The sequence below is a fragment of the Desertivirga arenae genome, from assembly GCF_017355785.1.
Classification (GTDB): domain Bacteria; phylum Bacteroidota; class Bacteroidia; order Sphingobacteriales; family Sphingobacteriaceae; genus Desertivirga; species Desertivirga arenae.
Genome location: NZ_JAFEWE010000011.1, coordinates 1 through 115,343, shown reverse-complemented (window position 1 = coordinate 115,343; position 115,343 = coordinate 1). Strand labels below are relative to the sequence as shown.

Genomic DNA, 115,343 nt, shown 5'->3' with positions numbered 1-115,343 from the left:
CCTTCTGTGCCAAATCGCCCAGGAAGTTCGACATCGCCTCAGTATTAGTAAGACCCGGAGATATAGTTATCACCCTTACCCCTTGGGGCGCAACTTCATCAGAGAGAGCTTTGCTATAAGTATTTAGTGCAGCCTTTGCAGAACTATAAGCCATTGTTGATTCCCATATAGGAAATTGTCCACTAGTGGATGAAACATGTATGATCACCCCGTTTTTACGCTCTAGCATCCCTGGTAGTAATGCCCGGTCAAGCCTTACGGAAGATAACAGGTTAATCTGCAATGCCTGGTTCCAATCCTCGTCGTTCAGTGCGCTAAAGCCACCGCCCGGGAAAGTGTTTGCTCCCATATTGTTGATCAAAATGTCTATTTGGCCAAATTGTAAAGTGACATTATCCGCTAAGCTTTTAATATCTTCCGTCTGTGATAAGTCCGCTTTAATAAATTGGTAAGGGAGTACTGTACCATCAGGTTGATTTCGCGCTGTAACAATAACTGTGGCTCCTGATGCAGCTAATCTTGCTGCAATCGCTTTGCCTATGCCTTTTGTGCCACCAGTTACCAGTGCTATTTTACCGCTAAGCTCTTGACCGGTTTTTGTTTGCTCATCCATGTTCTTGAAATTTAATTTACTTTTGTTTCGCAAAGAAACTAAAGTACTTGCAGGCAATTTCAAATCCGCCCCGTATTCCTGGTTACCTTGTTGTAACTAAAGGCAATAAGTGGTAACATAAAGGTAACTAATGAGAAAAGTTCATCAGAACCCTGATAATTGTGCCGTAGTACGCACGATGGGTTATATAGGAGGTAAATGGAAACCAATTGTTCTGATCAGGATACTAACTGGTGTTAAAGTGAGATTTGGCAAACTAGCCGTACAGATGCCAGACATTTCACGCAAAATATTGGCTCAGCAATTACGGGAACTGGAAGAAGATGGCTTGATCATTCGCCATAGCTATATGGAAAAGCCTCCCCGTGTTGAGTATGAGCTCAGCGAACTGGGTAAAACTTTAATTCCAGTGTTAAAGGCGATGCATGATTGGGGTGCACAAATGGAAGATCCTGCAAAACGCTCAACCTGGGAACCTATTATTCCTTAGTACCTATTATTTGGCGATAAAGGCAAGAAAATATGCCCTCAGTTATTCGATTAACGAAGGAAGAATTCTAAAACGGATTTTCCTTATTCTTGTCAAACAAGTAAGAATATTTTGTTACTTTGGTTTCAATAATTGCCAGCTATACCTAGTAATCATAATTACAACCTCTAAAGTTGATGTTTATGCGAATCATTTGTTCTGCCATTGTCCTCCTGTTAATAGTAAACAGTTGCGCATCTGTTAAAACCTCAAAAAGAAACAATGAATGGAAAAAGCTCTTTAACGGAAAAGATATTAATGATTGGTTTGTAAAGATCCAGCATCACGAGGTAGGCGAGAATTTTGGCAATACCTTCCGGGCGGAAGATGGTATTATAAAAGTGCGCTATGATCAATACGGAGATTTCAACGATCAATTCGGCCATTTGTATTACAAAATACCTTATTCTTATTATCATCTTAAACTAGAGTACCGCTTCGTGGGAGAGCTGCAAAAAGGTGCACCAAGTTATACTTTGCGTAACAGTGGTGTAATGTTTCATTCCCAGGATCCGAGAACGATGCCTAAAGAACAAGACTGGCCCATCTCAATCGAATTTCAGTTTTTAGGCGGGTTGGGAGATGGCAAGCCTCGCCCCACAGGGAACATGTGTTCGCCTGGCACTAAAGTAGTTTATAATGGAGCACTTGACGAGCGCCACTGCATTGATTCCAAATCCAAAACCTACGATGGAGATCAATGGGTTAAAGCAGAGCTAATCGTTCTTGGCGACTCCCTAATTACCCATATCATTAACGGTGACACGGTTATGCAATATTCTAAGCCTCAAATAGGTGGAGGGGTAGTAAACCGTTTTGATCCCGCTATTAAACAAGACGGGAAGATGCTAAAGTCCGGCTTCATCGCTCTTCAAAGCGAAGGCCAGCCGATAGACTTTAGGAATATAGAACTTAAAGACTTGTCAAGGAAGTAAATACCAAACGTATATTTTGAGCTTCTAAATCAATCAACCTCTTACTTCGAATCAAACGGATAATGTTGAGCATAAGCAATAAGAAAGAAATTATCAATATTATAAATGACAGAAAAATCGCCATTCTCACCCGTTGATTTAGACTTCCCAAAACAAATTTAGCACTCAAATACACATTTGTGCCATTCCTGCTGCGGTTACTCCAATAGTTTTGCTTGTTAAAAATAAAATGAATACTAACCCCGTCCTAGTCCTTGCAATTTGCATTCTACCAACTTTAGCATCTTGTAGGAAAGATGATAAAGATAAGGTAAGTCCAATTTTTACGGCTAAAATTGACGGGATACTAATTACTAGTCCGTCTCCTCAAGTAGCCTCTTTCTATGTTTCTCCAAACAGTTTAGAGGTGCAGGGCCACCTAACCCCAACAACTGGAATTGCAATATCTATGGGAAATCCTCGTGTTGGCACTTTTGTCGTCGGGTCAGGAGAAATATATGTTTCTTATTGGCAGATTACAAATTTCGATGTTATTTACCTTGGGAAGTCAGGGATGATAAAAATTACAGAATGGTCTTCAAAACGACTCAGGGGCACTTTCGAATTTGTCGCCAATCGTTCCGAGGATTGGTCAGCACCAGTAGCAACCAAAGTAATCTCTGAAGGTAAGTTTGATATGGAGGTTAAAAAGTTTTAACTCCCAACTTTTTCAACATCTCCTGGTGCTAGGCATACTTTACAAGAGAAATATCAACTACAGTATTCTAAACCATCTTTAGAAATTGCTTACAAAAGGGAGGTCCGACCACTTATCTCATTGTCTAATTGATCATTGAATTCCGCAAATCATCCTGCAGAGGGCACGTTTTCGTAGATCAAACAACCAATCTTGCTGGGATGATCCTGAACAAGAAGAGATGCATTTTTCTTCCGCAAAAGGTTAATTATGGCAAAATCTCCGCCAGCGGCGAGGGTGAAGAATAAGCCGAAAGCAAATAATAGTAGGTTGCCAGTAAAGATTGAAACAATCAGAGGGAGAATACCCATAAGCAAGCCCGGCATTGCCGCACCAATAACGTAATTCTTAAGCACTAAGGGCTCGGTGCAATGACAGTACGGTGTCGCCGATTTCCATAGCACTCCAAATCTTATTGACCGAAGGCCTTGGCTCGCAAATCTTGACCATGTTATACCGTGGATTAACTCATGCACGACAACACCAACAAGCAGTGTAATGATCAGTGCGACTGTCCCCGTAGTACCATTCAAAACATCAGGAATAGCACCCTTCCAGGCTCCCTTTACAAAATGCCCCGGCCAGATCAGGTAAAAGGGAATTCCGAAAATAAAAATGGCAGGAAGGAAAAAAAGCAAGGCTTGTAGTTGAGCTTTAACCGCACTAATGGTCAGTTCTTCTTTATGATAGCTAGATAGGTCCATACTCAAATTTAAGAGTTAAATTTTTCCGCACCCCTGAAAAACGAAAAAAGGTTGGTCCCATTGCTATGGAACCAACCTTTATATCAACCTCACAAACCTCAATATTCCTCTACACTAATCTCTTGCACGTTATATGGTTGTGTACGGTGTTTAATCTCAAATGGTTACCAATATTTTACTTAATCAATTGCAGCCGCACTCCATGCCTTGTAAGTGGCGCAAACGGCTCTCGGAAAAGATAGCTCCCGGTGGTCAATTCGAAACGATTATTCCGACAAATTGTAATTTTGAAAAAATTATCCCTGTTATACCCGGTCAATCTTATTTCATGCTCGAAGTTTTAAGAAAGCACATAGAGAAAATAGTAAAGCTTACAGACGAGGAGTTTGCCTTTGTTGAATCTTTATTTGATGTTAAAACCTTTAAAAAGGGAGAGTACCTGTTTCAAGTGGGCGAAAAAGTCAAGTACTGCTATTTTGTGGTTTCGGGACTGCTAAAGCTGGTTTATGATGACGAGGACGGGAATAGGCACATTGTCGCTTTTGCGATGGAAGACTGGTGGGAGAGCGATTTCTCCGCCTACTATAATCAAAGCCCTGCAACCATGTCCTTACAATGTATGGAGGACACTAAAGTGCTATGCCTTTCAATTGTTAACTATAAAGTGCTTCTTTCAAGTTTACAGAAGATAGAGCATTTTTTGCTGCAGAAGGCCAATTCGGGTCATATAGGTGCCCAGCAAAGAATCCTGTCATTTCTGACCTCAAGTGCAAAAGGTCGTTACGAACAACTTATTAAAAAGTACCCTTCCTTATTGCAACGAGTACCAAAAAGTCAATTAGCCTCTTATCTCGGAGTATCGCGAGAAACACTAAGCAGACTGTCGCAATAGGTAGATTTGAAATTGTGATGTTTGTCACGCTTGAGAACTATTTCTTCAACTCATTTTTGTCGGTAACAAAGTGATTAACAGCCGCTGTTACGGCGGCAAAATGAATTGAAAAATGGAAAAAAGAATAATCAATCCCTGGCAATGGCAGAATGAACGCAGTTATGTACAAGCTGTTGAAGTAAAGAATGTCGAAAGTACCTTATACGTTTCTGGACAAACGGCGATAAGTGCGGATGGAATATCCAGCGATAAAGACATGAAGTCACAATTGATCGAGGCGATCCAAAACCTTGAAAGGGTAGTTTCCGAAGCCGGTTATGAGTGCCGTAACATCGTGAGGTTAAATATCTATACAACCGCAACTTCTGAATTATGGCCTCATTTCAATATTCTGCAGGACTGGATAGCGCAACATAAGTTACAACAAGCCACCACGCTTTTAGAAGTTAAAAGCCTCTTCGAAACATTGAAAGTCGAACTTGAAGCTACCGCAGTTAAGTAAAGAGCAGCATCGCTGCTTACCTGGTCGTAGGGTCACCCTACGACTTTTTGTTTCCTCTTCACAACTCCTTTTCCAGCCATCACCGTTCTTTAATACCAGCGTTTATCTTATATTCACACACTGAATTATAAACTTTATTTTTTTCAACCATGCGTAAAATGCTGCTAATAGTCAGCCTTTGCTTACTAACCCTGGTTTTAAAAGCTCAGGTCTTACTTTCACCAGATAAGAACCTTACTTGTAAGTTCGAATTAAGGGAAGGCGTGCCTTATTACCAGTTAAGTTATAAAAATAAAACTGTTTTAAAACCAGGGAAGCTGGGTCTCGAGCTTAAGAACGATAAGAGATCTTTGCTGAATGGTTTTGAGGTAACTTCCGTTAAAACTTCAACCTTCGATGAGATCTGGAAGCCCGTTTGGGGTGAAGTAAAAAGCATTCGTAATCACTACAACGAATTAGCTGTAACACTGGATCAAAAAGAAACAAACAGACAAGTAATTATCCGATTCCGCTTATTTAATGATGGACTGGGTTTCCGTTACGAATTTCCTGCGCAAAAGAATCTGAACTATTTCATTGTTAAAGAAGAGCGAACCCAATTTGCCATGCCTGGCGATCTTACAGTATGGTGGATACCCGGAGATTACGACACCCAGGAGTATGATTATACGAAGTCAAAGTTGTCGGAGATCAGAGGTTTGATGACGAAGTCTATTACCGACAACCTTTCTCAAACTTCCTTTTCACCAACCGGAGTTCAAACATCCCTGATGTTAAAATCGAACGATGGCTTGTATATTAACCTTCACGAGGCTGCTCTGATCAATTATGCCTGTATGCATCTCAATCTGGATGATAAGAACATGGTGTTTGAATCCTGGTTAACTCCCGATGCCAAAGGCGACAAGGGTTATCTGCAAGCACCTTGCACCAGTCCATGGAGAACGGTTATTGTAAGTGATGATGCGCGTAATATCCTTTCTTCCAAACTCACCCTGAATTTGAATGAACCTTCAAAGATCGAAGACACCTCTTGGATAAAACCCGTTAAATACGTTGGGGTATGGTGGGAGATGATCACCGGTAAGAGTTCCTGGTCGTACACCAATGAATACCCTTCTGTACAGCTGGGAAAAACAGATTTTTCTAAAGCAAAACCGAATGGCACTCATGCCGCAACAACCGCTAATGTTAAAAGACACATTGATTTTGCTGCTGCTAACGGTTTTGATGGGGTGTTGGTGGAAGGCTGGAATATCGGTTGGGAAGACTGGTTTGGAAATTCAAAGGATTACGTGTTTGATTTCGTTACTCCCTATCCCGATTTCGATGTGAAGGAAATAAGGGATTACGCTAAATCTAAAGGCGTTAAAATGATCATGCACCATGAAACTTCAAGCTCCGTTCGTAACTACGAGCGGCATCTGGATACGGCCTACAAGTTTATGAAAGCTAATGGCTACGATGCTGTAAAAAGTGGTTACGTGGGTCCTATCCTTCCGCGTGGAGAGAATCATTACAGTCAATGGATAGTGAACCATTACCAATACGCTATTGAGAAAGCAGCAGATTACAAGATAATGGTAAATGCACACGAGGCAATTCGCCCGACTGGCATTTGCCGTACTTATCCTAACCTGATAGGAAACGAAGCTGCAAGGGGGACCGAGTATCAGGCTTTTGGAGGATCGAAACCAAATCACGTTGCAGTACTGCCATTTACCCGTTTAATTGGTGGGCCTATGGATTATACACCAGGTATCTTTGAGATGGACATCAGTAAGCTAAATCCAAATAATAAATCTCATGTAAACAGTACCCTGACCAATCAGCTGGCTTTATATCTCACTATGTATAGTCCCCTGCAAATGGCCGCCGACCTTCCTGAGAATTACAACCGTTTCCCGGATGCCTTTCAATTTATAAAAGATGTAGCAGTTGACTGGGACGACAGTAAATACCTGGAAGCAGAGCCTGGGCAAAATATCACGGTGGCACGTAAAGCTAAAGGAAGCGGTAAATGGTTTTTAGGAAGCGTAGGAGGAGAGGAGTCGCGTACCTCTAATATTTCTTTAAGCTTCTTAGACCCTGGAAAGAAATACATCGCAACCATTTATGCTGATGCTAACAATGCCCACTATAAAACCAATCCCCAGGCCTATACTATCCAAAAAGTAGAGGTTAACAATAAATCTAAGCTTTCCCAATTCGTGGCTCCAGGAGGAGGCTATGCAATATCGTTCTTAGAAGCAGGAAAAAAATAATAGCAGGAACAAGAATCTTTTATACAGTACCCCACAAATATGCACCACCACCTAGTCGTAGGGTCTCCCTACGACTTTTAAGCATTCTTTCGCTCCAATTTCGAAATCACTCCTATCTCACGTTCATTTTTTAGCGTTGTTCATGACACATGAACATTGAAGAAAGATGAAGAAGATCTAAATCGACTAACAGGCTGCCTTTGCGTAAGTTTGCAGTATTATAATGCAGCCAGGGCTCAATGGGGAACGCCTTTGCTGACATCCTAAAATATAATACACCCTTATTAAACTTAAAGGACAGAAGTATTGCATATTAGCATTTTAAATACCCTGAATCGTTTACTCTCAAATTAAACTCCTGAAGAAGAATCTTCTCGCAGATCTCTTTAATTTCTGATAATTCTTTAGTATCCACATCTTTTTCAAGGAATTTTAAAAGATATTTATCAAAACAAACTTCGTGAGACATTTTATTTGTGCATGCGAGCTGAATATCTGTTGTAAAGTCTTGAAAATTAAAAGTATGATAGATGTTCCATCTTACTAAATAGAAGGTACCATGGCAACTTCTTTTTAGAATATTTACCCTATCACCCGTGGCGGTTCTCATCTCAATCAGAAAGTAATCCTCAAGCACAAGTTGTAAAATATGAGCATAGAAAAACGGATTAAAATGAACTTCCTCCTTAGCATTAACTTCCGTTGCAAAAGCCTTAGTTACCTCAATCATTCGGCTATTTACATCCAAGGGATAATTATTGAAGTCAATCAAGGGTATATCTCGTAGAAACATTCCCAATTTTCTGAATGATGTGTACATCGTATCATAGATCTCAGTCCTTACACTTTGACTTAACCCTACTTCTTTTATAGCCCGGCTTAAGCTAGCAGGTTCAACTGCGTTGTAAAGGGATGAAAGGATGGCTGTTCGGCGCGGATTAAAAATGATTTTTGCAGATAGGATGAAATTAAGAAATGCGAACAGCTTAAATTTATTATCAGAGGTAAAAAATTGGCTGAGATCTATGGAGCAGTTATCAATTAACTTGTTAAGGGATTGAATTGCCAGTTTGTAATGCTTATCTTCTCGATCAATGAAAGTTTTATCACGGATGGATTGAAGGAAAGTTTCTATTTTGGTCCTGAATTCTTCCGCTTCTAAAGAGCTTTTCCCTTTAATCGTTTTGGTTTTCTTTAATGGGGCGCCTAAAGCCAACAAGTAAGCTACAATATCTCGCTCTGATACTTCATTAGTCTTGCACTGCAGAAGAAGGCTTTTTTTGGTACGTGTACCTAAGTTGTAAAAAGAGTCGCGGAAGAATCGGTTAAAGAGAACTTTTTTATACACGTTCAGGGATTCGTATATCTCCCAGGGTGTCTTCAAGGTGTTCATTTCGATTTCATCCCTGTACTCTCGATACAATGATCTCAATTCTTTTTCTGATATTCTACTCCATCCTTTACCCCACCAACCATGCCTATTCTCCTTACAGTAATCCATAATTTTGCCAAGAGAGGTAAGTAATTGTTTTCTGCAATTTGTAGTGGTGCCGAATGTCAGGTTGTGTTTCTTAGCCAATTCATCTAATGTAATTGCAGCGAAGGCATTAAGGTTGTTGTTCAAGTTTTAAGGTTTTTTAGTTAATAAATTAATGGTAAGCCGAGAAGCCATAGCGTAAAATTAGTGCCTGAAGAGGAATTAAAAATGATTAATATCACTGGCGGAGCAGATAATTTAACAACAGCTACTATTCCTGTGCCTTGCCATTAGAATGTTTAGCATGTTCAATTGACGAAGCTGAAAAGCCTTCAACAGAAAAAGAAATAGTTTTGATCGACTACCGCAATCAATAATAGGGGCTGTCCATTTACCCGTTCATTCCGTCAAATTTAAATCCCTTCAGGTATTCGAAAGTCTTCTTTAAATAGGTAGTCGCATCATTTAAATATAAATAAGACTGGCTTGAAGCGTGTCATTATCTTACGTTATAAAAGCAAAGCCCCCATTCAAATAGCACAAATGTTTTAAGATTTGAACTCCAATTACCTGATATTTAACAATTGTGTTGGACATTTTTATCACTATTTTATTCAAAGTTTCCCTTGCAGTGATTTGATTTTTAATTACTTGCGGCTACTAACTAATTATACTTAAATGAAAAAACAAATCTCTCTTACGGGAGTAATCGGGAAGATTACTTTCGGGGTGGCAATTGTTCTATTTGCTTCAAGTTCAACAATGCTAACAGGATGTAAAAAAGAAAGTCAGCCGGCTCCTGCAGCTGAAGAAGCTGTAAGAAATTCTTCAAAAGGTGGCGACGCTACTGTTCAGTCTTTCCAATCAGGTACAAACAATGGTTATTACTGGTCTCTTTGGAAGAGTGATGGAGCAACAGGCACTTGTACTTACACCAATGGCTCAGGCGGTAACTACTCGGTTTCCTGGAACAACTTTAACGGTAACTTCACTTGTGGTAAAGGTTGGAGCACCGGATCACGTACAAGAGTAGTGGGTTACAATTGCGGAGCCTTTACGCTTAACAACGGAGGCGGATCTTTTGCTTATTACGGATGGACAAGAAGTCCGCTTATTGAGTATTACGTAAATGAAAAGTGGGGAGCTACCAGGCCTGCCTCAAGTGATCGTAGAGGATCTGTTTCTTCAGATGGCGGTACCTATGATATTTATACTGCTATACGTACTAATGCCCCTTCTATTGATGGTACACAAACTTTTCGTCAGGTTTTCAGTACCCGTACTGCTCAGGCCCCAACCGGACAAAATCGTTCAATTACTTTTGCTAACCATGTTAATGCATGGTCACGTGTTGGTTTAGGTCTTGGAAGCGACATTTCTCCCGCAGCAATTTTGCTTTCAGAAGCTTATGGTACAAGCTCCAACGGATATGTAAACGCTTCAGTTTGGTAGTTTAATAGCCCCAAAAAGAAAAGCTTATTATAGCCGGTTGGTGTTTTACCATCCGGCTTGCTTGTTATTTAGCGACGGTTAATCATTTCGAAGGGGATAATTAGGTAAAGCAATTCATTGGTTTTAAAAATAATTAATGACAAAATTTCTACTGGTATCATTAGCCGCCATTTTTCTCGTAGGAGCATGCAAGGATAAAGATGGGTCTGAAGATTCAGATTTGGTATTCGTAAAGGGCGGTAACTTTATAAATACAAAATCAAATCTTTACGGCAAAACTTCTTTACCTGATTTCTATATAGGGGCCCATGAAGTAACGCAGAAAGAGTGGGTTGATATCATGGGGACCAATCCCTCAACATTTAAAGGCGACAGTTTGCCTGTAGAAAGCGTAAGCTGGTACGATTGTATAGAGTATTGCAATAAAAGGAGTATAAAAGAAGGTTTGAGTCCTTATTATATTTTAAATAAGGATATCAAGGATACCCTTAATAAGAGCGAGTTCGATACGTTGAAGTTTAGGGTAAGAGTAAATACTGATGCTAATGGATACCGTCTTCCATCAGAAGCCGAATGGGAATATGCCGCCAGTGGTGGCCAGAAAAGTAAAAGTTATAAATATAGTGGAAGTAACCATATTAATGACGTTGCCTGGTATTGGAAAAATTCAGGTGAAAAGGTTTTAACAGGATCCTGGATCTGGGCAGAAATAGAAAATAATCATGGGAAAACCAGAGCCGTAGGCAGAAAAAAACCTAATGAGCTCGGGCTCTACGATATGTCGGGAAATGTACGCGAATGGTGCGAGGATTGGTTTCAGGATTATGAAATTCCCCTCGGTCAAGTGCGCTCACAAAGGGGTGGAGGTTGGATGGGAGCAGAACCTCGCTGCGAATTCTATAATCGTCACAGCTTTGAAGCAAGCGGCAAAGGGCCTGACCAGGGATTTCGTATCTGTAAAGGATTATAGAAAGTTCTTTATCAGTACCACACCTTCCTTGTGGTATGCTAATGCCTGGCTTTATAGATAGTTAATTAATACACATTAAAAACAAGAAAGGCCAGAATATCCTTTTAATCCTGGCCTTTTCGCCATTTATATTGGTCTAAACAAAATAATCAATTGCCTGATCTTTATTCTTTATTGTAAAATGGCAAATATACCTCGTTTACGAAATCCTCCACTGTTGTACTTGTAGTAGTCGAATCATCTCTTTTTTGATAATTCATAAAGCCACTCTTAATAGCTGTTCCCATTTCGAGAAGATTATCAACGAAATCTTCAGAAAAACCGTTGCCCAAAAATGTTTGCTTCACCTGTTCTACTGGTAATTGTACGTAGGGCAGTTCATCCTTACCTATTGCTTTACCAATAATGCTGGTAAATTCTCTATAAGTATAATCACGGGGGCCCATTACTGCATGAACATTTTTGCCATCGAAGTCAAGTGTTGCTAAATGTTTAGCTGCAATTTCTGCAACATCCCGGGTGGCTACCATAGGTATCGCATGATCTCCATCTGCAACGGTGCCATTAATTCCCATTTTTTTAACTAGACCAATTGTTCTAAGAAAGTTTTCCATGAAGTAGGCAGATCGGATGTGTAATACATTTACGTCATTCAATTGATTCAAACGCACTTCTTGTTCTCCGGTTCCGCCCATTATACCATTACCTTCATGCATGTGAGAACCAAGGCTACTCATATTAACGATGTGTTTAATGCCTGAGCTTTCGATGGCTTTAATTAAGATACCTGTTACCTGTCGTTGGTAGGCCCTTGTATTCTCAGCCTTTACGTTGTCTGGTAAAAGAATAAAAGCACTGTCAGCATTTTTAAACGCATTGGTTAGGGTATCTACGTCGGTGATATCCCCGGCAATGGTTTCCGCGCCTAGATGCTTAAGTTTTTCTACTTTATTAAGGTCCCTTACGATCAATGTTACCTGATGGCCCTCTTTTAGCAGGATTTCTGAAATTTTACTTCCCACTGTTCCTGTGGCTCCGAGAATTACTATGTTCTTTTTCATTTTTTTATTTTTTAATTATTGGCGACTAGCTATGAAGAATTGAGGTCGGCTCTTCTAAAAATGGATAGTCAATATATCCCTGATATCCACCTCCAAACATCGTTGCGCGGTCTGGTTGATTGAGTGGGGCGTCTTTCTCGAACCGTTGGGGAAGGTCCGGATTAGCTAAAAAGAGTGTGCCGAATGAAACTAATTTGGCAATACCTTTTTCAAGCTCAGCTTCAGCCGTTACCTTGTCATACCCTGTGTTGGCAATAACTACATGTTTTATTTGTTTCCCGAACAATTCGATTTCATCGTCTTTGGGATAATGCGCAACAGGGAACATTGGGCTACGCTTCATTAATTCTACATAAGAGAAATCCAGTTTATTCAGCTCTTCAATAAGGTAAGTAAAGGTGGCCACAGGGTTATCGAACAAAATATCTCCATAAGGGTGAAAAGGCGAAAGTTTAATACCTACTTTATCACCACCAACCGTGTTGATCAATTCCTTCATTACTTCAAGAATAAACCGCGTTTTATTTTGGATGCTACCTCCGTACTCATCTGTTCTTTGATTAGCATTGTCTGCCAGGAACTGATTCGGCAAATACCCATTTGCCGCATGTAGTTCCACTCCATCAAAACCTGCTGTCATAGCGTTTTCTGCGGCATGCCCATAGTCCTTTACTATTTGTTTGATCTCTTCTACACTTAGTGCCTGCGGAGCTTCGTACTCTTTAGGACCCTGAGAAGTAAAGTGTTGGGAGCCATTAATAGCAACAGCCGAGGGTGCCACTGGTAATATCCCTTTTCTATCTACAGAATGCCCGGCACGGCCAGTATGCCAGAGCTGCGCCACAATTATCCCCCCTCTGTCGTGAACAGCATCGGTAACTTTCCTCCATGCTTCAATCTGTTCCTCAGAGTAAATGCCGGGTGTGAAAGGGCTTCCAATTGCCTGTTCGCTGATGTTGATGGCTTCTGTAAATATTAGTCCTGCACTCGCTCTTTGTGTATAATACTGAATGTGCAAGTCGCCCACCATTCCGTTGATGTTCGCACGGCTTCTTGTCATCGCCGACATAGCCAAGCTGTTTTTTAGCTTTAGATTTCCTAAAGTGGTTTGATTCAATAGTTTCATAATTAGATTATTGCTTTTGTTTTTGATTAGATTTGTTTTAGAAATTGCTTTTTTATTTGTTTAATTATTACGCTGTAAAGGTGCCTTGTTTGAAGAGGATAAACTTGTATCAGATCACTGTTCTTGACAAATCATCTGCCTTGTACTGTAGTGGATGCAGGGCTGGAAAAGTTCTTCGAGGAGATCGGCCAACTGTAGAAGTCGATAATTTCTGCCACATCCTGTAACAGAGATAAGGGGTACCGAAAAGTTGCAGGAAGCTGGGAGACGCTATGGCGAGCATGTAAATCTGTTGCTGCAATTATGCACACCACTAACCTCACCGGTTTGGACATGGGTGAACAACATGTTGGTGCCTACTAAGCAAATCCCCCGGCCTTATTTAGAAGAAGTGCCAGGCTATTAATGTACCTGGATGAGATCGCTATTGTATTTTAAAGCTGTAGGAGGCATGCCGAACATTTCATACATGTATTTATTCAATTGAGGCAAGTCATAGAATCCGCTGAAGTAAGCAATTTCTGTAAGACCTTTGTCTTTATCTGAAAGTGTAGAGTAAATAGCCTGTCGTAATCTTGTCCACAGTAAGTATTTAGACAAACTGCTTCCTGTTTGTTCTTTGAAAAGAGAAGCAAGACGGGATGGAGACAGAAAAACCAGATCTGAAAAGGTTTGAGGGCTTATGTCCCGTTCGAAGAAGTTGCTTCTGATATATTCAACCATTTTCGTTACTCTTTCATCATAATGCGTTGCTGGTACGTTTGACAGCAATGCGCTGGTGATGGTTGAAACTTTAAAGTTGCCTGTTTCTAATTGAAAATACTCAGATATTTCATTTCTCGTATGGAAGATGATACGGTCTTTATCAGGCCCGAAGCCACTTGAAAGCTCAATGCCTATTTTGGAATAAGGCTCTATATTAAGAACGCTCAATGTTCCTTTTTCTGCCACGCATAAATGAGGGACTTGCGGTTTGATTATGAAACCATAGATGTTTTCGCACAACTCTCCTTTAATAGTTGAGTTAAAAGGAGCGTCGTTTGACAACACGATTTGATAAGCTGAATGTTTATGAATTTCAACTGTAAGGTTGTGGGCAGTGAGGGCGAGAATAAAGGGATTGCTTATTTGTTCTTTCATTTACTTTTAGTAGCAGTCTAAAATAAGACTTTTGCCACCATAAATCCGGCAACTGTAGTATGGGTTATTCCCATTAGTTGAAATTTTAGCATTGAGTTAGTAACAGCATTTACGCTGGGCAGAAGGGAATTAGGAATAGAGGAACAAAATTCCTCTATTCCTGATAGTTTGATTATTTATATAAAAGGAAGATTAGCTCTCCTATAAACTTTATCCTAACTAAAAAGCATTCAGTTCAGCTAACTGCATATATGAAGCTCCGTAAGCCGAAACAATGGTAAATTTAAAATAACGGGCGTTAGGAAAGCCTTCAGTCAGGAACTGAAATTGCTCCTGCTGTTTATTTTCAAAAGTAAGGGTGCCGGCACTAGCCCAATTAACATTATTTGTACTAACTTCTACGTTGATTAGCTGTGGTTTGCCATTCCCGTCGGCCTGGCGGGCAACGAGATAAAAACCATGTAATTGTTTTTCGCTTCCCATATCAATTGTTATATGATGCGGAGCAACAGCTCCTCCATTGGTCCATCTTGAATGCCAGAAGGTGCTCTTATTATTATCTAGCGCAAAGATTGCTCCACCATTGTTTGGCCCTTCACCTGAAGCCTCCTCAGAAGACATTCCGATGATCTGCCATTGAGACCGGTCGAACAAGGGATAATCAGAGAGTTTAGGTTGAGCTTTGACAACAAAGTAAGTGGTATTTCTTTCCGGGTTTACCGTGACTCCCTGTGCCGACATGGTTACCGGGAGTAAGTAGCTTTTAAGAGGGATCATAGATCCGGTTCCCTTAGTTTTTAATGATACACTTAGTGGTAAAGTAGATAATTTCCCTTTAGGGATAGTTGTACTAGTACTTGACAAGGTATACATACTCTCGGGCAGGATCGGATAATTGGTGCTATTTTTTGCGTTGTATTCAGCCACCAATGCGCTATTAACCGTAAAGGTAACTGGAATATCAATATCTGGATACCCGAGTCCTCCATAAGCAGCACCATAGGTAACAGTCTGTAAAGTATCAGAAATGTTAAGCGTTTTATTTACAGTACCAGCCACACTTTGGGGCATATATACTTTATTATAGCTAGCCAGGGGCTGGTCTGGTAAATTAATATCATCCTTACAGCCACTATTCAGGACTGTTAAACCTAAGAGGGTGAGGAAAAACGAGGTAAGAAAATTCTTTTGACTTAGCATGATCTTTTATTTAATAGATTAATTACCAACCAGGATTTTGTACAAGTAAGGAACCTCTGTCCATGGCGTACTGACGGATAGGGGACCAGTAAGACGCAGGGGCTCTGAAAAGGTGTTGGCTTGCCACAACTCTTTTGAAAAAGTCGTTGTTTGACTTTGACACATCCATGCCATGCATTTGTCCCATCACTTCCGGCGCAATTTTCCAACGGCGGATATCAAACCATCTGATACTTTCAAAAGCCAGCTCAACTCGTCTCTCAGCTCTTATTGCATTACGCATGGCTATTTGATTTGCTGGCACAGGTAGAGCATCCGTTCCTGCACCATATTGGGGGATACCAGCTCTTTCACGAATAAGGTTAAGATATCTGGCAATATCAGGGTTAGCCGGATCGTATTCATTCAGCGCTTCGGCGTAATTTAAATACACTTCTCCCAAACGGAAAAGAACTAAAGGCCTTCTTTGAGTTGCACCATTGCCTCCTGATCCGTTATTTGTTAGCGTACCTACATTTTTTCTGATAAGATACCCTGTTCTGCTCCAATCGGTTGGATGCCCGTTGCTTCCATTAGGTCCGTCTGCATAGAATGAAATAGGTGCAGCAGAGGTCATTTTTCCACCCTGAAACATACTGTTATGATACGTTACCGAAGCGTAAAACCGAGGTTCTCTATTCATATACATGTTGTATACCTGAACACCATTAACAGAAGTGAAACCCGTCTCGCTGTATAACGATGACTCCGTTCTTGGCTTTCCATCTTTCATAAAATAGGCATCTACCTGCTCCTGTGTAACTCCCAGACCATTCCAACCACCAGCTATTCTTGGCATAGAATGTATATCGCGGGCGGGCAGACCATTTGCTGGCCGGGTGAAAATCTGCTCAGAATTTCCTGCTTTTAAAAATACGTTCTGGTAAGAAGTGATTGGGTTATAAGGCGTTCCGGATTCCTTATACAAGCTATAGATTCCAAGGTCTATTACAGCCTTGGAAGCATCAGCAGCTCTTTTCCATTTCTGAACATCGTAAGTCTGATTGATCAATGCTACTCCATCTTTGTTTTTAAAGTTTGCCACTTCCGTATTGCCATTATAAAGCGGACTGGCAGCATAAAGAAGTAACCTTGCTTTTACAGCAAGTGCCATACCTACAGTAGCTCTCCCGTATTCAGTTTCAGCAGGAGCTCCATTTAAGGAAGGTACCAGCGGCAGCACTGCAGCTGCTGCATCAAGCTCGCTGACAACGTAATTTACACACTCGTCAAAAGGACTACGTGGTTTTTGCATAGCTTCAGCAGGAGCGTCAGCAGGGAGCTCCTCATTACCTACTAAAACCACAGGTCCATATTGACGCATTAACAGGAAATAGTAATATGCTCGCAGGAACCTCGCTTCTGCCTTGTATTGATCGATTTGCTGCTGACCATTCAGGGCCAGTATCTCCGCATTACTGTCAATATGGTTGATGAAATAAGTTGCTGAGCGTATCCCATTGTAGTATTTACCCCAGGTGTCGAAAAGACCATTGCTTGGCCCTATATTCAACAAGTTTACCTGGTAAATAGGATATTTTGACCAGGTAATATCTGCCTCGTCGCTATTCCCGATCCAGGGAACTGCTTCCCACTGATTCGAATCGTCTTCAATATAACTGTATACATTTGCTAAATACTGTTCCGAAGGTCCCTTTTTCTGAAATACCTGCTCAATACTTAAACGATCATTAGGAACCTGATCCAGATAATCTTTACAACCTGTATTAAAAAGTAGTGTTATGCCTAACGCTACTGTGCTTCCTTTTAAAATTATAGATTTCATGTTTGTGTCTGTTAAAAACGGCGATTATTTGAATGAGCATTTAACACCGAGGTTGAACGTTTTGGTTAGAGGGTATTGCGAGCCACGTCCATTACCAAGTTCTACATCCCAAAGCTTAAATCCACTGATGGTCCACAAATTATAGCCGATGAAGTATAAGCTAAGGTTTGTCATACCAGCCTTCTTGATCCAACTTGACTTGTTAAAATCGTGTGCTACGGTTAAGGTTTGCAGACGCATAAAAGCTCCATTTTTTACCCACCATGTACTGTTAGCATAGTTCATGTTGTCGTTTCCATACGTGATTCTGGGATAGAATGGATTAGGGTTGGTATTGGTTGGTGTCCAGCGGTCTGTGATTTGGGATAGAAGATTTCCGCGTTCTCCACCCTGACTAAATGGTTGAAAACCATCTCCGTTCAAGTTGATATCTACATTGCTTATTCCCTTAAACCACGCAGCAATCGAAAATCCTTTCCAGTTAATAGTAGGGCCAAAACCATATACGATTTCCGGAGTAGCTCCATAGCCAATAGGTCCCTGATCATATCCATCAATAAGCCCATCGCCATTAAGATCTTTATATTTAATATCACCAGCTTTATTAGTGCCCGTTTGTAATGGGCTGTTTGCTACTTCTTCATCGCTGTTGAACAAGCCTAAAGCGGTATATCCAAAGCGTTTTCCATACTTCCTTCCAATGCGTTGTTGCCAGGGGTAGGGCCATGGTGCATTTGCATCATTTATTACTATTGCTCTTGTCCATGTCATATTTCCCCGCAATCCAAGATGCCAGTCCCGTCCTATATTTTTATTCAGGTCAAGGGTTCCCTCTACACCACGGTTGGTAACTTCCCCAAGATTGGCTGCAGGTAAGTTCCGGATACCGGCATAATCAGGAACATCTCCTCTAGCCCTGAAAATACCTACGCGGTTTTCCTTAAATATGTCGGTGGTAAGAGAGATCTGATCACGAAGCATCTTAATTTCAAGTCCGAGATTTTGTTTTTTCGCAGTTTCCCAGCCTACCTCTACGGCATAATCGGCAATGTCGTACCCCGCGATGTTACGTTGTGTAGTACCGGCACCGAAGTCATAGCCTCCATTTCCTTCGCCAACTGTTGCTATATAACCGAAGCGACGTCCGCCGATCTCACTATTTCCAACTTCTCCATAGGAATACCTGAGTTTTAAGAAAGAGAAGGTATTTTTAAGCGGCTTGAAGAAGCCTTCTTCCGAGATCACCCAGCCGGTACTAAAGGAAGGGAAGAAACCAAATCTTTTGCCAGGAGCAAAGGTCTCTGATCCATTATAGCCGAAGTTTCCTTCAAAGAGGTATTTGTTATTGTACACATAGGTGCCTCGACCGGCTAAACCCATGTAGCGATATGGAATTGAACCTATGAAATCACCTGCAAATGCATCAGAGCGGTCTGAAGCATTAAAAAGGACCATGCCTGTAACGTTGTGCTTTTTAAATGTCCTGTCCCAGTTTACCGATCCTTCTGTGTAAAATTGACGGGAACCTCCATTGGCGCGGGCATATCCTAGAAAGCTGCTTCCGGTTAGGGTGCGTTGCGTGATAAGATTTCCCGCTGCATCCCTGCCAAAAGCCTTATATGCATCAACTGTTTTAGTTCTTGAAATAGTATGCGTATTCAGGTTGTCAAAAGAGAACATTGCAGTTGCAGAAAGTCCTTTTAAAACCTTTCCAAAATCCTGCGTCACGCGGATATTACTCCATAATTGACTTCTGAACTCGCTGACATAGCCAGTTTGTGTCAATTGATTATAGGGGTTCAAAACATCCGCGGTAGTGATCTGAGAGAATTGCCCATTGGAATATTTTACGGGAATAGAAATAGGCGGTAATAAATATGCTGATGACCAGATCCCGTCAGCCGATGTACCCGGGAAATTACCATTGCTTAACCATCCAGCTGCTCCAAAGTCAACTTTGGTAGTTTTAGTAATATTTAAGGTTAGGTTAGATGTAAAATTATAACGGGTGAATTTTATTTCAGAATTATAATTGGCAAGACCATCGGTCTTATACATTCCGGTTTCATCATAATATCCCAGAGAAAGGTAATACCGTGCATTCTCCGATCCTCCGTTTGCATTGATTCTCGCACGCCGGTTCCCTCCGGTTTTATTAAATAGCTCCTTAAACCAATTAACATTAGGATAAAGATCAGGATCAAGGTTATTAGCCGTAGAATCAATCCTGCCTTGAGTGTATTTTAATCCCTTGCCGGGGTTACTGCTTTGGAAGGCTTCATTAGCTATTTGCATGTAGGTAACGCCATCCGCGAATTGCGGTATTCTGGTAAATTCAGTGATTCCCTGGTCATACTGGAAATTAAGAAGCGGTTTTCCCTGTTTACCCTTTTTAGTTTGGATCAGTATTACACCGTTAGCTCCGCGTACACCATATACAGCAGTTGCGGAAGCATCTTTAAGGATACTAAAGCTTTCGATATCCTCAGGGTCTACATTGCTGAACTCTCTTTGCACCCCATCGATCAATACCAATGGATTGCTATTAGTAAAGGTCGATATACCGCGGATGTATATTTCCGAGTTGTCATACCCGGGTTGTCCGCTTCGCTGCACTCCGATGATACCAGCTACCCGTCCGGCAATGCTGTTGGATAAATTTGCTACCGGTTGTTTTAGCTCATTTACATTTACGGTGCTGATGGCGCCTGTTAAGGTTGCTTTTTTCCGTTCCCCGTAACCGACTACTACTACTTCATTTAAATCACTTGCTGATTCTTTCAAGGTAACGTTTATAACAGTCTTACTGTTAACAGCAACTTCCTGGGTAACAAATCCAACGAAACTGAAAACAAGGATTCCTTTATCATCAGCAATTTTTATGGAGTACTTTCCTTCGATATCGGTGGTAGCTCCAGCTCCTCCGCTCTTTACTTTAATGGAGACACCTGGCAGGGGTTGCCCTTTCTCATCGGTTACCTTACCCGTTACTTGTATTGGATCAACTTTTATTGACGAAGTTTCCAATAGTACGCCCTTAATTAGAGCTTTTTCGTGTGCTATTGACACAGCACCTACCTGCATAATAGCGGTAAGCAACACTACTGATAATTTCATGTTAGGGAAAAAATTAGATTTGATGCGGAAGGACTTTCCACATCTGAAAGCAGTATATTTGTTATACATTTTGACTGTAGGATTTAGAAAATAATTGTTAGTTGTAATATTATTAGCTACCTAACGACAGTACCTTTACTGCTTTTGGAGGTGTAGAGAACCTCTGAAAGCAGCTTTTTGAAAATTCTTACTGAGTATCGTTTAGACCATAAAGACCACCCTCCTTTCTTAAATTTATTTTTGGTGCATTGTTGTTGTTGCTCGGGCCTTTTCCAATCCCTGTGTATTCTAATAATTCATCCTATCCGCCTGGCATATATACTCTTTGGTTTATAAAAGTTATTGATCAGGATTCTCTGTGGTTTCCTTTTCTATGTGTTGGCTGAATTTTATTTAAGTCTTTCTTTAGTCCGGGCTTACTGTCTCAATTATCCTATTGATAGAAAGAGCTTTTGTTATGCGGCGGGCTTTGAAAAGAACGATAGTGTATCAATTGGTTTTTTTCATCACTGCTCTTTCAGGCGGTGATTTAAACAAATTTGAATCTATATTTCAACTATTCCCAGTGTCTCTGGCTGATATGGATTTGATGTCAAAAAAAATGTATGATTTGAAAAAAAACGATCCTGGCATTAGGACTTGAAATGCTTGTTCAGTTGTTTAAAAGGAGTTTTAATGGACGATATGTCAAAAAAATGAATGAAAGGGTAGGTGTGTAGCAAGTTTGTTTAATAAAGAAGGACTTCCACCTTCAACTTTTACATTCGAGCAGTAATTGAAGTTGCTGACCTCTTTTCGTACTCTACGTCAATAAATATGTATTTTGAGGCAAATCAGAAGGTTCAGTTGCAACTCATATTTGTACCACTGAAAGGGGAACATTACGTTCGCAAACAAACCTTAGTATAAAGATTATATGATTTCAACTATTTTTCGAAAGGAGATCTTTAGATTTTCATTGACCTGCATCTTTGTTTTTTGGGGAACCATAGGTATTAGGGCACAAACCGCAACCTTATCCAAATCAGATACAGCAACAGTTCCCAGGGAAATTGAAGATCCCGAATGTATTGGCATTAATCGCGAGGCCCATCATGCCTCACTAATGCCTTATGCTTCATTAAAAGAAGCCCTGGTGGCAAAGCGACATGCATCTTCCTACGCTATGAGCTTAAACGGTAATTGGAAGTTTAACTGGGTCGATTGGCCACAGAAAAGGCCGGTCAACTTTTATAAGCCCGAATATGATGTTTCAGGATGGAAAGAGATTAAAGTGCCATCTAACTGGCAAATACATGGGTATGGAACCCCAAATTACAGCAACTTTACCTACATCTTTCACAAAGACTTCCCCAAAGTGATGGGAACACCTTCTGAGAAATATACTTCTTATCTAGAAAGAAATCCTGTGGGTAGTTACCGCCGTGATTTTACGGTACCTGCTAATTGGAACGGCCGCAGAATCTTTATCAGTTTTGATGGTGTTGACGCAGGCTTTTTTGTTTGGGTGAACGGTAAAAAGGTTGGCTACAGTGTAAACAGCCGTAATGCAGCGGAGTTCGATCTGACAAAGTATGTAAAGCCAGGGAAAAATACGCTGGCTGTAGAAGTATACCGCTACACTAGCGGCAGCTACCTCGAGAACCAGGATATGTGGCGGCTAAGTGGCATCTTTAGAAATGTTACCTTATGGAGTGCTCCTGTGCAGCATATCCGGGATTATTTTATTAAAACTGATCTGGATAATAACTATAAGAATGCAACCCTCAACCTAAGCGCAAAGGTTAAAAATTATGGTAGCACTGCAGTTAAAGCAAGGACACTGAATATTGCTTTGTATAAAGGCACCGTGGTAGTACCAGGAGCAGTTGGCAAAAAAGCGGTACCTGCCTTAGAACCAGGCGAAGAGGTTACTGTAAATATTTCATTTCTAGTAGCAGATCCGCAAAAATGGACTGCCGAAACGCCTGATCTGTATACCTCTGTTCTAACCTTAAACGATGGAACGAAAACCATCGAAACCTTGTCTTCCCGCACCGGTTTCCGTGAAATTGAAATTAAAGGCAGGTTATTCCTGGTCAATGGAGTACCGATTAAATTGAAAGGAGTTAATCGACATGAGAATTGGCCGGATGTAGGTCATGCGGTAACAGAAGATCAGATGATAAAGGACCTGGAATTGATTAAGCAAACAAACAGTAACCACGTTCGTACTTCTCATTATTCTAACGATCCAAGGTGGTATGAACTATGTGACGAATATGGGATCTATTTAGTGGCAGAGGCGAATGTGGAATGTCATGATGTTCAAAACCAATTTAATGAGGAACCTACTATTAAAGCCGCCATCACCGACAGAAATGTAGCTAACGTAGAGAATTTTAAAAATCACCCCTCGGTTTTAGTCTGGTCATTAGGTAATGAAAATGGATCTGGTGGTACAAACTTCAGAGCTGCTTTAAAGGCAATTAAAGCTATTGACCCAGACAGACCAACACATTATGAAGGCTTTGGAGTAGGAGAGGTTAATCCTGCTGATATTGATAGCCGGATGTATACTCAAACTCCTGAATTAAAAGATCAGGCCATGAATCCATCTTTAACCAAGCCATTCTATTTATGTGAATATGCCCATGCAATGTTTAATTCAATGGGTTCGGTAGACGTTTACAATGATCTATTTGATAAATATCCATCACTGCTTGGTGGAGCAATATGGGAGTGGCAGGACCAGGGAATTTATAATAACCGCGATCCTAAACATCCTATAACAGCCTTTGGTGGAGGATTTGGTGAATACCCTAATGATCATTATTATATTCACAAAGGAGTGGTGTTTTCTGACCGTTCACCTAAGCCCCATTTCCCTGAACTTAAACATGCTTATCAATGGATCACTATTCAAAATAAAGATCTGGAAAGCAAAAAGATCATCCTTAAGAACCGGTATCACTTCACCAACCTCAATAAATTAATTGGAAAGTGGCAACTTTCTGAGAACGGGACGATAGTTTCTACAGGATCATTGCCAAAAGTAGATTTGGCTCCAGGCAGTGAAAAGGAAATAGATGTTCCTTTCAAACTTACTCCTAAGGCAGGTGCGGAGTATTTCCTGAAAATATCTTTTGAACTTGCGTCGGATCAGTTATGGGCAAAAAAGGGTTACGAAATTGCCTGGCAGCAATTTGAAATTCCGGTTAATACATCAATTGTTAAGGTGAACAGTGAGGGAGGTAAACTGGTATTAACCAGCAACAGCAACAGCATACAAATCAAGGGTTCCGACTTTAATATCGAGTTTGATAAAACAAGAGGGACTTTTTCCAAAATGGAAAAAAGGGGAGTGAGCGTGTTAAAAGATAATGGAGGTCCTATCCTTCACCTTTGGAGAGCGCCTCACCAAATTGATGATATGTGGGCTTATGAGGATTGGAACAAAAAAGGTCTAAGATCATTAAGCTGGAAAGTTGAGGATGTGCAGTTTGATCAGCCAAGGGAAAATACTGTAGAAATCAAAGCAAGTTTAACCGGGAGCGGAAAGGAAGGATTTAAAGTTAAACACGACGTAGTTTATACCGTTTCAGCTGATGGATCAATTAATGCAAAAAATAACGTAAACTTTAGTGGCCCTGACCTTATAGTAGGAAGAATAGGAGTAAGGATGTTTCTGAATAAAGACCTGGAGCGTTTCGACTATCTGGGAAGAGGTCCTATGGAAAATTATCCTGACAGGAAAAGTGGGTCAGATGTAGGCCACTATTTTAGCAGTGTTGCGGCCCAGCTAACACCATACGAAAAGCCTATGGAAGCAGGGAATCATGAGGATGTGCGTTGGGCAAACCTAAGTTCTGAAAAGGGAAGCGGATTATCCGTCAGAAGGGAGAATGATCTTCTTCAAGTTTCGGCCCTTCCATACAGTGATGAGGAACTGGAAAAGGTGGAATACCGGATTCATCTTCCAAAAAGCAACAGTACTGTTCTGTGTATAAGTCATAAAACATTAGGGGTTGGCTCAACAGGCTGCGGGCCACGTCCTCTGGAACCTTACATGGTACATTCAAAGCCAACGGAATTCACTTATAAGATTTTGTTGACGGGGAATAAGTAGATTTTAGTATGAAGCTTCCGCAAATCATTAAAGAAGTAGGCTAGCTCCTACTTCTTTAATGATTTGATATACTGTAAGGGCGATTTTCCATATTCCTTTTTAAATGCCCTTGAAAAATTTGAACTGCTTTGTAATCCAATACGGTCTACTACCTCATTCATTGTCACATCTTCATGCGTCATGATTTGAATCGCCTTCTTTAGGCGGATAGTTCTTATAAACTCACCTACCGATTGGTCTGAAACGCTCTTGATTTTTTGATAAAGTTTGGTGCGGCTGATGTATAAATGTTGACACAAGAAGTCTACATCAAGGTTTGGATCCTGAATATTTTCTTCTATAACATCCAAGAGTTTTTGAAGGAACTCTTTGTCTTTTTCGTTATGTACCAGCTCCGTAACCTCTACCAGATAATCACTGGTATATCGCTGTTTAAGTTTCTCACTTTGCTCAAATATGTTTTGAACCGTTAATTGCAGCAGTTCCATGCTTAGAGGTTTCCCGAAATAATAATCTGCCCCTGATCCCATTCCCTCCAGTTTCGAGTCTAAGGTATCCTTAGCGGAAAGTATAATGAAGGGGATATGGCTTGTTTCGAATTGTTCTTTTACCCGTTTACAGAATTCAATTCCGTCCATAACTGGCATCATCACGTCACTAATTATCAGGTCCGGCATTTTTTCTGCTGCAATTTCAAGGGCCTCTTTCCCATCAGCTGCTTCATAGATAAGATAATGCTTTTCAAAGCTCTCTTTTAAAAAGGATCGTAGTTCGCTGTTATCATCCACCAGCAAGATCCGCTTCACATGTTTTACGTCCTCATCAGTATCAATCCCGGCAAGCCTTAGAGGTAATAGAATGGAATTATCAACCTCTTCGAGTTTGGGCTCAAACTCCGTTCCGGGAGCAACTTTTTCAGCTTCAGCATAATTTTCTTCTCCCCAGGGAAGGCCTATAATGATCTCCGTCCCTTTATAACGCTCACTATAAACATAAATATTACCTTTATGTATTTGTGTTAAACTTCTAACCAGTGCCAGCCCAACTCCAGAGCCCAGGTGATCTTTACTTACCCTGTAATACCGGTCGAAAATTTTATGGATGGACTCGCCGGAAATTCCGATCCCTGTATCGGAAACGCCGAAGTAGAGGTATTTCTGAGAGCGGAAGTCTTTATTTAGAAGCTGAAATTCATGCTGGAATGATGGCTTGAATTCTTCCAGGTTAAAGAATATCTCCAAGGAGACCTCGCCACCTGGTTCTGTATATTTAAAACCATTATTTAATAGGTTTAGAAGAATTTTTTCGAGGATTTGAACGTCAAAATAATTGGTCAGTTCTTCATTACTTGCTCCCGTATGATCGATTAATTTAAAGCTAATGTCTTTCCCCTCCGATAGATCCTGAAAGTCGGTGATGAGTTCTTTACAAAATTGACTAATAGCCAGGGGCTGAACCTGTAACTTGATAATATCATCAGCAGCCTTCTTAAAATTCATCAATTCGCTCACCAGATTCATCAAACGCCTGGTATTCCTTAGCATAAGTTGATAGGAGTTACTTAAAGCCGGGTTATTATTCTGACTCATCAGATTTTCCAACGGACCCAATATTAAAGTCAAAGGCGTGCGAAATTCATGCGATATATTAGTGAAAAACTGTAGCTGCTGTTGATATAGCTCAGTCCTTTGCTGGTGCATTTCGTTTCTCTTTCTTTCATTGATAGCCCTGACTTCAATCTCCCGCTTCAAGCGGTACCATCTGGCCTGATAGATATATACTCCTGCCAGGCCTGAAAGGATAAGTAAGCTATATAAGATTTTGGCAAGAGTCGATTTCCACCATGGCGGTGTGATAGTAATATCCAAGTGTGCTTCATTTGCACTCCAAATGCCATCGATATTCGTAGCTTGGACAATAAATCTGTACGTTTTATAATCAAGGTTGCTATAAGCAGCTTTTGCATTTGTTCCATCGGTAAAGCGCCATTCTTTATCAAATCCCAACAGTTTGTAACGGTACTTGCATTTCAAGGGGTTAGCATAATTCATCGCAGAAAATGAAATCAGAAAGTTATTTTGGAGATAACTCAACCTAAGCTCTTTCGTATAGCTAATAGCTTCTGCAATGATATTCCTGGAAGATTTCTGTTCTCCGTATTCCGGTTTCTGATTATTGATGAGGATATCTGTTAAGACAGGATAGGCTGCAACACGGCTTGATTTTATTTGCTCCGGATAGAAATAATTAAGCCCACTAATGCCTCCAAAATATAGTCGCCCACTGGCACCTTTATAAGAGGAACCAACTTTAAAACTGTTTCCCTGAAGCCCGTCGTTTTTGTCGTAACGAATTAATTTACCAGTTTTAGGATCCAGGCGTTCAAGTCCGTTACCGCCCATCCACACATTGCCGGCATTATCAATTTCCATACTTTCCACATCCTTGAACACTCCGTAGCGATCAGTATATGGTGTAATAGTAAACGCATTTGTTTTCAGGTTTAGAGCGAGTTTGTTCAATCCTCCTCCAATAGTCCCGACCCAATAAATGCTATCATTCTGTTTGCAAACAGGGTAGGTATAATCGGAGGTTAAAGAGTTGGGTTTTGAGGATGCCTTATAATGAAACGTTTTTAAAATATTACCTCTATTATCTATTATTACACGTTTTAATCCCTTTGTACTTGATATGAATAATTGTGGTGTTTTACTGTCGGCCTGGATGAAATACCCCTCATCGTAGTATCGAACGTTATAGGTGTTAGAGGCATCCTTCCAGATCACACCAAAATTGTTCATGTGATTACCGAACCAGATATTGCCGTAGCAATCTTTAACCAGTGTTTCAATAACATACTTTGGAAAATGCTCGTATCCTGCAGGCTTCCATAATTCCCTCCCTCCTCGTTTTAATATTTCTATACCCTGGCCATTGCCAATCCATAAGTTGAAATCATTATCTAACGTCAGGGAGGCTATTTCATCGTGTTTTAATCTAACAGGAGAGTTATACGTATTGTAGTAAGTGTATTTTTTCGTTTTTAAATCATACTGGTTTAAGCCATTTGCAGTAGTGCCAATCCATAATTTATCCCCATCTTCCAAAAGAGATCGAACATGGTTGCCCGAAAGCGAATTCGGGATACCTGGGTTATTTTTAATGGTATAAAACAGTTTCTGATTCAAATCGCAATAACTCACACCACCGCCAAAGGAACATACCCACAAGCACTCTGAACGGTCGACAATACAACGGCCCAATGATTTCGAAGTCAAGCTCTGTTCTGTACTCCGATTGTCAAGTCTCTGAATAAACTGCAAATTATGGCTTAACCGGAGCAAACCTGAACTGCCATTGAGCCAATAATCCCCGCCGCCGCCTTCCATAATATCACGAATACGAATATCCTCTGGTACCTGGTAGGATTTAGACACAGCTAATTTCTGCAATGGGGTATTTTGCAGGGGTTTAGTTAGCAGCATGAGCTTTTTCTCTGTCGCGATGAGTAGGTTTAACTGCTTATCAAAATATAGCCTTGATAAATTAAGATCAGTAAGACCAGTTACTGGTATAAAAGTGAACTTTTTGTCTTTACCTAAAGACCATAAACCCTTATTGCTACTCAGGTAGAGAATTCCATTTTTATTGCTGACAAGGTCTGAAAACTCTACTCCGATGGGAATTTTTACAGCTTCCTCCCTTACATTTTCTCCTTCAACAGAATACATTTTTAATATACCTCCGGTAAGGCCATATAAGAGATTCCCGTCGGGCCTAAGAAGTTTCGAAAAGGGGGGAGTAACATATTTTTGAAGTTTAGGGAAATCAAGGTACTTTTCTGTCCTTGGGTTGAAACACTGCAATCCATCTTCGGTTCCCAGCCAAATTCTACCTTCCTCATCAGCCGTAATACTTCTTACACGATTTTTAAAGGCATTGTTCGCAGGAACATTTTCATTGTAGTATCGTTTGATGGAATACCCGTCATATCTGCTAATTCCAAAATAGGTTGCAACCCAAATAAAGCCATGCTTATCTTGTACAATGTCATTTGCATCCGTGTGCGAGAGCCCTTCATCAACAGTAAGGTGATTGAATTTAAAAGGGAAGGATGGGTCCTGTGCGAAAGCAGAGGAATGAGCAAGAAATCCAAGGAAAAAAAATAGTAATAGCTTAAGAAGCCGGCCTGTTATTAGTTTAAACAGATCTTTGATGTCCATCGAATATTATTGTAGTAATTTTAATTGGTTCGGATAGTGGGCCGGAGCCGCATTTCTGCAGACTAATAATCAGTTCCCCTTATGGTTATTTTGGTGGTAACGACCTAAGCGAAGTTCGATAAAATATTTGCCAGAATCAAGCCTGAAAGGGGCGTTTAGGCATAAAATTAAAGAAAATTGGAGGCTTTTTTAGGCATTCAGATTTGTGTAAATTCTATTCAATTATCCTGTTTGCCTAAACGTACATTTTTTTTGACAATAAGTTCTTTTTCAGTAGAACCGGGTATTTCTATCTTTTTTTTCCAGATCGATGACTATGTACATCACCTGTATTGCAATCACTGGAAAGCAACAGTTTTATGAAATGATCAGGTGTTAATTTATAATCTCTTTCTGTACAAAAGATCAAAAAAGATGTACGAAAAGGCTCACTCGCAGGGCGCATCCCTAATTTACTTTGTGTCTCATTCAATTAATCAATTTTCTAACTAATTATTTATTCACTAAATCGATGAAAGAGATTTATTTAAAAAAGCCCCGTGCTTTACGATGCCTGCTGCAAATCGCTGCACTTGCGGTTTTCCTGGTGTCCGCCTGTAAAAAGACGCAACCCGAACAGGCGATTCCTGAAGAAGCTTCAGGTAAATCAAAAGCAGGTGCCAGTATCAGTGTTGCTTCCAGTGATGCGGAGACGATGTTCAATGCTTATAACAGCGCATTTCTCGTCAACTCAGGTGGAAATACCTTTTATAAGTATGCCTTCAATAATGGAAATCCAGACAACTTCTGGGAGCTGGCTCTTGATATTATGGTAGCTGAAGATGCTTATGAAAGGAGTGGAACTGCGGCTAACAGGACGTTGGTGAATAACCTTTGTACCAGCTATCTTAGGATACACCCACCTCCATTCGATTGGGATGGATGGAATGATGATGTAGCCTGGGTTGGTCTTATGCTTGCGAGAGGTTATCAAATAACCGGGACTCCCGAGCTTCGCACCCAGGCAGAGTATTGCTTCAATTTCGTTTATAACAGAGGTTGGGATACCCAGTATAATGGAGGCGGAATCTGGGAGCAACAGCCTAATTACCCTGGCGTTACGGAAATTATTAAAGAGGCTTTGTCTAACAATACAACAGGTAAGCTTGGTTGTATCCTTTATCAGGTGACCGGAAACACTGATTATCGCACCAAAGCTCAGCGAATTTACGACTGGTCACGTTCACGCATTTACAATGCAAGCACAGGTGAAGTTTATCGTGGTATTTACAGGGATAATGCTATTTCTTATGGACCTGCAGTTTATAATCAAGGCACATTCATTGATTTCGCAGCACATCTTCATCGGATCACCGGTAATGCTACTGTTCTGGCTGATGCCCAGCAAGCTGCGGATTATGTTATGAATAATGGGGGGAACCTGGCACCTGGAGGTATTATCAGTAATACTGCAACTCATCTGATCACCTGGGGAGATGAGTTTGCACGGGGGGTCGGACACCTTTGCAGGTGGAACCCGCAATACTGGAACAGGTATTATAACTTTATGAATAACAATGCGAACGCCATTTGGAGGAATCGCAGAACGGACTATAGTATTACCTGGAATGGTTGGAACGCCGCGAGTCCCTTAGATGGTACTGCTAGGGCGGCAACATTTGCCAGTGCGGTTGCTATGTTACAATATACTCCGGCTATTAATCCAGCCAGCGGTTCTCTTTCAAATGGAACTTACCGAATAATAAACCGAGCCACCGGGCTTGCCTTAGACGCCAGTGGGGGAGGAACAGCTAATGGAACTCCATTAATTCAATATGGCTACAATGGTGGCAATAACCAGCGTTGGACAGTTACCAGTCTAGGGAATGGGCAATATAGCATTCGTAACGTCGCGAGCGGAAGATCAATTGATGTAAATGGAGCATCCAACGTTCCGGGAACCGCTACAATATTGTATGATTATCAAGGCAGTGCTAATCAAAGGATTACCTTAGGGACGCCAGCGAGTGGTTATTATACCTTGTTTTTCCAGCATGATTACCAGGTTTTGGATGTGTCAGGCGGTTCAACTGCCGCGAACACCCCAATTATTCAATGGGGCTATAGTGGTGGAAACAATCAGCAATGGCAGTTTCTAGCGCCTTAATCGCTGTTTGAAATGAAATAAAGCGGGCGTTCATTAGAACGACTGCTTTATTATCATTGCCCAAAATAAACGAAGGTCTTGTATCCAATGATTAATCCATTTCTACGACAACTTTCCCAACGTATCCGCCTTTCTCAGCATTTTCAAAAGCCACTTTGTATTTGGAAAAAGAGAATACTCTATTGACTTCAATCTGCAAACCCTTGTTCACAGCATTGAGCAAAATATCAGTGGCTTTGGCCGAAGGGCTCGATAGTATAACAATATGTTTTTTGGAGGTAAAAAGGTTTTTGATAAATGAAGTGGGAATTTCAATAGGCTGAGGCGTTGAATTCAAAAACAAGCTTTTCGCTTTCATGATTGGGCGGGCATCTTTATAGCTTAGTTTACCGGATAGATCAACCACGATGTCATAAGTCGCCTTCTGAGAAAGTACGTCGTCTTTCGTGTAATTTAAAAGAGCACTAGCACCCCATTGCTTTGCAAATTCAATTCCTCGCGTTGATGTAACGGCCGTTACATTAACGCCCCGTTGTTTTAGTAGTTGAAGTAAAAACATGCCAAAACCTCCGGTTGCTCCGTTCACCAAAACTTTAGTTTCTGAGCTAAGGTTACCCATTTTTTCCATTGCGTTAACAGCAGCCGTTCCAACTACTGGAATGGAAGCAGCCTGAAACCAATTGATACCAGAGGGTTTCTTCCAAACTAATGAGGAGCTCACGGAAATATACTCTGCTGATGCACCTGTTTTCATGTTTTTGACCACGCCAAAAACCTCATCGCCTTTTTTAAAATTAGTAACAGTAGATCCCACTTCTTCAACAATACCCGAGAAATCAGTTCCGGTGTATCTGGGAAATTTGGAACCCGACATCAGTTTCATTTCTCCCTTTCTTATTTTCCAATCCAAAGGATTAATAGAAAATGCTTTTACTTTTACTAATACCTCGTCTTTTTCAATTGTAGGTTTTGGTTGTTCTGCAATTTGCAAAACATTAATGTTTCCGAATTCTCTATAAACTAATGCTTTCATGATATTATTTTTAAATGCTTTAACTTGATATCACAAAGTTGCTAATAGAGGCATTCTCAAACTTGTATCAAATCACTATTGTGCTTTTCAATGATTAAGCTACTGCTAACAGTCTTTTCCAGCTACACAGTGGTTGTTGTGTTAATTTTTCTATGCTTTTTTAACATGTTAATAGAACGTGTTAAAAAATGTCTGTTTTTTTAACATGTTAAAAAAAACGTGTTAACTTTTTCGCTGGAAATTTAATGTTTCAGGTGTATCATAAACAAGTGCTGTTTAATGGCAATCATTTACCCTTAGTAATTATACTTCCAGACCTAAAACTATTTCCCCTATCTGGCTGTTTGAACTTCCAAACATCTGAACTTATCCTATGAAAAAACAACTACTATCCCTATGCCTGGCCTTGTTTACATTTACAGCGTGTTCTGTTGACGAACCTGAACAGCCTTCAACAGAAAAAGAAAAGGCCACTGTAACGTTTAACGTATCTGATCTTGCAGTATCAGTTGGTGATTTTAAGTCTGGGTCTAATGCGACTACTCTTGCAGATTCTGTTAAAAAATTCGCTGATTATTTAAGTTGTAAGATTTACGATAACAACGGAACTCCTTATACTATAATAAACCAGACTAAGAGCACTCCTAATTTCGGAACCTTTAGGGTAGAACTGCCTGTTGGTTCTTACAAGGCTGCCTTTGCTGCTTCAACCGGAAATTTCAACTGGAATGTTGCTAATAATTATATTGGTCAGGATTATGTAGATCCTGGAAACCGGACTTACGACCTGTTTTTTAAGAAAATAGATCAGATTAAAGTAAGCGAAGACGCAGTTGAGGAAGTAATTTTAGATAGAATAGTATCCGGAATAGACCTGGTTGTAGAAGATTCAATTCCTTCCGAGGTATCTTCTATAAGCATTATCACAAAAAATGAAGGATCTGTACATATGGTGCTTGATGGAATTTCTATGGGTTCTGTTCCAACCCGTACCGCTACCTTTACCATAGGTAGTCGAGATCGCAGAATTCTAAATAAAACATTCTCTACTTATGCCCTCCCCAATGATGGCATCCCCGGAACGGCTGTCGAAATAAAAGCCTTCGACGCGAGCGCAAAAGAATTAGTTTCTAAGGAGGTAAAGGTCGACTACATCAGGAATAAGAAGATAACGATTAAAGGAAAGCTGTTTACTTGTTTATCTACCGGGAATAGTAATCCCAATTTCTCAATCAAAGTCAATGAAACCTGGGACAAGGGGGGCGTTGAAGTTAAGCTTCCTTAGCTAAATCTGTTAGAAATATTGAAACCGCTGGCAGCGTCAGTGTTGGAATAACAGCATGTGGCACCGATCATGAAAGCGATACGAATATTTAGGTATTGCGCTAACCTCTTTTATAGTATATAATAGTAGAAACCGGAATGGGTCAATACGATCTGAAAAACTGCTTGATATCGTAGTTGGCAATTTTATCAGCGAATGATCTCGGACTGTTACCGGAATTATTAAGAGCATCCGGATCTGCACCTTTAGCCAGGAGTAGCTTTATCATATCACCTCGTCCTTTGGATTCAGCAACAGCCACGAACAAAGGAGTTGTGCCAGAATTGCTTTTACAGTCAACCTCAGCACCTTTCTCAATTAGAAATCCTGCTATATCAACAAGATAGTTTTGAGTAGCATAATGTAGTGCAGTATACCCTAATTTATCTCTCAAGTTCAAGTCTGGACTATATTTAATAAGCTGTTCAAGGACCTCCTTCCAATTTACCAGAACAGCCTGAAATATTAGAGAACGGCCATCCCGGTCCACGCAGTTAATAGTTACCTCAGACAGCCATTGTTGTATGACCTCTGAATTTCTCACAAAGAATGCTCCTATAATTTCTTTTGGAATTGCTTTACTACTTTTTGCTTTGGCCATTGAAACTCGATGTTCAGATTAGAATATTAATATTATCGTAATTCGAGAATATATGATGTGAAAATCAACTATGCTAATATTAGTATGTCTCGTCCTAAAAAATGTAAATTTAATGGGAAACTTTACAAAACGAAAGGTAAGCTTGTTCGTGTAGAAAGCAATTAATGAATTTTTTTGAGGTCGCAAAGTGCGTCCTCAAAAAAAAGCCATGTAACCTTCATCATCTACGGCCGTTAGTAAACATAATTTAAACTACCCCTTAAAAATATTCTCCCTGTGCCATTCCAAGTTCTCTTGGGAAGGATAGTACCTTGGCCCAAAAGGCAGTCTTATCTTTCGTTCGTTCAGTTGAGCCAGACTGTAAGGATGTGCTTCCACTTCAGAAATCTGAGAGGAGACAAGGATTCCATAAGAGCTATTAATTGATACTAAGCCTCTGTCGAAGGCGCGGTGTAGGTTAGGGCAAAGAGCAATACCATTGTTTATCTTATCGTCTCCGCTAATACTAAAAGGAACAATATGACAAGCATCAATAAAATTGTACCCGAAAGTAGATTCTAGTCTCATACCGGTAAAGCTACACGTTGAATCATATACCCTCGGTACCAATTTCTTAAACATTCCACCTCTAACATACAGGTCCTCCTCTGATTCTATTTTTACCGTTTTATACTGCGCTTCGGGTTCATTCAGTAAGTAATTTTCCAGGTCGTGGATATAGCCTTCTCCCTTTTCCTTACTCAATATGTAATGCTGTCTGGTAGTAGGAAAATAAGTGTCAATGAGAACAGTTTTTATAATATTCCGGGATACAGAATCCGATAATAATAAATATAGAGTAGGGGAGAAGTAAGCGTATTCCAATACTTCAGCAAGACGTACTACGCTTTTAATGTGTGCATTGATTTGGTAGCCCAACTTTGCTTGCAAAAACCAAATCTGCTCACCATCAATCTTCTCACTCTGCATGTAGTAGAAAGGCTGCGTGAAGTCTGGTTGATGCGGTGTATTAACTAGAAGCCTCCAGTTTTCCTGGAACATTGCCACCAGCTCCGGGGTAACGTAGATCCTGTTATCTGTTACTAGGCCTTGTTCTATCAAATCTATAATTGAAATGAGAAGAACGGGCTTATGCGGAGCTTTGCCGTAAGGAGTGGAAGCCCGATTTAAACGTTTAAGTTTAGAAAGAAAATTATTAAGGGTATTAGCCGTCACCATTTGCTCAGTCTAATGTACAGAAAAGATTGTAAAGCATGGTAGATAACGGTTCTTTGACTATATCTTCAGTCCTTAAAATTCACCCCTCTATATTTCTATATTTTTGTACTTTTATAAGCACCTTATGCACTCCTTATCATGAGTCAAATTCTTATAATCACAACCAGCAATATCGAGGGCCGGACAATAAGAAGTTGTTTTCAACCTATTTCATTTAATATCGTAATTGGGACAAATGGCTTCAGTGACTCCTCTGCTTCAATAACAGATTTCTTCGGAGGAGTTATTCAAGTTATGAAAATAAGCTTCAGGGAATTTCCCTTTATGCTTCAAATAGCAGATCGAAACAATCGCAGAAATTTCATATAGATAAATAATGAAATATGTACTTATCTATACTTTGGTTTTAGTTATAGTAGGAGAGATATTACTTAAGTTAACGGGATACGTTGCGGATCATCTCGTTTTTCTGATTTCTCTCCTCGGAGCTTTCAATGTCAGAAATAAATACTCCTGGTTTTACCTGTTTTTAGTTGCCGGTTATGGTTTATATGCAGTCGCCATTGGAAATAGACTAAGCAGTGACATGTGTCAACTAGCAACTGAATTTACGGCTTGTCTGCAATCTTACTTATCAGAACAACACTCGGAATTGGCCTTGTTAGACCGGGCAATTGGCTTACTCCCAATGTTGTTTTACCTGAGTACGTTAACATTTGTGCTATCTGCAAAGACAAGGAAAATATATCGAATAAAATTTTTCAATTAAAGCCTGAAATTTTCGACACCCATTACCCCACCGCCAGCTTCCCGCTATCCTTCCATAAATATGCCGGCATAGGTTCATTCAATTCCCATTCTATATTCATCGGTCTCGAGCCGCTGGACTTTCTGAAATTGGCGTCTCCTAAGAACACGTACGACATGGTGTTTCCATACTCGTCATCGTTCTGTTCTCTTACAAAAAGCAGAATGGTTTTATTGATCTCTTGATGGTTTAAATATGATAGGCCTTTAGGAGATTCTGGTTAAGTGGCATTTTGTAATTGCGAGTGAAAAAGGTATTCATGCATGGCATAATTGTCGTACTGTCGAATGCTAATGCTAGCGTTAACTAATTACCCTAATTTTGTGCCAATACTTTGTAGTATTTACCCTAATTTTGTGACAAGTTACAAAGTTATTTACCCTAATTTTGTGCCATGTTTAAACGGAGTATAATTATAGAATTAGAGAATTGGTTAATCAAAAATGATCGTAAGCCTCTGGTAATTAGAGGTGCAAGGCAAGTTGGTAAGACAACAATGATTAATCAATTTGCAAAACGATTTGAACAGTACATTTATCTCAACCTAGAATTAGCCAATGACAGGTTAGCTTTTGAACAATTCACTACTATCGAAGTATTAGTACAGACCTTATTTTTTATAAAAGATAAGACTTTATCGAAAAAGGGAAAAACACTTATTTTCATAGATGAAATACAAGAGGTGCCAGAAGCATTAAATATTTTACGCTATTTCTATGAGTCGGAACCCGATATAGCCATAATTGCTGCTGGTAGTATGCTCGAAACTTTGTTTAACAGAAATATAAGTTTCCCTGTTGGCCGCGTCGAATACAAAGTATTGCGACCTGCATCATTTCCGGAATTTTTGGATGCCCTTGGTGAAAGTGCCGCTTTAAACTATTTAGAAACTACCCCAGCTCCCCAATTTACACATACAAAATTATTGCAACTATTTCATACCTACGCTTTAATAGGTGGGATGCCTGAGATAGTAAATAATTACAGCATAAGCAAAGATTTAACCGCCTTACAATCCATTTACGAATCTCTTGTTGTAGCTTATATAGATGATGTAGAGAAGTATGCAGCAACAAATTCGCAGGTACAATATATTAGGCACGCTATACGAGCGTCGTTTTCACAAGCAGGAAAACGAATAAAATTTGAAGGCTTTGGTAACTCCTCATACCGCTCTAGAGATATGAGTGAAGCCTTGCGTACTTTAGAAAATGCTTTACTTATACAGCTACTATACCCATCTACAGATACCCGTCTACCATTACTACCAGACCATAAAAAATCACCTCGTTTACAAATTCTGGATACCGGGATGCTCAATTACTTTGCAGGTATTCAAAAAGAAATATTAGGGACCCCTGATTTAAATAAAGTATATCAGGGAACAATGATTGAACACCTGGTTGGACAAGAGCTCCTGGCTTCCCAATACAACGCTTTGAGTAGTCTTAACTTTTGGGTAAGGGAAAAAAACACATCGTCTGCCGAAGTAGATTTTATTTGGCCATTTGATGGGAAACTCATTCCAATCGAAGTAAAATCGGGAACAGAGGGAAAACTAAAATCTTTACATTTATATATGGATTTGGTTTCACATCAAATGGCTGTACGTTTTTATGGAGGGGAAATAGCTATTACAGTAGCGACCACGCCCGAAGGAAAAAAATACCACCTACTTAATTTACCCTATTATTTGGCTTCTCAAACAGAACGCTATTTGCGGTGGTTTCAAAATCAAGTAGAGAATAGTTAAATGGTTGTTTTACTTTAATGGTTACCATATTTTAATTACTCAGCAGCGATTAAATAATCACCTCGCTCTAGCCCTCGTTTTTGTATTGTTGGCCAATTCCCCTCCTTTTTTTAATGCAATTCGGGTCTAATTACCAAGCGGTTTGCAAGATCGTGTATATTATCTTGTTTTCCACTGATGCTCGAATACCTCCCCCTTCACCCCAACGCCAACTTCCCACTATCCTTCCACAGATACGCCGGCATAGGTTCATTTAATGCCCATTCTATATTCATAGGTTTCGAGCCGCTGAACCTTCTAAAATTGGCGTCTCCTAAAAACACGTAGGACATGGTATTCCCATACTCGTCATCATTCTGTTCTCTCACAAAAAGCAGAATGATTTTATTCATCTCTTGATGTTTCAAATAAGACATTCCCTTGGGCGACTCGGGTGAAGTGGCATTTTGTGATTGCCAATGGAAAAGATATTCGTTTATCGCGTAGTCGTCATATAGAGTGGTAGGGGAGTACTCAATTCTGATTTCTTAAGGGTAATGAACAAGGCTTCTACGTTCAACTCTTTATTCAATGCTACACCTTCCCGGTTGGAAGAGGCTTTTTCAAAAGTGTGAAGTCCTAATGCAGCAAGGACGTGGTCGCGATTATAACGGCTGTGTACTTTAAGAGGCGTTGGAAACGGTAGTGTGATTTCTTTCTCTATGAAATTTATCTGGTCAATTAAGAGATCGATAAGTTCTTCGATCTCAGAGCACATAACAGGGTTATGCCTGAATACAGATAAACTTTCAGTCACACTTCTATAACCAAGTTTCGGCCCTGCCTCCCGCCAAAGATCGTAATGAAGCATTAGCAGCATTATCTCATCCTCCGCTGTTGAATTAGTTACCTCCCAGTTTTCCTGGATTACACGCTTTATGAATGTTAAATAGCTGTAGGAATTCGCTTGAAGCAGTCGTTGAGTGATAAACTTTGTTAGCTCTTTCTCTTGCGGTTCCGCAAAATGAGCGATCTCACCCGCTGCTGCTAAAAGTCTTTTCCAGCTTCCCTTTTTGTACAGGAGTGCTAATTCCATATGATTGAATGCCAGGAAATTTTTAAGTGTTAGCGACAGAGTTGAATTGAGCTTAAAGCTTCTTATTTTGGCAATCAACTGGTTCCGGTTAAAACCTATGGCTTTTCTGATATTGCGAAGAATAGTTTCTTTTGCTTTTTTCTCCAGAACGATGGAACAGCCCAAAGGTAAATGCGGAAACTCGTCTTCTATTTCTTTCTCTATGGAGGAGTGAGTTCTTCCAACCAAAGCCCTAAACTTATGTTCGAAATCGTATTGCTCGTTGGCATTCCCTACAAAGTCGAGCACGGTTAAACATTCCTTAGAATCCGCTAAGCGTAGCCCTCTGCCTAGCTGCTGGAGGAAGATGGTTAAGCTTTCCGTTGGGCGGAGGAAAAGCACGGTGTCTATCTCCGGAATATCCACTCCTTCATTAAAGATATCCACAACAAAAAGGAAATTGATCTCTTTGCTCTTTAGCCGATGCCGAACGCTATCCCGGTCTCCCGCACTACTACTGCTGGTTAAATAATCAGCTTTTAATTCAGCACGTGTAAATTTTTCCGCCATATATTGAGCATGTGCCTGACAAACGCAGAATGCTAATGCTCTAACTTCCTGGAGATCTGTTAAATACTTCTCACAATTCTCCAATACTTCAGATACTCTTCTGTCTTCCGCGGTATATAGATTGGTGAGTTCAGTAATGTCGTAACGGCCATTTCGCCAGGTAACCTGCGATAGGTCAATGGAATCAGATACGGCGAAGTATTGAAAAGGAGAAAGCAGTTTTCTATTAATAGCTTCCGGAAGACGAATCTCAGCGGCGATAGTATTGCAAAAATCTTTCAGAATGTCTTCTCCATCCATTCGTTCCGGCGTGGCAGTTAACCCTAACAAGACCATTGGGGCAAAGCGATCGAAAATAAAGCGATAGCTGTTTACGGGAGCATGGTGAACTTCGTCGATAATGATAAAATCGTAAAACACCGGACTTGGTTATGAATTTCTTCCTCTCCACAAAACCTTATTACGTATCTCCACATCTTTTCGACTTAATTACTTCTCTCATTTGGGCTATAGCTAAAATTTATAGACATTTTAGTGCTTTATAAGAACCCTTAGTCCATCTAAATAGCAATAGGTAATATTATTTTTAACAGTTGTTTCTGAAAAATTTATTGTAAATTTCGTTTGCTTAAAAAAATAGAAGGGAAGGGTTCTCTTCAAAAGATCTTTCTTTGCAAGGAGCTATATAAATGGACTTGATTGCTCTTTGTTTTTTAAGTTAACAGGATGTTAAAAAAATGCTGCGTTCTGATTTGCCTGATATCCGGGAAAAGGCCTTTAATTATCCGGAATACAATATTACCGTAAATGTTTGTTAGATGACTTTTGAAATAGACCAAGAAACTTATCGTGATCTTGATATCTTCAGTAATGGCACAGCAAAGTCAATCTTTTCTATTTTAGATAAGACAAGAACCAAAGGAGCCCAGTTTAAGCTGCATAAGCTAATGCAAGCTCCAACGGGAGACCGTGAGGTCCTAAACGCGAGGCAAGATTGCATTCGTTTTCTATCGGTTAGACAATTTGATTTTGATATTTCCTATCACCAACTCGAATTGATCGAAGATTATATTTCACTGAATCGGAGGTGTCTTGGAAATAATATGATCGACGCCCTTTATGACCGTTTAAATTATTATTTTAATCCTACTCAAGAGTATTACAACATCATTTCTGGAATAAGGGAATTATTATCATTGATTTCTACACTTTTAGAATTCTTAAAAATTTCCATTCAACAGGAAATCCCCGACATTCTCAAGGCTAGACTAGATAAAGTTTCCATGCTCACATCTGATCCTGTTTTGTTAAAAAACTTGAAAAGAGTAAAGCCAATTACTTGCTTTGACCTCAATTACCTAGATAACTTCTTTAGGAAAGAAAAAAAGATAGTTATTAAAGAAGTTATTGAAATGTCCTACGAGATAGACATCTATTTATGTTTAGCCGGGTTAATTACAAGCGGAGACTGGTGTTTGCCCGACTACGTTGCAGGAAAGAGTGAAGTTTATTTTAAAGATCTTTTTCATCCTGCGATAGTTAATCCTGTTCGAAATAATTTCTCGATTGGTGAGAATATAAATCTTATTTTCCTGACCGGGCCGAATATGGCTGGGAAATCGTCTATAATGAAAGCCCTGGCAATCTCTATCTATCTCGCTCATTTAGGTTTCCCAGTACCAGCAAAAGAGCTTCAACTGCCAATTTTCAAAGGACTAATTACTACTATCAATTTACCTGATAATACACAAGAGGGTTTGAGCCACTTCTATAATGAAGCAGTTCGTTTACGGAAGACAGCAGACCTGCTACTATCCAAAGGGGAACTCTTTGTAGTTTTTGATGAGCTATTCAGGGGTACTAACTTGAAGGATGCTTTAGACGCAACCTTGTCTCTTACCTCTATTTTATCCAAAATAAAAAACTCTAAATTCGTCATTTCTAGTCATTTTACTGAAGTTGTGCAAAGCCTACAACAAAATGAAAACATTTCCTTCTTGTATTTAGATTGCAAGTTCATTAAGAATAATCCAGTTTTTTCTTTCAAAGTTAAGGAAGGGGTATCAGAAGAGCGACTAGGCATGTATATATTAAGGAATGAAATGATTTTTTCAAAGTTGGAGCAGGCTGTTAATGCGTGACTTCGTTACATTATTAGAGGTTACCCTTTAACCGAAATTTAAATTTTAAGTGCAGAGATTGTATTTAGAAATATTTTAGCTAGTAGTAGTAGTTTGTAATGTTGGGATGATGACTGGGTTTATTTTGTCTAAAATCTTATAATGGTCTGTATGTATCCCAACGAAGTAGACGAAGGTAGCAATCATCGATTGAACCTTTTATACAAACGAAATATTCAGAATATGCATTTATTATTTGAGCATAATGAAAATGGCCAAAATAATAGACTACTGTCTGTAAGATTCCTCGAGGGCTAATAACTAAATCTGTAAAGTTTTTTTAGGACGAGACAGATTCATGAATTGAGTTATTGTTTAACTATTACCCCTTCTTTATCTACATTAAATGGTTGTTCTAATAAAAATAATTTTCCTGATTTAAATTTAGCTAAACGATACATCAGCCCGTAGCCTACTTTGTCGAATTCGACTACCTTATTAGTTTTTTCGACCTTTCCCCATGTTACAACTTTCCAGTAATTATCGTTTCCGGTCGCCAAGTAGAGGACTTTTTCAGAAAGCATTTTGCCGCGTATAGGAATAGAAAACTTACCACACTCCGTCCTTTTTTCTGTAATATCAATAACGTTTGGAAGGTTTAAAGCGAAAGGAATATCGTTTGATGAAACGCCTAAGTCTAAAATCTTGCGATAGGGGTTTACACACTTACTTTGATTAAACTCGTTTCGATAAAATTTAGCTACCCTAAACCTGTAAAAGTTGTGATAATTACTAGAGTCAGCAGGAGCGCCCTGGTAGTTAAAAACACTTATAGTGATTTCGCCGTTTTTAGCAAATGGCAGAAATGGAGTAAATTCATAGGTGCAAGGTACTCCGATAGCCCTTAGAGCGTTAATGTGAAGAACTGCAATGTCTTCCAAATCATTGTATGTTTTGCCTTCCCTTAAAAGGTTCTCATTAATACAGTTGGATGTGAAATCCAAGAACGCATCTCCTTTATAATTTGAGCGATCAAAAGAGGGAGAAATATAGTGAAAAAGAGTTCTAATAGAATCAAAGTCCTCACTTAATACGTCCTCTACAAAAGGCAAAAATCTCGTTCGATAAGTTTCCTGAACGTTAGTAAAATTCTCGTTGTTGACTTGGTATGGTAGAATGTAATTGTAATAAACAAGATTGTTAATATTTTTTATCCATGCGTATTTCCCTCGGCAAGAATAAGCGTTATTAATATGCATAATTAATGGTTTCGCACGAATAATATATTTTAACCAAATCGTATCTATAATTAAAGAATTTCCGGCTATATTTCTCAGGCTATCAATTTCTAGATCAGAGGAAGGATTACTTAAGACTATACGTTTACCTTTTCGGGTAGTAATAGTGTATCGAAGTTGATATCTTGTTTTCAGAGACTCCATTATATATTCAATTCCTCGAAGCTTATCAGGATCTTTTTCTTTATAGTAGAAATTTAAAATCTTTTTAATTTCGTTTGAGTTTGTATTCTGCTCACTTAAGAGGTCTGAATAGTTTTTATGATTTTCACAAGCAACCAGGAATAAAATTACGCCTGTAAGTAGTAGAACTTCTTTTGCGATTTTTCGTATTACCACCATACTTGTTGATTTTTGGAATATGTGAAAGGTCTCACAGGCGAAGTAAGATGATCTAAACTAGCAGGTTCAATTTTATATAAACCATCACATTCAACATTTAAAAATCTTACGGTGTCATTGTTTGCCTTTTGAGATCCTATCTTCTCCCACTGTTCCTTTTCATCCCATTTAAATAGATTGTAACTTTCTCCAGAGACAATAGTACTATTGCGATCAAAATTTCCAACGTTGATGGAAATGTGTTTAATTCTAGGTGTTGCCCCTATGTATTTGATTGTTCCATCCGGCTTTAATATAAACGGTTTACCCTTCAAGATTAATCTACCTCTTTGATAGTAGCTGAGATGATATAAGATTTTTCTTCCCATATCATGGAATATTATAGAATGAGATTTGGAATCCGCCTTGCTCCAGGCTATAGGGTTCCATTGGCCAGCGTTATAAATAGAAAGGTATGCCACTATTGGGGTTCTTTGCTCCGAAAGTTCAATTCTAATCTGACTAATATCTGTTCTTTCACTGGTAATATCTATTAAATTTGGTTGATTGAAATAGGATGGAATGTCCTCTGCTTGAACTCCCAGCTTTTCAATGCGTTGAAAAGAGTTTAGATGTTTTTCAAAGCTCCTCCTATACATCTTGGCAATTTGATATTTAAATGGGTTTTTATCACCAAATAATACTGGATAGAATTTACCGTCCTCCATCAGTTTAGCTGCCTGAGCATGCCCGTAGTTGAATTTCCCCCATAAGGGGATAACCTCATAAGCCGAAGGAATTCCAAGTGATCTTAGAGCATATATTGTCCTTATGGCATAATCTTCACAGTCGAAGGGAATGTGACCGTTTATAATATCATGTATAGTAGGATTGACCCAAGTTCTCGTCCTCTGCCCCTTCATTAAAAGAGCATATTGGCTCGAGCCCTCTTGTTCATATTCAATTGCTTCTATTATTTCTAACAACGTCATATTTGTGAGCGTAAATGTATTTAGATAGCTGGAATATCTCCTTTTCATATACGGTCTCCAATCATTTATTTCCTCAAACCCAACCCTATAAGGAAGTACGTAATTGAGGAAAATTGGAAGTCCATATTGGGGTGAGTAAGGAGAGTGTTCTCTGTATGTGGCAACTGCTTCGTCAATAGTTCGAACCAAAAAATCGCGAGTTATATTGTCCCTGTCAAATACTTGTTCAATAACCTTTTCTGCTTTCAGGCTATCTATCATTGGTAAGTTGCCATCATGTTTTTTTATTATATCGGTTACATCTTGGCCGTTTTCTGAAATGTATCTCACCTTAAATCCGTAATGAGAATCGTAATTGTTTAATAAGAATTTCGCTGCTCTTTGCTTTAGCCAATCATGTTTAAAATGATTAATTATAGCTTCTTTGTCTTTCTCTTTCAGTTTTTTATCGCAAGAGATGTTTAATGTTAGAAAGAGAATCCCTAGGATTCCGCAAAGAAAATTAAATGAAGAAATCTCCTTTACAATATCACTCAGCATTAGCCTATGAATTTTATACATTTTCAAGAAATAATGATTCAAAAAAAAAGGATATGGGAGCGTTATCCAAATTCAGTTCGGTGGGTGTCAAATAATTAAAATACTCGGTATAATTCTTAAAGTGTGTTTGCTTATTGGATTTTATATTTTAAAGTTGTGTAATTTACTTAAAGAAGCCACCGAAGAATGCCTACTAGTACACTAAATTGTGATAAGAAAAGCCTTTATCCTTGTTATATTATCTTTTCCATTGCCTTGGCTATATTAATTGGATGCAGTAAAAGCCAGCAGATTGATTTTGAAGAAGGTAGGCTAGAGGAAGTGTTTAGAAAGGCAAAATCTCAGAATAAAAAGGTTTTTATTTTGGTGACGGATAGTAAGTGTGGAAACTGTACATCTTTTGAGGAACATATAAATAGTAGCAAAGAAACCGTCCGTATTTTAAAGTCTGATTATATTTGTTATAAGGCTGATTTTAGAACAGCTTCTGGGCACGAGATGGTGGAAATCCTAAAATGTCCTAGCTATCCATTCCCCTACTTTTTTCAAAATACTGGTAAATTAATTTCATTTGGCTTCCCCAATGACCCAACTTTCGAGATAAGTAATCTTAATAAAATATATGTATCAGAACGTTCATTTGCAGAGGTGTTCCGACTTCCAATATCTACTATGCAGTATAAGTCTCTAATATCATTGGTAGTTCAAAGTAGACTAATGATAGAGGAAAAACAAGAAATGTCAACAAGTCTGTTGCTTCAGTCCTTAAAAATTGCTCCGTATCCGTATACAATCAAATTGTTGCAAGACCTGCATGAGAAAGGTTATAAAAATCTTAGTAAGATTCTTTCAACGATAAACTATGCCCCATCTTACTTGGATAATTATATATACGGTGATCTACTATCCTATACAAAGGTGAAAAATCTATCGGCGAAAGAACAAGGGCGGTTAAACTACATTTTTCTGGAGAATAGTAAAAACCTCGGAAATTTGAAGAAGGGCAAGGGTTACAGCTTTTCATTTAAAATAAAAAATATTTCTGCACATCCTATACAAATTGATGAAGTGCGCCATCCGTGTGACTGTATAAAGCTTAAATGGTCAAGGAAAATGGTAAAATGCAATGATGTTACACTAGTCGAAGGAATTTTTACCCCTTATGAAGAAGGTGAATTTGTTAAAGAAATTTTCGTGCATAGCAACTCGTCAGTGCGACCCGGGATATTTCGAATTTCGGGAGTAGTGTATTAGTCCCCCCCAATATTTAAACAGTTATAATTAAATTTCAATGTTATGAAAAAAATGTTAGCTTTTCTTTTTTTAGCAGTTGCGTCTTCTTATGCTTTTACGGTTTATGTTCCTGCCTATGGGCAGTGTGGAGGCCAGGGATATACAGGCCCAAAAACTTGTATTCCCGGAACGACATGCACAAGACAAAATGACTTTTATTACCAATGTATTCCAAAATCATGAAATAGTAGTCGTCTAGTAGTAAAAAGCCTCAAGTTTTGAGGCTTTTTGCTTAAAAATTCTATTTGTGCTTGTTTTTTTTGCACAAAAAACTAATAATGCTTCTCGGTTTTGATATTCGGGGGGTATTTTCTTGATATTATGCGTGGTATTTTTAAATCTTTATTTTTTTTAGTATTTTTTTGGGGGTAAGGGTAGCTTTTTGGTACATACGATAGATGTAATATGAGTTGCCTTTATAATTGTTAACTTAAACTTTAGATATTCAATTTAGCGTAGCTCGTTGTGTCAAATAACCTTGTCTAGATAGGCAGCCTTTCAACAAATAAAAACTTATGAAAAAGTTAATTATTCATTCCCAAGACGAGCTTCGTTTTGTTGCTCACTCAGAAATTGTTTATTGTAAATCTGATAATTGTTACACCAGTATTCACTTATTGTCAGGGCAGGAAGAAGTAATTTGTAAATCATTAAAAAAAGTAAGTGAGCAATTAGCTGGGGAAACCTTTATCAGAGTTAACCAATCTTATTTAGTTAATAAAGGGTTTATTAAGTCGGTAGACAAAAAAAGAAAACTTATTGGTCTGGAAGGTGATATTAAAATACCATTCACCATTACAATCAATCAACTGCTTATTATGATTCTTAAACAGATTGCATAGTGAAATGGTTAATACATTTAGCTGATTTTTCTGATTGTGTATTACAGGAATCAACATAGAAAAGGGAACAAATTCATTCAGCAAGGATTTTTAAACTTTCAGACACCATGTAGCTTGTGGCCTCAGATCTAACTTTTGCTTTCATAGAAAGAATTTCCTTTGCAACTTCTTTGGCTTTCCGAACTTGATTAGTTCTCAAATAGAACTTAGAAAGTTTAAATTTTGGAAACATCAATTTCGGATCAATCTTTATTGCATACTTATAGGAAGCTTCAGCGCGATTAAATAGACCTATTTGTAAATAATTATCTCCTTTAATTAAGTATAAATAAGGGTCACAATGGTAGTTTTCAACACTTTCTATAATGGATAGACTTCTTCGAAATTGTCCTGTTTCGAATAATACTTTTGCATATGGCATCATCATAGTATAATCGTAACTCAAACCTGTTTTAATATTCTCATATATATTTAATGCGGAATTATACTGCTCGTTTGCAACCAAATTGTTAGCGACATAGCTTTCTTGCTTAAATTCTAGTATACTACTTAGTTTGCGAAATGCTGAAATAAAAGTCGCGAAAATGATTATTACAATGAGCCAATTGTACCTGCTACCTACGCTTAAATTCCAGCTGAATGCCCTTTGATGGGGAATCAGAGCAATCAATGTGCAAAATAAAAACCAATTTGGAAAAACTTCTAATGGGTAGGATAACGAACAACTAACACAGATCGATACTAAAGCTGCCTTAATATACCTGGTAAACGAATCTTTAATAGATGAGGTAAATAAAAAAAACAACAAACTTAAGAACGTAATTAGCCCTACCGATCCTTTCTCTATCCATATTTGCAAATAGTCATTGAATGCAAAAGTTACTTTTTCAATTAATAATATTTCAGTCTTATTCCGGGAGTAATTAAAGTACCTAGCTATAAAATGACCCACATGATTATCAAAACCAGAAAGTCCCCATCCCAATAGCGGTTTTTGAAATATCATCTGAATCCCAATTTTCCATATTAATATTCTACCATCTCCTGAACCTGGTCTTAATAGATAAAGGAAATAAATTAATAGTACCATTAGAACTATAATAGCATACCAGTACCTTAAAATCAAAGTCCTAATTATTTTCCTATAAGTCGAAGTATTACAGATAAATACGAATGATGAAACTAGGGACAGAAAGGCAGTTCTGGATGAACTTAGATAGATTGCAAAAAGAATAAGAATGACGGATAGTAAGGCGAAGGTCTTATGAGCCTTCGCAGTGGATGTGGAGTAGAAGAATAAAGTTAATGGAAAGGTTGCCGCTAACCAAATTCCATAGGGGCCCGAGTTGAAAAAAGTTCCTTTAACAGGAACAATACTGTTTTGGTGAATTATTTGAATGAAAAATTGGCGTATACCAATAATGGATTGAATAGAAGAGAAGCCGATTAGCAAAAAAAAAATTGAAGTAACTGTACTAATTCTTAGTTCAGAATTCGCTGTTGCAACATGTTTAATAAGGAGATAAAAAACGGAGCAAAAAAAAATTATAGGAACATTATCGTCGTAAGGATTAAAGGAGATAAAGTAGTCTTTAAGCGGTATCGTTATATAGAGTAAAAATAACAAGTCATTAATATCAAAAAAAAGCTTTTTTTCTCCCTTTATTAGAATAAGTCCGATCAGCATTGGAATAACAATACAACTTATAATACTAAAAACGATACCCTCAGAAATAAAATGCCCATTTAGGATTTTTGGTTTTTCTATTATAAAGGTGGATAGAATAACCCCTACATATACAAGAGTTATATTATTTATTTTACGCATATGTATCTTTTCCCTATCCATCAAAATTGCCATAGCTTTCTTTATAAGTTACTCTATGCCATTCACAAGTGGATGTTTAGCTCTTTTAGTCAATTCGTAATTGCCATCTTGGGTTTTACATATCCGTTGATTGTCAAGGAGTGTAGAATTGTATCTGTGTTTGATTCAACTAGGATAGATTTTGATACAGCACCTGCATCCGTCAATTTACTATTTAAATTTATCTCAATTATCCCTGTTTTTCCAGGAGGAATAGGATCCTTTGAATATTTCAGATCCGTGCATCCGCAATCTGCGTTAACACTTTTTATTATTAAGTTTTCATTTCCAGTATTTTTGAATTGGAAAAAGCCTTTCCAAGTTTCGCCCTGGTTTATTATAAAGTTTTGCGTTTCCCTTTCAAAACTAATACGAGAAGAACTTATTTTACTACAACCTAAACAATAGAAGAAAATAGAAATTGGAAACAGAAGCTTTTTGAAATTTGTTGACTTAACCATTTGTAAACTTTTAAAAATAAGAGCTTAAAATCATGCATAACAAAGTTTAATTTCTTATTTACTCACAACGTCCTACGCACCTCGAGGTCCCGGTAATGCCACAGTTGAAAGGGTTGTCAGAATTGGTTTTACATGCATCTTGAGTCATACATAAATTACTTCCCCCTGTTCCAATTTGACAATAGACTGAATAGTAGCAATCGCATGTGATTGATTGTTCGCTTGATGTAGAATATGACGCAGTGTTTAAGGTTTTAATCGAACTTTCCTTTGTTTTTCTACCATATAAAGTACTTACCGATATAAGAGTTTTAGCCGGAAATCGACCATTTTGAATTGGGTCGAGAAGCCATTCCTTTGTGAACTTGTCAACCAACTTTTCTGTTTCTGGCTTCCCCAGATTTTCATATAAATTCACAGTAATAAAGGATTTTAATTTCAAGATATGGTCTTTTAGTTCATCCGATACCTTGTTTTCTAAAAGGTAGTTGTCAATCTGGCGGTTCCAAAATACAACCTTTTCCTCTGGTGTTAATTTGCTGTATCCTAAACCGATATGTGATTTTGGAAGATCTTCTACCTCCCTAATTAGTTTCATGCTTGTAATAGATACCGTATTTGGCTTATTAATTGCAAGGTCGTAGTTTTCGTCTTCAGTCTTTTTACAACTATAAACTATCAACCCTACTAATACTAGTAATATTATGTGAATTTTTCTCATGATTTTAATTTTTATGATCTGTTATGCATGATTTTTTTATTTATCCATAGCTATCCTCTAAATTTTTTTCTGAAAAACCAGAAAGAGGATAAATAAGAGATAATAATTAGAACTATACTAATTATTTCGTACCTAGTGATTGCAGATGTACCTGCTGACGACTTAAACATAGAAACCAAACACGAACTGTGAGGAAAATAAAATTTCATATTCCAATCGAAAGTTAAAATCCCTAGTACAATTCCGAAAACACCAATGCCGATGTTATAAATGAGGTTTTTAATAAACAGGCTAAGCCCAAAGTGGAGAATCATTATTGCAATGGATGAAATAATCATTCTTAGGGAAAGGATTGCAATTTGTAGTATTGGAAATTCGGAATCAAATAATCCGCTGGAAGGGAAATAAAACCAATAAACACTCATAGCAATACCATATGCTAGGAAAGAACTAAGGTAAAAGAAGAGGCACCCTAGTATGCATATTAGGAGCTTTGAATGAAAAATAGATTGTCTTGTTACCGGCAGGGTTAGTAAGTACTTCCACGAACTGCTCCTGTACTCTATATCCATTACAAAACTAGGGATTAATACCATAATCATTGGGGCTGTAAAGAAGGACGATCCTCTAAGAACTCGGTACCAACCAGAGCCCCACTCTTGGTGAATATTGATATTCTTTAAAGCCTCTTCAAAAACACTTACAGCAACGGCAAGGGGTATTAATAAGGATCCTATTAAAAGAAACCACATAAGGGCGGTGTTCTTGATTTTACTTACTTCAATACTAAACATTGGACATCCTATCGATTAATAAGGTACATAAAGTTCTCTTCCAAATCTTTTTCTTTAAACATTAAATGATAGATGTCAATGTCGGCAGCAATAATTGCTCTTGAGATTGCACCTAACTGCTTTTTTTCAATAGTGTGTACCGTTATTACATTTTCATCAACTGTATAATTCTGGTTAAGTTCAGCTAAGATTAGTTCTGCATGTGCATTATTACTAGTTTGTAACGTCAGTTTTGATTGTACTTCCCCCACATGTCTTAAATTTTTAAGTTCATCCTGATAAACCAGTTTTCCTTGATTTATAATTCCCACATGAGATACCATTTTTTCAAGTTCGGCAAGTAGGTGGCTTGAAATAAAAATAGTTGTTCCAACCTCTCTATTTAGGGATATTAGAAGTTCTCTCATATCTATAATTCCTTCTGGGTCAAGTCCATTTACAGGTTCATCAAGTATAAGTAGTTTCGGATTTGGCAGAAGAGCTAAAGCAATACCCAATCTCTGCTTCATTCCTAATGAAAAGTGTTTAACTTTTTTATAACTATGAACATGAGTGAGTTTTACTAACTGAAGGACCTCTTGAACTCGGGATCTATTAAGCCTTCTGAGTTTGACTGAAATGTTTAAATTATCTTCCGCCGATAAATGCTCATACAAAGAGGGAGTTTCAATTAGGGATCCAATTCTAGAATGAACCTCAATTTTATTATAAGGAATGGTTTCACCAAAAAACTTCACTATCCCACTACCTGGCAATAGTCCCATGATCTGTTTAATCGTAGTTGTTTTTCCTGCACCATTAGGGCCTAAAAATCCATATATACTATTTTCTGGAACTTTCAAGCTTATATTATCGATAATTTTTTGACCTTTAAAACTGTAACAAAGATTTTCGGTTTCAATTGCAAAGTTGCGCTGCATAAAAACGTACTGAATGCTGTTTGTGATTTAAATACACCAGCTAGTGTATTAATTTAATTTAATTTCTAAGACTAAGGTAGAAGATACACTCGATATAAAAGCACCTTAGTATGGCTATTTAAGAATTGGCACAAAGGCTTTAAGAATACTACCACTCAAGCTTTGTATTTAACGATTCATTCGAACCGTAATGGGCTTCTAGGCTAAAGAACTACATTATGAAAAGGAGCATTGCTTATCTTCATCGAAGGAATTTATAAAACTTAACTACCACCACTCCCCCCCATCACCCCACCGCCCACTTCCCGCTATCCTTCCACAAATACGCCGGCATAGGTTCATTAAGTTCCCATTCTATATTCATAGGTTTCGAGCCGCTGGACTTTCTAAAATTGGCGTCTCCTAAAAACACGTACGACATGGTATTTCCATACTCGTCATCATTCTGTTCTCTTACAAAAAGCAGAATGGTTTTATTCATCTCGTGATGTTTCCGATAAGACATTCCCTTTGGCGACTCAGGTGAAGTGGCATTTTGTGATTGCCAATGGAAAAGATATTCGTTTATGGCATAGTCGTCATATAGGGTAGTAGGAGAGTACTCCCTTTCTGATTTCTTAAGGGTAATGAACAAGGCTTCTACGTTCAACTCCTTATTCAAGGCCACACCTTCCCGGTTAGAAGAAGCCTTTTCAAATGTATGAAGTCCTAATGCAGTAAGGATCTGGTCGCGATTATAACGGCTGTGTATTTTATGAGGCGTTGGAAACGGCAGTTTGATTTCCTTCTCTATGAAATTTATCTGGTCAATTAAGAGATCGATAAGTTCTTCGATCGCAGAGCACATAACAGGGTTTTGCTTGAATACCAATAAACTTTCAGTCAAGTTTCTATAACCAAGTTTCGGCCCTGCTTCCCGCCAAAGATCGTAATGAAGCATTAGAATCCTAATTTCATCCTCTGCTATCGGATTTGTTATCTCCCGGTTTTCTTGAATTATACGCTTGATGAATATTAGATAGCTATAGGAATTCGCTTGAAGCAGTAGCTGAGTGATAAACCTTTTCAGTTCTCTTTCTTGCGGTTCCACAAAATCAGCGATCTCACCCGCTGCTGCTAAAAGTCTTTTCCAGCTGCCCTTTTTGTACAGGAGTGGTAATTCCAGATGGTTGAATGCCAGGAAATTTTTCAGCGTTAGCGACAGCGTTGAATTGAGCTTAAAGCTTCTTATTTTGGCAATCAACTGATTTCGGTTGAAACCTATGGCTTTTCTGATATTGCGAAGAATAGTTTCTTTTGCTTTTTTCTCCAGAACGATGGAACAGCCTAAAGGTGAATGCGGAAACTCGTCTTCTATTTCTTTCTCTATGGAGGAGTGTGTGCGCCCAACCAAAGCTCTGAATTTATGTTCGAAATCGTATTGCTCGTTTGCATTCCCTACAAAGTCGAGCACCGTTAAACATTCCTTAGAGTCAGCTAACCGGAGCCCTCTGCCCAGCTGCTGGAGGAAGATGGTTAAACTTTCCGTTGGACGGAGGAAAAGGACGGTGTCTATCTCCGGAATATCCACCCCCTCATTAAAGATATCTACCACAAAAAGGAAATTGATCTCTTTGCTCTTTAGCCGATGGCGAACGCTGTCCCGATCTCCCGGACTGCTACTGCTGGTTAAATAATCAGCCTTTAATTTAGCGAGCGAAAATTTCTCCGCCATATACTGAGCATGGGCCTGACTAACGCAGAATGCTAATGCTCTAACTTCCTGGAGATCTGTTAAGTACTTCTCACAATTCTCCAATACTTCAGATACTCTCCTGTCTTCCGCGGTATATAGATTGGTGAGTTCAGTAATGTCGTGACGCCCATTTCTCCAGGTAACCTGCGATAGGTCAATGGAATCAGAAACGGCAAAATATTGAAAAGGAGAAAGCAGTTTTCTATTAATTGCTTCCGGAAGACGAATCTCAGCGGCGATAGTATTGCAAAAATCATTCAGAATGTCTTCACCATCCATTCGTTCCGGCGTGGCAGTTAAACCTAACAGGACCTTTGGTGCAAAGCGATCGAAAATAAAGCGATAGCTGTTTGCAGGAGCATGATGAACTTCGTCGATAATGATAAAATCGTAAAATTCCGGACTTAGCTTTAAATCGGATACCCGGTTCCTTAGCGTTTGCACAGAGGCAAACACATACTCTAAATTGCCAGGCTCAAGCCCGTCAACCCACAATTCTCCAAAGTTGGTATCCTTTAATACGTGCCTGAAAGTCTCCTGTGCCTGTTCCAGGATTTCTTTTCTGTGAGTAACGAAAAGAAGTCTCGAACGGGTGTTTTGAGTCCTGAATCTTTTATAGTCGAATGCAGAAATAACCGTCTTGCCAGTTCCAGTTGCTGCCACTACTAGATTTTTATGGCGATGGTGCACCAGTCTCTCGGCTTCAAGCTTTTCCAGGATTTCTTGTTGGTACTTGTGAGGCGTCAGATCAAATAATTTGAATGTCTTCCTGTCTCTGCTGCTTTGTGATTTTAGAGCCTTACTTAATTTCTCTTTATCCTTTCCGGGTTGATAGTATTCAAATTCCTTGTCTTCCCAATAGGTTTCGAAGGTTTTCCTGAACTTGTCAATAATGTGACCGATCTCTCTGGTAGTTACTTTTAAGTTCCATTCAAGGCCATTAGTCAAGGCAGATCGTGAAATATTTGATGAACCAATATAGCCGGTATGAAACCCAGTATTTCTTAAAAACAGGTAAGCCTTAGCATGCAGCCGCTCATGATCACCGTTGTAAGAGATCTTAATTTCCGTGTTCTTAAAGTTCGAGAGGAATTCGATCGCTTTGAGATCAGTAGCTCCCATATAAGAGGTGGTAATGATCTTTAGCTTTCTCCCGCTGTTGGTAAATTCTTCCAACTCTTCTTTAAATATTCGAATGCCAGAGAATTTGATGAAAGAAACCAGCCAATAGATTTCATCGGCAGAAAGGATCTCTTTTCTAATTTCGCTCTCCAGTGAGACGCCCACATTGTTTCCGGTAAACAATTCACTTTGGCTTAAGCGGGTGTAAGGAGTTATTTGTTTAAGACGATCACTAAAATCGATATAAGGCGAATCAAGTTTTGAAAAAATGGCCTGCAGTACATGGTCGTTTTCCAGCAAATTATTAGAAATATCCGCACCGGGTAATTCATCTATCAGAACCTGGATGATCTTATTGGATAGCGTAAGCTGCTTTAACAGCCTGTCATCTCCTTTAAGCTCGGTCAATGCGAAACGAATAATTTCAGATAAATATTGACTTAGACACCGCGCAGCTTCAGCTTTGTCTAAAACGGTAGTCTTAACAAAAAATTCTTCCTCGTTAAGGCTCTGAAGTTTATTGTAGAAAAGCTTATTAATTAATTGCTCGTATAAGCCAGGCTCTGGTTTCATCATACAGGAATGGTAAGCATTAAGGTTTGCATGCTTCGAATTTTAAATTTTCGTTATTTGATGCGGATTGAGTTGATTCAGTACATGAATGATTTCCAGAATTAAGGTTGATTGATTTTAAATGCACTGGTCTTTGGACTTCAATAACAAACACAAGCAGAATAACTAGCACGCTATAGATCTTACGGGCTATACCGTCCACAATATTTTAGCAGAACTTAGATGATCTTTTGATATTATATAATCGACATAGATAAGGTCGGAAGAATTACACTCATTTGTTACTTCATTTTCGGTAACCAGGATTCGTCCTACAAATTAGAAGCCTTCGTTCTGCCAGAGGACTGGAATAAGTATTGATATAATATCGATCTCGTTCCTGATGAAGTGCCTTTATTAAATCTATCACATTTGGGATATAAAGTAGGTCTTAGCAATTGCAGAACCCTTCCAGGAACTAGAGATGGCTAAGTTGATATGAACCTGTTTATCTGACTTAGTTAATAGCTAATTTAACAGAGTGATGGGGTTCCGGTTCACATTATCTTCGGATAGAATGAATTGCATGATTAAAGTTCCATATCTGATTATCTGCTTCTTTTTGTTTTCCTTTTTTCCGCTTACAAAAGGTCAATCAATAGATAATATTCGACCCAGCAATACTTCTCCCCATATCGTTTCCATACTTAAGGATACCATCATTCTGATAGCAGGAACAACTATGAGGCATACGGTAGATACTCCTAAGGGGAAGGGACTTACAAGGACAGGAGTCACAGCCAGTCTTTTATCAAAAGAAATAGTTTCAGCAAACGGCTCCGCTCCTCTATACAAAATTATAACCGCCAATCATTCCGCTACGGAAGATGCAGAGCTAGTAACAGGCGACCGTTTGCTAATAGAATCCAAAAGCAGAAAAAACACCAGGTCTTATTACCTCAAAGTAAGGCGTGGAGCCTTAAAGGGTAATTTACAACTAGGACAAGCCTCTCAAACTAAAAATACCAAAAAGGATTTGATCCTTTATTTTACAGCAGGACAACGCAGCCCTAATGCAACTGTAAGAATTTATCTGCCTGAGGGTGTTAACGCAAGTATGGAAAGTACTACGGTTAATGTTATCGGCAGGGGAGATGTAACGCTAAATGCGCTGGCAGCGCAATCAATTGGTAGAACAGGCACTCGTTATTCTTACTCAAAAGTAGGGGATGTACAGATCTCAATATTGAAGGACCGAAGTTCGATAATAACTTTCACTAACCTGGATTTAAGACCCTCAAACGGACCTGATCTCAAACTCGTAATTAAGGATGTAAAGCTTGCGAAAGAAGGTAAGTACTATTTTAAATCCCAATACATCACGTCCGAACCTGAAGTACTAACTAGTCCTGGCACAGGTTCTGAAACAGCCACGCTTCAGGTAACAAATACAATTTCAGATTTTGCCAGAATTGTAAATAAAGATTTGAGTTATAAGGAGACCGCTGAAACGTATACTAGTGCAAGTTTCAGCTGGGCTGCAACGGATAGCAGAAACTTTGTCCTTCAACAGTCCCTTGATGAGGGTAGAACATGGAGAGCTGCAAATGCGGAATTCGACAAAAGAAGCCCGAGGGTAACTGTAAAAGGACTATCTCCAGAAAAGTTATACGCATTTAGGCTTTTTGTAAAAGATGGTTCGGCTAGGGGAGGGTCAAACTTTGCCTGGTTCTACACAGGGAAAAAGGCTGTTGAGGATTTTGGAATAAATGGAGATCCTTTAACCGATAATACAACGAAAATAGACAGTGCCATTAATTTTCTGAATAAAATAGGCGGGGGCACTTTATTCTTTAGCAAAGGGGTTTATTCAGTTAGGACGGTGCATCTCAGGAGCAACGTTTACCTCTACCTGGATAAAGATGCTACAATCCAGGCGTTGAAAGGGGCAGACGCACCAGAGACCACCTGGTTCAGCGATCTGAGCTACCGCTCAGGACTTTCGCCAACCGATGCTGGGCCATATCAGGATCCGGAAAATTACCTGACCAAACAGGATGTGGGACATCATTTCTTTAAAAATGCGATGTTCTTTGCCGAACGGCAGGACAATATCAAGATCATTGGAAACGGAAGAATTACCGGCAACGGAAATCTTGTAACAGGAGATAAAGTAATGAACAACACGCCTGATAACAGGGCTGATAAAATGTTCTCATTGAAATTATGCACTAACATTGAAATAGGGGGCATTTATAAGGATGAAGATTTGTGGTATGATCCCAAAAGGGACGAACCCTACTACATACAAAAGGACAATTCCGTTAGCACAGAAGTTAGTAACATGCTGAATATTGATCGTGCCGGACACTTTGTTGTACTAGCTACAGGCAGCGATAATATTCATGTTCACAATACTTACTTCGGTAAAAACAGCACCTCCAATGTGCGGGATATTTACGACTTCATGGCCTGCAATAATGTAACGGTAACTAATATTTACTGTAAGGTAAGTTCAGATGACATTGTCAAACCCGGCTCAGACTGTTCCTTAGGGTTTACGCGGCCGGCAAGGCATTATATGGTTCGTAATATCATTGGTGACACTAACTGTAACCTTTTCCAGATAGGATCAGAAACGGCTGACGATATAATGGATGTCCATGTAGATAATATTTATGTTCTGGGAGCTAATAAAGCGGGCTTTTCCATTTCAACAAATGATGGAGGGCATGTGAAAGACGTTCATTTAAACTGCGGTCATACAGGTCCTGTTCATTCCCGCTCAAAGATGTTTAGGACAACAACTCCCTTCTTTATTTCCATATCCAATCGAGCCAGGATTTTAGGATCTGATGTAAGCCTGGTCAAATTTGTCGAGAACGGGGTTAAGCACGATGAATTACTGGTTAACAATGTGAATATTGGCCAGGTAGAGAACATTTTAATTAATGGCGTAGATATTTCAGAAGTTTATAGCGGAAGCTCTTTCGGAAATGCTGCGGTAAGATGGAAAGCTTATGATGGAACTCAAAAAAGATCCTCTCCAATTATAGCCGGTTACAGGCTTCCTGATCCATCAATGGTAGAGGGTGGGCTGAACTTCAAGCTTCCAAATGGCCATCATACGGGCTATATTAAAAACGTAGCATTTAATGATGTGAACATTCTTGTAAAAGGCGGAAATCCGGCAGCAGATACAGCCATGGTTCCTCCAGAACTTGGCGTGGGGCAATACAATATATCTAATCTCAAAGTCCAGCCCTCTTATGGCCTATGGGCCCGGCACGTGGTGGGATTGAAAGTGCAGAACTGCTCTTTCAATTTCGAGAAGCGGGACAGGCGTTATCCTATCTTGTTGGATGATGTGAATGGTGCTGTCTTTTCATCCTTAAACCTGGTGAAAGCAAAAGAAGCCGGCTCTGTACTGCGCCTCAAAAGCTCCTCGGATGTGACTGTCGAAAATGTTTCCTTTTATGATGATGAATGGGGTAAGGGGCCTCTAAGATCTTTCCAACGATTAAATTGAAATATCTGAAACTTACAACCGATTAACCAATTGCTATGTATCCTAAAATTAAATTGATCCTTCTGCTGCTCATTTTGCTAATGTGCAAAAGATTGCCGGCACAACCCATTTATGCAGGTCGTTATAAAGCTGTCTTTACTTCTCCCCCTAAAAAAGTTCCTACATCAAAAACTCCTGATGCTCCACTGGCTGGTAACGGAGATATCGGTCTAACCCTTGGAGGGACACCAGACCGCTTGCGTTTTTATCTTGGGAAAAACGACTTCTGGAGAGCTTATCCTGTTTATCCCGGTGGGGGTATTGCCTTTCCTGGCGGTCTTGATATAAACATAGTCGAGTTGAAGGGTGCGGCGTATCATGTTGAACAAATCATTGACAAGGCATACATATCAGGTGAATTTACGAAAGGTGATTTGGTCGTCAGTCTCAACTCCTGGGTTTCTGCTACATCAAACACTGTAGTAGCAGAAATATCTTCTAATAAAACCTGCCATTTGAGTTTTAAACTCTGGCCAGCCATTGGAAATACCTCAGTTAGCAAATCGGGTACTGTTACTAACGTTTATTGGGCCACTCGTTCCTTCGAGAATACCCCTCTTCTCGAATGGCCGTCACACGTAGCCATAGCAATGAAAGTTCTAGGGATTCAAGCTTCAAAATCTCAAACTCTAACTATTAGTCCTGGCAGGAAACTGATTTTTGCTTTAAGTATGTTGAGTAATCAGGATAGTAGAGATTGGAAAGAGGAGGCGATCAGGGATGTGCAGGCATTTACTCCTGCATCTATTCAGGCGACGAAAGTTAAACATCAAAAGTGGTGGGCAGACTTTTGGAATAAATCTGAAATTCAAATTCCAGATACATTCCTTGAAAAATATTACTACGCCTCTCAATATCTCTTTGCATGCAGTTCACGGCCCCGAAAATTTGCTCCTGGTATATGGGGACCCTTTATTACTCAGGATTCTACAGCATGGGGAGGAGACTATCATCTTAATTATAATTATCAGGCACCTTACTGGGCTTCCTATTCATCGAATCATATCGAACTCACAGAGAACTTTGATCAGCCATTGCTCGATTATATGGAGAAGGGAAGGTTGCACGCTAAAGAGCTGTTGAATCAAAAAGGGATTTATTATCCGGTCGGTATTGGACCGAAAGGACTTGTAACAACACGCTGGCCGCTAACTCCGGAAGAGATGCTTAAGAGATATGCTACTACCGAAAATACGATTGACGGCGGATACAAATTCCTTGGGCAAAAAATTAACGCTGTTTTTAGTGTGGGAAATATGATGATGCGGTTTTACAGTACCTACGATAAAGATTATGCGAATACGGTTTACCCTTATCTGCAAGAATGCGCCAACTTCTGGGAGGAATACCTGAAGTTTGAAAACGACCGCTACGTTATCTATATGGACCACTTCAATGAAGAGATGCCAAATTTGAGAAATAAGGGGCAGTGGAAAGACCGGCTTGGGGATTTCAACTCGAGCCTTTCTCTGGGACTAGTTAAAATGTTATTTAAGGGAATTCTTGACGTAAGTGACTATCTGAAGGTTGATTTAAACCGGCGTGAAAAGTGGCAGCATATAGTCGATCATCTGAGTAAATTCCCTGTCGGCACGGCAGATGGCAGGTTGTCGCTAAAAAGTGTAGAAAGAAATGCCTCCTCTGATAACCCAACGGCAGTAGGGTTATCACGCGTTTCTATGCATGGACTGATCCTGCCAGGCGGAGTGGTGGGACCTAAAACAGAGCCCGAGCTAAATAAAATATTGCTTAGCGATATTTCTCACTGGAAAGACCAGGTTAGCGCACCGGGCGACTGGGGGCACACGCTAGGAAATGGGATAGAAACTTGCTACCCAGGAGCTGTGAGGGTTGGATATGGCCCGGATGTGATTTTAAAGAATCTGAAAGAACGGATTGCAGCTCAGTCTTTGCCGAATTTATGGATCACCCAGGGAGGAGGAGGGATCGAGACTTTGGCAGCTGTACCTCTCACTATCAACGAAATGTTGATGCAAAGCTACGAAGGCGTACTTCGGATATTTCCTAACTGGAATAGAAGTAAGGATGCAAGCTTCCAAACGTTGCGTGCTTATGGTGCTTTTCTAGTTAGCAGTGCTTTGGAAAAAGGGAAGGTCAGGGATGTCAGAATCTTAAGCGAAAAAGGGAGACCGTGTGTAATAGAAAATCCCTGGAAAGGGAAAACTGTGCATTTAAAACGAAACGGGCAGACTGCCGAACAGCTTAAAGGAGAGCTTCTTAATATTAAAACTGGGGAGAATGAAATGCTGGAATTGCAGGAGTTACAAGTGGAAAATTAAAACTGGTGTGTTTTTGTCATCCAGCCAGCAAGAGGGATCTTAACGCTCCCTTCTGCAACACACGCTAGTTCTTCTTGTGCTTGAGCGAAAATGGTCCGCGACGGACCCTTCTCCCGCCAATCCGACTGAATAAAATGACGATCCATCACAGTAATGGTAGCTGGAAAATTCCTTCATTGCACTAATCAATTATTGTAGACTTAGATTGTTAGTTTATGAGAGGGATTTTAATCTCCGGCTTGTTAATAATCGTATTTGTTTTTCAATTGGAGGCACTACAACCAGCAGCTTTCGATATAACAAAGTTTGGAGCTGTAGGCAATGGAACGACTCTAAATACAGAAGCGATACAAAAAGCAGTAGCCTCCCATGCGCAGGAAGTTCCACCTTTATGGAAGGATTTCGTGGAAGCGAAAAAAAGCGGAAAAACACCAGTGCTACCAGATTTCTCCTATGCTGGCTATCACTTTTCTGAAAAAGCTATCCCGGATGTTTCAAATCGAAAATATTTTAAGGTAACCGATTTCGGGGCGATTCCAAACGATGAAGGGTTTGATGATGCCGCCATACAGAAAGCGGTAGACGCTGCAGAAAAAAATTCAGGAGGAGGAGTAGTGTTTTTCCCTGCAGGAAGATATAAGATTGCTGCAGATACCAACAATAAAAAACAGATCCGGATTTCTAAAAGTAATATTGTTTTAAAAGGAAGTGGAAGTGGCGCCGGTGGTACGGAAATCTTTCAGGCTACTATGCGTATAAACGGGCGCCAGTTTATGTTTGCACCAGAAAATGATCGTCTTGAAAAGCTTACCAGCATTACTCAAAATGCTTCTCGTGAAAGTTTCACGGTTGCCGTTGCTGATGCTTCTAAACTACAGGTTGGGCAGGATGTGGTTGTGCATCACCGAAGCGAAGAATACACTCGTAAGTACTTTGCTCCCTTAGAGCTTAAGTCCGTGTGGACGCGCCTTTTGGGGCCGGCGGGAGGAATGCAGATCAACGAAATACATACAATAGCCAGGATCGAAGGAAATAAAGTAACTTTTAAAAATCCTCTTCACCAGGATGTGATCATGGTTAAAGGATATGATTGGGACATTCAAACGAGAAGTTTCCTCGAAGAATGCGGAATTGAAGACATATTGTTCACTAGTAACTGGAAAGCCTTCCCGGAAGAATTCCTTCATCATAAAAATGCAGTTCACGATTATGCATATGAGGCTATAGGAATGGAGTTTATAAAAAATAGTTGGGTAAGAAATTGTGAGTTTCATGATTGGAATGAAGGTATCATGATCAGAGCTGGTTATCAGGTAAGCGTAAATAATACACATTTCAGAGGAAAGAAAGGTCATGCTTCAATACACGCCAGAACCGGTTATGGTGTATTGATCAAAAACTGCACCTTTAACGGGGCTCAGCATCATGGAGCGGGAACAGGTTACGGGGCTTCAGGAACAGTTGTTACGCAGTGTTCTTTAGGGGTAGACCAGAACTTCGACATTCACTCCGGTCAGCCTTATGCTACTCTTTATGATAACATCGATGGGGGTGTATTTTACAATTTAGGAGGGCCGGAGCCAGGGCATCCACATCACGGAAAACAGCTGGTGCTATGGAATTTCTATCACAAATCAGCAAAGCCGCAGCATTATAATTTTTGGGATATGAACAGAAGAAGGAACTACACTATTGCTTCACCAATATTAGTTGGTTTTCAGTCTGATAACGAAGTGACCTTTGAGAACTCTGGAATTCACCAGATGCAGGGTGCTACGGTAAATCCTAAATCTTTGTTCGAAGCTCAGTTAAGTCTGAGATTGACTGGGAAGAATGTTTCCATCGGAAAGAATTAGTAGCCTCAGGTGAGTATTTAAGGCCAGCTACAAAGGGTAACTGGGTATTACACTTTGTCATCTCGAATATAGGAAAGGCATTAAGGAGCTCATTCTAGAAGACATGTTCATGGCCCTTCTGAGTTAGGGATGACAAAAATGGATGAGCTAATTCTACAGATAAAATTGCCAATTAAAGCCTATACTAATCATCAAGAGATTTTGGATATTGCGCCATAACTAATTAAACCTGGTTTCATCCATGCTTACATTTTCAAAAAGCACACTTATTCTTTTTTCGTTTGTCAGCTTTTCTGCATCATCTCAAATCGCTCAAGCGCAGAAATCCCGAAAAAACATTTACCACGTTAATTGGATAGATTTCAACAAGAATGGAAGAAAAGATATTTACGAAGATCCCACGCAACCGCTTGAAAAACGGGTAAATGATCTTCTGTCGCAAATGAATGTCGACGAGAAAACCGCGCAGACTGCTACCTTGTACGGATACGGCAGGGTTCTTAAAGATGAAATGCCCACACCAGCCTGGAAAACCTCCATTTGGAAAGATGGAATTGCTAATATAGATGAAGAATTAAACAGCGTTCCAAATAATAAGAAGGCCGTCACATCTTATTCTTTCCCATTCAGTAAACATGCTTCGGCAATCAATACGGTACAGAAGTGGTTTATTGAAGAGACCCGTCTAGGTATTCCTGTAGATTTTACTAACGAGGGCATTCACGGTCTTTGCCATGAAAAAGCCACACCCTTGTGCGCTCCCATTGGTATCGGAAGCACATGGAATAAAAATCTGGTTAATCAGGCCGGACATATGGTAGGTCGCGAAGCCAGAGTGTTGGGTTATACCAATGTTTATGCTCCAATTCTTGATCCTGCCCGCGACCCACGCTGGGGAAGGGTGGTTGAATGTTATGGAGAAGATCCCTTTCTAATTGCAGAACTGGGAAAACAAATGGTACAGGGGATTCAAAGCGAAGGAGTTGCATCTACGCTTAAGCACTATGCTGTTTACAGTGTACCTAAAGGAGGAAGAGATGGAAATGCTCGTACTGATCCGCACGTAGCACCGAGGGAAATGCATCAATTGTATTTGTATCCCTTCAAGCGGGTGGTTAAAGAAGCAAAGCCAATGGGGATAATGAGCAGTTATAACGATTGGGATGGAATTCCGGTAACTGGAAGTCATTATTTTCTTACTGAACTTCTTCGACAGCAATTCGGCTTTGACGGCTACATTGTGTCTGATAGTGAAGCTGTAGAATTTATAGCCTCAAAACATCATGTAGCAGACGATTTTAAAGGGGCCATTGAACAGGCAATAAACGCCGGATTAAACGTCTGGACTAATTTTCGGGAACCTCAGGTATTTCTTAATCCTCTACGCGAATTGGTAAAGGAAGGTAAAGTTTCAATGCAAACACTCGATCAAAGGGTGAGGGAGGTGCTGACAGTAAAATTCAGGCTCGGATTGTTTGATCGTCCTTTAGCTCAGGATATTAAGACTGCAGATAAACTAGTTCACACCAGTGCAGACGAAGCGTTCGCTCTTCAGCTAAACCGGGAATCACTTGTATTATTAAAAAACAAGGAGAACTTCCTTCCCCTTAATAAGAACCGGGCAAAGAAAATTCTTGTTACAGGGCCACTGGCAGACGAGGTAAGCTTTACAGTAAGTCGCTACGGACCAGGAAATAACCCTTCTCTTTCTGTTTATAAAGCATTGAAAGCTTATCAGGGGCAGGCGTTGAAGTTTGAATACGCTAAAGGCTGCGATATTATCAATGAGGGCTGGCCGGGAACTGAACTTGTTAGTGCTCCTCTTTCAGAGACAGAAAAGGCAGGTATAGCAGAGTCCGTAGAAAAGGCAAAAGAGTCAGACGTGATCATTGCAGTACTGGGAGAGGATGAAAAGCGCGTTGGAGAAAGCTTATCGCGTACCAGCCTGGATCTGCCTGGTCGCCAGGAACAACTTTTACAAGCACTAAAAGCAACAGGTAAACCTGTTATTGTTATCCTGATCAATGGTCGTCCTCTAACGATTAATTGGGCAGATCAAAATGCAGAGGCAATCCTTGAGGCATGGTTTCCGGGACCAATGGGAGCTAAAGCGATAGCAGAAGCTGTATTTGGCGACTATAATCCAGGAGGAAAATTACCTGTAACTTTTCCTAAAACAACCGGTCAGCTGGAATATAATTTCCCTTTCAAACCAGGGTCTCATGCAAACCAGCCCTCCTCAGGCAACAACGGTTATGGCAAAACAAGCATAAATGGGGCTTTGTATCCCTTTGGGTTCGGTCTTAGTTATACAACCTTTCAGTATAAAAACCTGAAGCTTTCCCACAAAAGCCAGTCGGCAGAAGGACAAATAAAAGTTTCCTTAGACCTGACTAATACCGGTAGCAGAACCGGAGATGAGGTAGTCCAGCTGTATATAAAAGATAAATTGAGCAGCGTAATTGTTTACGATTCTCAACTGAGAGGATTTGAGAGAATAAAATTAAATCCTGGTGAAACCAAGACAGTAACATTTACCATTTTGCCAGAGCATCTAGAGCTGTTGGATAGAAATATGAAACCGGTTGTAGAGCCAGGCGAGTTTGAAGTTTTAATAGGAAGCTCATCTGAAGATATACGTCTGAAAGAGACTTTCACAATAGAATAATAGGACTTTTTAGGGATCCTAAAGCGCTTTCTTTAGGATCTCTCTTCTTTAGGATCTCTCCTCGCGTCGAGATGACAAAATGCTCAGCTATTTTCATCCTGCCCGTTCCCAGTGTCATCCTTTTATTCCCCTTGCCATCCCGCTTTTTCCTCTTGTCATCCCGAGGATAGGAGGGATCTTAATTCACTTTATCTGTCATAGACCCTATTCCTTTCAATTCAATCATTTATTCATAAACAGCACAGGATACTCAATTATTGATGCCAAAATTGTTGAATAATACGCCAAACGGTTGAAATAAACACGTGCTATTAATTCGTCAATTGCATTAACCAATTAACACTCAATATTCAACCAGAAATTATATGACATGAAAAGATATTAAGAAGACAAGGCATTCATTCTGCAGATCATGGTGCAGATTCATCTGATCAATAAGTGATAAACCAATTCAAATAAAGGCTTAATATGAGTAAGCCGAAAAAACTAACAAAACATTATGATTAAAGATTGTACTAAAGTTTTTTCATTCTTTGTCCGGGGGGATGGATTAATTGCAGGGAAGCTAAGGCTCTTTATGCTCCTGTTTGCCGTAAATTTTATTGTTACGGAAGCATTTTCACAAGCAATAAAAGTGAGCGGAACAGTAACCGATGTCAAAGGTGAGCCACTGCCCGGAGTAAGTGTACGAGTAAAAGGGGCAAGTACCGGAGTATCTACGAATACTCAGGGGAAGTTCACCATAAATGTACCAGGATCAGGTGCCGTCCTCTCCTTTACCTTTATAGGGTTTGAGGCCCGTGAAGTAACGGTAGGTTCACAAACTACTATCAATGTTTCCTTAAAGGAAAGCTCTTCAGTACTTAATGAAGTAGTGGTAAATACCGGATATGGTGGTACAGCAAAGAAGAGAGATCTTACTGGTCCTATAAGTACTATTGGCGAAAAACAAATAACAGAGAGACAGCCAGTAACAATATTTGATGCTCTGCAAGGTCAGGCTGCGGGTGTTCAGGTAAATAATGATAATGGAGATCCATTTGGTCAGGGTACGATTCAGATACGTGGAGCATCCTCCCTTAATTCTGGAAATGGACCTTTATATGTTATAGACGGTCTGATCACACAAGATGCTTCTTTTGTAAATCCGAACGACATTGCAAGCTTTGAGATACTTAAAGACGCTTCAACTGCTGCAATATATGGAGCACGAGGAGCAAACGGTGTTATTTTAATAACAACAAAGAGGGGAAAGGAAGGTCGTCCTATTGTACAGGTGAATTATTCGAATGTCTTTGGAGAGCTATCTCACAAGGTGCGTACAACTTCCGCAGACGAGCTTAGGTATTTCCGGAGGATGAGGAACGGAGGAGATGGTTTTGGAGGTAACGTGGATTCTGTAAACCCTTATCTGAATGCTGATAATGATTTTCAGGATCTTCTTTTCAGGAAAGGAAACAGGAAGGTCATGAACATTAACATCAGCGGAGCCAGTAAAGGTGTAAGCTATTACGGCGGCGTAAATTACACTGATGACGAGTCGATTGTAATTAACAGCTGGATGAAGCGTCTCCAGGCAAAGGTTAACGTAGATTACCAGGCAACTCCTAAGTTGAAAATTAGTAATAACCTTGCTTTCAGCTGGCAAACAGGAAACCAGATACCAGTAGGAAATAGCGCAAAGCAGGTTTTTGAACGAAATCCCTGGACCAGTATCTATCGACCCGACGGTAGTCTGGCTAGTTATGTTGAGTCAAAAAGAAATCCGCTGGCTTTCGCTTTATTAAATGAAGATGTGGATAACGATTACACTGTTCAGTTCAATACCAGAGCCGAGTATAATCTTGCAAAGCCACTTAAATTAACCACACTCTTCAATGCAAGACTTGATAATGCTACAAATAAATCATTCACTCCCTCGTCGCTAACCAGTGGGGGCACCGGCGATGCAAGAGGGAGTAATTCTTTCGACAAGAATTTTTATTGGGAATTTCAGTCTTTCCTGAATTACGATAAGCAGTTTGCCAAACATCATAACGTCACAGGTTTACTTGCCTTCACAGCTGATAGGTTCAAGAATGATGGCTATAATATTTCCATGTATCGTTATGTCAGCGAAGCAATCAATACATCTAACGCTGGCTTGATCGATCTTACAGCTACAGGAACAAGTGCTGCAGCATACTCAGATGCCTCTGTCTTTGGACGTCTGGGATATAACTATAAAAGCCGGTATATCCTGCAAGGAACCATCCGCAGAGACGGATCTTCAAAGTTTGGTGAAAACAACAAATGGGGTACTTTTCTATCGGCTTCTGCCGCATGGAGATTATCAGACGAAGCCTTTATGAAATGGTCAAAACCATTATTAAATGATGCAAAGCTAAGATTTGGGGTCGGACAAGCAGGTAATGATGCTATCGGTAATTACTCTTCCTATACGCTTATTAATTTTGGAGAAGAGTACTATAATGGGAATAGTTCTGCTGCCGAGTCATCAACTCTTGGTAATGATGCCATCCAATGGGAAACAACTACTTCAAAAAATCTGGGGCTTGATCTTCAATTCCTGAAAGGTAGAGTGAATTTTGTAGCTGATTACTATACTAAAACCACTTCAGACTTACTTTACCGGCAGGAAATTCCTAAAGAAACAGGGAAGTCTACAACAACAATCAATCTGGGTTCAGTGGTGAACAAGGGTTTGGAATTCACTCTTGGTGGTACCCCTGTTGCTAAAAAGAACTTTAACTGGGAAGTTAGTGCGAATATATCTTTCCAGCGCGGAAAAGTTAAAGAGTTAGCTAATGGTACGCCCTTTATCAGCGGAAATATTTGGAGAATTGAAGAGGGTGGAAAGATTGGAGACATGTTTATGTGGAAGAACCTTGGGGTATACCAGTATGATGTATCAAATGCTTATAGTGCTGATGGATCACGCTTAACTCCTGTAAATGTAGTGGTGTCACCGGACGGTATGTCGGTAACAGGCTTTGATGGTTACACTCTTAATGGTCAGCCATATAACGGAACAGTATTTCAGAAAAAGAGAAATGGTGTAGTATTGCAGGGAGGTGATACTGAATGGTACGACGCTAACAACGACGGAATAATTGACGATAACGACAAGGTGATAGTTGGTAACGGTATACCGAACTACTATTTCGGAATAAGTAACAATATCAGGTATAAAAATTTCTCTTTAAGTTTCCTGTTCAACGGACAGGTGGGCAATGAAATATACAACAAAGTTCGAAACGACCAGAACGCTGGTTCATCAACTTATACGCCACCCATATGGGACGCTGCAACAACTGCATGGTCTAAGCAAGGTGACCTTTCAAAGTATCCTTACTGGCCAAGAAGGAATGACAGGCAAAGCATTATGACGGGATACAACAGCCTTTATATAGAGGACGGTACCTTTATTCGCTTAACTAGTGCAAGATTAACCTATACCCTTAATTCAAAAGTTGCAAGCAGTCTTAAACTAAAAGGGGTAAGCGTCTACACTTATGGCCAGAATCTTTTAACCTGGACAAATTACAGTTGGTACGACCCTGAATTTAGTTCAAGCGGACTAAACATCGGCCAGGATGGTGGTAAATATCCTAAAAGAAGAGAGATCGGTTTCGGGGTTAACGTAAATTTTTAAGCAGCTATGAAAAAGATATTAGCAGGTATATTAGTCACTGTTGTTTCATTAACAGCATGTAAGGAGTTTTTAACAGAAGAGCCCCTTTCCCAGGTTTCTTCAAGCGCATACTTTAAATCGGGAAAAGATATAACCGCTGGTCTTGCTGGTGTTTATAGCTCGTTCCAGGAAGTAATGACTGGCGACGGAGAAGGATTCTCCGGCATGTATCATTATTGGGGAGAAGGAAGGTCAGATAATTTTGATCGCTCTCAGTATCCTAATAGCACTATTACAGAACTGGCGATCAATACGCTGACTTCCGGAAATGGAAGTGCTAACTGGAATAATCTTTATCGTACTATCGCTCGAGCCAATCTGATGATCAGCAGAGTCCCAAACGTTCGCGATTATGATCCGAATGTTACTGCAGCTACTGTTAATAGTACGCTCGCCCAATGTTATGCAATTCGAGCCTTATGTTACTTCTATATAGTAAGGATATGGGGTGATGCTCCAATAAGGACAGAGCCATATGAAAGTCTTGCTCAGAGCGGCGAGGTTCCAAGAGACCCAAAGGAAAAGATCTTTACGGATGTTATAATCCCCGATCTGACGAAGGCCTATGATCTAATCCCTAAAAATCAGACTCCTGTAGTTTGGAATATTGGGGAAGCTGCAATTGCTTCTATTTTAGGTGATGTCTATATGTGGAGAAAGGACCATTCGAACGCGAAGTTGTGGTTAGAAAAGGTTTTTGTTGCCAAAGGGCCAAAAGGTACTGTACATGGAACTTCCGGGGCAACCCTTGAGCCTCAGGTTACCTGGAAAAATTTGTTCACCAGCCCAAGCACTACCAATGAATCTATCTGGAGTATTCATTGGGATTATACAACAAATGGGTGTGCTTGCATTCCTGTATCAGTGGGAAGGAGCAATAATCCTATAAGGGTAGATTCTATAATTCACGCAGACTGGAAGAAGAATAAAGCAGATACCAGAGTAACAAAAACTATCGACACACTTGAGGGAGTTGGCCATATAGATAAGATTTTGAAGTATTATCCTGTTAATTCTCTTGGTAGTAATGCAAGCATAAATGAAGCATATCCTGTGTATCTGATAATGTACCGCCTGGCGGATGTTTATTTGCTTTATGCAGAGGTACTTAATGCAACGGGAGATAAGGCGAATGCCATTAAATTTCTTAATTATTCAAGGGTGAGAGCGGGATTACCTGCTATTACGGCTACCAGTCCTGAAGCATCATCTCCACAGAACCTCGAAAACGCAATTCTTACAGAGCGCCGTTACGAGCTTTTTGCCGAGGGAAAGCGCTGGTTTGACATTGTTAGAACCGATAAGGTCAAGGAGATCATGGATCCAATCATTAATTATCGTATTCAAAGGCTTACCGGCCAGCCTAGTACTGCTGGTTTTGGTAACGATATGAACAAAATTCTTTGGCCAATTCACCGGAGTCTTCTCGAGGACAATAAAAAACTTATTCAAAACCCATCCTATAACTAATAGAAATATGAAAGCTATTAAAATTAGAATAGTATACCTATTCTTCCTGACCGTTCTTTGGGGTTTATCGGGCTGCACATTGTTCGGCCTGGATCTGCAGGAAGATTATGATAGAACACCTCATACGCTTGATCCGAAGTTAAATAGAACAGCATGGCAATATTTGAAAGACAGGGCTACTGGTACCAGTTCAGATAATCTTATCTTCAGTAGGATGTTGGAAGGAATTCGATATGCCGAAATTGACAGTAACGAGTATAAAAAGCCAGGAAGAACATACATTTTTCTTCATAACGATGCCATAAGCCGTGGATCTACTCCTCCAAATGATAGTTTCTTCGGTGCCAATTTGGTGAACGGAAAGGCTGCAACAAACTGGAACAGCTACTCAAAAGAATTCGTTAGGCGTTATTTCGAGTATCTGATCATTGAGGGAGAATACAGCCACTATACGCTTCCTCCCATTCAATCGGTTACAGTAAAGACTCTTGCCCCTGCAGGATCCTTATCGGCTCTGCCTACAGGAGTTACTCGTCACTCAAGCTCAGCGTTTAGTCCGAATCCTGAATCACAAATGACACTTCAGGTTTTAAATAGTTCCCCTTCAAACACTTCTGACTATCCGGTCCAGCTTAACGGAGTGCGAAATGTTAGAACCAGCAGTCTGCTTGCAACTAACGGTGTAGTTCATGTGATAGATCGTTTTTTAACAACTACAGTCCCTCAATAGACCTGATATCTACACTTATTAGCAACACATCTAACATTATTCCTAGCCAGGATCAGGCCTTCCTGCCTGGCTATTTATCATTATGCAACTATGGCAAAAGGATTAAAAAGTTTGAAAGTTCTATCTCTTACATTCCTGGTATTAATCGCATGTAAAAAGAAGGAACAAGTTGAAGTTGGCGATGAACCCACCCCAGAAGAACCAATAGAAGATAACAGCTCTCTGGTTTACCTATCTACCCAAGGCAAACTCATCTATAATAGGTATGCTAACGAAGGTGAGACTAATAAGGATAACCGCGTGCCGGATTTTTCAGGCGCGGGATATTCAGGTGGGGGTGTTGCTTTACCAGAGGTAAGTGTGAAGAAAACCATCTCGCCCATTGCAGGTGACAATAGGATAAACATACAGAATGCGATCAATGAGGTGGCAGAACTTCCACCAGACGTGAATGGTTACCGGGGAGCTGTCCTGCTTAAGGCAGGGGTTTATGATGTTGAAGGGGCTCTTCAGATTACTAAAAGCGGAATAGTGATCAGGGGGGAAGGACAAGGAAGTACGGGGTCCATTATCAGGGCAACAAAGAGAGCACAACATTCTCTTATCGAAATAAAAGGAACGGGAAGTGGAACGGGAGAAATTACAGGAACAAGAAAGAAAATCACGACCGGCTATGTTCCAACTGGTAGTAATACATTCGATATTGAAAATGCGGAAGGGATAATTGCAGGCGATGAAATTGCGGTGTATCGTGTTCCCAACAAACAGTGGGTAGATGATATACAAATGTCTCAGTACGGTTGGACTGCTGATGGATATGATATAGCCTATGAACGAAAAGTTCTTTCAGTAAGCGCTAATACCATAACTCTTGATGCCCCCGTTGTAGACCCTCTTCAAACAAAGTATGGTGGAGGCTACATTTTCAAAACCAATATTTCAGGCAGGGTCAACAATTGTGGAGTTGAAAATTTGCGACTTACCTCTGTTTATGTTAATGATGATGATGAAAAACACGGGTGGGTGGCGGTCGAATTAATACGCGCCGAAAATTGCTGGGTTAAACAAGTAACAGCTCTTTACTTCGGTTATGCCTGTGTATCAATTAGCGATCAAAGCATTTATAATACTGTTGAAGAATGCGCAATGTTAGACCCCAAGTCGGAAACTACAGGTGGAAGAAAATATTCCTTTAACCTCGAGGCTGGTGCATCTTTTAACCTTTTTCAACGTTGCTTCACACGTGGCGGCCGACACGATTTTGTAACTGGTTCAAGAGTTCCCGGACCCAATGTGTTCCTTGATTCGTATGCAACGGATACATATGCAGATATAGGACCTCACCATCGCTGGGCGACAGGTTTGTTGTTTGATAATATTTATGGCGGGGAAATCAGGACACAGAATCGTAAAGATATGGGTTCTGGTCACGGATGGGCCGGAGCGCAGTCGATGTTCTGGAATTGTAAGTCATATAAGAACGATATAAAGGTGGAAAGCCCTAAGGGCGCCAGGAACTGGGGAATTGGCTGTACTGGTTTAGCCAGGAATGGCAATGGTTATTGGGAAAGCTGGGGCGTTAACGTTAACCCGAGAAGCCTTTATTTAGCTCAGTTAAAAGAAAGAATGGGCGAGGTAGCCGTCAATAAGGTGACAACAGAGGCACAGAGAAAAGGGAACATTTTTAATTTATTAAAGAACTGGGCAGGAGAGGGGAAACTACCTTCACAGTGATTAATCGCCTTTCTGATATCTTTTATTCATTCGGTTACTGCGGTAATGTTTTACAAAAAAGGGTCCTCTGCAACGGTAAGACTAATGATGGTCAAGGGCAGGAGAGGATGCAACAAGAAAAGCAAAAGTGAAACGATTTATTCTATTATTTTTTACTATAACCCTAATTGCGCAGCAAGTTTCTGCTCAAAAGGCAACAAGACTAATTAATAACTGGGAATTCCTCAGACAGGATCTGGGAGGTATATGGGAAGCTGTACGTTCGGTCGGAAAAGGAAACCCCGAAAGTGTGCCTTTATGGCAAAAAGTAACCCTGCCGCATTGTGTAAATGCAACTGATGGGGTTGATCCGGATGTGAATTATTACCAGGGACCCTCCTGGTATCGCACCCAGATCAAAGTAGAAAACCCTTATAAGAACGGAAGGATAATTCTACATTTTGAAGGTGCCGGTCAAAAAACAGAAGTTTATGTTCATACCACAAAAGTAGCTTCTCATGTTGGTGGCTACGACGAATGGACAGCGGATATTACCCAAGCTGTAGAAGCTTTTAAGAAAACAGACCTATTTCAGAAGCAGTTCAAGGGGCAAATTCCTGTTTCTATTCGCACCGATAATTCCCGCGACCTGGAAATGATCCCTTCAGATCTTTCCGATTTTAATGTTTATGGGGGACTTTATCGTTATGTTAACCTGGTTTATACCCCCGCGCTTTCTATCGATAAAGTTTTTGCTTTCGCAGAAGTTGATAAAGCTGGGAAAGCCGGGACCTTAAGCGTAAAAGCGAGGTTGTATAATCCGGAAAATATATCTAAAGCGGATGCTGAAATAAAATTGATCGATCCAAAGGGAAAGGTGATTCATCGTACAAAGATACCGCTTAACACATTAAACGGCGACCTTAGTCTTGCGCGTTTCAGTGTTAAAAGTCCCGCTCTTTGGTCTCCTGCCCAACCACCTTTATACACGGTTGAAGTAAGCATAAAAACCGCACAAGGAGATTGTAAACAAACTGAACAAGTAGGCTTCCGGAACTTTGAGTTTATAGAAAAAGGGCCGTTTATGCTTAACGGGAAACGCCTTTTATTAAGAGGAACGCATCGTCACGAAGACCATGCAGGTGTTGCAGCAGCTATGACTGAAGATGAAATCCGCACTGAGATGAAGATGATGAAAGAAATGGGCGTCAATTTCATCCGCCTAGGGCATTACCAGCAGTCCCGTATTGTCTTAAATCTTTGTGATAGCCTTGGAATCCTTGTATGGGAGGAAATTCCCTGGTGCCGTGGAGGCTTGGGTGGAGACGTCTATAAAGCCCAGGCACGCAACATGCTAACGAACATGATCGAGCAGCATTATAACCATCCATCTGTTATTATATGGGGCTTAGGAAATGAAAATGATTGGCCTGGAGATTTTGCGGAGTTCGACAAAGAGAAGATCAGGGTCTTCATGAAGGAGCTTAATGATCTCTCACACCGCTTGGATGCTTCCCGTAAAACCGCAATCCGCCGCTGCGACTTCTGCAGTGATATTGTGGATGTTTACTCTCCATCTATTTGGGCCGGTTGGTATCGCGGGATCTACACGGAATACCAGCAGGTGACCGAAGAGGAGTTTAAAAAAGTAAAGCATTTCCTTCATGTGGAGTGGGGCGGTGATAGCCATGCTGGCCGTCATTCTGAAAGTCCGGATAAAGCCTTATCGCAAGTGAAAAGGGCAGGAGCCGCCGATGAACGGCCAGGTGATGCTTCCTTATTCGGAGGTAGTGCCCGTGTTTCTAAAGACGGCGACTGGAGCGAATCCTATATCTGTAATCTTGTGGACTGGCACCTGAAAGAACAGGAAACGATGCCTTGGCTTACTGGTACCGCACAATGGCCTTTTAAAGATTTTTCAACTCCCGTCCGTCCGGATAACCCTGTCCCTTACATGAACCAAAAAGGTGTTGTTGAACGGGATTTTACAAAGAAAGAAGTTTTTTATGTGTATCAATCCTATTGGACAGATAAACTAATGGTACATATCTATGGTCATTCCTGGCCCGTTAGATGGGGTGATGCCGGGGAGGAAAAAATGGTTAAGGTATATTCCAATTGTGATGAAGCAGAGCTTTTCCTTAATGGCAAAAGTTATGGGATAAAAAAACGTAATAGTCAGGATTTCCCCTCAGCTGGACTTCGCTGGACCCTTGTCTTTAATGCAGGTGCTAATAACATAAAGGTTGTTGCTAAAAAAGGAAAACTTAAAGTTGAAGATGCGATAAATTTCCAATATCAGACGCAGAAATGGACTAAGCCAGCTAGAATGACTTTAACCAAAGTTGCTGAGGAAAAGGGGATTCAAACTGTTGAGGTAAAATTATTCGATAATAATAATGTACAATGTCTTGACGCAGCTAACTGGGCCCGGTTCTCTCTCGCAGGCGACGGCGAACTAATCGATAATCAGGGAACTTCTTCCGGGTCAAGATATGTGCAGATGTATAACGGTCGCGCAATCGTCAAAGTAAAAACGAATGGTGGTAATAGTACGGTAGCTGTGAGGTCCGAAGGTATTCCATCTGTCTTTTTAAATCTGTAAAACATGCACCTAATTTTTAAATATAAAGCGCTTATTCTATTTGCGTTGTCTACTGGTCTGGCTTTCGGACAGGGTAATAGTGATCCAGACCTGAAGTTATGGTACAGCAAGCCTGCTTCTGCATGGGAAGAAGCCTTGCCTTTGGGAAATGGCAAGACTGGGGCAATGGTGTTTGGAAGAGTAAACCGTGAGCGCTTTCAACTGAATGATAATACGCTTTGGTCTGGTTATCCCAATTCTGGAAATAATCCAGATGGACCTGAAATATTACCTAAGGTCCGGCAGGCAGTGTTTGAGGGAGATTACATTAAAGCTGCTACCCTTTGGAAAAAGATGCAGGGCCCCTATTCCGCCCGCTATTTGCCTTTAGGCGATCTTGCCATAAATTTCACATTAAAGGATTCTACAGCGTTATCTTACTATCGTGATCTTAATCTTAATAATGCAGTGTCGACTGTAAGATATAAGGTGAATGGAGTAAATTACGTTCGCGAAACCTTCATTAGTCATCCTGATAAGGTAATGATGGTAAGGATCACATCGGATAAGAAAGGCGCAATTAATTTTACGGCTGATCTTCTAAGTAAACTCCATTACCAAACTTCAGCAGTAGCCAATGATTATCTTGTTCTAAAAGGGAAGGCTCCTAAGCACGTGGCTAACCGCGAATACGAACCCGGACAAGTAGTTTATGATGAAAGTCCGAACGGAGAAGGCATGACCTTCCAGATCCATGCGAAGGTTAGTACAGAGGGAGGAAGCTCCTCCATTTCCGGAAATAGTATTTCCGTTAAAAATGCTAATGCTGTAACGATCTATCTTACCGAAGCAACCAGTTTTAATGGTTTTGATAGATCGCCGGGTTTTGAAGGAAAAGATCCGGCTATAGAAGCTAAAGCGAATATGGAAGACGCGCTTCGTAAATCATTCGACCAGATTAAACAAACCCATATAGCCGATTATTCAGCTTTATTTAACCGTGTCCAATTTAGTTTAGGATCTGGTTCTGCCCCTGCTAAACTTCCTATGGATGAGAGACTGAAAGCTTTCAAAAGTCGCGGTGGCGATAAAGGTTTGCAGGTTTTATACTATCAGTTCGGACGCTACCTGATGATCTCAAGCTCGCGACTGGGATCAAGACCAACAAATCTTCAGGGAATCTGGAACGACGCTGTTCAACCGCCCTGGGGAAGTAATTATACCACCAACATCAATACCGAGATGAACTACTGGCTCGCCGAAAATGCCAATCTTTCCGAACTGCATCAGCCTTTATTCGATTTCATGAAAGAGCTGGCTATTAACGGAGCAAAAACCGCTAAAACTAACTACAATATTTCAGAAGGATGGGTTGTACATCATAACTCAGATCTATGGGCTAAAACTTCACCTCCGGGAGGATATGACTGGGATCCGAAAGGGGTGCCAAGATGGTCGGCATGGCCAATGGCAGGAGCATGGCTTGGTACCCACGTGTGGGAGCATTACCAGTTCACGGGTGATAAGGAATTTCTCAGGAAGGATGGTTACCCTTTGATGAAAGGTGCTGCTCAATTCATGCTTAATTGGTTAATTGAGGATCCAGAAAGCAAGTTTCTGGTAACGAATCCATCAACCTCTCCTGAAAATACCATTAAGATTAAAGGTAAAGAATATCAGCTTAGTATGGCAACAACAATGGATATGGCCATTATTCGCGAATTATTTAATGCCTGCATTAATTCTACAAAAGTCCTTGGAATTGATACGGATTTCCGGGCAAGACTGGAAGCTGCGAATGCAAAGCTCTATCCATACCATATTGGGCAATACGGGCAAATCCAGGAATGGTATAAAGACTGGGACGACCCTAAAGATGCTCATCGCCATATTTCCCACCTGTTTGGCCTCTATCCTGGTAATCAGATATCTGTTTACAAAACTCCTGAACTGGCGGCTGCAGCAAAGCAATCTCTCATTCATCGGGGGGATGTGAGTACAGGTTGGTCAATGGCTTGGAAAATGAACTGGTGGGCAAGATTGAAGGATGGGAATCATGCTTACAAGATCCTCGAATCTGCCTTCAATTATATTAACCCGCTAGAAAAACGCGAACAAATGAGTGGCGGAGGAACTTATCCGAACTTATTTGATGCTCATCCACCGTTCCAGATCGATGGGAATTTCGGAGGAACCGCTGGTATTACTGAGATGCTGTTACAAAGTCACGAAGGCGAGATGCATTTGCTTCCTGCATTGCCTGATGTTTGGGATACTGGTTTTATCAGAGGGATCCGGGCTCGTGGTGATTTTCGTGTGGATCTTGATTGGAAAGCTAATAAATTAACGAAGGCCCTGATCTACTCCGGCACAGGTGGAAATTGCAGATTGAGAACTGATTCTGCTGTAAAAGTTAGGGCTGTAAATTCAAAAACGGCGAATGGACCAAATTCCAATCCTCTGATTTTTACTCCGGAGAAACTGAATTACGAAAAGTCATCTCAGGCAAAACTGCCAGAGCTAAATGTGAAAGATACTTATATAATTGATTTCCCTACAGAAAAAGGAAAGTCTTACATCATCGAACCATTATAGAAATATAAAATAGAACAATGTACCATGAAGACAAATAAAACTTACTTCCCAGATCTCTCCTAAGGTCGAGATGACAAAGCGATAGCGAGAGAATTCTCCTCTTGTCATTCCGACGATAGAAGGAATCTTAAGGCACTTTACATAACAAGCTTCTATGATCTCTCCTAAGGTCGAGATGACAAACGAAAGTGAGAGAATTCTCCTCTTGTCATTCCGACGTTAGGAGGAATCCTAATGCGCATTACAATTCAGGCTTTGAATATGAAAAATAGCATTTAGCAACAGGAAGGAGGTAAACGGTAAAGCATACTAACCATTAATCAACCAGACAATCAATCTATTAAAAGAAATTAATAGCCAATACCCGCATTTGGGATATTGACTATCATTCGTGTAAAAGTGCTGTTCGTTTCTCAGGCGGGACAGCATTTTACCTTTTGTTTTAATTAAAAAACTAACAAATATGTTATTAAAGTTCATAAACCAGGGTAGTCTCAACAGAAAAATTACACTGTTTGTGGCTGCAAGTATTCTGTCTTCGAGCCAGCTTGCCATGGCGAATACTAAAAGGGAGCGGGTTTCATCCGAAAGAAAACTTGCCGATATAATTATTAAAGGGAAAGTCAGTGATACTCAGGGAGCATTACCTGGGGTAGCCGTAAAAGTTGAAGGCACTAATATTGCTGCTACAACAAGTGCTGATGGCAGTTATACCATAAAAGCTCCGGATAATGCTGTACTCGTTTTTTCCTTTATAGGCTATGTTACTCAACGGGTTCCTGTAAATAAACGGAATACAATAAATGTAGTGCTGGAAGGGGAATCCAAGGCCCTGCAGGAGGTAGTAGTAGTGGGTTATGGAACACAAAAGAAGGTAAATCTTACAGGTGCGGTAAGTGCTGTATCTGGAAATGAACTGACAACACGCAATGCCCCCAATACAACATCCCTGCTTCAGGGAAGGATGCCCGGCGTTCAAATAACCCAAAATTCAGGGCAGCCAGGTGCCGAGGGCGCGAATATTCAAATCAGGGGACTGGGTAGTTTTAGTAAGGCGGGAAATGATCCTTTGATCCTAATAGATGGGGTTGAAGGAAACTTAAACAACCTTAACCCCAATATGATCGAAAGCATTTCGGTACTTAAAGATGCTGCCTCTGCTTCTATCTACGGCTCCAGGGCTGCTAATGGGGTTATCCTGGTAACCACTAAAACCGGTAAAAGCGGTCGCTTAAATATCGACTATAATTTGAACCTCAGCAGTCAGACCCCTACCTCAGTCTATGACCGGGTAACCAACTCTGTTCAGTTTATGGAACTGCTGAACAAGGCAATAGATCATACAGGTACCTCAACAGAACAAAGGTATACCGCAGCTGAAATTGAACTTTATAAGAATCCTTCAGAGCAGTATCCAAGCTACGACTGGATGGACGCGGTTTTTCGCAGTGCTCCAATGCAACAGCACTTTTTAAGTGTCAATGGGGGCAAAGAGGGTACTACATACAACTTTGGTTTAGGTTACCTGGACCAGGAAGGCGTTTTGATCGCAACGGATTATAAGCGCTACGATGCCCAGTTTAACCTGAAAACCAACCTTGGTTCGAAGGTGACTTTCGGTACCAATATCTCTTTTTCGAGCGGAAACAGGCATGAAACAGCACTAAACAATAATTTTGATGGGAACTCTACAGAAGATCAGATTTTAAGTGCCCTCGCTGCACACCCTACCTTTAAACCGAAATTACCTGATGGAAGCGGGCGTTATGCATCCAAAGCATTATTGAAGGAAGGAGGAAATAAAAATCCTGTTGCTTTAGCAGAGAACGGAGGAAGGGATTTGAAGAATTATTACAGTCTCGCTTCTGCTTATCTGAATGTTGATATTCTACCAGGTTTAAAAGGTGAGGTAAGAGGTGGTTTAAAGTATAACAGCCGAAATACAAACGTTCATGTTATAGGTATTCCAACAAACCTTTACGTCCCCGATGCGAATGGAGTTTATCCTACTTCGCCCGCGTTCAATGGAACAGTAGGTGAAAATAACCTCACTTCAAGAAGGGATCAGGATATCCAGCTTACCTATTTCGCCAATCTGAATTATAACAGAACGTTTAACAAGGCTCACAATTTTTCAGCTTTATTGGGAGTCAGTCAGGAAACTTTCCGGTATGAACGACTGCAGGGATTCAGACGTAATGCTCCCACAAATGATCTCACAGAGATTGGTATATTTTCACCAGGTGGTCAAACGGCCGATGGTTTTGCTTATGAATGGGCACTGCAGTCTTTGTTTGGCCGGGCCAATTACAATTATAAGGAGAAGTATCTTTTTGAAACGAACTTTCGCTATGATGGCTCTTCCCGGTTTCCAAGCGGTAACAAATGGGGCTTTTTCCCATCAGCATCCGCAGGTTGGAGAATGTCTGAAGAATCATTCCTGAAACCAGTAAAGTGGCTTGATAACCTGAAGTTCCGTGCATCCTGGGGCCAAACTGGTAACCAGAATGTAAACCGGGATATTTTAGGCGAGTCGATGCCTTATCCGTACCAGCAAGTGCTGAATCCATACTTGTATAATATTGATGGTTCGTTGCAGCAAGGCGTTACTCTTAGCGATTTGAACAACCAGAATATTAAATGGGAAACGTCAACGGTTACTGATTTCGGTCTTGATTTCGGCCTGTTCAAGTCGAAGTTATTCGGATCCGTAGATTGGTATAGCCGTACTACTACAGATATTCTGAGAGAGTTGCAGGTGCCTGGATTTATAGGAGTGGCCGGGCCTACAGTAAACCGCGGGGAAATGAAAAATACGGGACTGGAATTCCTATTAGGCCACGAACAGAATCTTAACGGTTTCCACTACCGTGTACAAGCAAACTTCGAAACCTATAAGAATAAAGTAATAAAATACGGAGCAAGAGAGATCGATAACGGGGGCTTGATCAGACAGGAAGGTTTACCTTATAACTCCTACTACATGTATGTGTTCGACGGGATCTACCAAAACCAGGCGGAGATCGATAACGGGCCAACACCTGTTGTAAAGCCGAAACCTGGTGATATGAAATATGCCGACCTCAATAATGACGGAAAGATCACCCCGGATGACAGAACAGTTGTTGGCGGAGCATATCCTAAATTCAATTACGGACTTACCTTTAACGCAGATTACAAAAACTTCGATCTAAGCTTTTTCTTCCAGGGTGTTCAGGGACGTAAAATTTACCTGAGAGAGTGGGGAGTAGCTCCGTTCCGCCAGGCTAGTCCGCCGCCAACCTTCTGGTTAAATGCATGGGATGGAGAAGGAACGTCAAACTCAATTCCTCACATCTTTAATGAGAATTATGCTCCCAATACACAAACATCTACATGGTGGTTAAGGGATGCTTCTTATTTAAGGTTGAAGAACGTTCAGTTGGGATACAATCTTCCTAAGCAGTTAATTAATAAAGCGAGATTTCAGGGATTGAGACTTTATCTTTCCGGAGATAACCTCTTAACATTTACTAAATTCTTCGAAGGAGTGGATCCTGAACGTGCAGCTGCTACCGGTCGTGGAGCAATCTATCCACAAGCCAGGATTTACACATTTGGTATAAAAGCAACCCTTTAAAATTATGCAACGATATATAAAATTGATCTGTTTTGTGATACTGGGCAGCGTAATTGCTTCCTGCAATGATGTGTTGGATAAAGATCCTTTAGCTGCACCAAATCCTAAAAATTACTGGAAAACAGAGGCTGAAGCAAATAGAGCTCTAATTGCCTGTTATGCAAAACTTAAAGAACCTATCTTGTCGAACGGCCCTGGTCAGAGTGGTAATGCTACTTATTGGGAGGCTCTTTCTGATAACGCCATCACTACTTCCAATTATCAGTCATTCGATGTAGTGATGAGAGGCCAGCATAACTCCTCCACGGGAGGAATTGTGAGTTTAAGCTGGACGATCGGCTTTCAGGGGATCGCAGCATGTAATTATTTTCTGGCTAACATAGACAGGGTACCAAACATGACTACCACGGCCAGGAACAGAATGGTTGGTGAAGCCCGTTTCCTCAGAGCTTACTATTATAATGATCTGACTCAGCTTTACGGAGCATTGCCTTTAATTCTTATGCCTGCCGAACTGGGGGGCAATTACATGCAGGTACCGAGATCTCCAAAGACAGAGGTTGTAACACAGATCCTGAATGATGTAGACTCTGCCATTGCTTACCTTCCCAATATCGCTTACACAAACGGACGGGCAGTAAAAGGATCAGCAGTAGTATTGAAAACCAGGGTGCTTTTGAATAATCAACGTTATGCTGAGGCTGCTACAACTGCTTATAGTTTAATCGGTGATCCTGCAAATCCTTTCAGGCTTCATCCAAATTATGCAGGTATTTTCTTTGGAGAACAAGCAAATAATAAGGAGATCATGTTCTCGGTTCAGTTTGATGCGCCTCTGGATTACCATTCCTATGACCAGGTAGTAGGTGGACGTATGTCAGTATTTCCAACAGTAGACCTTCGCAACTCTTATGAACCTGGAGATCCTCGTCGAAAGATGACGATATTTGAAATAGGTGATCCCTGGGCTTATAATCCAAATGGCTTTCGTGCTGCCGGCAGTACAGCTGAAGGTCAAATCCCTTTCACTCAGATGGCATTTAAAAAGGGGGTAGACACAACGGTCAATAATGCTTCCGGAGCAACCTTAAGTGATCAGCATGTAGTAAAGATGCGCTATGCTGATCTGTTATTAATGTATGCTGAAGCGATGTTCGAAAGCAGACAGGGAGCAGATCTCCGTGCTTTGAAAGCTTTAAATGATGTTCGTTCAAGGCCAGGGGTTAATATGCCACCAAAACTGGTTTTAACAAGGGATATTATTCGTAACGAGAGAAGAGTTGAGCTGGCTTTCGAAGGGTTGCGCTACAATGATTTAATCCGGTGGGGAATTGCCCAGCAGGTTATTCCAAACCAGCCATACAATGGGGCCGGAGCCAAACGAACATTCAAATCTTACGTCTTCCCGGTACCTCAAGCGCAGCTGGATATTACGCAGGGCGGCTGGGAACAGAACCAGGACTGGAAGTAGAACCGGGGGATTGTCATCCCGACTCCCCTCTGTCATCTCGACGACAGGAGAGATCCTAAAACGCCTTGCTATAAAGTGTTCTACGATCCTCCTCAGGTCGGGATGACATTTTTTTTCCCCTTCTTCCGCCAAAATAGTTGAACTCTTCGACAAGCAAACAGAATAAAGCCTCAGCAATTAACGCGTAATTGCATTCATTAACTTATCAATAAACTAACACATGGAAATACTCAAGAGGTTCTTACTAGCTTGATGAGTATCTACATAACCAGATAAATTATAAACACACATTAAGATATATGAGACAATTTCGATTCCTGTTCTTCTGCTTGCTTCTTACCAGTTCTTCGTTAGCTCTACCGGCTCAGGAAGTTGTATGGTCTGAAGTACAAACAGGCGTTTGGAAAGCAGTAGTAGGAAGGCCGGAAAGTTACGACCTGTTGAAAGCAGCAGGTGCAACTCCCAATAAAGCAGCATTGACTAAAGTGGGACAGGCAAACTTCCCGTTCTCAAAAAACGACATTGAATTTAAAGTAGTAGAAGGAAAGACTTACCTAAGGTTTCCCTTGCAGAAAGGAGAGCAGCTGTATGGCTTCGGTTTGAATTTCCAAACCGTGCATCAGCGCGGAAAGATCCTTGAGTTGCACGTAGATCATTACGGAGGCAAGGATAATGGTCGCACTCATGCACCAACACCTTTTTATGTTTCTTCAAATGGGTATGGAGTTTTTGTAAATTCAGCACGGTATATTAAAGTATGGGCCGGTTCGGGAGTAAGAAAAGACAGTCCGAACTTTCCTGAACCAAAAGATCGCAACACTGATAAAAGTTGGGCAAGCCGCCCTTATTCAGATGCGGTAGAAATGCTGGTGCCTGCAGAAGGGGTTGAAGTGTACGTATTCGGAGGGCCGAAACCTTTGGACGCGGTAAGAAGGTACAACCTGATGAACGGAGGCGGTTGTCTGCCTCCTAGATGGGGATTAGGTTTTACTCAACGGGTAATGACCCGTTCAACTGCTCAGGATGTTGAAAACGAAGTAAATCTGTTCGAGGAAAAAGGGTATCCATTGGACTTTGTCGGACTAGAGCCCGGATGGCAAAGCAAAGCCTACCCCGGTACCTTTTCCTGGGATAAAGGCCGTTTTCCTGAACCTTCTGCTTTCGTTAAAAGTATGCTAAACAGAGGCATTCGTCTTAATCTTTGGATAAACCCTTACGTATCTCCGGATGCCCCCTTCTATAAAGAGATCCGGCCTCTGACCAGTTCGCATACTGTCTGGTTAGGCGCTGTTCCTGATTTTAATATGCCTAAAGCCCGGGAGTTGTTCTTTGGACAGTTGCAAAAAGATCAGGTAGATATCGGCGTAAGTGGTTACAAGATTGACGAGGTAGATGGCTACGACCATTACCTATGGCCAGACGTTGCTTCTTTTCCTTCGGGGATCAGTGCAGAGCAGATGAGGCAGACTTATGCCATGCTGGCTATGCGATACAGTGCAGACTTGTTCAAAAAACGAAATCAGCGCACCTTCGGATTAGTGCGTGCCGCTAATGGAGGAGCGTCATCTTTCCCTTACGTTATCTACAACGATTATTACAATCACGAAGATTTTATAACAGCACTAGTTAACAGTGGTTTTGCTGGAGTTCTTTGGACACCTGAAGTACGGGCTTCCAAAACCGGTGAGGAATGGCTGAGAAGATTTCAGTCAAATGTGTTCTCTCCAATGGCAATGATCAATGCATGGGCAAGTGGAACCAAACCCTGGACATATCCAGAAGTGGAAAAGCAGGTGAAGGAATATGCTTTGTTGCGGATGAAAATGATGCCTTACTGGTATTCTGAATTTGCGAAATACCATTTTGAAGGCACTCCTCCTTTCAGAGCTATGAACCTGGAAGATGGCTTTAACCTGGAGGTGAAGAAGGAAGTGTTAACCAATGTAAATCTGGAAGAGAATCCTTACGCAGAAGCAAAGTCGAAAGAAATTAAAGATCAATATATGGCTGGCGAGTATTTACTTGTAGCACCAATGTTTACCGGACAAACATCCCGGAAAGTAGTGTTGCCTAAAGGTAAGTGGTACGATTTCTATACAGGAAAATTAGCGGGTGATGGTGAGGTAATTACGGTAACACCAGGATTAGACCGGATTCCCGTGTTCGTTAAAGACGGAGGAATCATTCCAATGATGCCGCCGGCACTTCGCGCTCCAAAAGCGAATCAGAAAGTAGATATCGAAGTACGTTATTACGGTGCAAAGCCAGGTTCTTATCGCTTATATGATGATGACGGGGAAACTTTTGATTTCGAAAAAGGAGAGTTTACCTGGCGTGATATTAAGGTTGAATTGAAGAAGAACGGCCAGATAAAAGGTTCGATCTCTGCCCCGGCAATGGGTAAACCTAATACAATTGGCAAAGTGATTTTCACTAAAATGACCAGCTAAAGATGAGCCTTAGAATCCTTTTTTTTATTTTTTTAATAATTGGTTACGTTTTCCCGGGGGCCGCTGCCAGGCAGCCCGCCGGGATTAATTTTGAAAGGAAGGCAACAAAAGTGCTGAGGCAACAGGTCTTTGAGGAAGCGACCTGGGCATTGATGCAACAGCCCGTTACTGTAACCACTGAAAGTTCTTCCCGTAGTGCTGGCACTAAACACGATTTTTTTTCTGAAGGCGACTACTGGTGGCCAGATCCGAAAAATCCGGAAGGTCCTTATATTCAAAAAGATGGCCTCACAAATCCTGGTAATTTTGTAGCTCATCGGCAAGCCATGATCCGGTTTAGTAAAATTATCTGCGCGCTGGCTTCTGCCTATAAAATTACCGGAGATGAAAAGTATGTGAGGCATGCTTTAGTTCATTTAAAAGCCTGGTTTATCAATCCCGAAACGTTGATGAATCCTAATCTTCAATTCGCACAGGCAATTAGAGGAAGATTTACTGGCAGGGGGATAGGTATTATCGATACGATCCAGCTGATGGAAGTTGCCCAGGGAATTATTGTAATGGAGGATTCTAAAGCGATGGATAAAGCAGCATTAAAGGGAATAAAGGAATGGTTCTCAAAGTATCTTACCTGGCTAACCACTCATCCCTATGGAAAAGACGAAATGAATGCTGAAAATAATCACGGTACATGTTGGGTGATGCAAGTAGCCTCTTTTGCCAAATTAACAGGTAATAAAGATTTGATGAAGTTCTGCAGCGATCGTTATAAGACAGTTCTGCTTCCAAATCAAATGGCTATAGATGGAAGTTTCCCACGCGAGCTAAAAAGAACAAAGCCGTATGGTTACTCGCTTTTTAATTTAGATGCAATGACAACTCTTTGTCAGATCCTCTCCACAAAAAAAGATAATCTCTGGGAATATAAACTAGCTGATGGCAGAACTATCAGAAAAGGGGTTGAATATCTCTTTCCATATGTTGCCGATAAATCTAAATGGCCTTTATCTAAAGATGTGATGTATTGGGAGAACTGGCCGGTAGCTCATCCTTTCCTTGTTTTTGGTGCAGAGGCATTTGGCAAAGATAATTGGTTTACCACCTGGAGCAGTTTAGAACATAATCCAACAGTAGAAGAGGTGCTCAGGAATTTACCCATCAGGCATCCTCTGATTTGGTTGTAATAATTAAAGAATTACCATGATTTGCTATAGAAAAGGTTCTTTGAACCAGGTTAGGCGTCTATTGCTCGTGACCATTCTTCTCCCGGCATTCCATTTATTGTCCTTTGCGCAAGTGGCCGGCGACGAAGATAAAAATATGTTCAACCAGGCGAAGGAACGCGATCAAATAGCGATGAACGAAGCCAGGGAAGGATGGTGGTCGGAGTCGATGAAAACGCACGATCAGCGTATTCAATGGTGGCGGGATGCAAAATTTGGAATGTTTGTGCACTGGGGCATTTACTCCAGTCCCGCCGGCGAATGGAAGGGAAAAGTGGTGCAGGGCTATGCAGAACATCTCATGCGAAAGGAAAAACTTTCAAGAGCTGAGTATATTGAGCTGGCTCATCAATTTAATCCGGTAAAATTCAATGCTGAAGAATGGATCCTGAATGCGAAGAAAGCAGGAATGAATTACTTTATCATTACTGCCAAGCATCATGACGGTTTTGCTCTATGGGATTCTAAAGTTTCCGACTTCGATATAAAGGATCAGACACCTTTCTCCCGTGATCCATTAGCAGAATTAGCAGCCGCAGCAAAAAAGCATGGTGTAAATTTCGGGTTTTACTATTCCCATGCTTTCGACTGGGAGCACCCGGACGCACCCGGCAACGACTGGGAATATCAGAACCCGGGTGGCGATAAATTGCTTGGGGGAGCCACCTGGTTCGATAATCACCCTGAATGGCTTCCAAAAGCTGTAAAATATGTAGACGAAAAAGCAATTCCTCAGATAAAAGAGTTGATTCGTAATTATCATCCCGATATCCTCTGGTTTGATACTCCGCATAAACTTCCTTTATCTGAGAATATTCGCATTCTGAAAGCTATCCGCGAAACAGATCCTAAAATCGTAGTAAACGGTCGTTTGGCGAGAAGTGCTTCAGGGAATTTTGGAGATTATATCAACACAGGGGATAGACCTGCAGAATTTCGTTCAACTGATGGGGACTGGGAAGCAATTCCAACTACCAATGAGTCCTACGGCTATTCTAAACACGATAACAGTCATAAATCCGCTAAATTCTTTATTCAGTTACTGGCTAAAGCATCTTCCCGCGGAGGAAATCTATTAACCAATATAGGTCCTAAAGGTGACGGAAGTCTTGATAAGAAAGACAAACGTATATTGGATAGCATCAGTAGCTGGATCAGCAGGTATCCTGAAAGTATTTATGGTACGAACAGAACAGCGCTTCCAATTCCTGCCTGGGGGGTAGTTACAGAAAAACCGAACAAGCTTTATCTGCATGTTTTTAACTGGCCTGTTGATGGAAGATTGCTGGTAGGAGGCTTGAAAAATAAGGTCACGAAAGCATATCTACTCGCGGATCGAACGCAAAAGTCGCTGCCAGCAAAGCGTTTAGGAGAAGCCGATATCACTATAAAGGTTCCAATGAAAAGTCCTGATGCGGCGGATGCTGTAGTAGTTCTTGAGATAGACGGACCGACTCAGGCAGAACCAGTACGTCGCCTGTCTTCAAAGGGCATAACCAACCGTTTGCTCGCTTTTGATGCAGACCTGCACGGTAATGGTTTTGGTTTCGGAGATGGTAAAACGAATCGCTATTTCGTAGATGGCTGGAAGTCGACTGATCAATATCTATCCTGGAAGTTTAAAATTCTGGAACCAGCAAGGTATAAACTGATCGTGAAATACCTCGGTGCCGCATCCGCGGGATCGTATGAAGTTTCTGTTGGAAGATTAAAAAAGGAGTTAACAGTATCAGCAAAAAACGATGGCGTAATTTCCCAGGAAGCAGGAAGGATCTCTTTACAACCGGGCAAACATGAATTAACAATTAAGCCAATAAGCATAAAAGGAGGAGAGCTAATGAAGCTGCTGGAAGTGCAGTTAGTTCCTGTTAACTAGTTATGAAGAGGTGGGTTGTTTTGTCATTCCAGCTTCCCCAATTATCATTCCGACGATAGGAGGAATCTTAAAGCGCTAGATGGGTAAGCTGACTACGTTCTCGGTTCTCTCCTCACGTCAAGGTGACAAAGATTATAAAGCGACAAAGCGCATAAGATCAAAAGTTGATTAATAAAATGAAAGTGATAAGAAGTAGAAAGACCTGTAAAGATTATTAAACGAATGAAACTAAAGTACACGTACACACTATTAACAGCCGCACTGCTGCAAACTGCAGCATTCGCACAAAAGGTAAATATCAGGAAAGCATTCGATCATGCTGAAAAGCAAACTACAGTGATGCTTAAGGAAATTCAAAAAGCTAAAGATCCTTCAAAGCTAGAAATTGTTTCTCCCCGGACGCTGGAACATGGATATTTAAAACTCGTTGCTTCCCGCGATTGGACCAGTGGCTTTTTTCCTGGTGTTCTATGGTTCTTATATGAATACACGGGCGACTCAAACTGGCAAACCCAGGCGAAGAAATTTACAACAGAGATTGAAAAAGAGCAATTCAATGGTACCACCCATGATATGGGATTCAAAGTTTATTGCAGTGCAGGAACGGGACTTCGTATAACTAATGATGCTCACTACAAAGATGTTGTCGTTCAATCTGCAAAAACTCTCGCTACCCGTTTCAATCCTAAAACAGGTGTAATCCTTTCCTGGGATCATAGTCGGGATAAATGGGTAAACCCGGTGATCATAGATAATATGATGAACCTTGAACTGCTGTTTGAGGCAACAAAGCTAACCGGGGATTCATCTTTTCATAAAATTGCTGTTTCCCATGCAAATACAACGATGAAAAATCACTTCCGGCCCGATTATAGTTCCTATCACGTTATTGATTACGATCCGCAAACCGGGGCGGTACTTAAAAAAAATACACATCAGGGATACAGTCATGAATCCTCATGGTCACGGGGACAAGGCTGGGCCGTTTACGGTTACACCATGTGTTATCGCGAGACTAAAAACCCGTCCTACCTGAAACAGGCCGAAAACGTAGCCAACTTCATTCTTAACAATAAGAATATGCCTGAAGATTTGGTCCCTTATTATGACTTTGATGCTCCTGGTATCCCGAACGAGCCTCGTGATGCTTCTGCTGCCGCGGTTATTGCTTCCGGATTATATGAGTTAAGTACCTATAGCAAGAACGGTGACATCTATCGCAAGGCTGCTGACAAAATGATGAATAGTCTCAGCACCAGGTACATTTCTCCGGTGGGACAAAATAAAGGCTTTATACTTCTCCACAGCACAGGTTCCAAACCATCAAACAGTGAAGTAGACGTGCCTCTGTCTTATGCAGATTATTACTATCTGGAAGCTTTACTCCGTAAGAAGAATCTGGGAGAAAACAAGTCATTGGTTAAACTATAGTTTTTGAACATGAAAAGATTTTTAATAGTTGTTACGATCGCGGTGTCTTTAGCCTCAACTCTTCAGGCAAAAGATTTTAAGATCAGATCGGCAAGCGAATTAACAGGGCTGAATTTGCAGCCGGGAGATAACGTGATTTTAACTGGGGGCGACTGGAAAGATCAGCATCTGGTATTTCAGGGGAAGGGAACTGAGCAGAAGCCAATCGTGCTGACAACCGAGAAACCAGGTAAAATGAAGCTCGCCGGTAATTCCACATTGAAGATTGACGGAGAATGGCTGCAGGCTGAGGGTTTATTATTTCAGGATGGCTACTCGCAAAAAGAAGACATTGTAGTTTTCTCAGAAAAGTCAGCTAATTCCCGCCTCACAAATTCTGCTATTATCGATTTCAGTAATCCTGACAATAAGGTGGATTATCGCTGGGTGTCGTTAAACGGAACGCGAAACCGGGTGGATCACTGCTACTTCAAGGGAAAAACGCATCAGGGAGTTACCCTCGTTGTATGGTTGTCTGAAAAGCCTAATTATCACCAGATCGATCATAACTACTTCGGGCCTCGCCCGGAATTAGGAAGGAACGGAGGGGAAACCATTCGGATCGGTACAAGCACCTGGTCTTTTCATGATTCGTTTACAACCGTAGAGAACAATGTTTTCGAGCATTGTGATGGAGAACTGGAAGCGATATCCAATAAATCGTGTAAGAATACCCTTCGCAATAACTTGTTCTATGAATGTAAGGCTACCCTTACCCTCCGCCATGGTAACAACTCGGAAGTTTATGGGAATTACTTTATAGGAAACAACAAGCCTGGAACTGGAGGTATTCGCCTCATCGGCGAGAATCATAAAGTATACGACAATCACATGCAGGAGCTGAGTGGAACCAGCGTGAGTGCAGCTCTTTCGGTTATGGCAGGCCTTCCCAATCCTGTTTTAACCAGCCACTGGCAGGTTAAAAACGCCTCGATCACTGGTAACACGATCATCAATTGCAAAGAGTCTTTTGCAATTGGTGCAGGCTATAACCCTCAGCGGTGTTTACCTGCTTTAAACACGGTATTCGCAAACAATGTCATCGTTACAAAGGAGGAACCCCTGAAATGGTATGATGATAAAGTAGATATCAATTTCAGTAATAATACAGTATGGGGAATCCCGTCAGCAGCGAAACTTCCAGAAGGATTTAGCATGAAAGATCCCCAACTAAAAAAGGACAACAACGGGCTATATGCGCTTGAAGGAAAGATGGTTTCTCCATTCTGGAAGTCGGAAAAAATAGGCCCACAGTGGCTGGATTTGAAGATATAATCAAAACATAACCGATAAACAGATCATGGTGAAAAAAATACTTCTAATGCTCCTCACAAGCAGCGTTTTTATGAACAGTGTTAGTGCACAGCAGAATCTTTCGAAAGACGAACGTATGAAATGGTGGCGTGAAGCCCGTTTCGGAATGTTCATCCACTTCGGAGTTTATGCTCAATTGGCCGGAGAGTACAACGGTCATCAGCAGGCCCGGGGAGGAGCCGAATGGATCTTCAACCGTATGAAGATCCCGGTAGCAGAGTATAAAGCAGTTGCAAAACAATTTGACCCGGTAAAATTTGATGCAGACGCCTGGGTGAAAACTGCAAAAGATGCAGGAATGAAGTATCTCATCATCACAGCGAAGCATCATGATGGGTTTGCATTATTTGATTCCAAGGCGAGCGACTGGGATATTATGGATGCATCGCCCTACAGGAAGGATCTGTTAAAACCGCTTGCTGCAGCTTGCAAAAAGTACGGGGTCAAATTAGGCCTCTACTACTCCCATGCTCAGGATTGGGGCAATCCAGGAGGCTCTGCAGCCCGTAAGGAAATGCGTGAAGGTTGGCCGAATCCTGATAGTACAAAAATAGACAATTACACCAGAGAACATAAAGGCCATTGGGATCCAGCCCAGGAAACGCGCTCTTTTGATGAATATATTGATAAGGTGTCTGTTCCTCAGGTTAAAGAACTGATGACAGAATACGGAGACATTGCAGTACTATGGTGGGATACTCCAACAAATATGACTGATGAAGCCGCCCAAAAACTTCAGGATGTACTTAAAAAGTATCAACCCAATATTATTACCAATGATCGTTTAAAACGCCCGAATTTCCCTGGCGATACTAAAACTCCGGAGCAGAAGATCCCCGACGCGAGTGAGCTTGACGGCAAGGACTGGGAAACCTGTATGACCATGAATGGAACCTGGGGTTACCGTAAGTCAGATAACAAATGGAAATCTTCCGAAACCCTTATCCGTAATCTGGTTGATATCGCTTCAAAAGGCGGAAATTATCTGTTAAATGTTGGACCAAAACCAGACGGGTCATTTCCTCAGGAAAGCATTGACAGATTGAAAGCAATGGGCTACTGGATGAAAGTAAATAGCGAGGCGATCTATTCAACCAAAGCTAATCCCTTAGAGGCTGTAACCTGGGGACGTATCACATGCAAGCCTTCTAAAAATGGTACCACGCTTTATCTTTCAGTTTTTGACTGGCCTTCAAACGGGCAACTGGTAGTTCCGGGACTTAAGAATAAAGTTTCTTCCGCTTTATTATTAGCCGGAGGTAAGTCTTTAAAAACAAACCTGGGAACAAACGGAGTAACTATTACTCTTCCATCTCAGGCCCCGGATAAAGTTGCCTCAGTGATTAAATTAGAAGTACAGGGGCAGATACAGGCTAAAAGCTTAAATCCTGCAGGAAAGATGAAAACGGGGGAGTTGGATTAGAGCTAAAAATTTTGTCATCTCGACGATAGGAGAGATCTTAAGAGCGGCTTATTGCTGAAAGTCGTTCAAGGTCCCTCCTTGGATCGGAATGATAAAAGAGGAAGAAGTATTACTTCTTCCTACTCCTAAGCTGCGCCATATACAACGACTCCGGATTTAACCCCGCCTTGTTCTGATTCTCCCAAACACCATCAGGCCTTCCGGAAAACCTTCCATCAGACTTTTCACCCTGAGTTCCTATGCTATAGTTAAGGCCTGATGCCCATGGACTTTGAACAGCCGCCCTTTTAACCTTACAGTTCCAAAGTACCTGCGTTACTCCCGCCCAGCCATGTCCGCTGCCCCAGTTACCCCGATCCTGAATATTAATTTCTCCATCCGTGATAATGTTATCATATAAAGTTCCGGCAGCCCAACGGTGATGAGGGCCAATATCAGCATGAGTGCTGGAAGCTTTGCAATTATAAAACACATTCGGTCCCAGCGTACGGGCTCCGGTAACATAATCGTGGCGCCCTTCAGTTGTTTCCAGGTTCATAAAGAGATTCTGCTGACCGTCGTTGTTAAACGAATATCTCCGCCCCCCCGTAATAATTGACTTGGCATCAAAACATTTTGAATCTTTAACGGTGATGTTCTTTGCTCCATTTTCAAGGCTAACGCAAGAGTAGGCAAAGTATTTCGAGGTAAGGTTTCGAGCCCAGCCGTTCTCCACCTTATCAAATTTTACCGCTATCCAGCTATGATCTTCATCTGTATCATTTGTATAGGCCGACTCAAAAAACATATTCTCTATGCCCACCTCCGTAATCCTGCCTTTAAAGCTCGACTTGTAGATTTGGCCGCCACCATATTTTTCCTCCATCTGCATCATTACCGGATTGTCTATCATGATCTTGTTACCATCGATCGCAGTGATCTTTCTTTCAAAGCGAAGATCGTATTCTCCAGGCTGCCATTGCTTGGTGCCTTGACGAGCCTCGATCCTATCCATCTGAATATCTTTTATCCACTCTGTAGTGCCTGGCCTTAATAACACAATTTCGTCTCCAACCTTAAATTGCGAAGCTGAAGAAACCGTAAAAGATGTAGCTCCAACAGGAACATATTTGTCTGTAATTTTAACTCTGCTTCCGGCGATTTCCGCTAACGAACCTGTTCCTGAAATTTGAACCAGGGCTCTTTGGCCTTTTCCTGCAGCAATCAGTCGTGTACCCATGGCGGCGTCGCCTTCACCGCGTAGTACAATTCCGCTTTGATTAATTTTAATAGCGTCAGCAATAACATATTGACCTTTCCTCAGCAAAATCGCACCTCTGAAGCCATTCTTATCTAAAGGCATCTTTGCAACTTCGTTGATAGCATGCTGTATGATCTCATCACTGCTACCGGTTGCAGCTGCATTTACTGATTTTACTATCCGTACATCGGGAATTTCAATCTCACCGTGGTGATATCCCACGTGGCTGAAGTCGGGAATAGTGTTACCTTTTCCGTCAGCATTGTACTTCAATTGTCCGTCTTGCATTACTGTAACAAGGCTCGATTCCCAGGGATCCTTAAATTCTGCTTTAAATGCCAGACTCAGGCATAAGCTTCCAATTAGTAAAGTTCTTTTCAACATGATCATTTGTGTTTGCTGAACGCATCAGAAGAAGCAGCGCCGATCTGCATTCAGTTGTATTGTGCGTGTATGTCTAATGTAGGAACATGAACAGTCCGTTTATTTTCGGACATTGGCAAACAGCTCTGTTATTTTAGCTTTTTCAGGCCTGAAAGAACCAGTAGAAGATGTTAATATAGTTGAATCAGAAGCTAAACTACACGCTCCTTTACTATTCGATTTTCGATTAATTGCAAAGCCATAATAAACCTGGTTTTTAAGTTTATGAAAAGACTAAATTCTGTCGCTGTTGCTTTGTTAATGAGCAGCCCCTGTATTTTGTTAGCCCAGTCAACGGATCTAAAAAACTGGCCAAAGGGAAGTTCACCACAGGAAGTTGGAATGCGGGTAGCAGAACGTTTTCTTGCAACTCCTCACACTAATTTTAACCGTCCAACACCTCCCACCCGTATTTCTTATCCGGAAACCTGTACATGGTATGGTGCGCTCAAATTCGCAAGAGCAACAAAAGATAAAGGATTAACACAAAAGCTTGCCGCGCGATTTGAACCCTTGTTTAAAGAGGAAGCATCAATGGTTCCTGTACCCGATCATGTTGACTACTGTGTGTTTGGATCTGTTCCCCTTGAATTATATGTACAGACGAAAGAACATAAATATTTAGCGATGGGGCAAGGAATTGCCGACAAACAATGGGCACCTCCTGAAGGGCCTAGAGTGAAGCCGGAATCTTATGAATACTACAAACAAGGTCTTACCTGGCAAACCCGGATGTGGATCGACGATATGTTCATGATCAATGCTGTACAAGCCCAGGCTTATCGAGCTACAAAAGATGAAAAATACATCAACCGTGCGGCAAAGGAAATGGTAGTTTATCTTGATTCATTACAAAAACCAAATGGACTGTTTTACCACGCTCCCGACGTACCTTTCTTCTGGGCAAGAGGAAACGGATGGATGGCTGCGGGAATGGCGGAGATCCTAACCTCGCTTCCTGCTAATAATCCTAACCGGCCTAGAATCATGGAACGCTACAAAAATATGATGGCTTCATTGCTTAAATATCAGGCGCCAAGCGGACTATGGAGGCAATTGATTGACGACCCTGCATCCTGGGAAGAGAGTTCGGGAACAGGTATGTTCACTTACGCAATGATAGTCGGAGTTAAAAAAGGCTGGCTAGATAAAAAAGAATACAGCCCAGCGGTAAGAAAGGCCTGGCTGGGATTAGTTTCCTACCTGGACCATAATGCCGACATAAAGGACGTCTGCGAAGGCACCAATAAGAAAAACGATAGGCAGTATTATCTGGATAGAAAACGAGTAACCGGCGACCTGCATGGGCAAGCTCCAATTCTATGGTCGGCGGCAGCCCTTCTTGATTAACTAAATCCATTTAAATCAATGACACCCCACCCGGGAATCTAAAAGTTCTAATCTCTATGATTAAAGGTTTTAAGTTTAAAACACTTCTTTTTGCTTTTACTTATTTTTCAATCCACACCTCATATGCACAGGTGAAACTAACAGATCAGCAGGATCGCTGGGCAATTCAGCAAGACGGAAGCATTTTGTGGAAAGTAGATGGGCGCTTGCCTCATACCGACCATATTGAAATGAGTGGTGAGAAGGTTTCCCTCTGGGTAGAATACGGATTAGATGCAGAAGGTCGATCGAATATCACCAGGACTGTTGTTTTTCCAACTTTTCGTGTGTTACCTGATAATACCCGAAGTCATATATCTTACACTTTCAACGATAGCGATCTTCCCCGGTTCTATATTAACAACCGTTTGCTTAAAACCTCTCTCAACAAAAGTGGGCGGTCTGGAGACCTTTCTTACAATATTTCAGAAGTAAGTCACAAAGGAGTGATGAAAGTAACTGCTCAGGCGGGTACACCTGCTCTGGTGAAAGTAGAGCGTAGCTTCTTCCCATCAGTAGATAAACCACTTGCCATTGAGAAGTTCGTCTTCACTAATATAAGCGATAAGGAAGTGAATGTGGTGATGGAGTACTTTAAGAAAGAAACTCGTACAGATGCAGCAAGAAGTAAAGGTAATTCCCACTCAGTGATTGCAGGTTCCTATGGGGAAGGTGCAAAGGTTTTACAACCAGGGAAAAGTGCAAGCTATGCTGTTTACTATCTGGCTACAGACACACCGAACCAGCCTCTCTCAATAAACCCCTATGCAGAACAAGTAGCACGCGAGAAAAGAATAGCATCCCTGATGGACCGTCTTCAGCTGGAAACTCCCGATAAAATCTTAAATACAGCTTTCGCTTTCGCAAAAATAAGAGGTACCGAAAGTATTTATAAAACGAAGGGAGGCTATATGCATGGCCCGGGCGGGTTAGCTTACTACGCGGCGATTTGGGCGAATGATCAGGCCGAATACATCAATCCTTTTTTCGCTTTCCTGGGAGATCCAGTAGGTGATAAATCGGCAATGAATGCTTACCGATGGTTTGCTAAATATATGAATCCTGACTATAAGCCTATCCCAAGTTCAATAGTTGCTGAAGGTGATGCTTTCTGGAAAGGTGCAGGCGACAGGGGAGACCAGGCAATGATTGCTTATGGCGCATCACGGTATGCCCTGACTTACGGAAACATTGATTCTGCAAAAGTGCTATGGCCATTAGTAGAATGGTGTCTGGAATTTAGTAACCGGAAGCTGAACGGCGACGGAGTTGTAACCTCGGATAGCGACGAGCTTGAGAACCGTTTTCCCGCAGGAAAAGCCAACCTGTCTACCAACACATTGTATTATGATGCTTTGCGTTCTGCGGCAATGCTTGGGCGTTTGTTGAATAAGCCAAAAGCCCAGACGGACAAGTATGAGCAACAGGCCACTTCGCTAAGAACCAATATCGAAAAGTATTTCGGAGCTAATGTTGAAGGTTTTGATACTTACAAATATTACGAGACGAACAATGTTTTAAGGGCCTGGATCTGTCTCCCACTAACCATGGGTATTTATAGTCGTAAGGAGGGTACCATCAATGCCTTGTTTTCGCCAAGATTATGGACAGCAGATGGCCTTGCTACCGAAGCAGGTAAACCCACATTTTGGGATCGTTCAACCTTATATGCTTTAAGGGGCGTATTCGCAGCTGGTGAAACGGAAAAGGCAATGAATTTTCTGAAATATTATTCAAGAAGGAGATTACTTGGAGAACATGTGCCTTACCCAGTTGAAGCTTATCCTGAAGGAAATCAAAGACATCTGTCTGCAGAAAGTGGTTTATACTGCCGGATATTCACTGAAGGACTTTTCGGAATCCGCCCAACCGGTTTCAGCACCTTCAACCTGAGTCCGCGTTTGCCAAAAGACTGGAATAAAATGGCTCTGAATCATATCAACGCCTTCGGGACTGTCTTCGATCTGGCCGTGGAAAGAGTGGGAAAACAAAAGCTCAACATCAGGATAAAAAAAGGCAATAACGTTAAGAAATACACTATTCAGGAAGGCGAAACTCAGATAGTTAAGCTTTAATCATCATTATCATATCAAATTCTCAGGCTCTTTAATATATCATGATTCAAATAAAGCCACCCGTTTTATTAGTACTACTCATTTCGTTGGTAAGTTCAGGCGAGGTTATGTCACAATCAAATAAACAAATAGTGCTGGAGACCCGTAACTCTGCCATGGTGCTCACAGTAGGTTCCCATCAGAAATTATTTCAGAGTTACCTCGGGGCCAGATTTAACCGTAGTGCCGATTATGCTGCCGTGCAATCAACCCGTCGGGAATCCTATATCGCTGCAGGTATGGAAGATCTTTTTGAACCAGCTATACGCGTTGTTCATGCCGATGGTAATCCTTCACTAGCTTTGCGTTATGTAACTCATACCTCCTCTAAGAAGGATGATAATACCATTGAAACAATTATTACTTTAAAGGATCCTCAATATGCTCTCCAGGTGCTACTTCACTATGTGACCTTCAATAAGGAAGATATCATCAAAACCTTCACCGAGATCAAGAATCAGGAAAAGGGAACAATAACCCTAAGTAATTATGCCTCGGCGATGCTTCATTTTGATGCATCGAAATATTGGCTTAGTCATTTCGACGGGGATTACATGACGGAAATGAGAATGAAGGAAACCCAGCTTACTACGGGGATCAAGATCCTTGACAGCAAGCTTGGGGCCAGAGCTCATATGTACCGTTCCCCGATGTTTTATTTGTCGCTCGACAAGCCTTCCTCTGAAAGAGAAGGAGAACTCATAGCGGGTACCCTCGGCTGGTCTGGTAACTTTCAAAATACCTTCGAGATCGATCAGCAGAATGGATTAAGGGTGATCTCCGGCATGAATCCTTATGCTTCTGATTATAAGCTTGAAGCAGGAAAGACTTTCACAACTCCAGAGTTTATTTTCACCTATACCCAGAAGGGAAAGGGACAGGCAAGCCGCAATCTTCATGATTGGGCAAGAAATTACGGGGTGCTCGACGGAAATAAGCCGCGGATGACCTTGCTGAACAATTGGGAAGCTACACATATGGACTTCAATCAGGATCTCCTTGTAGAGCTTTTTGACGGAGCAAAGAAACTGGGTGTTGATCTGTTTTTATTGGATGATGGCTGGTTCGGCAATAAATACCCGCGTGATGCTGATAAAACAGCACTTGGTGACTGGCAGGAAGATAAAAAGAAGCTTCCGGGAGGCATTGGTTATCTCGTTAGGCAAGCTGATGCCAAGGACCTAAAATTTGGTATCTGGCTGGAACCAGAAATGATCAGTCCGAAGAGCGAATTGTATGAAAAACATCCCGAATGGGTATTGAAACTCCAAAACCGGGAAGAAAGTCTTTCACGGAATCAGCTTGTGCTCGATCTGATCAATCCCAAGGTTCAGGATTTTGTGTACAACGTGGTGGATGAGCTATTAACAAAGAATCCTGGTGTGGCTTTCATTAAGTGGGACTGCAACCGGATGATGACTAATGCTTACTCCCCTTATCTTAAGAACAAGCAATCGAACCTTTATATCGACTACACCAGGAGCCTTTATAATGTGATGGCACGTTTAAGAAATAAATACCCTCACTTACCGATCATGCTTTGCGCGGGTGGAGGAGGAAGAACAGATTACGGAGCCCTTAAATACTTTACCGAATTCTGGCCCAGTGACAATACTGACGGATTTGAACGGGTGTTTATTCAATGGGGATATCTTAACTTCTTTCCTGCCTTAACTGTTTCAAGCCATGTAACCTCTATGGGGAAACAGCCGGTCAAGTTCAGAACAGATGTTGCGATGATGGGTAAGATGGGATACGATATCCGTGTGAAGAATATGACCGAAGAGGAAATTAAATTCAGTAACGCAGCCGTAATAACCTACAAAAGAATAAGCGACGTGATCTGGTTCGGTGATCTGTATCGCCTGATTTCTCCGTATGAAGAGCCTCGTGCCGTTTTGATGTATGCAGATAAGCATAAGAATAAAGCCATCCTTTTCAATTACATCCTCAATTTCCGCCGGAAAGAATATTTGGGTAAGGTGAAGTTAGACGGCCTGGATCCGGACAAGAACTACCGGATCGAGGAAATTAATATGATGCCTGATGCTAAATCTGTCCTTCCCGAAAATGGAGAAGTATTCAGCGGAGATTACTTAATGAAGGTTGGGCTTAACCTTTCCGCCGGTAAAGTAGCAGCAATAACCAGCTCCGTAATTGAAATAACCGCCACTAATTAAACACTACGAATGTCTAAAGAGAATTCGTAATGTAACTTACTCTTAATCTATAAATATCTATGGCAAGACATGTTTTTACGCTGGACCTGAAAGATAATGAACGTTTGATAGCAGAGTATGTTAAATGGCACCAAAACGTATGGCCAGAAATAAAGGAGAGTATTAAAAGTTCCGGAATTTCAGGCATGGAAATTTACCGGTACGGAACAAGGCTTTTCCTCTTAATGGATGTAGAGGAAGGTTTTACATTCCGCAAAAAAGCAGCCATGGATGCTGCAAATCCAAGAGTGCAGGAGTGGGAAGAGCTGATGTGGAAATATCAGAAGCCCTTACCTGGAACCAAGCCCGGGGAGAAATGGATACTAATGGAAAAGATGTTTGATTTAGGAGATTGAAGAGTATTTATAGCGCTTTAAGATCCCTCCTTAGGTCGGGATGACAAACAGGACGGTCGGGATGACAAGGTGGGAGACTTTGTCATCCCGACTCCAGGAGAGATCCTGATAGCCTTTCCCGTACAAGGAGGGCCTTACTTCGCTTCCTTATACTGCGGCAGCTCATTGTAATACATCGGAATAACCTTATTCTTTTTCAAGAATTCTTTCTGGTAGGCAGAAGGGCTTTTTCCGGTGATCACCTTAAAGTACTTATGGAAGCTTGCGAAGTTGTTAAAGCCGCTTTCATAGCAAATCTGCTTCACTGTAAAATTATCCTCGATCAAAAGTTTACAGGCATGTCCTACCTTTAGCTCTAGAATAAATTGCGAGTAAGTCTTACCCGTTTTCTGCTTAAAGAAACGGCAGAACGAATTCGGGCTAACATTAGCAATTTCAGCGATCTCTTCCAGGGATATCTTCTTTTTAAAATGCTTGAAGGTATAAGAATAAATGTCACTGATCTTCTCGCTTTCGCGGTAATCGCTCTTAAAGCCAATTGAGGAAAGAACTGTTATTCCTGAAGATTTCGCAATTTCATGCAAAGCCTGAATTAATAGCAGCATTCTTTCCAATCCATCCACCTGAAGCATTTTTTCAATAAGTTCAGCCACCACTTTACGGGCCTGACCGCCAACTTTGATACCTCTTTTTGCTTTTTCAAGAACGTCTTTTAAGATCTTGTTTTCTGGAAGGTTGGTAAATGGTTCACCCCAGAAATTCGGATGAAAGTGCACTACCCGGGTATCTACCGGATGGGTAGCAGCCTTTTCGAAGTGAATCTCATCAAACCTGCAAAGGTGTGGGAGTTCCGATCCGATCAGTACTACGTCGCCCGACTGGAAGTGTTTAATACTGTCTCCCACGAATTGAGTTCCCTTTCCCTTACTGAAATGTATAAGTTCAATTTCGGCGTGGTAATGCCATTTGTTATTTACATCAGGTACCAGGTCGCGCCTAACTGTAAAAGATTGAGTGGGCTCCTTCGAAAGTCTTAATAATTGAGGTTTCATAACGATTGGAATAATTGGTTACAACAGTACTTGCGAGAAGGATGAAGGATAATTCCTTATAAAGCCTGAATGCTTCTGCTTCCCGCGATTTTCATCATCAAAGGACGGTATATGGTCTTTCAGGAAGAATGGACAGAACCGGAATGCTAATGGATAAAAACGGAAAAATGCGCGTTTAAGGCAAGTAGAATCCGATTTTTGATCTAGATACTTAGGTCAACTGAATAATTGATCCACGAAAATTAAAGGAGTTAATTTCCGTTTATCATTAGAATAGTAGTACATTTATCATTGTCCTGACAGCGATCTTTACTTAGGATGAGAAATTTTGCACGTATCCTTTTTTGCTTTTTTCTGCTTCTGCTGGAGTGCAGTTTCAAGATCTGTTATGCTCAGGTGGGGCAACCTTATTTCAAACATTTAACAAGGGATGCGGGCCTTTCATCAAATAAAATAAACTGTGTAACCCAAGATAAATTTGGCTTTATATGGGCAGGAACAGAAGATGGCGTTTCACGTTATGACGGGGTTCGTTTCAAAATATATAAGGCAGAGAATGGTCTCCCTGATAACTATGTTAATTCAATATCCTGCGATCCTGACAACGGAAACCTATGGATCGGTACCAGGCAGGGAATCACCTTTTTCAACCGGAAGGAGGAGCGCTTCTATACCTCAGTTCCTAAAGTTTCTGGCCGCGATACTCTAATTTTTGACACCGGAGTTTTTAAGATTTTCCTGGATAGCAGAAGACATCTCTGGGTGGGCACCAATAAGGGTTTGTTCTATTTCAACCGTAAGATCTCCAACTCAAATATCCCGGTGTTCAACAAAACCAGTCTCGTTAGCAGGGAGGTAGTAAACGACATTTATGAGGATGCTAAACAAAGAGTTTGGATCGGTTCCAGTCATGGCTTGCTGATCTATGAGCCACGAAAAAATTCCCTTGCAAAGGTCAGGGTACCTGAGGAAAAGATCAATGTAAGGAGCATAAATGAAGATAGCCGGCAAAATATTTGGATATCTACCGGTGACCAGGGTATCTACCAGCTGGACCAGCATGGAAAATTGATCAACCATTTTAAGAAGGGCTCTTCCTTACTTACAAATAATGTTACAGGGATAGCTGAAGATGAACACCAAAATGTCTGGATCGGGGCTAAGGATGGTGGAGGACTATTTGTATATAATCATCAGGATAAGAAGGTTGATTTTTTGAGCGCGCACACCAATGTTCCCGAAGATCCTAACAGCATTACCAGCAATGCAATAACTGCTATTTTCAGGGACAGAAAGGGTTATATCTGGATTGGAACATATGCAGGATTGAATTATTATGATCCCTATCGAAAAAATTTTCTTCATTACAAGGTTAATTTCCGCCCTGGCGGTATCTTCAACAGTAACGTCAGATGTTTCTATCAGGACTCGAAGGGTGAAATCTGGGTAGGTACCCGTGATGAAGGGGGTATTAGTAAATTCAATCCAGAAACAGGAACCTTTGTAAATTACCGGAGTAATCCAAAATTATCTTCAGGGCTTACAGATGGAAATGTATTAACGCTTACAGCGATTGATGATGCCAGGCTTCTTATTGGGACAAACAATAGTGGTCTTTTCATCTTCAATAAAAATGCTCAAACCTTTAGCCATTTAAAAGTTAGGCTGGAATCCGGTCCCCTTATAAATCCGGGAAGAATAGGAATGGTGCATAAGGATCAGTATGGAGAGATCTGGGTAGCCACAACTACAGGGGTTTACATCCTCGACCCTCAGTCGGGCACGCTGCAAAAGGGAGTAAAAATGGCATCGGTGCGCGAGATGGTCGAGTACAATAGAGACGAGATCTATTTCATCTCCCTTTTTGATGGTATGTACCATTATAACCGGAAAACGGGAAAACTTACGCATTACGCCAAAAATAACTCAGGTAATAGTCTTAGTAATAACCGGGTTAATTCCATACGAAAAGACAGTAAAGGAAATCTATGGATCGCTACTAATAATGGTCTTAATTTCTTCGATGTCGCTACCCGAAAGTTTAAGGTCTATACTACCAAAGATGGACTTCCAACTAATATTATTTGTGGGATACTAACAGATAGACAGGATAATTTATGGATAAGTACGGTTAACGGACTTGTTAAATTTGATCCTTCTACATCTAAGATCAATGTTTTTAATATTCATGATGGCCTGCAGGGTAACGAATTTGAGAAGGGCGTTTGTTATTTAAGTCGGGATGGTGCAATGCTCTTTGGCGGTATCAACGGCTTTAACTATTTCTATCCCGAACGTATCACTGCAAATCCACTTGTTCCAACGGTTGTTCTTACCGATTTAAAAATCTTTAATAAACCAGTAACAATTGATTCCAGCAGTTCTCCATTGAATCAAAGCATTGGTTTTGAGAAAGAGATAACGCTTAAGCACAATCAGTCATTTATCGAATTCGAATTTGCAGGCTTAAGTTTTACTTCCCCTGAGAACAACAGGTACGCTTATAAGTTGGAAGGCCTTGAAAAGGACTGGAACGTTCCGGGTAGTAAAACTTCAGCATCCTACACCGGCCTACAGCCCGGAACTTATGTTTTCCGCGTAAGAGCGTCCAATAATGATGGTGTCTGGAGTAAAGATGAGGTAGCCTTAAAACTCGAAATATTACCGCCCTGGTGGCAAACTGCTACCTTCCAGTTCCTGATGATCTTGGCATTGATAGGAGCTGCCGTATGGTTCTATTACTATAGAACGAAGAGCTTGAGGATGCAAAAGCGAAAGCTTGACCTAATGGTGAAGCAGCGCACCGAGGTGATCCGGAAGCAGAACAAAGAGCTGGAAGAGAACCGGGACGAGGTAATGAAACTCAACAGCCGGATCAAAGCGATCAGTGAATACCGGCTACAGTTCTTTACCAATATATCGCACGAATTCCGTACCCCGCTAACGCTTATCATTGGTCCATTAAATAAGCTTTTATCTAAGAAGGTGAAGCCGGAGGAGGCCGAGGAGAACCTTATGGTAATGAAGAGGAACGCAGGTCGTCTGCTTCATCTCATCAACGAGCTGATGGACTTCCGGACGTTGGAGAACAGGAATTTCCCCTTAAGGGTAAGACATATTAACCTCCTTCTTCTTGCAGACGAGATCGCAGGATTATTTGTTGAACTGGCAAAAGAAAAGCAGATAGACTTTTTTATTGATCACGGTGCAGAACAGGCAGAGGGATGGGTTGATTCCACAAAACTGCAAAAGGTTCTGTTCAACCTGATATCAAATGCCTTTAATTATACACCTGCTGGCGGAACAATAAGTGTGCATACGCGTCTCTTAGGCAAGGGAACTATACCATCAGGAAGCGAAGTTTCTTTTGGTAAATATCTCCCGGATTCAAATTATTTAGAAATTGCTATTAGAGACTCGGGTATTGGGATTGCAGACGATAATTTAAGCAAGGTCTTCAAGCAGTTCTACCGTGAATCAATAACTAATGTAGATACCAAAGGAACCGGTCTCGGGCTCTCTATTGTGAAGGAACTGGTTCGGCTGCACAAAAGTGTTATTGCTGTAAAAAGCCAGGTGGGGGTAGGATCGGAGTTCACAGTGAGGATCCCTATTGATAAACAGGTTTACGCAACTGAAATAGAGGAAAATCCTGAGGTCCCTGATTTGATCTACGATAAAGAACAGGTATCTGATCTGCTTGGTCATGGAATGCAAAGTGAGGATCGTGAAATGGGGAACACAAATGAAAAAGGCCTGGAGCATGTGCTTATTGTTGAAGACAACGAAGAACTTCTCGCTTTCGTAACCCGTCAGCTGTCTGTTACTTACAAAGTAACACAAGCCAGAAATGGAGAAGAGGGACTAAAAGCTGCCATAAAATATACACCAGATGTTATAGTTTCCGATGTAGTGATGCCGGTGATGACCGGGGTAGAGTTATTGAAGAAACTGAGGGACAATGTTAAAACAGCACATATACCGGTAGTTTTGCTTACAGCCAGGGCCGATGTTGAAAGCCAGATTGAAGGAATTGAGGCAGGCGCAGACGACTATATCAGCAAACCGTTTGATATCGACGTTTTCAAACTTAAGGTGCGTAATCTTATCCAAAGCAGGAATCGCTTAAGAAAGCTCTTTTCTTCCTCAGCTGAAGATATTCCCGTTGAAGCCGAATTGAATGATCAGGATGCAGTGTTCATCGAAAAAGTGATAAGTATCATCAGGGAAAATATTTCCAACGCCGATTTTGGAGTAAGTCAGCTGGTAGATCAAATGTGCGTGAGTTCCAGCCTACTTCAAAAAAAGATATCCAAACTAACCAGCCATTCTCCCACAGAGTTCATTACCCTGCACCGGATGAAGAGAGCCCTCGAACTGATCCAGCACTCCCAGTTAACAGTTGCTGAAGTAGCGGAGCAGGTAGGTTTCCGCGATCCTTATTATTTCAGCCGCTGCTTTAAGAAGCAATTTGGTAAGAGTCCGAAGCTTTTTGCAGATTCCCTGAACAGCTCAGGCGAAGGTTAAGTAAAAGTAACATTTATCTATCTCCACCAGGTTCTACTCTAGCTCATACAGTTGAATAAAAAGCTATTTTGAAGTATTAAGCCCTCTTGTCAAATCTCTTAAGTTTGAAGCTTCCCTAAAGGCAATATTTCAATGGCTTTTAATAGAAATATAAAGAAATGTTTTCGCACTTGTTTAGCTGTTCTCTTTGCAGCTATCATTTCAATATCTCCGGGAAATTCCCAGGATAACGGTCTGTTTATTTTGGATATGGTTCATCACAACCCCGGGGAACCCTTAACCCAAACCAAATTTTCTGATCCTGAGTACCTGAAGCATTGTGGTTATAATAGCATGGTTGTTAATGATTTTACCTTTGCTCATGCAGCGCTGACTTTCGACAAGCTCGATTCCCGGATATTTCCAAAAGGCAGTAAGGAAAGGGACTGGGTATTAGCAGCTGCAGAAAAGGTAAGACAAAATATAGACCGTGCGCATAAAGCGGGAATCAAGGTTTATTACTTTACCGATATTATAGTGCTTCCCAAAAGACTTGTCGAACTATATCATGATCAGGTGGTGGATGAAAACGGGAAGATCTCCTTTGAACGACCCAGGACGGTGGAGATACATAAGATCATGATTGAGGAATTGTTTGATACCTTCCCCGGATTGGACGGCCTTGTTATTCGCACCGGAGAAACCTACCTCAATAATGTTCCTTATCATACAGGCAATAACCCAATCACGAAAGGTATTGAAAGCCATATTAAACTGATCAATCTCCTTAGAGAGGAAGTTTGTGTTAAAAGGGATAAAAAGATTTTTTATCGCACCTGGCTATCAGCAGGAATGCACGAACAGCCGGGTATTTACTTGAATGTAACAGATCGGATAACTCCTCATACCAACCTTATATTTTCTATTAAACACACAAAAGGTGATTTCCACCGTACGCTTGATTTCAATCCTACGCTCGGTATAGGCAGGCATCCCCAGATAGTCGAAGTGCAGTGCCAACGTGAATACGAAGGCAAGGGCGCTTACCCTAATTACGTAGCAGAAGGAGTTATTAATGGTTTTGAGGAATACTCTGGGAATAAGCCCCAGAAAGGACTTAAAAGTGTGCAGGAAATGAGGCAGACTGCTCAATTTAAGGGAATCTGGACCTGGAGCAGGGGAGGGGGCTGGGTTGGCCCTTATATCGCGAATGAGTTCTGGCCTCGTTTGAATGCATTTGTGCTTAGCCGCTGGGCTCAAAATACCCCGCTGACAGAAGAGGAGGTTTTCAATCAATTTATGGACGAAAATGGTTTCAGCAAGAATAGCAGAAAAAAATTCCGGGAATTGTGCCTTCTATCTTCAAAAGCTGTATTGAGAGGGCATAACAGCGCTTCAATAGATTGGGATGCGAAATGGGTATGGTGGACAAGGGACCAATTTCTTAGCGGAACAGATGGAGCTGTTTTACAAACCGCATTTGAAAAGCTGTACGCAGCTTCAATTCTCGATGCTGCAGTAAAAGAAAAGTACGAAGCGGTAGAGTTATGGAAGAAGATCGAAAAATTAAGCAGGGAAGTGAAACTGAAAAGCAAGTCAGATCAGGATTATATTCAAGTTTCCTGTACTTACGGGCTTTTGCTTCACAAAATCATTGCTGAGGGTTGGAATATTATGGCGCTGGGATTTAAAGGAGACAAGACCGGGTCTTACAACAAGACAGAAATAGCCCAATCCCTGAAGCGCTATGATGAGGCATGGAGATCCTATCATTACCTAAAAAACGGGAACGCATCATGTGCAACTCTGTATGAGCCTTACGCCTTTGTGTTCAGGGCAAAGGGGTACCATCAGGAAGGGGGACTGGGCAAGTCGGTAGATAAGTACAGGAATATCATTTTACAGAAATAATTATGAAAGCTATTTTGAAAGGAGGTTTTATCCTTGCGCTACTTGTCCTGGACCTGAACAGAAGTATGCAAGCTCAAACAATGGATGAAATGTGGGACAGCAGGAGCTCGGGAAAAGAGCACCCGAATATCGGCTGGTTTAAAGATGCAAAATTCGGTCTCTTCATTCATTGGGGTTTATACTCAAAACTTGCTGGAGAGTGGAAAGATAAAAATTATTATGGGAGCGGTGAATGGATCATGAATCAAGCTAAAATTCCGGTTAAAGAGTATCGCGAAGTTGCTGCAACATTCAACCCTGTAGCCTTCAATGCTGAGGATTGGGCTCAATTAGCAAAAGATGCTGGTATCCGGTATATGGTAGTAACGGCAAAGCATCATGAGGGCTTCTCTATGTTCGATTCAAAAGTTACGGATTTTGATATTGTTGATGCCACGCCTTACAAAAAAGATCCCATGAAGGCCCTTGCAGCTGCCAGCAGGAAAAAAGGTATTCAGTTCGGATTCTATTACTCTCAATTTCAGGATTGGAATGAGCCAAATGGAGGTAAGAACAGCTGGGATTTTGATGAGAAAAAGAAGAACTATCAGTTATATTATGATCAGAAGGCAATCCCTCAGTTGAAAGAATTAATGACCAATTACGGTCCCTTAGGAATTATCTGGTTCGATACTCCGGGGGGAATGACAAGGCAGCAGACTGAAGAATTTGTGAATGGCCTGAGACGTTTGCAACCTAATTGCTTATTCAGCAGCAGGGTGGGTCAGGGATTGGGAGATTACCGGGATTTTGGCGACTCGGAGCTGCCAACTACACCAATCATGGGACCATGGGAGTCTATCTACACGCATAATGATTCCTGGGGCTATATCAAGCATGATATGAACTTTAAAAGTCCCTTAGAGATCATTCGTTTATTGGCGAATGTCGCCTCTAAAGGGGGAAATCTGATGTTAAATGTAGGGCCGGATGGTAACGGAAGGATACCTGAATACTCAGAAAAATATTTGAAGGAAACAGGCAAGTGGCTCGCCCGGAATGGTGAAAGTATTTACGGAACAACCTATGGACTTATTCCTCAGCAACCCTGGGGAGTGTCAACGTCAAAACCAGGGAAACAATATCTGCATGTTTTTAACCGGCCGCATAATGGAAAGCTGATAATCCCGGGCTTTGAAGCCGCCGTTCGTTCTGCTTATACCCTTCAGGGGCGAAAAGTAGTTCCGGTTAAAAAGAAGGGGAATCAGCTGATCCTGGATCTGCCCGCTTTTGATCAAACTGCCGCTAACACAGTGTTCGTGATTGAGTATACAGGCAAGATCGCTCCTTATGATCTTACTACGCCAGTTCCTGTTTCAAATCAGTTCGCTATGAATTCGGTAGATGCTGTTTATGGAAAAGTACAGGGTAGTGCGGAAATAAAACCGTTAACCTACAGTCACTACTATGGCGACTGGAAGCATGCTACTTGTGTTACCGGAATGAAAGACCCGACAGACGCTGCAAGCTTTACAATTAACATTCAGGATCCTGGTGATTATCATATTATACTAGAATATGCCTGTCCTCAGGAAAGCGCCAAACAGGAGGGAGTTCTGTTGGTAAATGATACGCGGTTCTTATTCAGGACACTTCGTAGTTCTGAATTTGACAAAAGCGCGCCCTTGATGTTCATTAAGCATACCATAGCTACAAGCAGCTTTGCGAAGGCGGGGACATACACTTTGGAATGCAGGCCATTGAATAAGGGGAAAGAGTTGTTTAAATTAAAAACGATAGTGTTGGAGCCAGTTAATGCAAATTAATATGCTGAAAAAGTTTCTATTAATGCTTTGTTTTATAGCCGCTATAACACTAAACGCTCAGGTTAGAAATGATGCAGGACCTATTCGGTCAGAGCAGTTCATTCAACAATTTGGTGGCTTGAACAACTTCTTCTTGCAGCTGAGGCTGACAAAGCAGGTTAACGTTGCTTTTTTGGGAGGATCGATCACCAGGAATCCCGGATGGCGGGATAAGGTAGGGGAATACCTGAAAAACTGCTATCCAGATGTCAGATTTAATTTTATTAATGCAGGGATACCTTCTCTTGGAAGCGTTCCTCACGCATTTAGAGTGTGGGAAGATGTTTTTAAAAAGGGGAGGATCGATTTGATGTTTATTGAAGCTGCAGTGAACGATAGAGGAAATGGTACTCCTGAAATTCAGCAAATAAGGTCTTTAGAGGGAATAGTAAGGCAAGCGTTTTCAACCAACCCTTATATCAATTTAGTTCTTATGGCTTTCGCAGACGAACGGAAGATTGAAGATTATAATGGAAGACTTATCCCCGTAGAGGTTAAGGTTCATCAGGAAATTGCAAGAGAGTATAAGGTGCCTTTTATCAATTTCGCAGCAGAAGTTACCGAAAGGATCAGGGCAGGGGAATTCAGTTGGAAGGAGGATTTTAAGGATCTTCATCCATCTCCATTCGGTCAGGAAGTTTACTTTTCTTCGATCAAGCGTCTTTTCCAGCTACAAGCTGAAAATAAACCAGCCCCTACGAAATTAAAAAAGGCTAAAGTTCCACGTGCCCTGGATCAGTACAATTACAAGAAGGGTAGATATGCTCCTATTAAAAAAGCTATACTGAAAAGCGGCTTTTCATTTATAGATGAATGGAAACCAGAAGATGGTGTGAGAGCAAGGCCAGGCTTTTACAGTCGTCCGATACTTGAAGGTACTCAAGCCGGTGCCGAACTGGATTTTGAATTTAAAGGTAGCACTATTGGCCTGGCAGTTAATTCCGGCCCGGATGCCGGAACAATTGAATACAGCATCGATGGAGGAAAGCCTGTAACGGTAGATCTCTTCACGCCCTGGAGTAAGAGCCTTCACCTTCCCTGGTATCTTATTTTAGGCGATGAACTCAAAAAGTCCAGGCATACAATTAATATCAAAATACTTGGAAATAGAAATACGGCTTCGAAAGGCAATGCTTGCAGGATAGTCTACTTCCTGGTGAACTAAATTCACAAATTCTGATAAAATATTTTTCTTATCACAACCTGTCCTGTAGTTAATCATTCAACACATTCCATATCAATCGTTACCAAATTAGATGCTGAATATTCTCGGTTTTACTTTTAAAGAGTTGAAGCGAACACAATTGACATATTGCCTGAATATTCAGCGAATAAACGAGCTTAAGACCCAGCCAATTCAGTTGAATAAAATGCAAACCTAGCTTATCTAATACCTCTGAAGGCTCGGGCTTAATCTCTTATGTTTGAAATGTTCCTTTCACAAGCAATTGTGTTTAATGTCTCTCACGCTCTTCACAGTGAAAAATGAATAAATGTCTACATGCAAATATTGCTTCTGTTTTGATCCCGTTGTATAGTCTCCTTCAAGTTTCAATTCTAGTTTAGGGTTGTAGGATGGAAGAAGCCCAGGCGAAATATGATCGTCTCATCCAGGCTATTGCAACTGAGAAGGATGAATTAGCCTATAAGGAGCTTTATCAGCTGCTTTATCCAGGGGTAAAGCGATTCGCTATAAGCTATTTACGCGACTATGAGCAAGCAGAAGAGTTGGGGGATGATGTAATGATCAGCTTGTGGAGAAACAAGAACAAATTGTCAAATATCAGGAATATTAAGGTATATGTACTCGTTCTTGCAAGGCACAGATGTCTCGATCTGCTGCGAGTAAAGAAGAATCGGTTTGAGCAACTGGAAGACATCCATATCGATCTCCAGCACGATGAAAATTCTCCTGAAAATATCGTACTTACTAACGAGCTTAAGGCTAAAATTACCTCTGCTATTAACTCACTTCCTCCTCAATGTAAACTTGTATTTCATTTAATCCGGGAGGAACAGCTAAGCTATAAGGAGGCAGCGGAGGTACTAAGTATTTCCGTAAAAACTGTGGATGCCCATCTGGTAAGTGCAATGAAGAAGATTGGCTTTTTTTTAAAGAAAGAGTACGACCATTAGTTGAAGTTCTGCTTTTTAAGGCATTTTGTTATAATGCTAAAAAAATTCAGATTCGGCTAGGGAGAATTCATTTTGTTCTCGTCCTTGTTATAAAAGGGCAATAAGCTTAATGGATCAGGAAAAATTATATGAACTGTTGGCTCGTAGATTATCGGGAGAGGCAACTGCACAAGAGCTAGAAGATTTAAACACATACTGGCAGTTGCATCCTGAAGAAATGGATCTCAAGCAAGCTTTTGAAGACTTATGGAAGGTTGGGTCCAAGGAGGTCACCGCTACCGATTTTGAGAGGCATCGTTTAAAGTATAAAATAGATTTTGAACCTGAACTGATCCCAATTCGACCCTCATACCCATGGGTATGGTATGCAGCCGCGTGCATCCTCATAATTTCCTTTGCTTCGGCTTGGTATTATTCCTCCAGAATCTACAACACTTCCGTGATAGTTACGGTAAGTGCAGAAATGGGGGTTAAAAAGAGAATCACCCTGCCAGACGGAACCACGGTGTGGCTAAACTCAGGAACAAACTTGTCCTTCGATGAAAAAATGAGTGACAGGCCATCTAGAGAGGTTCAACTGGTAGGTGAGGCATTTTTTGACGTTGTCAAAGACAAAGCACATCCCTTCATTATTCACACCAATAAGATATCTGTAAAAGTGCTTGGAACTGCATTTAATGTGAGGGCCTATGCTAATGATCAACGTACAGAAGCTACCCTGATCAGAGGAAAAATCCAGCTGGATGTAAATGGAACATCACAGAGATTTATTTTGAGACCAAACGAAAAGTTTGCCTTAGCAGAACACATGGGTGGGCAGAATAAAATTGGAGCCAGACGGGTAGTCCAAACACTGTCACTTCAAAAAGTTAAACCTGTAGAAATAGCACAAAAATTATACACTGAAGAAGTTGCCTGGATCGAAAACGATTTGGTGTTCACCAATGAGCCTTTTGCAACCCTTAGCCTTCGCCTCGAAAGATGGTTCAATGTGAAAATAAAGATTGAGAACGAAAAGGTAAAACAATACCGCTACACCGGTAAATTAAAGAACGAGTCAATCGAAGAAGCACTGAAGGCAATGAGCTCAGTAAGACCCTTTAAATTTAAGAAAAATGGAGATGACATAATTATTTACTAAAGAGAGAATTCACCAGGAAAAAATAGCGGAAGTACGGCCATACTTCCGCTTTGATTAACATTACGGGAGAGCAGACCTCTCCTTGTCGAATTATTAACCTTAAAAGAACTCGAAAGTATGAAAAAAGGACTTAAAGAAAAGGTCCCTTGCATAGCTCTGCGCAAAAAAATTCTGTACACCTTTAAACTCGTTTTTTTCCTAACGCTCATTTTTTGTCTGCGTGTTTCTGCCGTTGGATATTCACAGAACAAGCAAGTAACGCTGGAATTTATAAATATACCTCTTGAAAGGGCATTACAGCAGTTGGAATTGCAGGGGGAAATAAGATTGCTTTATGATGAGTCAATGCTGCCCAAAGGCAAACTGGTGACAGTTTCTGTGAAAAACAAACCAGCATTATTTGCACTTGATGAAATCTTGGAAGGCACAAGTCTGTCTGCACAAGTTTTTGGAGATAACCTCGTGAGTCTTGTTCCTGCCCAGGTACAGGATATCTTAATAAAGGGTAAAGTTGTAGATGAGAAAGGTCTTCCCCTCCCCGGTACTTCCATTAAAATAGAGGGAGCTACCCGCGGCGTAGTAGCAGATGCTTCCGGCAATTACCAGATCTCTGCGCCGAAAGGAGCAACGTTGCAGTTCTCCTTTGTTGGTTTTCAAACGGAAAAAGTAATAGTGAATACACAGTCAGTGATCAATGTGGTTTTACGATCGGGGCCTGGTACTAATTTGAATGAGGTAGTTGTAATAGGATATGGAGACCAGACAAAGAAGAAGATTACAACAGCAATCACTACGATCAAGAGTGCGGACGTTGGAGAGCTTCCGGTAGCAACGCTGGGTGATGCTCTGGCAGCTAAAGCCCCGGGTGTAGATATAAGTTCTTCATTTGGCGGGCAACCAGGAGAAGCACCAGCAATTACCATTCGAGGCCTTGGATCTCTTGGAAGCAGCAATTCTCCTCTTTATGTAGTTGATGGTTATCCGCTCGAATCAGCCAGTCAGTTCAGCACTATAAATCCTGCCGATATAGCGTCCATAGATATTTTAAAGGACGCAGCTTCTGCGTCAATTTATGGATCAAGAGCAGCAAATGGAGTTGTCATTGTAACAACTAAGCGCGGTAAACAGGGTAAACCGAGATTTAATGCCTCACTGTACTCTGGTATACAGCAAGTTTCGCACAAGGTCGAACTGCTTAATGCAGACGAATACAGATCCTTTCAACCCCTGCTACAAGCTCAGCGGAAGGGGACAGCCAACGTCCTACAAAATGAATTGTTCCAGGGCGAAACAGATTGGCAAGATGCTATATTCGAAAATGCGGGTATGACGCAAGGCAATCTTTCTGCCGCAGGAGGAACAGAATCTATATCCTATAACCTTTCAGCCAGTTTTCTAAATCAGGACGGGGTTGAAATAACCAGTGGGTTCAAGAATTACGGCCTCAGGTTCAATCTGGATGCCCGTTTAAATCCCAGGCTTAAATTAGGTGTCAATATCGCACCGAATTTTGTGGTGCAGGACCGCGTTCCAAACGGAGGAAATTATCCCGGATCTATTGATAACGCCTATGGCGTATCAATTCCGAGTCCGGTTTATTCAGCTTTACTTATGCCACCCGTAATGCCGTATACCCTTCCTGATGGAAGATACACGCAGGCAAACTTCCTTACAAGTAATGATCTCTTTACCACCAACCTCTATAACCCTGTAGCTGTGCTGAATAGTATTAGTAATCATAATACAAATTTTAGGGGCATTGGTAATGCGTTTATGGAATGGACTATATTTAAGGATCTTAAGTATAAATTCAATACAGGATCAACTCTAAGTTCCACGCGCCGCCAAATCTATGTTTCGGCAATTACACCCACGGCTAATTCAGCTACTGCAAGTTTTCTGGTAAGCGCCTGACCAACCCCATCTTTACTTTCACCTAAATCTACTATTTCTTTGCAGGATGAAGAAAGTAGCACAAATGCGCCAGGCGGTGCAGCAGTGGAAAGAAAGTGGATTGACCCAAAAAGCT

General features: G+C 40.9%; 72 protein-coding genes and 1 pseudogene (1 of these 73 running past the window's edge). 46 read left to right on the top strand and 27 right to left on the bottom strand.

Annotation, left to right across the window (positions count from 1 at the left end):
* A protein-coding gene (locus tag J4N24_RS19180; RefSeq protein ID WP_207535346.1) for an SDR family oxidoreductase crosses the window boundary here: on the bottom strand, window positions 1–613 show its 5' portion. It extends 185 nt beyond the left edge of the window; only the first 613 of its 798 coding nucleotides appear in the window; the start codon lies at window positions 611–613; the stop codon falls past the left edge of the window.
* Between the two features lie 130 nt (window positions 614–743).
* Here J4N24_RS19180 and J4N24_RS19175 point away from each other — a divergent pair, with 130 nt between their 5' ends.
* From J4N24_RS19175 to J4N24_RS19165, 3 genes are all read left to right on the top strand, one after another.
* Entirely contained in the window at window positions 744–1,103 is a 360-nt protein-coding gene (locus tag J4N24_RS19175; RefSeq protein ID WP_207535345.1) for a winged helix-turn-helix transcriptional regulator, read from the top strand.
* Window positions 1,104–1,285: 182 nt separating this feature from the next.
* Window positions 1,286–2,077, top strand: a complete 792-nt coding sequence (locus tag J4N24_RS19170; protein WP_207535344.1) for a 3-keto-disaccharide hydrolase — start codon at window positions 1,286–1,288, stop codon at window positions 2,075–2,077.
* A gap of 229 nt (window positions 2,078–2,306) precedes the next feature.
* Window positions 2,307–2,774, top strand: coding sequence for a DUF6252 domain-containing protein (locus J4N24_RS19165; protein ID WP_207535343.1), 468 nt, complete (start codon window positions 2,307–2,309; stop codon window positions 2,772–2,774).
* Window positions 2,775–2,923: 149 nt separating this feature from the next.
* On the opposite strand, the gene J4N24_RS19160 is transcribed toward J4N24_RS19165, so the two are convergent.
* Window positions 2,924–3,517, bottom strand: a complete 594-nt coding sequence (locus J4N24_RS19160) for a DUF3267 domain-containing protein (protein ID WP_207535342.1) — start codon at window positions 3,515–3,517, stop codon at window positions 2,924–2,926.
* Between the two features lie 160 nt (window positions 3,518–3,677).
* On the opposite strand from J4N24_RS19160, the gene J4N24_RS19155 reads away from it, so the two are divergent.
* The 3 genes from J4N24_RS19155 (at window position 3,678) to J4N24_RS19145 (ending at window position 7,175) form a co-directional block, all read left to right on the top strand.
* On the top strand, window positions 3,678–4,409 hold the full coding sequence (locus tag J4N24_RS19155; protein ID WP_242691734.1) for a Crp/Fnr family transcriptional regulator: 732 nt from the start codon (window positions 3,678–3,680) through the stop codon (window positions 4,407–4,409).
* Between the two features lie 112 nt (window positions 4,410–4,521).
* On the top strand, window positions 4,522–4,911 hold the full coding sequence (locus J4N24_RS19150) for a RidA family protein (protein ID WP_207535341.1): 390 nt from the start codon (window positions 4,522–4,524) through the stop codon (window positions 4,909–4,911).
* Between the two features lie 149 nt (window positions 4,912–5,060).
* Window positions 5,061–7,175: a glycoside hydrolase family 97 protein gene (locus tag J4N24_RS19145; protein ID WP_207535340.1), complete on the top strand. Its 2,115-nt coding sequence runs from the start codon at window positions 5,061–5,063 to the stop codon at window positions 7,173–7,175.
* A 313-nt stretch (window positions 7,176–7,488) separates the two neighbouring features.
* On the opposite strand, the gene J4N24_RS19140 is transcribed toward J4N24_RS19145, so the two are convergent.
* Window positions 7,489–8,799 carry a hypothetical protein gene (locus J4N24_RS19140; protein WP_207535339.1) on the bottom strand — a complete coding sequence of 437 codons (1,311 nt, stop codon included), beginning with the start codon at window positions 8,797–8,799 and terminating at the stop codon, window positions 7,489–7,491.
* 531 nt (window positions 8,800–9,330) lie between these two features.
* Here J4N24_RS19140 and J4N24_RS19135 point away from each other — a divergent pair.
* A complete protein-coding gene (locus J4N24_RS19135; RefSeq protein ID WP_207535338.1) occupies window positions 9,331–10,104 on the top strand; it encodes a glycoside hydrolase family 11 protein in 774 nt (257 codons plus the stop codon).
* 136 nt (window positions 10,105–10,240) lie between these two features.
* Window positions 10,241–11,074, top strand: a complete 834-nt coding sequence (locus tag J4N24_RS19130; RefSeq protein ID WP_207535337.1) for a formylglycine-generating enzyme family protein — start codon at window positions 10,241–10,243, stop codon at window positions 11,072–11,074.
* A gap of 164 nt (window positions 11,075–11,238) precedes the next feature.
* On the opposite strand, the gene J4N24_RS19125 is transcribed toward J4N24_RS19130, so the two are convergent.
* The 6 genes from J4N24_RS19125 to J4N24_RS19100 form a co-directional block, all read right to left on the bottom strand.
* A complete protein-coding gene (locus tag J4N24_RS19125; RefSeq protein ID WP_207535336.1) occupies window positions 11,239–12,135 on the bottom strand; it encodes an NmrA family NAD(P)-binding protein in 897 nt (298 codons plus the stop codon).
* A gap of 25 nt (window positions 12,136–12,160) precedes the next feature.
* Window positions 12,161–13,261 (bottom strand): alkene reductase, encoded by a 1,101-nt coding sequence (locus tag J4N24_RS19120; RefSeq protein ID WP_207535335.1) that lies wholly within the window; start codon window positions 13,259–13,261, stop codon window positions 12,161–12,163.
* Between the two features lie 402 nt (window positions 13,262–13,663).
* Window positions 13,664–14,401, bottom strand: coding sequence for a helix-turn-helix domain-containing protein (locus tag J4N24_RS19115; protein WP_207535334.1), 738 nt, complete (start codon window positions 14,399–14,401; stop codon window positions 13,664–13,666).
* Window positions 14,402–14,620: 219 nt separating this feature from the next.
* Entirely contained in the window at window positions 14,621–15,601 is a 981-nt protein-coding gene (locus J4N24_RS19110; protein WP_207535333.1) for a BT_3987 domain-containing protein, read from the bottom strand.
* A 22-nt stretch (window positions 15,602–15,623) separates the two neighbouring features.
* The gene (locus tag J4N24_RS19105; RefSeq protein ID WP_207535332.1) at window positions 15,624–17,426 is read right to left on the bottom strand and encodes a RagB/SusD family nutrient uptake outer membrane protein; all 1,803 of its coding nucleotides are present in this window, start codon (window positions 17,424–17,426) and stop codon (window positions 15,624–15,626) included.
* Between the two features lie 24 nt (window positions 17,427–17,450).
* Complete coding sequence (locus tag J4N24_RS19100; RefSeq protein ID WP_207535331.1) at window positions 17,451–20,543, bottom strand: SusC/RagA family TonB-linked outer membrane protein; 3,093 nt, start codon at window positions 20,541–20,543, stop codon at window positions 17,451–17,453.
* Between the two features lie 916 nt (window positions 20,544–21,459).
* Between J4N24_RS19100 and J4N24_RS19095 the strand changes: the two genes are divergently transcribed.
* A complete protein-coding gene (locus J4N24_RS19095; RefSeq protein WP_207535330.1) occupies window positions 21,460–24,651 on the top strand; it encodes a glycoside hydrolase family 2 TIM barrel-domain containing protein in 3,192 nt (1,063 codons plus the stop codon).
* 47 nt (window positions 24,652–24,698) lie between these two features.
* Here J4N24_RS19095 and J4N24_RS19090 read toward each other — a convergent pair whose 3' ends face one another.
* On the bottom strand, window positions 24,699–28,874 hold the full coding sequence (locus tag J4N24_RS19090; RefSeq protein WP_207535329.1) for a hybrid sensor histidine kinase/response regulator transcription factor: 4,176 nt from the start codon (window positions 28,872–28,874) through the stop codon (window positions 24,699–24,701).
* 511 nt (window positions 28,875–29,385) lie between these two features.
* Here J4N24_RS19090 and J4N24_RS19085 point away from each other — a divergent pair.
* The gene (locus J4N24_RS19085) at window positions 29,386–31,020 is read left to right on the top strand and encodes an RICIN domain-containing protein (protein WP_207535328.1); all 1,635 of its coding nucleotides are present in this window, start codon (window positions 29,386–29,388) and stop codon (window positions 31,018–31,020) included.
* A 91-nt stretch (window positions 31,021–31,111) separates the two neighbouring features.
* On the opposite strand, the gene J4N24_RS19080 is transcribed toward J4N24_RS19085, so the two are convergent.
* Window positions 31,112–32,053, bottom strand: coding sequence for an NAD(P)-dependent alcohol dehydrogenase (locus J4N24_RS19080; RefSeq protein ID WP_207535327.1), 942 nt, complete (start codon window positions 32,051–32,053; stop codon window positions 31,112–31,114).
* Window positions 32,054–32,426: 373 nt separating this feature from the next.
* On the opposite strand from J4N24_RS19080, the gene J4N24_RS19075 reads away from it, so the two are divergent.
* Window positions 32,427–33,338 (top strand): hypothetical protein, encoded by a 912-nt coding sequence (locus J4N24_RS19075; protein ID WP_207535326.1) that lies wholly within the window; start codon window positions 32,427–32,429, stop codon window positions 33,336–33,338.
* 142 nt (window positions 33,339–33,480) lie between these two features.
* Here J4N24_RS19075 and J4N24_RS19070 read toward each other — a convergent pair whose 3' ends face one another.
* Window positions 33,481–33,978 (bottom strand): ankyrin repeat domain-containing protein, encoded by a 498-nt coding sequence (locus J4N24_RS19070; RefSeq protein WP_207535325.1) that lies wholly within the window; start codon window positions 33,976–33,978, stop codon window positions 33,481–33,483.
* Window positions 33,979–34,230: 252 nt separating this feature from the next.
* Complete coding sequence (locus J4N24_RS19065) at window positions 34,231–35,196, bottom strand: HNH endonuclease (RefSeq protein ID WP_207535324.1); 966 nt, start codon at window positions 35,194–35,196, stop codon at window positions 34,231–34,233.
* 138 nt (window positions 35,197–35,334) lie between these two features.
* Between J4N24_RS19065 and J4N24_RS25925 the strand changes: the two genes are divergently transcribed.
* The gene (locus tag J4N24_RS25925; RefSeq protein ID WP_207535323.1) at window positions 35,335–35,565 is read left to right on the top strand and encodes a heavy metal-binding domain-containing protein; all 231 of its coding nucleotides are present in this window, start codon (window positions 35,335–35,337) and stop codon (window positions 35,563–35,565) included.
* Between the two features lie 7 nt (window positions 35,566–35,572).
* Window positions 35,573–35,965, top strand: a complete 393-nt coding sequence (locus tag J4N24_RS19055) for a hypothetical protein (RefSeq protein ID WP_207535322.1) — start codon at window positions 35,573–35,575, stop codon at window positions 35,963–35,965.
* 22 nt (window positions 35,966–35,987) lie between these two features.
* Here the strand turns inward: J4N24_RS19055 and J4N24_RS19050 are convergent.
* Window positions 35,988–36,209: pseudogene (locus J4N24_RS19050) on the bottom strand (DUF3427 domain-containing protein); the annotation flags it as partial.
* A 189-nt stretch (window positions 36,210–36,398) separates the two neighbouring features.
* On the opposite strand from J4N24_RS19050, the gene J4N24_RS19045 reads away from it, so the two are divergent.
* On the top strand, window positions 36,399–37,757 hold the full coding sequence (locus tag J4N24_RS19045) for an ATP-binding protein (RefSeq protein ID WP_207535321.1): 1,359 nt from the start codon (window positions 36,399–36,401) through the stop codon (window positions 37,755–37,757).
* A gap of 197 nt (window positions 37,758–37,954) precedes the next feature.
* On the opposite strand, the gene J4N24_RS19040 is transcribed toward J4N24_RS19045, so the two are convergent.
* On the bottom strand, window positions 37,955–38,236 hold the full coding sequence (locus tag J4N24_RS19040; protein WP_369806245.1) for a DUF3427 domain-containing protein: 282 nt from the start codon (window positions 38,234–38,236) through the stop codon (window positions 37,955–37,957).
* On the bottom strand, window positions 38,233–39,801 hold the full coding sequence (locus tag J4N24_RS19035) for a helicase-related protein (RefSeq protein WP_207535320.1): 1,569 nt from the start codon (window positions 39,799–39,801) through the stop codon (window positions 38,233–38,235). Before J4N24_RS19035 ends, J4N24_RS19040 begins: the two co-directional genes overlap by 4 nt.
* 398 nt (window positions 39,802–40,199) lie before the next feature.
* Here J4N24_RS19035 and J4N24_RS19030 point away from each other — a divergent pair, with 398 nt between their 5' ends.
* Entirely contained in the window at window positions 40,200–41,522 is a 1,323-nt protein-coding gene (locus J4N24_RS19030; RefSeq protein ID WP_207535319.1) for a MutS-related protein, read from the top strand.
* Window positions 41,523–41,869: 347 nt separating this feature from the next.
* Here J4N24_RS19030 and J4N24_RS19025 read toward each other — a convergent pair whose 3' ends face one another.
* Both J4N24_RS19025 and J4N24_RS19020 read right to left on the bottom strand, forming a co-directional pair.
* Window positions 41,870–43,141: a hypothetical protein gene (locus J4N24_RS19025; protein ID WP_207535318.1), complete on the bottom strand. Its 1,272-nt coding sequence runs from the start codon at window positions 43,139–43,141 to the stop codon at window positions 41,870–41,872.
* Entirely contained in the window at window positions 43,132–44,652 is a 1,521-nt protein-coding gene (locus J4N24_RS19020) for a transglutaminase-like domain-containing protein (RefSeq protein ID WP_207535317.1), read from the bottom strand. Before J4N24_RS19020 ends, J4N24_RS19025 begins: the two co-directional genes overlap by 10 nt.
* A gap of 255 nt (window positions 44,653–44,907) precedes the next feature.
* On the opposite strand from J4N24_RS19020, the gene J4N24_RS19015 reads away from it, so the two are divergent.
* Together J4N24_RS19015 and J4N24_RS19005 are read left to right on the top strand one after the other, a co-directional pair.
* Window positions 44,908–45,906, top strand: coding sequence for a DUF1573 domain-containing protein (locus J4N24_RS19015; protein ID WP_207535316.1), 999 nt, complete (start codon window positions 44,908–44,910; stop codon window positions 45,904–45,906).
* Between the two features lie 554 nt (window positions 45,907–46,460).
* Window positions 46,461–46,787 carry a LytR/AlgR family response regulator transcription factor gene (locus J4N24_RS19005; protein WP_207535314.1) on the top strand — a complete coding sequence of 109 codons (327 nt, stop codon included), beginning with the start codon at window positions 46,461–46,463 and terminating at the stop codon, window positions 46,785–46,787.
* Between the two features lie 73 nt (window positions 46,788–46,860).
* Here J4N24_RS19005 and J4N24_RS19000 read toward each other — a convergent pair whose 3' ends face one another.
* The 6 genes from J4N24_RS19000 to J4N24_RS18975 form a co-directional block, all read right to left on the bottom strand.
* On the bottom strand, window positions 46,861–48,474 hold the full coding sequence (locus J4N24_RS19000) for an O-antigen ligase family protein (RefSeq protein ID WP_242691740.1): 1,614 nt from the start codon (window positions 48,472–48,474) through the stop codon (window positions 46,861–46,863).
* 230 nt (window positions 48,475–48,704) lie between these two features.
* Window positions 48,705–49,115, bottom strand: a complete 411-nt coding sequence (locus tag J4N24_RS18995) for a DUF1573 domain-containing protein (RefSeq protein WP_207535312.1) — start codon at window positions 49,113–49,115, stop codon at window positions 48,705–48,707.
* Between the two features lie 58 nt (window positions 49,116–49,173).
* Window positions 49,174–49,836, bottom strand: a complete 663-nt coding sequence (locus tag J4N24_RS18990; protein ID WP_207535311.1) for a bacteriocin fulvocin C-related protein — start codon at window positions 49,834–49,836, stop codon at window positions 49,174–49,176.
* Window positions 49,837–49,886: 50 nt separating this feature from the next.
* Window positions 49,887–50,630 (bottom strand): DUF2705 family protein, encoded by a 744-nt coding sequence (locus J4N24_RS25920; RefSeq protein WP_207535310.1) that lies wholly within the window; start codon window positions 50,628–50,630, stop codon window positions 49,887–49,889.
* A gap of 8 nt (window positions 50,631–50,638) precedes the next feature.
* Window positions 50,639–51,550, bottom strand: coding sequence for an ABC transporter ATP-binding protein (locus tag J4N24_RS18980; RefSeq protein WP_207535309.1), 912 nt, complete (start codon window positions 51,548–51,550; stop codon window positions 50,639–50,641).
* A gap of 286 nt (window positions 51,551–51,836) precedes the next feature.
* The gene (locus J4N24_RS18975; protein WP_207535308.1) at window positions 51,837–54,983 is read right to left on the bottom strand and encodes a DEAD/DEAH box helicase; all 3,147 of its coding nucleotides are present in this window, start codon (window positions 54,981–54,983) and stop codon (window positions 51,837–51,839) included.
* 562 nt (window positions 54,984–55,545) lie between these two features.
* On the opposite strand from J4N24_RS18975, the gene J4N24_RS18970 reads away from it, so the two are divergent.
* Both J4N24_RS18970 and J4N24_RS18965 read left to right on the top strand, forming a co-directional pair.
* Window positions 55,546–58,488, top strand: a complete 2,943-nt coding sequence (locus J4N24_RS18970; RefSeq protein ID WP_242691733.1) for an endopygalactorunase — start codon at window positions 55,546–55,548, stop codon at window positions 58,486–58,488.
* Window positions 58,489–58,523: 35 nt separating this feature from the next.
* A complete protein-coding gene (locus J4N24_RS18965; RefSeq protein WP_207535306.1) occupies window positions 58,524–60,827 on the top strand; it encodes a glycosyl hydrolase family 95 catalytic domain-containing protein in 2,304 nt (767 codons plus the stop codon).
* Here the strand turns inward: J4N24_RS18965 and J4N24_RS18960 are convergent.
* On the bottom strand, window positions 60,824–60,973 hold the full coding sequence (locus tag J4N24_RS18960; protein WP_207535305.1) for a hypothetical protein: 150 nt from the start codon (window positions 60,971–60,973) through the stop codon (window positions 60,824–60,826). The two genes, J4N24_RS18965 and J4N24_RS18960, sit on opposite strands and share 4 nt — an antisense overlap.
* A 69-nt stretch (window positions 60,974–61,042) precedes the next feature.
* Here J4N24_RS18960 and J4N24_RS18955 point away from each other — a divergent pair, with 69 nt between their 5' ends.
* The 16 genes from J4N24_RS18955 (at window position 61,043) to J4N24_RS18880 (ending at window position 92,983) form a co-directional block, all read left to right on the top strand.
* The gene (locus tag J4N24_RS18955; protein ID WP_207535304.1) at window positions 61,043–62,683 is read left to right on the top strand and encodes a DUF4955 domain-containing protein; all 1,641 of its coding nucleotides are present in this window, start codon (window positions 61,043–61,045) and stop codon (window positions 62,681–62,683) included.
* A gap of 241 nt (window positions 62,684–62,924) precedes the next feature.
* Complete coding sequence (locus J4N24_RS18950; RefSeq protein ID WP_207535303.1) at window positions 62,925–65,351, top strand: glycoside hydrolase family 3 N-terminal domain-containing protein; 2,427 nt, start codon at window positions 62,925–62,927, stop codon at window positions 65,349–65,351.
* A gap of 499 nt (window positions 65,352–65,850) precedes the next feature.
* Window positions 65,851–69,006: a SusC/RagA family TonB-linked outer membrane protein gene (locus J4N24_RS18945; RefSeq protein ID WP_207535302.1), complete on the top strand. Its 3,156-nt coding sequence runs from the start codon at window positions 65,851–65,853 to the stop codon at window positions 69,004–69,006.
* A 6-nt stretch (window positions 69,007–69,012) separates the two neighbouring features.
* Window positions 69,013–70,515, top strand: a complete 1,503-nt coding sequence (locus tag J4N24_RS18940; protein ID WP_207535301.1) for a RagB/SusD family nutrient uptake outer membrane protein — start codon at window positions 69,013–69,015, stop codon at window positions 70,513–70,515.
* Window positions 70,516–70,522: 7 nt separating this feature from the next.
* Window positions 70,523–71,245 (top strand): fasciclin domain-containing protein, encoded by a 723-nt coding sequence (locus J4N24_RS18935; RefSeq protein ID WP_207535300.1) that lies wholly within the window; start codon window positions 70,523–70,525, stop codon window positions 71,243–71,245.
* A gap of 90 nt (window positions 71,246–71,335) precedes the next feature.
* Window positions 71,336–72,979, top strand: coding sequence for a hypothetical protein (locus J4N24_RS18930; RefSeq protein WP_207535299.1), 1,644 nt, complete (start codon window positions 71,336–71,338; stop codon window positions 72,977–72,979).
* Window positions 72,980–73,106: 127 nt separating this feature from the next.
* The gene (locus J4N24_RS18925) at window positions 73,107–75,563 is read left to right on the top strand and encodes a glycoside hydrolase family 2 TIM barrel-domain containing protein (protein WP_207535298.1); all 2,457 of its coding nucleotides are present in this window, start codon (window positions 73,107–73,109) and stop codon (window positions 75,561–75,563) included.
* A 3-nt stretch (window positions 75,564–75,566) separates the two neighbouring features.
* Entirely contained in the window at window positions 75,567–78,137 is a 2,571-nt protein-coding gene (locus J4N24_RS18920) for a glycoside hydrolase family 95 protein (RefSeq protein ID WP_207535297.1), read from the top strand.
* A gap of 463 nt (window positions 78,138–78,600) precedes the next feature.
* A complete protein-coding gene (locus J4N24_RS18915) occupies window positions 78,601–81,756 on the top strand; it encodes a SusC/RagA family TonB-linked outer membrane protein (RefSeq protein ID WP_207535296.1) in 3,156 nt (1,051 codons plus the stop codon).
* Between the two features lie 4 nt (window positions 81,757–81,760).
* Window positions 81,761–83,227, top strand: a complete 1,467-nt coding sequence (locus J4N24_RS18910) for a RagB/SusD family nutrient uptake outer membrane protein (RefSeq protein ID WP_207535295.1) — start codon at window positions 81,761–81,763, stop codon at window positions 83,225–83,227.
* A 299-nt stretch (window positions 83,228–83,526) separates the two neighbouring features.
* Complete coding sequence (locus tag J4N24_RS18905; protein ID WP_207535294.1) at window positions 83,527–85,677, top strand: glycoside hydrolase family 31 protein; 2,151 nt, start codon at window positions 83,527–83,529, stop codon at window positions 85,675–85,677.
* Window positions 85,678–85,679: 2 nt separating this feature from the next.
* Window positions 85,680–86,861 carry an alginate lyase family protein gene (locus tag J4N24_RS18900; RefSeq protein ID WP_207535293.1) on the top strand — a complete coding sequence of 394 codons (1,182 nt, stop codon included), beginning with the start codon at window positions 85,680–85,682 and terminating at the stop codon, window positions 86,859–86,861.
* Window positions 86,862–86,877: 16 nt separating this feature from the next.
* Complete coding sequence (locus tag J4N24_RS18895) at window positions 86,878–88,776, top strand: alpha-L-fucosidase (RefSeq protein ID WP_207535292.1); 1,899 nt, start codon at window positions 86,878–86,880, stop codon at window positions 88,774–88,776.
* Window positions 88,777–88,998: 222 nt separating this feature from the next.
* Window positions 88,999–90,207, top strand: a complete 1,209-nt coding sequence (locus J4N24_RS18890; RefSeq protein WP_207535291.1) for a glycoside hydrolase family 88 protein — start codon at window positions 88,999–89,001, stop codon at window positions 90,205–90,207.
* A 9-nt stretch (window positions 90,208–90,216) separates the two neighbouring features.
* Entirely contained in the window at window positions 90,217–91,521 is a 1,305-nt protein-coding gene (locus J4N24_RS18885) for a polysaccharide lyase 6 family protein (protein ID WP_207535290.1), read from the top strand.
* 70 nt (window positions 91,522–91,591) lie between these two features.
* A complete protein-coding gene (locus J4N24_RS18880; protein ID WP_242691732.1) occupies window positions 91,592–92,983 on the top strand; it encodes an alpha-L-fucosidase in 1,392 nt (463 codons plus the stop codon).
* Window positions 92,984–93,092: 109 nt separating this feature from the next.
* Here the strand turns inward: J4N24_RS18880 and J4N24_RS18875 are convergent, their stop codons facing one another.
* Window positions 93,093–94,607, bottom strand: a complete 1,515-nt coding sequence (locus J4N24_RS18875; RefSeq protein WP_242691731.1) for a hypothetical protein — start codon at window positions 94,605–94,607, stop codon at window positions 93,093–93,095.
* A 264-nt stretch (window positions 94,608–94,871) separates the two neighbouring features.
* On the opposite strand from J4N24_RS18875, the gene J4N24_RS18870 reads away from it, so the two are divergent.
* The 4 genes from J4N24_RS18870 to J4N24_RS18855 all read left to right on the top strand — a co-directional run bounded on the left by J4N24_RS18870 (window position 94,872) and on the right by J4N24_RS18855 (window position 100,724).
* On the top strand, window positions 94,872–95,996 hold the full coding sequence (locus tag J4N24_RS18870) for a glycoside hydrolase family 88/105 protein (RefSeq protein WP_207535287.1): 1,125 nt from the start codon (window positions 94,872–94,874) through the stop codon (window positions 95,994–95,996).
* Between the two features lie 56 nt (window positions 95,997–96,052).
* Window positions 96,053–98,110 (top strand): glucosidase family protein, encoded by a 2,058-nt coding sequence (locus J4N24_RS18865; RefSeq protein WP_207535286.1) that lies wholly within the window; start codon window positions 96,053–96,055, stop codon window positions 98,108–98,110.
* Between the two features lie 107 nt (window positions 98,111–98,217).
* A complete protein-coding gene (locus J4N24_RS18860) occupies window positions 98,218–100,329 on the top strand; it encodes an alpha-galactosidase (protein ID WP_242691730.1) in 2,112 nt (703 codons plus the stop codon).
* Window positions 100,330–100,388: 59 nt separating this feature from the next.
* Window positions 100,389–100,724 (top strand): L-rhamnose mutarotase, encoded by a 336-nt coding sequence (locus J4N24_RS18855; protein WP_207535284.1) that lies wholly within the window; start codon window positions 100,389–100,391, stop codon window positions 100,722–100,724.
* A 134-nt stretch (window positions 100,725–100,858) separates the two neighbouring features.
* Here the strand turns inward: J4N24_RS18855 and J4N24_RS18850 are convergent, their stop codons facing one another.
* Window positions 100,859–101,776, bottom strand: coding sequence for an AraC family transcriptional regulator (locus J4N24_RS18850; RefSeq protein WP_207535283.1), 918 nt, complete (start codon window positions 101,774–101,776; stop codon window positions 100,859–100,861).
* 318 nt (window positions 101,777–102,094) lie between these two features.
* Here J4N24_RS18850 and J4N24_RS18845 point away from each other — a divergent pair, with 318 nt between their 5' ends.
* The 7 genes from J4N24_RS18845 to J4N24_RS18815 all read left to right on the top strand — a co-directional run bounded on the left by J4N24_RS18845 (window position 102,095) and on the right by J4N24_RS18815 (window position 115,228).
* Window positions 102,095–106,303, top strand: coding sequence for a hybrid sensor histidine kinase/response regulator transcription factor (locus J4N24_RS18845; RefSeq protein ID WP_207535282.1), 4,209 nt, complete (start codon window positions 102,095–102,097; stop codon window positions 106,301–106,303).
* 132 nt (window positions 106,304–106,435) lie between these two features.
* Window positions 106,436–108,193, top strand: coding sequence for a hypothetical protein (locus J4N24_RS18840; RefSeq protein WP_207535281.1), 1,758 nt, complete (start codon window positions 106,436–106,438; stop codon window positions 108,191–108,193).
* A 2-nt stretch (window positions 108,194–108,195) separates the two neighbouring features.
* Window positions 108,196–109,998, top strand: coding sequence for an alpha-L-fucosidase (locus J4N24_RS18835; protein WP_207535280.1), 1,803 nt, complete (start codon window positions 108,196–108,198; stop codon window positions 109,996–109,998).
* A 1-nt stretch (window position 109,999) separates the two neighbouring features.
* Window positions 110,000–111,202: an SGNH/GDSL hydrolase family protein gene (locus tag J4N24_RS18830; RefSeq protein WP_207535279.1), complete on the top strand. Its 1,203-nt coding sequence runs from the start codon at window positions 110,000–110,002 to the stop codon at window positions 111,200–111,202.
* Window positions 111,203–111,612: 410 nt separating this feature from the next.
* On the top strand, window positions 111,613–112,173 hold the full coding sequence (locus J4N24_RS18825; RefSeq protein ID WP_207535278.1) for an RNA polymerase sigma-70 factor: 561 nt from the start codon (window positions 111,613–111,615) through the stop codon (window positions 112,171–112,173).
* Window positions 112,174–112,282: 109 nt separating this feature from the next.
* On the top strand, window positions 112,283–113,314 hold the full coding sequence (locus tag J4N24_RS18820; RefSeq protein ID WP_207535277.1) for a FecR family protein: 1,032 nt from the start codon (window positions 112,283–112,285) through the stop codon (window positions 113,312–113,314).
* A gap of 117 nt (window positions 113,315–113,431) precedes the next feature.
* Entirely contained in the window at window positions 113,432–115,228 is a 1,797-nt protein-coding gene (locus J4N24_RS18815; protein ID WP_207535276.1) for a SusC/RagA family TonB-linked outer membrane protein, read from the top strand.
* Window positions 115,229–115,343: the final 115 nt, after the last annotated feature.

Bases quoted from the DNA above. Each gene is read 5' to 3' on its own strand.
- J4N24_RS19175 (WP_207535345.1), top strand. From the start codon at position 744: ATGAGAAAAGTTCATCAGAACCCTGATAATTGTGCCGTAGTACGCACG.
- J4N24_RS19170 (WP_207535344.1), top strand. From the start codon at position 1,286: ATGCGAATCATTTGTTCTGCCATTGTCCTCCTGTTAATAGTAAACAGT.
- J4N24_RS19165 (WP_207535343.1), top strand. From the start codon at position 2,307: ATGAATACTAACCCCGTCCTAGTCCTTGCAATTTGCATTCTACCAACT.
- J4N24_RS19160 (WP_207535342.1), bottom strand. From the start codon at position 3,517: ATGGACCTATCTAGCTATCATAAAGAAGAACTGACCATTAGTGCGGTT.
- J4N24_RS19155 (WP_242691734.1), top strand. From the start codon at position 3,678: ATGGTTACCAATATTTTACTTAATCAATTGCAGCCGCACTCCATGCCT.
- J4N24_RS19150 (WP_207535341.1), top strand. From the start codon at position 4,522: ATGGAAAAAAGAATAATCAATCCCTGGCAATGGCAGAATGAACGCAGT.
- J4N24_RS19145 (WP_207535340.1), top strand. From the start codon at position 5,061: ATGCGTAAAATGCTGCTAATAGTCAGCCTTTGCTTACTAACCCTGGTT.
- J4N24_RS19135 (WP_207535338.1), top strand. From the start codon at position 9,331: ATGAAAAAACAAATCTCTCTTACGGGAGTAATCGGGAAGATTACTTTC.
- J4N24_RS19130 (WP_207535337.1), top strand. From the start codon at position 10,241: ATGACAAAATTTCTACTGGTATCATTAGCCGCCATTTTTCTCGTAGGA.
- J4N24_RS19125 (WP_207535336.1), bottom strand. From the start codon at position 12,135: ATGAAAAAGAACATAGTAATTCTCGGAGCCACAGGAACAGTGGGAAGT.
- J4N24_RS19120 (WP_207535335.1), bottom strand. From the start codon at position 13,261: ATGAAACTATTGAATCAAACCACTTTAGGAAATCTAAAGCTAAAAAAC.
- J4N24_RS19115 (WP_207535334.1), bottom strand. From the start codon at position 14,401: ATGAAAGAACAAATAAGCAATCCCTTTATTCTCGCCCTCACTGCCCAC.
- J4N24_RS19110 (WP_207535333.1), bottom strand. From the start codon at position 15,601: ATGCTAAGTCAAAAGAATTTTCTTACCTCGTTTTTCCTCACCCTCTTA.
- J4N24_RS19105 (WP_207535332.1), bottom strand. From the start codon at position 17,426: ATGAAATCTATAATTTTAAAAGGAAGCACAGTAGCGTTAGGCATAACA.
- J4N24_RS19100 (WP_207535331.1), bottom strand. From the start codon at position 20,543: ATGAAATTATCAGTAGTGTTGCTTACCGCTATTATGCAGGTAGGTGCT.
- J4N24_RS19095 (WP_207535330.1), top strand. From the start codon at position 21,460: ATGATTTCAACTATTTTTCGAAAGGAGATCTTTAGATTTTCATTGACC.
- J4N24_RS19090 (WP_207535329.1), bottom strand. From the start codon at position 28,874: ATGGACATCAAAGATCTGTTTAAACTAATAACAGGCCGGCTTCTTAAG.
- J4N24_RS19085 (WP_207535328.1), top strand. From the start codon at position 29,386: ATGAAAGAGATTTATTTAAAAAAGCCCCGTGCTTTACGATGCCTGCTG.
- J4N24_RS19080 (WP_207535327.1), bottom strand. From the start codon at position 32,053: ATGAAAGCATTAGTTTATAGAGAATTCGGAAACATTAATGTTTTGCAA.
- J4N24_RS19075 (WP_207535326.1), top strand. From the start codon at position 32,427: ATGAAAAAACAACTACTATCCCTATGCCTGGCCTTGTTTACATTTACA.
- J4N24_RS19070 (WP_207535325.1), bottom strand. From the start codon at position 33,978: ATGGCCAAAGCAAAAAGTAGTAAAGCAATTCCAAAAGAAATTATAGGA.
- J4N24_RS19065 (WP_207535324.1), bottom strand. From the start codon at position 35,196: ATGGTGACGGCTAATACCCTTAATAATTTTCTTTCTAAACTTAAACGT.
- J4N24_RS25925 (WP_207535323.1), top strand. From the start codon at position 35,335: ATGAGTCAAATTCTTATAATCACAACCAGCAATATCGAGGGCCGGACA.
- J4N24_RS19055 (WP_207535322.1), top strand. From the start codon at position 35,573: ATGAAATATGTACTTATCTATACTTTGGTTTTAGTTATAGTAGGAGAG.
- J4N24_RS19045 (WP_207535321.1), top strand. From the start codon at position 36,399: ATGTTTAAACGGAGTATAATTATAGAATTAGAGAATTGGTTAATCAAA.
- J4N24_RS19030 (WP_207535319.1), top strand. From the start codon at position 40,200: ATGACTTTTGAAATAGACCAAGAAACTTATCGTGATCTTGATATCTTC.
- J4N24_RS19025 (WP_207535318.1), bottom strand. From the start codon at position 43,141: ATGGTGGTAATACGAAAAATCGCAAAAGAAGTTCTACTACTTACAGGC.
- J4N24_RS19020 (WP_207535317.1), bottom strand. From the start codon at position 44,652: ATGCTGAGTGATATTGTAAAGGAGATTTCTTCATTTAATTTTCTTTGC.
- J4N24_RS19005 (WP_207535314.1), top strand. From the start codon at position 46,461: ATGAAAAAGTTAATTATTCATTCCCAAGACGAGCTTCGTTTTGTTGCT.
- J4N24_RS19000 (WP_242691740.1), bottom strand. From the start codon at position 48,474: ATGCTGATCGGACTTATTCTAATAAAGGGAGAAAAAAAGCTTTTTTTT.
- J4N24_RS18995 (WP_207535312.1), bottom strand. From the start codon at position 49,115: ATGGTTAAGTCAACAAATTTCAAAAAGCTTCTGTTTCCAATTTCTATT.
- J4N24_RS18990 (WP_207535311.1), bottom strand. From the start codon at position 49,836: ATGAGAAAAATTCACATAATATTACTAGTATTAGTAGGGTTGATAGTT.
- J4N24_RS25920 (WP_207535310.1), bottom strand. From the start codon at position 50,630: ATGTTTAGTATTGAAGTAAGTAAAATCAAGAACACCGCCCTTATGTGG.
- J4N24_RS18980 (WP_207535309.1), bottom strand. From the start codon at position 51,550: ATGCAGCGCAACTTTGCAATTGAAACCGAAAATCTTTGTTACAGTTTT.
- J4N24_RS18975 (WP_207535308.1), bottom strand. From the start codon at position 54,983: ATGATGAAACCAGAGCCTGGCTTATACGAGCAATTAATTAATAAGCTT.
- J4N24_RS18970 (WP_242691733.1), top strand. From the start codon at position 55,546: ATGATTAAAGTTCCATATCTGATTATCTGCTTCTTTTTGTTTTCCTTT.
- J4N24_RS18965 (WP_207535306.1), top strand. From the start codon at position 58,524: ATGTATCCTAAAATTAAATTGATCCTTCTGCTGCTCATTTTGCTAATG.
- J4N24_RS18960 (WP_207535305.1), bottom strand. From the start codon at position 60,973: ATGGATCGTCATTTTATTCAGTCGGATTGGCGGGAGAAGGGTCCGTCG.
- J4N24_RS18955 (WP_207535304.1), top strand. From the start codon at position 61,043: ATGAGAGGGATTTTAATCTCCGGCTTGTTAATAATCGTATTTGTTTTT.
- J4N24_RS18950 (WP_207535303.1), top strand. From the start codon at position 62,925: ATGCTTACATTTTCAAAAAGCACACTTATTCTTTTTTCGTTTGTCAGC.
- J4N24_RS18945 (WP_207535302.1), top strand. From the start codon at position 65,851: ATGATTAAAGATTGTACTAAAGTTTTTTCATTCTTTGTCCGGGGGGAT.
- J4N24_RS18940 (WP_207535301.1), top strand. From the start codon at position 69,013: ATGAAAAAGATATTAGCAGGTATATTAGTCACTGTTGTTTCATTAACA.
- J4N24_RS18935 (WP_207535300.1), top strand. From the start codon at position 70,523: ATGAAAGCTATTAAAATTAGAATAGTATACCTATTCTTCCTGACCGTT.
- J4N24_RS18930 (WP_207535299.1), top strand. From the start codon at position 71,336: ATGGCAAAAGGATTAAAAAGTTTGAAAGTTCTATCTCTTACATTCCTG.
- J4N24_RS18920 (WP_207535297.1), top strand. From the start codon at position 75,567: ATGCACCTAATTTTTAAATATAAAGCGCTTATTCTATTTGCGTTGTCT.
- J4N24_RS18915 (WP_207535296.1), top strand. From the start codon at position 78,601: ATGTTATTAAAGTTCATAAACCAGGGTAGTCTCAACAGAAAAATTACA.
- J4N24_RS18910 (WP_207535295.1), top strand. From the start codon at position 81,761: ATGCAACGATATATAAAATTGATCTGTTTTGTGATACTGGGCAGCGTA.
- J4N24_RS18905 (WP_207535294.1), top strand. From the start codon at position 83,527: ATGAGACAATTTCGATTCCTGTTCTTCTGCTTGCTTCTTACCAGTTCT.
- J4N24_RS18900 (WP_207535293.1), top strand. From the start codon at position 85,680: ATGAGCCTTAGAATCCTTTTTTTTATTTTTTTAATAATTGGTTACGTT.
- J4N24_RS18895 (WP_207535292.1), top strand. From the start codon at position 86,878: ATGATTTGCTATAGAAAAGGTTCTTTGAACCAGGTTAGGCGTCTATTG.
- J4N24_RS18890 (WP_207535291.1), top strand. From the start codon at position 88,999: ATGAAACTAAAGTACACGTACACACTATTAACAGCCGCACTGCTGCAA.
- J4N24_RS18885 (WP_207535290.1), top strand. From the start codon at position 90,217: ATGAAAAGATTTTTAATAGTTGTTACGATCGCGGTGTCTTTAGCCTCA.
- J4N24_RS18880 (WP_242691732.1), top strand. From the start codon at position 91,592: ATGAACAGTGTTAGTGCACAGCAGAATCTTTCGAAAGACGAACGTATG.
- J4N24_RS18875 (WP_242691731.1), bottom strand. From the start codon at position 94,607: ATGTTGAAAAGAACTTTACTAATTGGAAGCTTATGCCTGAGTCTGGCA.
- J4N24_RS18870 (WP_207535287.1), top strand. From the start codon at position 94,872: ATGAAAAGACTAAATTCTGTCGCTGTTGCTTTGTTAATGAGCAGCCCC.
- J4N24_RS18865 (WP_207535286.1), top strand. From the start codon at position 96,053: ATGATTAAAGGTTTTAAGTTTAAAACACTTCTTTTTGCTTTTACTTAT.
- J4N24_RS18860 (WP_242691730.1), top strand. From the start codon at position 98,218: ATGTCACAATCAAATAAACAAATAGTGCTGGAGACCCGTAACTCTGCC.
- J4N24_RS18855 (WP_207535284.1), top strand. From the start codon at position 100,389: ATGGCAAGACATGTTTTTACGCTGGACCTGAAAGATAATGAACGTTTG.
- J4N24_RS18850 (WP_207535283.1), bottom strand. From the start codon at position 101,776: ATGAAACCTCAATTATTAAGACTTTCGAAGGAGCCCACTCAATCTTTT.
- J4N24_RS18845 (WP_207535282.1), top strand. From the start codon at position 102,095: ATGAGAAATTTTGCACGTATCCTTTTTTGCTTTTTTCTGCTTCTGCTG.
- J4N24_RS18840 (WP_207535281.1), top strand. From the start codon at position 106,436: ATGGCTTTTAATAGAAATATAAAGAAATGTTTTCGCACTTGTTTAGCT.
- J4N24_RS18835 (WP_207535280.1), top strand. From the start codon at position 108,196: ATGAAAGCTATTTTGAAAGGAGGTTTTATCCTTGCGCTACTTGTCCTG.
- J4N24_RS18830 (WP_207535279.1), top strand. From the start codon at position 110,000: ATGCTGAAAAAGTTTCTATTAATGCTTTGTTTTATAGCCGCTATAACA.
- J4N24_RS18825 (WP_207535278.1), top strand. From the start codon at position 111,613: ATGGAAGAAGCCCAGGCGAAATATGATCGTCTCATCCAGGCTATTGCA.
- J4N24_RS18820 (WP_207535277.1), top strand. From the start codon at position 112,283: ATGGATCAGGAAAAATTATATGAACTGTTGGCTCGTAGATTATCGGGA.
- J4N24_RS18815 (WP_207535276.1), top strand. From the start codon at position 113,432: ATGAAAAAAGGACTTAAAGAAAAGGTCCCTTGCATAGCTCTGCGCAAA.